Source organism: Streptomyces sp. AC550_RSS872, assembly GCF_019049285.1.
Taxonomy (GTDB): Bacteria; Actinomycetota; Actinomycetes; order Streptomycetales; family Streptomycetaceae; genus Streptomyces.
The window spans coordinates 34139-149481 of the sequence record NZ_JAGMUL010000006.1; the positions used below are offsets into that span (position 1 = coordinate 34139).

The window sequence follows — 115343 nt, forward strand, 5'->3', positions numbered from 1 at the left end:
TCAACTCGACCGCCTCGGCCAGACGGGACCGGTCCTCGTCGATCATGACGGCGTACGCGGAGAACTCCTGGCCGAGGGTCATCGGCACCGCGTCCTGCAACTGTGTACGGCCCATCTTGAGCACGTCACGGAACTCCACTGCCTTACGGGCGAAGGAGTCATGCAGGACCGCCATCGCCTTGAGCAGCTCACGCACCGCGAACACGGTCGCGATCTTGACGGCGGTCGGATACACGTCGTTCGTCGACTGACCGAGGTTGACGTCCTCGTTGGGGTGCAGGAACTCGTACTGGCCCTTCTCATGGCCCAGCAGCTCCAACGCCCGGTTGGCGACGACCTCGTTGGCGTTCATGTTGGTCGAGGTGCCCGCGCCGCCCTGGATGACGTCGACGACGAACTGCTCGTGCAGCTTCCCGGAGCGGATCTCCCGGCACGCGGCGACTATGGCCGCCGCCTTCTCGGGGTCGAGGAGCCCGAGCTCCACGTTCGCGAGGGCAGCGGCCTCCTTGACGGCGGCCAGGGCGTCGATCAGGTGCGGGTAGGCGGAGATCGGCGTCCCGGTGATCGGGAAGTTCTCCGTGGCACGCAGGGTGTGGACACCCCAGTAGGCATCGACGGGAACGTCCCGATCGCCCAGCAGATCGTGTTCACTACGCGTGACGGCGTTCATGAGGGAACGGCTCTTCTTTCTACGAGGGTGAGGTGGGCGCCCCTGAAAGGGGCGCGGGGAACTGCGCGACAGGCCGCAAACAACCCGCAGCCGCCGAACAAGAGATCCGGCACGTCTTTAGGCGCAGGCCGAGACGACAACAGGCTCCAGCGAACGAACGGGCCGCACACACCCGACCGCCCGCCCGCCACCCAGGAGCGCCTCACCCTGGAACTCGACGAGCAGCTCCGGATCGACGCCGGCCCACGCAAGCGCCGCCGCAGCAACCGGCACACGCGCCCGATTCGCCCCATCGGCGATTTTCACGGCAACGGCCCGCCCGTCCGGCAGGGCAGCAACCTGCACACCCTCGAACCCGTCCTTGGCGAGCAGCCCCGGCACGGCCCGCATCAACGCGGCAACATCCCGGCCCGTGCCGGAGGCCATCTCGGCGTGCTCGCGCATGGCGTCAGCGACACGCGCCTCGGGAGTGCCGGAGGCCGCCGCGGTGATACGGGCGGCCGCGCGAGCGAGGCCGTGCAAGGACACGGAGAACAGCGGTGCCCCGCACCCGTCGACGGTCACCCGCGCGATCCGCTGCCCCGTGAGGTCCTCGACGATCTCGGCGATCGCCTGCTGAAGAGGGTGACCGGGGTCGAGGTAGTCCTCCAGCGACCAGCCATTGAGCCGGCAGGCATACAGCATGGCCGCATGCTTGCCGGAGCAGTTCTGGGCGAGCCGGGAGGGCAGCCGCCCCTCCCGGATCCAGGCGTCCCGGACGACCGGATCGAATGGCATGTCCGGGACGTTGCGCAGATGGTCCTCGGTGAGCCCGGCGAGTTCGAGGATGCGCCGGGCGCCGGCGAGGTGGCGTTCCTCGCCGGAGTGGCTGGCCGCGGTGAGCGAGAGCAGCTCGCCGTCGAGCGGCAGCCCGGCCCGCACCATGGCGACGGCCTGGACGGGCTTGAGCGCGGAACGCGGGTAGAAGGCGGCCTCGATGTCACCGAGCTGGAACTGGACCTCGCCGTCGGCGCCGAGGACGACGACGGAGCCGTAGTGGATGCCTTCGATCATTCCGCCGCGTATGAGGTGGGCGACGGGGGCGTGGAGAGGTTCGCGGACAAGGGGTGCGTCCGCTATGGAACTGCTGTACATCACTGCCTGGTTGTCGTGGGTCGATGAGGGGTCGTCGACCGACACGGATCTCACGCGTCGGCCTTGGTGGAGGCACGCTTGGCACGGCTTCGGATGCCGTACCAGCCCGCGACCAGCGCTGCGACGATCAGCGGCAGGCACAGCACGGTGGTGCGGCCGGCGCCTCCGTCGGCGTACATGAGGACCAGGACGGAGGCCAGGAAGGCCAGCGTCACGACTTCGGTCCAGGGGGAGCCCGGCAGTCGGTAGCCGGGGCGGGTGAGTTCGCCCTTCTGGGTCTTCTGCCAGAAGAGCAGGTGGCAGATCATGATCATGCCCCAGGTGGCGAGGATTCCGATCGCCGCGAAGTTCAGCACGATCTCGAACGCGTCGGCGGGGACGACGAAGTTGAGGCCGACGCCGAGGACACAGATACCGCTGGTGAGCAGGATGCCGCCGTACGGGACCTGGCTGCGGCTCATCACGCCGGTGAACTTCGGGGCGGAGCCGGACATCGCCATGGAGCGCAGGATGCGGCCGGTGGAGTACAGACCGGAGTTGAGCGAGGACATGGCCGCGGTCATCACGACCAGGTTCATGACCCCGCCGGCGGCCGGGACGCCGATGTTGGACAGCACCGTGACGAAGGGGCTCTCGCCCGCCTTGTACGACGACCAGGGCAGCAGCATCGACAGCAGGACGACCGAGCCGACGTAGAACAGACCGACGCGCCACATGATCGAGTTGATCGCCTTCGGCATGATCTTCTCGGGGTTCTCGGTCTCACCGGCCGCGACGCCGACCAGCTCGACGGAGGCGTAGGCGAAGACGACGCCCTGGACGATCAGCAGCATCGGCAGCAGGCCGTTGGGGAAGAGGCCGCCGTGGTCGGTGATCAGGGACGGGCCGGGGGTCGTGCCGTCGACCGGGTGCTGGGTGACCAGCAGGAAGATGCCGATGCACATGAAGACGACGAGCGCGCCGACCTTGATGATCGCGAACCAGAACTCCAGTTCGCCGAAGATCTTCACCGAGATCAGGTTCACGGTGAGGACGACCGCGAGAGCTATCAGCGCGATCACCCACTGCGGGATGTCGGAGAACATGCCCCAGTAGTGGGTGTACGTGGCCACCGCGGTGATGTCGGCGATGCCGGTGGTGGCCCAGTTGAGGAAGTACATCCAGCCCGCGGTGTACGCGCCCTTCTCTCCCATGAACTCCCGGGCGTACGACACGAAGGCGCCGGACGACGGGCGGTACAGGACGAGTTCGCCGAGGGCGCGCACCACGAGGAAGGCGAAGATTCCGCAGACCGCGTAGGCGATGAACAGGGAGGGGCCGGCGTCGGCGAGCCGGCCGCCCGCGCCGAGGAACAGGCCGGTGCCGATGGCTCCGCCGATGGCGATCATGTTGACGTGCCGGGACTTCAGCGACTTGCTGTAGCCGAGGTCTCCGGCGTCGACGTGACCGGACTGGGGGCGCGTCTCTTCTTTGAGGTGCTGCTCGCTCACGCCTCGGGTCCGCCTTCCGTGGGGGTGTCCGTGCGCGCGGGGCGCACGATGTCGGTGAGGGTGGTCTCGACGCGGTCCAGGTGGTGGGCCATGGCGTCGGTAGCGTCGAGTTCGGAACCGTCGATCAGCGCCTCGACGATGGCCCGGTGCTCGCGGTTGGACTGTTCGCGGCGGCCGCCCAGCTCGTTGAGGAAGGCCGACTGACGCGCCAGTGCGTCGCGGATCTCCTCGATGACCCGGCGGAAGACCGGGTTCTGGGCGGCCTCTGCCACGGCCAGGTGGAAGAGGGTGTCCATCGCGACCCACGCGGTGGTGTCCGTCTCCCGCTCCATACGGTCGAGCAGATGGGCCAGGTGGTCGAGGTTCTCCGGGGTTCGGCGCAGGGCCGCGTACCCGGCGACCGGGATCTCGACGTGCCGGCGCACCTCCAGCAGGTCGCTGGCCGCGTAGTCGCCGAAGGTGGGGTCCTCGACGGCGTTGGCGACGACGAAGGTGCCCTTTCCGGTCTTGGAGACGGTCAGGCCCATGGTCTGCAAGGCCCTGAGGGCCTCGCGCAGGACGGGACGGCTGATCTCCAGCGTGCGGCAGAGCTCCGCCTCGGAGGGCAGCTTGTCGCCGATGGCGTACTCGCCGCGCTCGATGGCGCTACGGAGGTGTGCCAGGACCGCTTCCATGGCGCTGATGCGCCGCGGCGGCTGTCCGGCTGTCCGGCTGTCTGACAGGTTCACGGGAGAGATACTCCGGGTGAGCCGTGGGCGGTGTCAAGGGAGCCGAAAGGAAAGATTCACCGGGCGTGATGCCTGAAAGCCGGCTTCACACCCGGCCGGGTCCCCGGAAGGTCTCAGCTCACCTGCGGCTCGCGGGTCAACTGTTGATCACGCCCGCCCAACAGCCCGAACAGCAGCACCCCGACCACGATCCGGTAGATCACGAACGCGTTGAACGAGTGCTTGGCGACGAACTTCAGCAGCCAGGCGATGGAGGCGTAGGCGACGACGAAGGAGACGGCCGTGCCGACGGCCAGCGGCAGCGCGCCCGCGCCGGTCGCGCCCAGGGCGTCCTTCAGTTCGTAGATGCCGGCGCCGGTGAGGGCGGGGATGCCGAGGAAGAAGGACAGGCGGGTGGCGGCGACCCGGTCCAGGTCGAGCATCAGCGCCGTGGACATCGTGGCGCCGGAGCGCGAGAAGCCCGGGAAGAGCAGGGCGAGGATCTGGGAGCTGCCGACGAGCATCGCGTCCTTGAAGGAGGTGTCGTCCTCGCCTCGCTTGTGCCGGCCCATCTGATCGGCCGCCCACATCACCCCGCTGCCGACGACCAGCGAACCCGCGACGACCCACAAGGAGGCGAGCGGCCCCTTGATGAGCGGCTTGGCGGCCAGGCCCACGGCGATGACCGGGATCGTCGCGTAGATCACCCACCAGGCGAACTTGTAGTCGTGGTGGTACCGCTCCTCCTTGTCCCGCAGCCCGCGCAGCCACGCGGCGACGATCCGCACGATGTCCTTGAAGAAGTACACGAGCACGGCGGCGATCGCGCCGACCTGGATGACGGCCGAGAACCCGACGACCGCGTCGTCGTCGACGGGGATGTCCATGAGCCCCTCGGCGATCTTCAGATGCCCGGTCGAGGACACGGGCAGAAACTCGGTCACCCCCTCGACGGCTCCGAGGACGACGGCCTGACCGACGCTGATGACGCTCATGGGATCCAGTTCCGGAGGGGCGGCGGGACAGTGGCGCGCACTGTCCTACCAGGTGCGGGTGTGATCCCCTCGCCGACAACGCCACGCGGCGACTCAGGACCACACCGCCTGGCCGACCGACACCCCCACGAAAGCCGCACCGAGGCCCGCGGTCACGCTCCCCGCGATGTTGGCGACGGCATAGAGCCCGGCGCCCGTCTCGGCCAGCCGGAGGGTCTCGTACGAGAAGGTCGAGTACGTGGTCAGGGCCCCGCACAGGCCGGTGCCGAGCAGCAGCTGAAGGTGGGAGCTCACGGCGCCCTGGGCCGCCGCGCCGGTGATCAGGCCGAGGATCAGACAGCCGCTGACGTTGACCAGGAAGGTGCCCCACGGGAACACCGAGTCGTGCCGGGACTGCACCGCCCGGTCGGTGAGATAGCGCAGGGGCGCGCCTACAGCGGCGCCCAGGATGACCAGGAGCCAGTTCACGGCGCCTTCTTACCTTCCGTGTTCTTACCTCTGGTGGCAGGTCCGGGCGGTTCGGGCGGGCTGTCACCGCGGCCGATGTACCGGATGACCTCGCAGTCGTCGAGGGTGACCAGTCCCTCGGTGACGAGTTCGTCGAGCTGTGGCAGCAAGGCGCGTACCCGCTCCTCGGTGTCGACGATCACGATCGCGACCGGCAGGTCCTCGCTCAGGGACAGCAGCCGTGAGGTGTGGATCAGGGAGGAGGCGCCGAATCCCTCGATGCCGCGGAAGACGCTCGCCCCCGCGAGCCCGGCGGCGTGGGCGCGGTGGACGATCTCCGCGTACAGGGGCTTGTGGCGCCAGGTGTCGTGCTCGCCGACGAAGACGGTCAGGCGCAGTGCCCTGCCGGTCAGCCTGGTCATGGCTGCCTCGCTCTCAGGATGCGGCGGGTGGCCGCCGCCGCGAGCCACACGGCCGTGAGCGCCGCCACGAGGGTGGCGGCGAGGTAGGCCAGGCCCACACGCGGGTGCCCGCTGTCCAGCTGCTTCTGGATGTCGACGGCGTACGTGGAGAAGGTGGTGAAGCCGCCGAGCACGCCGGTGCCGAAGAAGGGCCGGACGAGGCGGTGGGCGGCCCACACCTCGGTGATGACCACCATGAACACGCCGATCACGGCGCAGCCCACGACGTTGGTCCAGAACGTCGCCCAGGGGAAGCCGCCGGGCCCGGCCGGCCACCACAGGGACGCCGCGTACCGGGCGGTGGCGCCGATCGCTCCGCCGAGCGCGACGACGGCGACGACGGGCGTCTGGGTCCGCCACGCGGGTTGCCGCGGCGCACGGACGGGGACGCGCAGGCTCTCGGTGTCCGGGGCTGTCATGGTCGTACGTCTCCTGCCTGGGCCGCCTCACCGCACCGGGCGTGGTGATCGCGGCCGGTCAACAGCGTACGCCGGGCTCATTTCGGGACGGGTGCCTCGCACACCGCGACGCCCCGCTCCCACAGGCTGCCCAGGATCAGCCGGCCGCCGGTCTCGCAGACGCTGGTGACCATACGGAATCGGGAGTGCCGGCGGGCCAGGTGGTGCACGACGTGACCGGTGTCGTCGACCGCGAGCACGCCGATCGTGCCCGTGGGGCGGAAGGGGGCGTGCACGGCGACGCGTGCGGCGCTGCGGCGTACGGCGGGGGCGGCGCGGTGGAGGAGGTCCAGCGGGGGCACGCGCGGACCGGCCAGCGCCACCCAGATCGGGCCGTCCGGAGAGCCACGCCAGAGGTTGTCCGGCATGCCCGGCAGGTGCTCGGCGAAGGGCTCGCTCTGTCCGGCGCGGGGTCCGGTGAGCCAGTAGCGGGTGAGGCGGCAGTCGCTCGTCTCGGCCACGACCAGGAAGGAGCCGTCGGCGCTCAGGGCGAGACCATTGGCGAACTGGAGTCCCTCCAGGAGGACTTCGGGGGTGTCGCTGCCGGGGGCGAGGCGCAGGAGGCGGCCCGTCGCCGTGTGCTCGACGAGGTCGCCGATCCAGTGGTCCAGGGAGTGGCGGCGGCTGCTGACGGTGAAGCAGACGCTGCCGTCGGGCAGAGCTACGGCATTGCTGCAGAACCGCAGCGGCTCCCCCGCCGCCGAGTCGGCGAGGACACGTACGGTGCCGTCGGTGAGGTCGACGCGGAGCAGTCCGCGTTCGGCGTCACAGACCAAAAGGACGTCGTCCGGGAGGAGTTCGAGGCCGAGGGGGCGGCCGCCGGTCTCGGCGAGCATCTCGACTCGGGCCTCGGCGTCCGCCAGGCCGTCGAGGCGCAGGATCCGGCCGTCCTCGACGCCGGTCAGCACGCGGCCGCGTGCGTCGGCGACCACGTCCTCCGGGCCTCGGCCGCCGATAGCGACGTAGCGGTACGGGACGAGCGTCCCCGGACGTTCCATGTGCGCCTGCCCTTCGCCGTCGGCCTCCTGCCTACCAGCCCTTCTCAAACACGCGGGCGACCTCGGCGATCCGCATGTCGTCGCGGCGGTAGTACTGGCGCCGCCGGATGCGCTTGGTGCGCAGCAGGCCGATGTTCACGAGGAGGCCGAGGTGGGTCTCGGCGACCTTGCGCGGCACGCCGAGCTTCGCGGCCACGGCGGACGCGGTGACACCGTCCTCGGCCGGGTCGCCGTGCCGCTGCCTCGGGAAGTGCGCGACCGGATCCTTCAGCCATTCCAGGATGTCCAGGCGCGCTGTGCCGGCGGGAGTCCTCAGCATCTCGTCCCCCCTTCATCGGGCCGCGTCGTCACGCGTCTTCCCACTGTCCCGCAGTCGAAGCGGCCGTGTCCGGGACTCTTCGAGCCTTGTCCGGTACCGAACGGCCCTACGGCACAGGGCCGTTCGGCCGGTACGCACCGGGGCCCGGCCGCAAGCGCGCGACCGGGCCCAGTGTCACCGACTTGAACAGTCTCGGCGGACTCGGCGTTCCCGGCGGACTCACCGGTGGCTGAACCACGCCATCGACGAGAGCGCCTTGTCGTCGTAGCCGAACAGCGCCTGGTTCTCCCAGCCGTTGCCGGAGGCGGCGTCGGTCGGGTCCCAGCCGTTGCCGGAGACGGCGGTCCAGGTCGCCTCCCAGTAGAAGACGCCGAGGCCGCGGCCGTTCGGGACGGCCTCCACGATGCTCGTCACGTCGTTCATCCAGCGGCGCTGCCCGGCCGTGTTCGCCGGGTAGCCGGAGACCAGTTCGCCGGTGGTGTTGATGATCTCCTCGTGCGCGTCCTCGCTGTCCAGCCGGAAGGGGTAGGCCGTCTCGGCGACGAAGACCGGCTTGCCGTAGCGCGCGGCCGCGTCGTCCAGGGTGGTCTGGAAGTCGTAGAGCGAGCCGTGCCAGTAGCCGTAGTAGGACAGGCCGATCGCGTCGAACTTCACGCCGCCCGCGACCGCGCTGTCGAACCACCAGCGGGTGCCGGACAGGTCACCGCCCTTGGCGAGGTGCAGGGCGACCGTGGTGGACGAGTTGACCGCTTTGACCGCGTCGTAGCCCGAGTTGAGCAGGCCCGCGAGCTGCGACCAGTTGCTCGTGGAGCCCTCGTTCCACAGCATGCCGCCGTTGATCTCATTGCCCACCTGGACCATGTCGGCGGTGGTTCCTTGAGCCTTCAACGCGTTCAACACGTCGTAGGTGTGGTTGTACACATCGGTCTTGAGTTGACTGTACGAGTGCCCGGACCACGCGGCCGGCTTGGACTGCGCGCCCGGGTCGGCCCAGGTGTCCGAGTAGTGGAAGTCGACCAGCAGCTTCATGCCGGACGCCTTGATCCGTTTGGCCATGGCGAGGACGCGCGTCCTGTTGTTGTAGCCGTCGGCCGGGTTGACCCAGACCTTCAGGCGCGCGTAGTTCATGCCGGCGTTCTTGAGGATGGTGACCGCGTCGCCGCTCGTCCCGGAGGCGGTCCTGTAGACGCCGCCCTTGGCCTCGCTCTTGGCGAGGGACGAGATGTCGGCGCCGTGGATCGACGTGCCGCCCGTGCCGGACGCGAAGGTCAGGTCGTCGACGTTGATCCAGTTGCCCGCGTTCGCGTCACTGTTGATGCTGATCGTGCACTGGTTGCTGGTCACGTTGACCGGCACGACGATACGGATCCAGCCGCTCGACGAGACCGGAAGGTCGGTGCGCTGCTCCGTGCCACCGCAGTTCTTCAGCGCTATGTACGCCGAGTTCTGGCCACCGCCGGAGCGGACCCAGGCGGTGAGCTTGTAGTTGCCGTTGGTCAGCCCCGACAGGTACTGGTACGTCTCCACCTTGTAGGCGGAGGACGCGTAGTGGGTCAGGCGGTGACTCCCGCCGTGGCCACCGGCCTCGGTGAAGGAGGCGGAGTTCTGCCCGGCCGCGGAGTACGTGGACCAGCCGGCCGGGGTCGCGGTGCCGGTGCCGTCGGACTCGAAGCCGCCGTTGGTGAGCGTGCTCGCCGCCGCGGCGGTCTGCGCGGGCAGGGTGGTCAGGGCGAGTCCGGCTGCGAGCGGCAGCAGCAGGACCCGGAGAGTGCGTCTGGGATGGAACATCGTCGTCCGTCGTCCCTTCGACGTAAGTGGGGATCGGGGGTGACCCTCACCTGGGCGGTGAGGAGCCCCACCGCCCGCGGCTCGTGGCACGCGCGGGCGGAGGGGAGTCGGCTCAGCCGTCGAGTCGGACGACCCGGACGGCTCCCGCGGGGACCTCGATGCGGCCCGCGGCGCGTTCACCGGTCAGCAGCTCGGTGCCGGGCGACTCCAACGGCACTTTGACGTCCGAGGCGGTGTGGTTGAGGGCGAACAGATAGCTGCCCGACTCGCCGGCACGGCGCACGACCTCGACGTCGCGGGGAACGTCGACACTCGGGGCGACCTGCGCGTCCTCGATCGCCCAGCCCAGCAGCGCGTCGAGGCCCTCGGCTCCCAGCCGGGTGGAGACGTACCAGGCGGAGCCCTCGCCGAGGCGGTGCCGGGTGACGGCGGGGTGGCCGGCGGTCAGGCCGTCGGCATACGTCCACACGGTCTCGGCGCCGCGCGGGACGACGAACTCGGTCCACACGTCGCCGCTGAGCTCGGAGCCGTCCGGGCCGGTGATGCGCACCAGCTGGTCCTTGAGGAGTGGCGAGAACTCCTCGACCGTCAGGCCGAGGACGTCCCGCAGGGGTCCGGGGCAGGCGCCTTCGTGCACGGCGTCGTGCTCGTCGACGATGCCGGAGAAGTACGACACGACGAGCGTGCCGCCGTTCTCGACGTACCGGCGCAGGTTGTGGCCCGCCGCCTCCGTCATCAGGTACAGCGCGGGTACAACGACAAGGGGATAGGCCGACAAGTCGGCTTCCGGGTGGGCGAAGTCGACCGTGAGGTGTCGGTCGTAGAGCACCTCGTAGAAGGCGTCGGCACGCTCGCGCGGGTCGTGGTCCTCGCTGGGCCGCCAGTCGAGGTTCTGCGCCCACCAGGAGTGCCAGTCCCACAGCATCGCGACGTCGGCCTGGGTGCGGGTGCCGCGGACCGTGCTCAACGAGTCGAGGGCGGAACCGAGTTCGACGACCTCGCGCCACACGCGCGTGTCCGTGCCGCCGTGCGGGAGCATCGCCGAGTGGAACTTCTCGGCGCCGCGCCGGGACTGCCGCCACTGGAAGAACATGGCGCCCTCGGAGCCGCGCGCGACATGGGCGAGGGAGTTGCGGGCCATCTGGCCGGGGGCCTTGGCGGGGTTGCGGGCCTGCCAGTTGACGCCCGAGGTGGAGTGCTCCAGGAGGATCCAGGGCGCTCCCCCGGCCACCGAGCGCGTGAGGTCGGCGGCCATCGCGAGGTTGACGTGGGTGCGGCGGCCGTCGGTGATCAGGTAGTGGTCGTTGGTGACGATGTCGACCTCGCGGCCCCAGGCCCAGTAGTCGGCGGAGTCGCACTGGCTGAGGGCGGTCATGAAGTTGGTGGTGACCGGGACGCCCGGTGAGAGGCGGTGCAGGATGTCCCGCTCCATACGGAAGTTCTCGCGCATGGTGGCGTCGGCGAACCGCTTGTAGTCCAGCGCCTGGGACGGGTTGACGGCCGTCGGGGTCGCGCGGGGCGGGTTGATCTGCTGGAAGTCGGCGTACCGCTGGCCCCAGAAGGCGGTGCCCCAGGCCTCGTTGAGCGCGTCGACCGTGCCGTAGGTGTCCGCCAGCCAGCGGCGGAAGTGCGCGGCGCAGGAGTCGCAGTAGCAGGCGGAGACGGGGACGCCGTACTCGTTGTGCACATGCCACATCGTCAGTGCCGGGTGGTCGCCGTAGCGCTCTGCGAGCCGGGTGGTGATGCTCGCGGCGGCCGCGCGGTAGTCGGCGTTGCTGTGACAGATGGCGGCGCGGGAACCGAACTCGTAACGCACGCCCTGCGCCGTCACGGGCAGGGCCTCGGGGTGGGCGCGGTAGAACCAGACCGGCGGGCAGACGGTGGGCGTGCCCAGATCGACGCGGATGCCGTTCCCGTGCAGCAGGTCGAACAGGCGGTCCAGCCAGCCGAAGTCGTATACCCCGGGTTCGGGCTCCAGCAGAGCCCAGGAGAAGATCCCGACGCTCACCATCGTGACGCCGGCCTCCCGCATCAGCCGGACGTCCTCCTGCCAGACGCTTTCCGGCCACTGCTCGGGGTTGTAGTCACCGCCGAAGGCGAGCCTGGTGAGGCCCCTGGGCGTGGTCTCCGGCATGGATCTCTCCCGTTTGGTTTCGATCATTTGGGAACGTGCACACATCGGATCGGCGGTGCGAGCCCAACATAACCGCACAGCAACAACCATTGACAAGTGGCCGGGATGTTTCTCTACTGTGAACGCTCACAGAAGCATGGCGGGCCCTCGCAGCAGGCGGAGGCCCCAGGTCAGGGGAGAGATCCATGCCCATCACGAAGCGTCGGCGACTCGTTTTCAGAACCGCGGCCACCTGCGTCGCCGCCGCCCTCGGCGCCGGCGCCCTCGCCGCCTGCGGCTCCGAAGACGCCGGGGAGGACTCGTCGGGGCCGGTCTCGCTGACGTACTGGACCTGGACGCCGGGCATGGACAAGGTCGTCGACCTGTGGAACAAGGGCCCGGGCAAGAAGGACCAGATCACGGTCACGGTGAAGAAGCAGGCGTCCGGCGACACGCTGGTCACCAAGATCCTCACCGCACACAAGGCGGGCAAGGGCCCGGACCTGGTCCAGGCCGAGTACCAGGCGCTGCCGACGCTGGTCAGCAATGACGCCGTCGCGGACATAGCCGATGAGGTCGGCGACGCGAAGGGCAAGTTCGCCGAAGGTGTCTGGCAGCAGACCACGCTGGGCACGGACTCGGTCTACGCGGTCCCGCAGGACATCGGGCCGATGATGTTCTACTACCGCCAGGACCTCTTCGAGAAGTACGACCTGAAGGTCCCGAGCACCTGGGAGCAGTTCGCCGAGACCGCCCGCGCGCTGAAGAAGAAGTCTCCCGACACGGACCTGACCACGTTCTCCGCCAACGACTCCGGCCTCTTCGCGGGTCTGGCCCAGCAGGCCGGCGCCAAGTGGTGGACGACCTCCGGCGACAAGTGGAAGGTCGGCATCAATGACGCCGCCTCCCAGAAGGTCGCGGGGTTCTGGGGCGACCTCGTCAAGGAGGGTGCCATCGACGACCAGCCGATGTACACGCCGGCCTGGAACAAGGCGCTCAATACGGGCAAGCAGATCGCCTGGGTCAGCGCCGTGTGGGCGCCGGGCACGCTGACCACGGCCGCGCCGGACACCAAGGGCAAGTGGGCCATGGCCCCGCTCCCCCAGTGGTCGCCGTCGGAGAACGTCACCGGCAGCTGGGGCGGCTCCTCCACCGCTGTCACCACCGACTCCAAGAACAAGGCGGCCGCCGCGAAGTTCGCCGCCTGGCTGAACACCGACGGCGACGCCCTCAACGCGCTGGCCAAGGAGAGCGGCATCTACCCGGCCTCCACCTCGGCCCAGCTCAGCGGCGCCTTCACCACGCCGCCGGACTACTTCTCCCACCAGGCCGACTTCTACACGAAGGCCGCCGAGATCGCCGAGACGACGGCTCCGTCGGCCTGGGGCCCGAACGTGAACGTCGCCTACACGACCTTCAAGGACGCCTTCGGCAAGGCCGCCAAGGACAAGTCGGACTTCGCCGCCGCCCTGAGGGTCATGCAGGACGACACGGTCGCCGACCTGAAGAAGCAGGGCTTCGAGGTCTCCGAGTGACCAGCACAAGCCGGAGGGCGTACGGGGTGAAGGGGGCCCCGTACGCCTTCCTCCTCCCCGCGACAGTCCTCTTCCTGGCCTTCTTCGCGCTGCCCATCGGCTACGCGGTCTGGCTCAGCTTCCACAAGGTGAAGGTCTCCGGGCTCGGCCTCGGTTCCGGCGCCCGCAAGGAGGTGTGGGCCGGTCTGGAGAACTACACGGACGCCCTCACCGACAACGAGCTGGTCGACGGCGCCCTGCGCGTGCTGGGCTACGGCTGCATCGTGGTGCCGGTGATGCTCGGGCTCGCTCTCCTCTTCGCCCTGATGCTCGACTCCGACAAGGTGCGGCTCGCGCCCTTGACCCGGCTCGCGATCTTCCTGCCGTACGCCATCCCCGGCGTGGTGGCGGCGCTGCTGTGGGGCTTCCTGTACCTGCCGGACGTCAGCCCCTTCTACTACGTGCTGGAGAAGCTGGGCATGCCGCAGCCCGACCTGCTGGACGGCGGCCCGCTGTATCTCGCTCTCTCCAACATCGCGGTCTGGGGCGGCACCGGCTTCAACATGATCGTCATCTACACCTCGCTCCAGGCCATTCCGGCGGAGGTGTACGAGGCGGCCAAGCTGGACGGTGCCACGCCGTTGCAGATCGCTCTGCGGATCAAGATCCCGATGGTGGCGCCCTCGCTGGTGCTGACCTTCTTCTTCTCGATCATCGCCACGCTCCAGGTGTTCAGCGAGCCGACCACCCTCAAGCCGCTCACCAACTCCGTGTCCACGACCTGGAGTCCGCTGATGAAGGTGTACCAGGACGCCTTCGGCAAGGGCGACATCTACGCGGCGGCCGCCCAGGCGACGATCATCGCCCTGGCGACGCTGCTGCTGTCCTTCGGCTTCCTGCGGGCCGTAAACCGTCGTAACAAGCAGGAGGCAGCGCGATGAGCTCCCTTGCCGTCGGCAAGGCCGACACGGCCGCCGGCACCAGACCCGGCACCGCGCAGAACCGCCCTCCGCTGCGCCGCCGGATCGCACCGGTCCCGACGATCACGCTGCTGCTCGGCGCGCTCTACTGCCTGCTCCCCGTGGCGTGGGTGGTGATCGCGGCGACCAAGTCCGGCAGCGAACTGTTCTCCACGTTCACCTTGCTACCGGGCACGGGCTTCGCCGAGAACCTCTCGGACCTGAGCGCCTACCGCGAGGGCGTGTACTGGGAGTGGATGGGCAACTCCGCCCTGTACGCCGGTCTCGGCGCGCTGCTGTCGACGGTCGTCTCGGCGTTCAGCGGCTACGCGCTGGCGATCTACCGCTTCCCCGGCCGCGAGACGCTCTTCAACGTGCTGCTGGCGGGTGTGCTGATGCCGCCGGTCATCCTCGCCATTCCGCAGTACCTGCTGCTGGCGAAGGTCGACCTCACGGACTCGTACCTCGGCGTGCTGCTGCCGCAGCTCCTCTCGCCGTACGGCGTCTACCTCTCGCGGATCTACGCGGCCGCGGCCGTCCCCGCCGATGTCGTGGAGGCCGGGCGGATGGACGGGGCGAGCGAGTGGCGGATCTTCGCGCGGGTCGCGCTGCCGATGATGGTCCCCGGCATGGTGACGGTGTTCCTGTTCCAGTTCGTGGCGATCTGGAACAACTTCCTGCTGCCGTACATCATGCTCAGCGACGACGAGAAGTTCCCGATCACGCTGGGCCTTTTCACGCTCCTCGAACAGGGAGCCAACACCCCCGCGCTGTACACGCTGGTGATCACCGGTGCATTCCTCGCGGTCATCCCGCTGGTCGCGCTCTTCCTGGTCATCCAGCGGTTCTGGAGCCTCGATCTGCTCTCCGGAGCCGTAAAGTCATGACCATGAGCAACACGGGGGGCCGACGCAGGCCGCCGACGATCCACGACGTGGCCCGCGAGGCCGGAGTCTCACGGGGCACGGTCTCGCGGGTGCTCAACGGCGGGCACTACGTCAGCCCGACCGCCCAGGAGGCGGTCAACGCGGCGATCCGCAAGACGGGTTACGTCGTCAACCGGCATGCCCGCTCGCTGATCACGGGGCGTTCGGACTCGATCGGCTTTCTGCTGACCGAGCCGCAGGAGCGGTTCTTCGAGGACCCCAACTTCAACGTCCTGCTGAGCGGGTGCACACAGGCGCTCGCGGCGCACGACATCCCACTGCTGCTGATGCTGGCGGGCACTCGGGACGAACGGCGGCGCATAACGCGGTACATCACGGCGGGTCATGTCGACGGGGTGCTGCTGGTGTCCAGCCACTCCGGGGACCCGGTGGCCGACGAACTGCGCGAGGCGGGGGTGCCCCTCGTCCAGTGCGGCAAGCCCATGGGGCTCGGCTCCAAGGTGAGTTACGTGGCGGCGGACGACCGGGACGGGGCCCGTGACATGGTGCGCCACCTGCTGTCGCTGGGCCGCCGCCGGATCGGCGTGGTGAGCGGTCCGCTGGACACCCCGGGCGGTGTCGACCGCCTCGCCGGCTACAAGGAAGTGCTCACGGAAGCGGGCGTCGAGATCGACGAGCGGCTCATCGTCTCCGGCGACTACAGCCGGGCCAGTGGCGAGGCGGGCACCGAGCGGCTGCTGGCGCAGGCACCGGACATGGACGCCTTGTTCGTGGCCTCCGACCTCATGGCGCAGGGTGCCCTGACGGCGCTGAACCGGGCGGGCCGCCGGGTGCCCGAGGACGTGGCCGTGGGCGGCTTCGACGACTCCAGCGCGGCGACGGAGGCCACCCCCGCCCTCACGACGGTGCGCCAGCCCTACGACCGCATCAGCGCCGAGATGGTGCGGTTGCTGCTCGCGCAGATCGGCGGCGAGGACCCGGCGGCGGTGATCCTGCCGACGGAGCTGGTGAAGCGCGAGTCGACCTGACGGCGTGAGCGGGCCGCGAGGGCGCGCCGCACGGCGGTCCGGCCGTGGGCGGCGCCCTCGGCGTGCGACCGGTCAGGAATCGAGAAGCCCGCCACCGCTCCCCCGCCCTAGCGTGAAACCACCGACGAAAACCGTCGGCACACACTTCACGTCAGGAGTACGCCATGACCGCCGGAGTCAACACGATCATCTACCCCGTCAAGGACCTCGACCGGACGAAGGCCCTGTTCAGGGCCCTGCTGGGCACGGAACCGTATGCGGACGAGCCGTACTACGTCGGTTTCAAGGACGCGGGACAGGACGTCGGCCTCGACCCCAACGGCCACGCCAAGGGCATGACCGGACCGGTCCCCTACTGGCACGTCGACGACATCAGGACGACGCTCGCGGCCCTGCTGGAAGCGGGCGCCGAGACACTTCAGGACGTGCACGACGTAGGTGGCGGCAGGCTCATCGCCTCCGTCAGGGACGGGGACGGCAACCTCGTGGGGCTGCTCCAGGACCCGACCGGCTGAGAGCCTGCGCAGAACTTGTTGCGCACGCACTAGTTGCACGGTCAATAAATGGCTGAATCGGTGCTACCGTGCCGGTATGGCAGTGAAGACGGCCGATGCCGGACTCGAGGACCGCTGGCGGGACATCCTCTCCGTACACGCGCGCACGATGACCGAGATCGACCGCGTACTGCACCCGCACGGGCTCGGCGCGAGCGACTTCGAGGTGCTCGACATCCTGGCGTCGGCCACGCCCGAGGAGGGCGGGCAGTGCCGGGTGCAGAACCTGGTCGGACGGGTCCACCTCAGTCAGAGCGCGCTGTCCCGGCTCATCGGGCGGCTGGAGAAGGACGGCCTGGTGGAGCGCTCCGTCTGCGCGGAGGACCGGCGCGGTGTCTACGTCGCCCTCACCCGCAAGGGCCGTGATCTGCACGCGGAGGTCCTGCCGCTCCAGCGCGACGTGCTGGCCCGGATGCTGAACGGCTGACGCGGGCCCTAGAGCACGAGCTCGGCCCCGTCCGGCAGCACTTCGACGCCCGTCTCGGCCACGCGTGCGCAAGCCGTCGAGGCGGGGTCGAGCAGGGGGTTCGTGTCGGCCAGGTGGGTGTAGATCCGGCGGGCGTGCGGGTGCCGGGCCAGGGCGGCGAGGCTGCCGGCCGACCCCGGAGCGGGCGGCCGGCGGCCGTCCGGCGCCGCCCCGTCCGTGGCGAAGTGCGTGCCGTCCAGGACGACGCAGTCCGCCGTCTCGATCAGGTCGTCCAGCATCGGGGTCCAGGCGCCCAGGCGGGGCGCGTACACGAGGACGCCCCCGGTAGCCAGATCCTCGATCCGGTACGCCGTCACCCAGCGGTCGTCCGACGCCCGGACCGGCACGTACGCCGGCGCCTCGCCCGCCACGGGGTGAGCCGTGACGACCAGCCCGCCGGCCAGCACGAACCCGCCCTCCGCCAGGCTGTCCGCCCACTCCCACGGGGCATGACGGTGCAGGGCCACCCGCGCCGGGGTCAGGGTGGTGAGCACCGGTGGCGCGGCATAGGCCTTCAGCCCCGGCGTCCCGCGCAGCACGGCCAGGCCCGCCACGTGATCGGGCTCGGCGTCGGTGAGGAGCACTCCCCGTACCGGGGTGCGCCGGGCACGGGGCCACAGGACGGGGGCCGCGGTGAGCTGGGCGCGGAGGTCCGGCGAGGCGTTCAGCAGCCACCAGTCCCGGGAGTTTCCGGTGACGGCCGCGCATTCCGGGGTCCGGGTGGGCAGCTTGCCGTCACGGGCGGCGGCGCACCGCGCGCAGGCACAGTTCCAGCGGGGGAAACCGCCTCCGGCGGCGGTGCCGAGCAGGACGACCCTCACAACGACCCCCACCCTCTCGAGCCGGCCTCCCGGTGGGATCTTCCCTCTCCGTACGGCCGAACCACCTGTGGCAGGGAGCAGTTCCGGCCGACCTTTGCCGGGCGGCGCCGGGGCCCACGACGTGCACCGACGGCGTGAGGGGGAGGAACGGCGGCACCGGTCCGCCGTTCCTCCCCCTCAGGTCGTCCGTCGCGCTACGGCCGCGCCAGCAGCGTCCGTACGCCCTCCGACGTCAGGGTCAGCGGGTGCGAGGAGCCGGCGTCTATCGTCAGCGCCAGGTCGTCGCCCGGCCACTGTGAGGCGAGGGCGCCCAGCGGGACCAGGCGGTAGCGGGAGACGAAGGGCAGCAACTCGGCCATCGCGGGCTCGGAGGTGAACACGGGGACGACGGGTTCCCCGCCCGGGCGCTCGATGACCGGCAGCGCCACGGCGCCGGGGTCGGTGGCGTCCTGTTCGTCGACGTCGTCGGGGACGGGGACGAGGACGTCGCTGCTCGCGAGCGTGTCCATCGCCGCCGTGTCCTCGGTGTTCCCGGCCAGCGCGTCCAGCGCACGCCGGGCCGGTGTGGCGGTGTTGTCGTTCGCTGGTGTCTCCATGGCAGATCCCCTGGTAGCGGCGTTCGTGCGGTCCTGCTCACGTACCCGATCCGGAGCAGGGCATTCCTGCGGCTGCCCAGGGGATCACGGAGACTCTGACGGGCTCCCCGCGGCTCAGGGGATCAACGGAATGTGCTCGGACGGCAGCCCCATGCGGTCGCAGCCGACCCGGCGGGCCAGGGGCTCGGCCATGCTGGGGCCCACATGGGTCCAGTACGTGGCCGCGTCCCGGAAGTAGCGCTGCATCCGCTCGCCGTCGCGCGCGTGCCGGGAGCCGGCGGTGCGAAAGAGGGTGCCCCGGAGAACGTCCCAGGTCATACGGCCGGCGTTCAGGAACATGAGCGCGAGGCGGTTGTCCTCGGCGACGGTGAAGGGGGCATCGCCCGTGGTGTTGCGCCGGCAGGTCTCCACCCACTCCTCGGCGGTGCGCTGCAAGGCCGCCTCGGCCGTGTGGATCACGCCGAGGGCCTCGCCGAGGTGCCGCTGGTAGTCGTGGAGGTCGGCGCGGGTACGGTCGGGTTCCAGGGTGAGGAGACGGTCGGCGAGGGCACGGGCGTACTCGTCGGCGGCGGCGTACGCGGTGCCGATCATGACGGCGGCCAGTTCGCCGTGGAAGAAGCTCGGCGCCCGCCCGGCGTACATGGGGTTGCCGTGCAGCGCGGAGCCGACGCTGCCGCCCTCGACGGGCAGGCCGAGCAGGCTCGCCTCGCAGGTGAGGTGCGCGGGGATGCGGGCCTGTTCCATGTGGATGCTGTTGGAGCCGCTGCCGCGCAGGCCGAGGACGCCGTGCCAGTCGTCGAGCACTGTCCACACCGAGCGCGGGGCGACGAACAGCACCGGCGGTCCCGGCGGGCCGCCGTGCCGGTCGGGGGCCCGCAGGGTCTGGCCGACGTAGTGGGTGGAGTAGGGGGCGCCCGAGGAGTAGGGCCAGGTGCCGTCGAGGACGACATGGCCGTCGCCCCCGGGCTGCGCGACGCCGATGGGCGCGACCGTGGACGCGGCACGGAAGTCGCCGTCGGCGCCGAAGATCTCGTCCTGCGCCTTCTCCCCGAAGAGCGTGGCGACCTGGAGGACGTGGGCGGCGGTGAGCGACAGGGCCCAGCCGGTGGAGGGGCAGCCACGGGCGATCTCGGTGACGACGCGGTAGAAGGTGGGCAGGCCGAACTCGTAGCCGCCGTACCGGCGCGGCTGGAGCATCCGGTAGAAACCGGCCCGCAGGAAGTCGTCGTGGGTGTCCTTGGGGTAGTGCGTCAGCCGTTCGGTCTCCGGCTGGCGTTCGAGCAGCGCGGGCCGCAGGTTCACGGCGCGTTCGACGAGGTCGCGTTCGGTCAGACCGGGCTCGGGAGCGGCGATCACGATGCCTCCTGACGTGCGGGGCCGTCCGTGGGTGCCGTGCTGCGTGACGCGTCACGAGTGATTGAACACGGCAACCATGGGTGACGTGCCGACCGGATATCGCCAAGTGCGGGGGCCGCGGCGAACAGTCGTAGCCTGAAGAGGAAGGGACAGGCTCCCGTCCTCGTGGGCGCGGGAGGCGTGCATGCGTTACGACGACCGCAGGGCGGCCGGTCAGCTGCTGGCCGAGGGGCTGGCGGAGCTGCGTGGCCAGGACGTGGTGGTGCTGGGGCTGCCGCGGGGCGGGGTGCCCGTCGCGGCCGAGGTGGCCCGGCGCCTCGACGCCCCGCTGGATGTGCTGGTGGTGCGCAAGCTGGGCGTACCGCAGCAGCCGGAGTGGGCGTTCGGGGCGATCGGCGAGGGCGGGGTCCAGGTCCTCAACCGGGACGTGATCGCGCAAGCCGGGCTGGAGTCGGCGGAGCAGGAGTCCGTCGAGGCGGCCGAGCGGGCCGAGCTGGACCGGCGGGTGCGGAGCTATCGGCAGGGGCGGCCGGCGTTGCCGGTGGCCGGGCGCACGGCCGTCGTCGTGGACGACGGGCTCGCCACCGGCGCGACAGCCGAGGCCGCCTGTCGGGTCGTACGGGGTCAGGGCGCGGCCCGGATCGTGCTGGCCGTGCCCGTCGGACCGGCCCACAGCGTCGCCCGGCTGGCGCGGGTGACCGACGAGGTGGTGTGTCCGCGGACGCCGGAGGTGCTCGGCTCGGTGGGAGCCTGGTACCGGCACTTCGCGCAGGTCTCGGACGACGAGGTCACGTCCCTGCTCGCGGCGGCCGCGCAGTCTCTGTCCCCCTCCCCCACCCCTGCCGGGCCCCCGAACCGTGAGGTGCTGATCCCGGCCGCCGGAGCCCAGCTGGGGGCGCGTCTGGTCGTGCCGGTCGGGGCGCCGGCCGCGGTGGCGTTCGCGCACGGCAGTGGCAGCGGCCGGCACAGCCCGCGCAACCGCTACGTCGCCACCGCCCTCAACCGCGCCGGCCTGGCCACCCTCCTCCTCGACCTGCTCACCGACGACGAGGCGCACGACCGGCACAACGTCTTCGACATCCTCCTGCTGGCCCGCCGACTGCACGCCGCGTCGCAGTGGCTGCGCCGTGAGACCGGCCTGCCCGTCGCCTACTTCGGCGCCAGTACCGGAGCCGCCGCCGCGCTGGAGGCGGCCGCGCTGTCCGGCTCCGAGATCCGCTCGGTCGTCTCCCGCGGCGGCCGCCCGGACCTGGCGACTCCGGCGGCGCTGACCCGGCTTCGGGCACCGACGCTGCTCATCGTCGGCAGCCGTGACACCCAGGTCCTCAGCCTCAACCGCCTCGCCGCCGACCGGATGCACTGCGAGCACCGGATCGCCGTCGTCCCCGGTGCCACCCACCTCTTCGAGGAGCCCGGCACGCTCACCACGGTCGCCGAACTGGCCCGCGACTGGTTCACCGCCCACGTCGAGCGGCCCGCCACCACGGGGACGCCGGGCACGCCACCACGCCGGTCGGCGTGAGACGGCTGGCTCCGGACGGTCCAAAGTCCCTGCTTCCACCGACATCCGGAGCCATGGAGACCATGTGCGGAACATCCGAGACTGCGGAGCCGTGAGGCCTCAAGCTCGGGGCGTGGCCCCTTCCAGCAGCTCGGCGACCGTGGTCACCCGGATCAACGGTCGGTACAGGTCCAGCACATGCAGCGCCTTGGCGTGCGAGTCGTCGTCCGCTCCCGCGCAGGCGTCGGCGGGGACCAGGACCTCGATGCCCGCGTCGGCGGCCGCCAGGGCCGTGGAGAGGACGCAGCAGTCGGTGCTGACCCCGGTGAGGACCAGGCGGCCCGCCGTGGTGGCGTGTCGGGCGAGTTCCGGGGTCCATTTGCCGAAGGTGGGGGCGTCCAGTACATGCCGGGCGTGAGGCGCGAACTCGTCTGTCAGTTCCCAGAGTTGGGCTGAGGGGGGTTGCAGGGCGAAGGGATGGCGCGCGTAGTACGCCTGCCAGGCGCCTTCCGGTGTGCGGGGTGCCACGAAGCGGGTGAACGTGACGCGGTCCCCGAAGGCCGGCAGGAGGCGTCGTACGCCTGCCGCCGCTTCGGCGAATCGGGGGGTGGCCCATGGGCTTCCCGGGTCGGCGAAGACACGTTGCATGTCGATGACGGCGAGCCACCCGGCCGTCATGGCGTCGCCCGTTCCGTCGCCGCCGCGCTCCGTGGGCTCGGTGGCTGCGCCTCCTGTTCGCGGACGCGTCCGCGCCGCAGCAGCAGGGTGCCGAGGAAGCCGAGTGCGAGGGCCGCCAGGACGCCGAGGTTGGCGTACGCCCAGGCGCCGGACCTGCCGCCCAGGCCCAGGGGGCCGAGGAGATAGCCCTGCCAGTCCAGCCAGTTCGCCGTCGCGTTGGTGACCAGGCCCCAGCCGAGCGCGGTCGCCGTGAGGGTCAGGAGCAGCGGGGTGAGCGGTACGTCGCCGTAGCGGCCGGACGGGCGGTAGAGGTCGGGCTCGTCGTAGTCGCGGCGGCGCAGGGCGAGGTCGGCGAGCATGATGCCGCACCAGGCGGCGATGGGGACGCCGAGGGTGGTGAGGAAGCCCATGAACGGGCCGAGGAAGTCGTCGGCGACGAACACGATGTAGACCGCGCCCACGATCATCAGGACGCCGTCGACCAGAGCGGCCGCATAACGGGGTACGCGCAGGCCCGCCGAGAGCAGGGCCAGCCCGGAGGAGTAGATGTCGAGGACCGCGCCGCCGACGAGGCCGAGGACGGCGACCACGGCGAACGGGACCAGGAACCAGGTCGGCAGGATCGTCGTCAGCGCACCGATGGGGTCTGCGGCGACGGCGGCGCTGAGCTCGTCGGAGGAACCGGCCAGCAGGAGGCCGAAGACAAGCAGGAACAGCGGCGCCAGTGAGGCGCCGAAGGCGGTCCAGCCGATCACGCCCCGGCTCGACGCGGTGCGCGGCAGGTAACGGGAGTAGTCGGCGGCCGCGTTGACCCAACCGAGCCCGAAGCCGGTCATCATGAACACGAGCGCCCCGATGAACTCCTGCGCGGAGCCCGCCGGCACGGCGCTGACGGTGGACCAGTGGACGTGGTCGGCGACGAGGGCGACGTAGCCGACGGTGAGCGCGCCCGTGACCACGGTGATCACGGTCTGGAGCCGCATGATCAGGTCGAAGCCCATCACGCCGACGACGACGGTCAGCGCCCCGACCAGGACGAGCGCGACCACCTTGGTCCCGGTCCCGCCGCCCCAGCCGAGCCGCCCGAACACGGTCGCCGTGGCCATGGTGGCGAGGGCGCAGAGCACGGTCTCCCAGCCGACGGTGAGGACCCAGGAGATCACCGACGGCAGCCGGTTGCCGCGCACTCCGTACGCGGCTCGGCCGAGCACCATCGTCGGCGCGGAGCCGCGTTTTCCGGCCACGGCGACGAAACCGCACAGCAGGAAGGAGAAGACGATGCCGACGACTCCGGCGACCAGCGCCTGCCAGAACGAGATCCCGAAGCCGAGCGCGAAGGCACCGTAACTCAGGCCCAGAATCGACACGTTGGCCCCGAACCACGGCCAGAACAGGGTGCGGGGAGTGCCTTTGCGTTCGGCGTCGGCGATCACGTCGAGGCCGTGGGTCTCCACTTGGAGCTTTCGGCCCGGGGAGCGGCCGTCGAGAGGGTCCGGGGATGTGATCACCCCGGCATCGTCGCACCGCTCACCGCGCCGGGGAAGGACAGGCCGATCAGCGGTCGCCGAGCGGGAGTGCCCGTGGCTCAGCCCAGCTTCTTCAGCAGTTCGGCGGCGAGGGGAGCGGAGGAGGCGGGGTTCTGGCCGGTGACCAGGTTCCGGTCGATGACGACGTGCGGGGCCCACGGCTCGCCCACCTGGACCTGCACGCCGGCCTCGGTGAGCCGGTCCGGCAGGAGCCACTTGGCCTGGTCGGCGAGGCCTGCCTGGGTCTCCTCGGCGTTGGTGAACGCGGCCACCCGGTAGCCGGCGTCATGTCTTCGGCAAGCGTCTGGTGCGCCACCCGGCGGTCACGATGCCCGACCTGAACGCGGTCAAGGCCGCGGTCGCGGGCGGTACGGGGTTCAGCGTGCTGCCCCGCTACCTGTGCGCCGCCGAGCTGGCCTCGGGCGCGCTGGTCCTGCTTCACGACCCGGACGACCCGCCCATCAACACCAGCTTCCTCGTCCAGCGGCCGGGCTCGGCCGGCAACCCTCATGTCGCCCTGGTCCGCGACCACCTGCTGGAGATCGTCCGCGACTGAACGACTCTCCTGGCAACTCCCCGAAGCTCAGTCGGCGTCGGGCCACAGCGCCTGGGCCACCTGGGGAGCCGTACGTCCCCAGGACACCAGCAGGGCATCCAGGGTCTCGGCGAGCCGGTCGGCCCTTCCTCACCTGTCCGATCAGGCCGCTCGTCACCGGCTCGGGCACGCTTCACCTCGCGGTGCCGATGACCTTGAAGCCGGCGGGCTCCTTGAGGGTGACGGAGACCTGACCGGTGGCCACCGAGGCGGCTTTCTCGGCGGGTTCGCCGTAGGTGAGGCTGATTTCGACACGCAACACCCACAAGGCGCCTCACTCGTGCAGCCGGTGCCCGTCCGCCGGTGGCTCCCGGCTCAGAAGTTGCCCTTGCGGTACTCGGTGGCCCCGGCGGTGGAGGTGGCGGTGACGTTGTAGCGGTCGCCGCCGGCGTCACGATTGCCCTGGTTGTGGTCGTACTGGAATCTGAAGATGTAGGTGCCGGGTTCGAGGGTGTTCCCCGGCTTCAGCGTCACCACGTAGTCCAGCTCGCCGCTGCTCGACGAGGAGGCCACCGACACCTTGTCCCCGATGTTGGACCAGGTGCCGGTGCTGGCGACGCCGCCCGTCTGCGCGATCTTGACGACCACCTTGAGGCTTTTGAGCGTCTTCGTGGTCTGCACGGTGACGCGGCTCTGGTCCCAGTAGGCATTGGAGTCGCCCTCCACGGTGGCGTCGGACCAGAGGTAGCTGGTCGGCGCCTGCTGCGAGGTGTCCGTGGACCGGGGCGCGGAGGTCCGTGCCGTCCCGGTCGTGCCGCCGTCGTCGGTCCCGCCCGAGCCGCCGGAGCCGGCGCCCCCTCCGCCTGGGGCGGGGAGATAGACCACCGCCGGGCCCTTGTCCCGGTCCTGCCGCTCAGGTGCGGCCGCGGACGCGGGCGCGCTCGGCGTGCCGCTGTCCCCAGGAGCCTTGTCCTTCACGGCGTCCTTCTTCTCGGCCGCCGTGGCCACCTTGTCCTCGCCGCCACCGCTGAAGTCGATCTGGGAGACGACCGCCGTGGCACCCGTGATCACCAGGACCACGGCGACGGAACCCCCGATGGCATTCCAGACCCTGCGGCCGGGCAGGAAGCCGCGCAGCGGGGTGCGCGCCTTGCGGGCGAACAGGTCGGCGAACTGGCCGTCCGAGCGGGTGGGTCGAACGGGGGTCTGCGGCATGAGACGGGTCCTTAAGGAGTGGGCTTCGGGAGGGGGGGCGGGCCGGGTCGCCCTACGGGACGTCTTCCGGCGTGAGTGTCATCAGGTCCGACTCCGAGATGTCGGACAGCTCGGCGACGCGATAGGCCTGACGCTCCGTCATCGCCTGGAACAGCTGGCGGGCGGCGCGGCCGTTGCCGAATCCGCGCTCCCTGGGCAGCGTGTCGAAGTGGGCGGTCAGGGCCTCGCGGGCGGTCGGCGTGAGCTCGTACTGGTGCTGGGCCGCCTGGTGGTCCACGATGCTGACCAGTTCGGCGGAGGCGTAGTCCTCGAAGAGCAGCGTGCGGTTGAAGCGGGAGGCCAGACCGGGGTTGGAGCGCACGAACGTCTCCATCTCCCGGGGGTATCCGGCGACGATCACCACCACGTCGTCGCGGTGGTCCTCCATCAACTTCAGCAGGGTGGCGATGGCCTCCTGGCCGAAGTCGTTGGTTCCGGCGTACTGGGTGAGGGTGTAGGCCTCGTCGATGAAGAGCACGCCGCCCCGGGCCTGTTCGAAGACACGGGTGGTCTTCGGGCCGGTGTGGCCGACGTACTCGCCGACCAGGGCGGAGCGGTCGGCCTCGACCAGGTGGCCACGGTCGAGGAGGCCGACGGCGGCGAGGATACGGCCGTAGAGGCGGGCAATGGTGGTCTTGCCGGTGCCGGGGTTGCCGGTGAAGACCAGGTGGCGGCTGAGCGGGGGTGCGGTCAGGCCCATGTCCTCGCGGCGGCGCACGGTCTGCATCAGTTTCACCAGCGAGGAGACGTCGTTCTTGACCCTGTCCAGACCGGCCAGCCCGTCGAGTTCGGCGAGCAGGTCCTCCAGGGTGTCCTCGGAGGGGGCTTCGGTCTCCCGCGCCTGGGTCGCCGCGGCCGCGTCGCCGCCCTCGGCGGACGCGAGCGCCTCGGCGCGGCCGGTGGGAAGGGCGGGGTGGGTCACGTTGCGTGAGACGCAGCCGTCGAACACCGGGCGGGCTCCCTTCTCCGCGGCGACGTCCTCCTCCGCGTCCCGCACCACACAGCCGCGCAGGACGGGCGCGCTCCCGGCGGCTATATGGACGGCCGGGAACGCCTCGCCGGCGTTGCCTGCGCCGGCGAAGACGCATTCCTCGAAGGTGCCGCGTGCCTTCTCCCCGACGAACAGGCTGTTCTTGCCGGTGCGGGACACGGTGACGGCCTTGAGGCGTGGTTCGGACGCAGGGCCCAGGACCAGTCCGGAGCCGGTCGCGTCGCGCACCGTGCAGTCCTCGATGCTGGGGGTCGCGCCCTCGCCGATCACGAGGCCCGCGGTGCCGGTGCCGGTGATCCGGCAGTCCCGCAGCACGGCCGAGGTGCCGGTCCCGCAGGTGATCCCGGCGCGTTCGGCTTCCGCGACGTCACACTCCTCCAGGACGACCGTGCCGGTGGACTCGGCGTTGATCCCCGTGCGACCGCGCACCACGGACAGCCCGCGGACCCGCGCGCCAGCCGCCGAGTCGATCTGAAGGCCCGACAGTCCGCAGTCGCTGATGCGCACACTCTCGACGGTGAGCTCGGCCCGGTCGGTGGCCCGGACGCCGTGTTCCGGGGTGGAGCCGATACGGCAGGAGGTCAGCGACAGGCGGGAGTCGTCGCAGGCGTGCACCGCGCTGAACCCGCAGTCCGTCACGTCGCTCGACGCCAGGGTCACCTGCGAACGGCCGCCTGCCAGCAGGCCGTTGGCCCGGCTGCCGTGCACCGAGGTGCCCTCCGCGGACAGCCGGGCGGTGCCCCGGGCCACCAGGCACGAGCCGTGCGGCCGGTCCACCCGGCAGTCGACCAGTACAACCGTGCTGTCGTCGTCGGCGCTCACGCCGGCCCCGGAGCCGCCCCGTATCCCGGTGGTCAGGAGCAGGACGTCCCCGCTGCCGGAGACGGCGACCCCGTCGGTGCCGGTACGCAGCACCTGGCAGTCGGCGAGGACCACACCACCCTCGGCGGCCTCGGGACGCCCCGGACTCCCCTCGGGACGGCGGGAACTTCCCAGCACCCGTATGCCTTCCGCACCGGTCTCCTCCAGCCGGCAGTCCAGCACGGCCACGGACGCGTCGTCCTCGATCAGCAGCCCGCTGCGGCCGGGGCCGGTGATCCGGCAGTCGCGGAGCACGGCCGCGGCCCGGCCGCGTACGCGGACCCCGGATCCGGTGACGTCCCGGACCGTCAGCCCGAGGAGGTCCGCCGTCGTGCCGGAGCCCAGGACGACTCCGGTGCCGTCGACGTCCTCGACCAGCGTGTCGATCAGTTCAGTCCCGCCCGTGGTGTTCGCGTGCACCCCGGCCAGGGCCGCACCGGAGATCCGGCAGTCGCGCAGCGACAGCGAGGCGTCGCCGCCGGCCTCGACCCGGCCGCCGGAGATCTCACAGCCGTCCAGCTCCAGGTTGCCGGCCGCCACCAGTACTGCGGGCAGGGCCGGGTCCTGTCCGGTCAGCGCGATTCCGTCGACGCGGACGTGCGGTGCGGTGATCTCCAGGACGGGTCGGCCGGGGTCCGCCGCCAGCAGCCGTACGGCGTGGTCCGGTCCTTCGTCCGGCAGCAGGCTCACCGCGCGGTCCAGGACCAGCACCTCGACGTAGTCGCCGGGGGCGATGCGGATCTCGTCTCCGTCGGCCGCGGCGCGTACGGCGGCGGTGATGCTGCGGTGGGCGCCGCGGCCCTTGGGGGCGACCCGGTGCACGGCGGGGATGGCGGTGGCGGTCACGGGAGCTCCAATCCCTCGAAGGGTGCGCTGGGTTCAGCGGCCGAGGCCTGCGGGGCCGGGGGCCGCGGGACCGGCGCAGGCGGTGGCGGTGGCGGCGCGGGGGTGGTGGCCGGCTTCGGGAACGCCCGTCCGGGAGACGGCAGGTGGCTCCCGTTCTGGCTGTCAGCCTGGGCGATCTGGAACGCGATGTACCGGGACAGCGCGGACTCGACCCAGTTCATGCCCAGTTCGCCGAGGCCGCCCTTGTGGAAGACCCGGGCGCCGGTGGCCAGATGCCAGGCGTTGCGCGCCAGACCGGTGCTCACCCCGCCGAACAGCGAGCCCGCGGCACCCCACATGCCGGCCCGCAGCGCGTCCAGGCCCTGGACCTGGTTGCCGTTGACCCCGAACACCGCCGCGCTGATGGCGTTGCTGACGAATCCGCTGAGCGCGCCGGTGGCGAGGCCCACGGTGTTGGCGTAGGTGGCGTTGCGCCAGCGGGTGGGCTTCTCGAAGGCGGCCCAGTCGGTGACCCAGTCGTCGGTGTTGTTGGCCAGCGACTGCTTGGGGTGGCCGCCCCAGTCGCGCGCACCCATGCTGGTCTTGAAGTACCCGAGCCCGGTGCGGTTGTACAAGGTGTTGAGCCCGCCGCTGAAGGTGCCGCCGACCGTGCCGGACAGCAGCGCCTTGAAGACGTCCTCCACCTTGAGATTGGCGTTGTTGGTGAGCTCGGTGATCAGCAGGTTCGCGGTGAAGTCGGTGACGAAGCCGGTGCTGAACGAGGTCAGGAAGCCGCGGAGCTCGCGCTGCCAGACGGGCATCTCGAGGGACTCGCCGTTCCTGACCCCCTGGAACAGACCGTGCCACGGGTCCTGGACCTCTCGCAGATAGCCCATGGCCTCGATCTCGGCGCCCCGGTAGTCGAACTCCCGGCCGATCAGCTGCCAGGCGCGGTCGCCGGGCAGGCCGACATCGCCGCCGACCCTGGGCAGGACCCCGCCGAGGTGGTGGGGGATGACGGCCGGGCCCGACATGCTGAGCCGGCCGAAGGGGTCGGTCCGGTAGACCCGGCCGTCGAAGACGCGCTGCTCGACCAGATGGCCGTTCTGGTACTCCCGCCACTGGCCCCACTGCTTGTCGACCTCGCGGTAGCGGACGGGATCGCCGTCCACCTTGACGCGCTCGCGGAAGACCTTGCCGACGTCGTACTCCTTCCAGGCCTCCCGGTCCACGCGGACCGTGCGGGGCGGCTCGAAGTGGCGCGCGGACTGGTCGAGCATGTCGCGCAGCGTCGTCGCACGGGTGAGTTCGCCCGCGGGCGCCGCGGACGGCCGCGGGGTCTCGATCTCGTACGCGTACTCGCGAACCCGTCCGCCGTCCCTGCTGCGGACCACCTGGTCGTCGATGAGGTCGCGCCAGCGGCCCTTCGCGACGTCGTCGTACACCCGGACGCCCCCGGAGTGGACCGTGCCGTCGGCGGCGATCTTCGTCCACTTGTACGTGCCGTCGGGCTGCCGCACCGCGTCGACCCAGGAGGCACCCACATCGGTGGCGTTGCGCTCCCGCACCACGTTGCCGAGCCCGTCGAGGTCGACGAAGGAATCGTCCCAGGTGCGTGAGTAGAGCGAGCCGCGGTTCTGCTTGCGGATGCCCTCGTCGAGCACGGTGGCCGGGTTGGCGGAGTCGTACGTCTTCCATGTCCAGCTGGTGCGGTAGGGGCTGCCGGACGACTCGACGAACACGTCGCCCACCAGGTCCCGCCGGCCGGTGACGTGCAGCAGCGAGTTCCTGTCGACCCAGACGCCCGTGCGGTCGTTGCGGGCGAGGTCCCGCAGGGTCGGTGCCTCGAAGAGGTACTCGCGTGTCCCGGCGCCCTCGCTGCGCAGCCGGACGCGCTCGACACCCGCCCTGTCGGTGAAGACGTCCCGCCACTGTCCGAGGCCGTCGGCGTGCCGCGTGCCGGTCTCGCCGGTCGTCGTGTTCCGCCAGTGCAGCTCGTACGGGGCGCCCTCGCGGTACTCGGGAAGCGGCGCCCAGCGCGTGGCGTCCTCGGCGCTGCGTCCGATCTCGATGACGCTGCCGTCGTCCAGCTTGCGGCTCTCCCGGACGACGCGGCCGAACTGGTCGACGTCGACCCAGTTGGAGGCCGACGGGTTGAGCCGGACACCGGTCACCGTGGTGCCGTCGGCGGCGGTCTGGGTCCAGTGGCTCACTCGGTTCAGGGAGTCGCCCGCGAACAGGTCACCGAAGAAGTTGTCGAACGGGTTGCGGCCCGCCGCGCCCTTCCACATGAAGGCGGGCGGACGCTGGTCGGCGAACCGCTTGACGAGCAGGCTGCCGCCGTCCGCCAGCGTCTCCAGGCTCTCGATCTGCGCGTTCATCGCGCCCTGACCGACATACGTGCCGGGGTCGATCCGTGTTCCGGCCGGGGCATGGCCGGGCAGCAGGGAGTGCTCCTGGTACATGCGGGAGCCGTGCAGTCCGCCGAACGGCCAGGTCTGGCCGCGCCGTTGGGCCACCGTCTCCAGTCCCGTGGCGGAGTCGAGGAAGGTGTCCTTGAAGGCGACGTGGTTCGCGCTCCAGTGCCGGGTGCCGGAGAGCGCCTCCACGCCGTTCTTGTCGAAGCGCTGCCAGGTCCAGTGGCCGTCGGCGCCCTTCTCGGCGCGCACGAGGCCGCCGTCGATGGCCTTGTGGTACGTGCGCACGTCGGAGGTGTTGAGCAGGCGCCAGGAACCGTCCGGGACGTCGTGGTACGTCCGCTGATCCGGGTCCCCGATGCGCTCGCCGGACCGGACCCGGGTGCCCGCGTCGTCGAACTCGGTCCAGCGGGCGTGGCCGAAGCGGTCCCGGGCGATGTGCAGGGTGTTGCCGTTCTTGAGGACCTCGCGCTCGAACAGGGTGACCTTGCCGGGCTCCTTGCCGGTCAGCTTGAACTGTCCGGTGGGGGACGACTCCAGCTTGGCGGTGTCGAAGCGGCCGGTGAAGGGGGTGTGGTCGCCGTTGACGCGGACGCCCTTGCCGGTCACGTGGTCGATGGTCCAGTACGAGCCGGTGGGCTTGCCGCCCTTGCCGCGGATGGCGACGGTCTCCTCCAGCAGCTTGCCGCCGCTCGCGTCGAAGACGGTCCGCTCCAGCGGTGCGGTGCCCGGGCCGGTGTGGATCAGGGCGATACGGCCGTCGTCGAGCCGCTCCGCGCGCAGGGCCAGCGACAGCCGGCCCGACGTGTCGAGGACCTGGGGCACTCCGTCCGGAGCGCCCGCCTCGAACCGGAACGCGCCCCGCTCTCCGGCGAGTTGGACGTCCCTCAGGGCGAGCGTGCCTTCGGGGCCGTAATGCCACTTCGTCGTGCCGGCGGCGTCGGTGAGGGTGAAGCCGCCGCGCAGTTCGGACGGCATGTTCGGGTCGAGACGCGTGAAGGTGAACGCGTCGTCGGCCACGTGCGTGCCCACGAGCTGGAAGGAGTCGGGGGCCCAACCGCCCTCGGCCGCGCGGCCGGTGAGCCCGAGCTTGCTCCCGTCGAGCTCGGCGGGGCCGCCCCTGACGAACACCTCTTGGTAGAGCAGCTCGCGATTCGGGCCGAAGCCCGTCGTCAGATCCGTCGGTGTGTGCGTGACGGTGAAGCGGCTGCCACCGCGCCCGCCGTGCGGGGTCGGCGTGACGGTGAAGTCGCCGAAGACGCGGCTGCTGCCGTCCCGGATGTCCTCCAGGCGCGTGGCCAGGGGAAGATTCTGGTACTTCTCCATGACGGTGGCGGCGCCCTGCCGGATCCCCTCGTGGGCCTGCGCGGTCATGTGGCGGAGCTGGTCCTGGAGGAGTTCGGGCCGCAGCCCGGGGAACTTGTTCAGGGAGTCGGTGGCGTCGCCCGCGAGCTGCTGCACCCGCAGGAGGTCCAGGTTCTGGATGGCGTGGGAGTCGGGTGCGACACGCAGGAACTCCATGGCCCCGGAGATGGACGACATGTCCGCCGCTGCCGCGTCCTCGGGCCGGGGCCGTATGCCCGAGGCCTCGTCGAGGGTGCGCTCGAAGAGTTCCGAGATGTCGGTGAGCCCGTCGTCCAGGAGATCTTCCTCGGGGATCGAGCTGAGCGGGAAGCGCTCGGACAGCGGGTCGACCAGCCGGGTCGGCTGTGCGTTGCGCGCGCCCTCGGTGAACCGCAGGAATCCGGAGCCGTCACGGGCCGGCAGGTCGCGGAAGACGAGGGCTCCGGTCCGGTCGAAGTGGAAGCGGCTGCCGGTGACGGTGTCGGTGAGGGTGAAGCCACCGGGCAGCCGCCCGGCGAGCGCGCCCTCGGGGGCGGTGGCCCGCAGCGACCTGACGGCACTGTCAGGGCCGATCAGATCGACCTGCGTGAACCCGTGCGCCTCGTTGTGGGTCGCCGAGACTCGCAGGCCGGAGGGGAGTCCCTCCCCGGTGAGCACGGCCTCGCGGCCCAGGAAGGAGCCGTCCTGGGCGAAGGTCCACGTCGTGTTCCCGGTCGGGTCGGTGATGGCGAACCCGTCACCCGGGAGCCGTTCCACCGTGAAGTCCGCGCCGCGGACCGTTCCGTCCGCCGCGGGGGCACGGTCGAGGAGTTCGAGGCGGAACGAGCCCGCTGCCGACTCGGTGGACGGTACGCGCACCACCCGTATCTCAAGATCGGCGAGGTCGTCCGCGCCGGTCAGGTGGATCCCGGGCGTCCGTTCCAGGAGCCCCGTCCAGTGGTCGTCCAGGACTCGCCGGACCGCCCGAAGGTCGATGTCGGGCAGGTCGTCCGGGCTCAGCCGGGTGAGCCACTGGTCGCCGTGCTCTCTCACGGCGTCGGACAGGCGCAGGGCGGCGGCTTCGTCCAGACCGGACAGGCTCGGAGCGGCACCGAGGGACAGATCGGTGCCGTCGGACAGCGGACGCGTGCCGCCCGAGGCCTCGTCCAGGGTGCGCTGGAAGATCCCGGCGAGGTCGTCCAGGCCCGAGGAGCCGGCCAGGTCGTCGAGCCGGACGGGCGGGACGTCGGGCGCGCCCTCCGTGAAGCGCAGGAATCCGGAGCCGTCACGGGCCGGCAGGTCGCGGAACGCGAGGTTGAGGTCGGCGTCGTAGTGGAAACGGCTGCCCGTGACGCTGTCGGTCAGGGTGAGGCCGCCCGGCAGACGGTCCTGAAGCGTCCGGTCGATCGCGGTGAGCGGGAACGAGTCGGTGACGCCGCGGGGACCGACCAGCCCCACGATCCTGGAGGTCAAGCCGTCCGTCGTGGTCGTGGCCGTGGACCTGAGCCACAGCCCGGACGGCAGCCCCAGACCGTTGTCGACGAGCGCCGTCTCACGGGCGAGGAACTCGCCCCCGGCGCTGAACTCCCAGCGGGTGGTACCGGCCGGGTCGGTGACGCGGAACGCCCCGCTGTCCAGGCGCTCCACCGTGAACCGCGGCCGCGGTCCCGCCCCGTGGGGCGCCGGGACGGACTGCGTGACATCCAGCCGGAACGTACCGGGCACGCCGTCGGCGGCGGTACCGGCGCCGATCCGGAACTCCAGCCCGGCCAGGTCGCCCACACCGGAAAGCGGCACGTCCTGGAAATCGGTCAGGCGTGTGACGGACAGGTCGGCGGGCAGCGCGGTGTCCGCCGCACGCGCGACAGCCAGCGCGTCGGTACCGGGCAGCTCGATCCGCGGCAGGCCGGTCGCGGCGCCGTCCAGGAGACTGTGCTCGGGGATGGAGTTCAGCGGGCCGACCACCCGGTCGCCGGTCGCCGGGCGAACGGGCGCGCCGTCGGGGCCGAACCTGGTGACGGTGCCGTCGGGCGCGGTGACGGTGAAGTGGCCGTCGACCATCTCCACCCTGACGTCCCGGACGATCCCGGCATCCGTTCTGAGCACGTAGGTGACCTGCTCCCCGGGCTCCATCGTGATCCACCGCCCGGTGGGCTGTGCCAGGTCGTCCAGCAGCCGGAGTTCGCCGGTGGGCAGGTGCGCCGCCGGACCGTCCAGGCGGGCCATCATCACCGTGATGTTCTGGCGGACGGTGTTGAGGTTCATGCCGAGCCGGTCGAAGTCGAGCCGTGCTTGATTGAACTTCAACTCGGCCGCGCTCAGGTCCAGTTCGGCCTCGGCGCGGTGCAGCGGCGGCACCTCGGGCAGGTCGGCGACCTGGGCGAGCTTCTGGCCGGCCGTGTCGAGGTCGACGGCGGCGTTCTGCGCCCTGACCCAGGCCTGGAAGCGTTCGGCGCCGGTCTTTCCGACGGCGCCGCCGGTGATGATCTCGCGCAGGGTGAGCGGCGGGAACCCGGTCTGCGCGGTGACCGTCTTGGTGGCGAGGTCGGTCTTCAGCGGCCCCAGCCCCAGCAGCTCCCGTGCGCGGCCCAGCTCGCCCGGCCTGTCCGGGAGCAGCCGGGCCACTTCGTCGAGCTTGAAGCCGAGGCTCGCCGGCGAGTCCGCTCCGGTGAACTTCCCTGCCAGCGGGCCGGTGCCCAGCTCGTCGGGGTCGAGGACGCGGATCGTCACCTCGTCCTTCAGCCCGACGTGGACGTTCACCGGATCGGTCTTGCCGATGCGCATGATCACCCCGTCCGGTGCGACGTCCACGAGGTCGATCTCACCGTCGAGGATCTTGCGCAGCTGGACGGTGGTCAGACCGCCGAACTTGCCGTCGATGCTGAAGGGCGCCAGCTCCGCCAGCTCGTCCAGTGGCTTCAGCAGGCCGGTTCCGGTGCGGTCCAGGCCCGCGAAGGCGTCCAGGTCCCGCAGCCGGGTGACCGCGCTCTGCGGCTGCTCCAGCAGGACGGACCTGGGGGCCGAGCCGGTCCCGGCCAGCTCGTCGAGGTCGTCCAGGGCGTCGAGGGTGTTGCGGAACTGCTTGGGCAGCAGTCCACCGGCGCCCAGGTCCGCCACATCGATACCGCCGCCCCGCAGAAGAGGGCCGAAGCGGGAGCCGAGGCCGTCCAGGCCCCTGAAGGCGCCCGGCTCCACGAGGTCGTCGACGGCGCCGGAGAACCGGCCCGAGGGAATCCCGGGAACGCGGGGCAGGGAGCTCGCGCTCGTCGAGCGCGCAACCGCGGTCGGTGTGGGCATGAACTCCGTCAGTTCGTCGAGCGCGTCGTCCCACGCCGACGTGCCGGGCACGACCAGCTTGCCGGGGTCCCCGAACGGCCTCGCGGAGTCGGGGGTGCGCAGGCCTCGGCCGGTCCTCGCGGCCAGGTCGCCGGCGACGGAGCCCGCGGCCTTTCCGAGGGCACCGCCGATCGAGGGCTTCACGCCCAGGCCGCGTTCGAGGATGCCCATGCGCCAGGCACCCCGGAAGCCGAACTTGGCGAGCTCGGCGTAGCGGATCGGCAGCAGCGCCGACAGCGCGAAGTCGAAGGCCCGGCCCATGTTGGTGATCGCGTAGACGCCCAGCCGTCGGCCCATGCCTCCGCCGACGAACGCGGTGGTCATGAAGAAGTCGCGGCGCAGCGCGAACCGCCCCCACCGCACCGCGCCCCTGGCGAGGCCGGCGCCCATCCGCAGCGCGCCCAAGAGGGTCCCGGGCGTGCGGGCGAGGAGGCCGGGTATCCGGGGCATGCCGGTGGCGAACATGTGCCCGACGGCCTTCGACAACCCCAGCAGCCCCTGGCCGGTCATGGCGGCCAGCGTCCGGGGCGACATCAGCAGCCTGCCACCCTGCATCATGAGCCGGCCTCCCGCGGAGAGAGCCCTGCCGCCGGCCCGCAAGCCGAGACTGGCGCCGGACTTGAACATGCGCATCAGTCCGGCGACCGTGGTGAGGCCTTTCGTCGACGGGAAGAGCATGCCGAGGAAGGCAAGGCCGAGGGCGAGGCCGTTGATCTTGCCCTGCCTGTAGTCCACCAGTGCCTTGAAGAAGAGGGTCGCGCTCAGGCCGAGCGCCAGCAGCCCCACCGGGCCGCCGATGATGACCGCCACGATCGAGACCACGATCGTGATGATCTCCAGCGCCTTCCAGATCCCCTCGGTCAACCTCTTCGCGAAACTCTTCTTCGGCGGGGTGATGGGTGAGGACATCATGGTGCACGCCGTATTCAGGGCGTCCTCCAGGATCTTGGCCTCGCCGGTGATGAAGTCGACCTCGGCCTCGATGTCGTGCTTCGCGGCGGTGAGCTCCGCGGGGGGCGGGGCGTCCTTCCCCACGAGGCCGGCCGGGGGGATCGCCACCGCGCCGCCTCGTTCCGCGGCGCGGTCGGCCCGGCCCTGGGCCTCTCGCAGGGCGTTCGCGTATCTGGCCACGGCCGAGGCCGCGAGGTCGAAGGAGTTGTGGACGTTCTCCATGAACTTCCTGAGCGACCCCTGCACGTAATTGTGCAGGGCGACCGCCGTATGCCCCTCGAAGCCGCCGTCCGACGCGTTGCGCAGCATGTTGTCGAGGCCGGCGTCGATATCACCTGCCAGGTCCCGAAGCAGGCTGAAATCCCGCGTGAAGCCGTCCAGGACACGAGGGTCCCCGGCGACAGGATTTCCTCCGTACCCCACTTGATTCCAGTCGCCAGGGCTGGCCACAAGATCCTCCAAGGTGTCCACGGCGCAAGGGGCGACCCCTTTGCATGCGGATGACCTCCTGGTGACGCATTCAAGGGGATCAGCAGTTCAATGAAGTGACGGAAACCACATACTTGCTGGTCAGTAAGGTTCCGGGCGAAATTCTTTTGAACCTTTCGGGTCCGTCTCTGCGTCTACAGGGCGGACACGATGGCACCACACACCGGAAGGGCGGAATTACATGGGCGATAACATGTTCGGCAGCGCGAAAATCCCTGTCCCCCCCGCCCGCCGTGTTTCGGTCGACTACGATCTGATGTACGCCCTCGCCCGCCAGATCTGGCATCTCCGGGATGAAATGGATGTCCCCGCGGCGCTGAAGCACAGTTTCGACGCCGGTGACATCGGGCCCCGCCCGGACACAGCCGAGGTACTGAAGAACTTCACCATCGCCTGGCAGAAGGCGTTCGGCGAGGGCTGGCAGGCCATGACGGACCTCGGCAACCTCCTCGACGAGCTCGGCAAGGCCTTCTACGACCACGACGCGGGGATGGCGGCCAACGCCGCGACGATGGCGGCGGCCTATGAGCGGAACAACGCCAAGGCGGAGAACGAGGCCTACAAGCAGCGGTGGGACGCCGCACACAAACGGGCCGATGCCGAGAACCTGGCGTGGCGGCACCAGCTCAAGCAGCGACCCCTGGAGCGGCAGCGGCAGGAGTTGGAGCGGAGGCGGGCGGCTCTGGAGAAGGAGCGGGACGCCCAGGCGACACGCCAGGAGGGCCTCAACAAGCGGCAGGAGGAGCTCCAGAAGCGGCAGGAGCCCTTGCGGCAGCGGCAGGAGGAACTCACCGAGCGGCAACAGGAGCTGTGGCGGCGACAGAAGGCCGAGCGTGCGGCACTGGAGGCTGACTTCACTGCGAAGCAGAACGCCCTGGACAAGGAATGGGACGCGCTCGCCAAGGAGCAGAACCCTTCCCGTGAACGGGTGGCGGAGCTTCAGCGCAAACAGCAGGACCTCTGGGACGAACAGAACGCCGCGCAGCAGGCCCTGGAAGGCAAGCAGGAGAAGGAGCAGAACGGGCTGAACCGGGATAAGGACGCCCTGAGCAGGGAATATGACGCCTTCAATCCCGCATGGGATCAGCTGGACAAAGAGCAGCAGGCTCTGTGGAAGGACCAGGCCGCGACCGAAGAGGCGCAGAAGCAGCTCGACAAGGACGAGGAACTGCGGCAGCAGCGGGCCAAGGACGTGTACGACGGCGTGGAGAAGAGATACGCCGAGCAGCGGGAAGAGCGGGAGAAACACCTCGGCTGGACGTTCACGGACGACGGATCCGACCCGCTGACCCCACCGCCCCCCGAGCCCACCACCTACGAGCAGGACGACGCCAACGGCCACACGAAGATCGAGTACAAGCGGAACGCCGACGGTGAGATCGAGGTCGACAAGCACGGCAACCCGGTCGAGACGACGACGACGATCACCAACAAGAACGGGCTGACGTACACCGAGACACACCGATCGCTCTCAGGCGAGGGCGACTCCGTGACGACCACCCAGCGCTCCGACGGCAGCGTCACCAAGGTCTACGAGGACGCGAACGACGAGTTCTACGGCAAGGGGTTCATGAAGCGGTACGTCCTCGACGGAGACGGCCACACCCTCCAGATCTGGACCAAGGCACCCGACGGCGACTGGACGCTACAGGTGGAGGCCAAACCGGATCCGGACTCGAAGGAGGACCCCCCGCCGATGGTGTACCTGGAGGAGCGGCCGCCCGCCTACCTGACCGTGGACAAACCGATGGTCGACGCGACCGGGAAACCGGCCGACGGCGCCTTCTCACCGGGGAATACGACCAACCTGCCCGACAACGCCACGCGTACCGACTACACGAACCCGGACGGCTCCGGCCTGCACGTCATCACCACGGACCAGATGCGCTACGTCGCCGACGACAACAACGAGATCCAGGAGATCTGGCAGAAGAACCGGTACGGCGACTGGTACCTGAAGGACTCCATCACCCAGCACGAGCGCTACGGCGACGAACCTCCTCTGGGAATGATCGGCGAGAACTGGCGCTGATCTCCCGGCCAGGGCCGGACAGCCTCCGGCCCACCCCCTGAGCTCCCTGCGGGCGCCCACCCCCCCCCGGCGCCCGCAGGGTCCCCAGGGCCCGCATCCGCGGGCCCGGAAGTTCCATCACCCACGTGCACATCCGGTCGCGACCGGGCGCACCGCAACAGAAAGAGGCCCCCATGGCCCAGACCCACGTCGACGACGAGCAGGTCAACTCGACAGCCGCGAAGCTCAACAACGCCGTCAACTCCACACTGGTCCCCCAGCTGTCGGAGCTCCAGCGGGAGGTCGAGACGCTGCTCGGCGACGGCCTGAAACTGGCGCAGACCAGCCCCAGGCTGAGCGAGTCCTACGCGAACTTCAACACGTCGGTGACCCAGGCGGTGAACAACATCACCGAGTTCGCCAAGCAGTTCCAGCAGATCGCCAAATCCGTGCAGGACCTGGACAGCCAGATCGCCAGCAGCATGCCCAAGTGATGCTCAACAAGTGAGATCGAACCAGGGCGAATGGGGCATAGCACCCATTCGCCCTGGTCGTATCCGTAGGTCAAACGTCACGTTCACCTAAAGGGGGTTGAAGCTCGCGCCAACACCCATAGACTCGCCGCACTAAAGGGAGTTCCCGCTTCCGCTTGTGGTGGCGGTGTCACCTGAACTCCCGTATTCACTCCGCTCAGCACTCGCCGCACCCGCGGCGCCCGAACGGACCGGCCCACGACACGGACGCCGGCCCTGGGGGAGGCACCACATGAGTACGTCCGCCACCTGTAACGACGCCGAGAACTCACACAGACGCGGCGGGAGCGCTCCCACATGCGACGCGTCCTTCCGTGAGCTCTACGAACGGCACCACGGGCCCCTGTTGCGCTACGTGTCCCGCCTGATGGGCGGCGACCGGCAGCGCGCCGAGGACTTCGTCCAGGAGACCCTGCTGCGCGCCTGGCTGAGCAGCGCGGACCAGCCGCCGGACTGGTCGCCCTGCCGGACCTGGCTGTTCCGCGTGGCGCACAACCTGGTGGTGGACTGGACGCGACGCGAGCAGACCCGCCCCGAGTACCACCAGGAGCTGCTGGAGACGCACGCCGAGCCCGTCGACCCGATCGGCCAGGTGGTGCACCGCCGCTTCCTCGTGCACGCCCTCTCCCGCCTGTCCCTGCCGCACCGCGAGGTGCTCTTCTACGTCTACGTGCTGGGCTGGACCGGCCCGGATGCCGCGGACGCCCTGTCCATCCCGCCGGGCACGGTCAAGTCCCGCACCCATCACGCGATACGGGAGCTGCGCCGCCGCCATCCCGAGGGTGCGCTGGTGGCCGCATGACCCGGATACCGGCCCAGGGCCACCTGATCTCGCTGGCCAAGCCCGACTCGTCCTTGGTGACGACGGTGATCGTCATCGTCGCCGTACTCCTGCTGCTGTTCCTGCTGCTGCGGCACGTGGTGCGCAAGCGGGGCGGCTGGCGGCGGTTCCGTCGCGGCGTCGCCCGCGAACTCGCCCTGACCAGGCGGGCGTTCGGTGAGCCGCTGCGCGCCTTCCGGCGACACCGCCGCGGGGTACGGGCGCTCTCCCGCCACCTGTGCGACCCCCGGTCCGGCCTGCTCGTACGCCGGCTGCTGGACGCGGCCGCAGCGGCGCTCGGCGATGTGCCCGGAGCCTTCGCCTACGGTCTGCGGACGGAGCCCGGCTGGGCCGCCGTCCAGATCGCGGCCCGCGGGCTGCCCGACCCGCCCGCCCCGTGGGAGGTCGCCGACGGGCTCGGCGGGCAGTCCTGGTGTCTGAGCCTGGACGACGAGGAGTCGTTGCCGGACGCCGCCCCCCGCGCCGGCGCCCGGGTGCGGCCGCTGACGGTCGCCGTCGGCATGGCGGACGACCTGTGCGTGCACCTCGACCTGGCCGCCGGGCCCCGGATGATCACCGTCGAGGGCGATGCCGCCACCCGGTTCCGCCTGCTCCAGGCACTGGCCGCGCAGCTGGACCGGCCGGGCAGCGGAGCCTCGGTCACCGTGGCGGACGGCGTCCACCCGCACTACCACGGGGAGCCGCTCGACTCCGTGCTGCGGCGGCTGGAGGACACGCCCTCCCCGACGACCATGGAGGAAGCCGTCGCCTCCACGATCACGGTCGTGGTCTGCGCCTCCCCCACCCGGGCACAGTCCCGGCGGCTGAGCGCGCTCGCCGCCGCCGGCACCGTCGTCTGCCTCGCCGACGGCCCGGCGGCCGGGCACAGCTGGGCGCTGCGCGTCAGCGGCCGCGGCCGGGTGACAGCCCCGGAACTCGACCTGTACGCGGACTCGGCCCCGCTGGTCAGGGCCGTCGCCGCGGCCGTCCGGGCGGACCGGCGGCGCGCACGCCGAGCACCGGCGCGGCAGTGGCCGATCGAGTCGGCCGTCGAGCCGCGTACGGAACCGGAGCAGCAGGCACCCGAGACGGCCGGGCTGCCCGCCAAGTCCGAACTGTCCGAGCTCGTCGAGGAATCCAGGTACCCGGCCACCGCTCCGGCCCGGACCGTCACCGGTTCCGACCTCCTGTCCGAACCGGCCACCTCCCGGCCCCTTTCCGCCGAGGCCTCGTCCACCGGCGGGGAGTGACCCGCCCGCCAGGCTCGGCCGTAGTCCGTAGTCCGTAGTCCGTAGTCCGGCACCGCTGCCCCTTGCTCGCCCGCGAACCACCCCTGAAGGGGAGACATGAAACTCCTCATCACCACCGTCGTCGACGGCGATCCCGCAAGCCGTCAGGACGTCGTGCTGAGCGCCGATGCCGCCACCCCGGTGCGCGACATCGCCGAGCACCTGGCCCGGCTGCGCGCCGACGACCCGGCATCGACGCCGGATCAGGCGCCCGTCTGCTACCTGGGCGACGACCCGCTGCCCCCCGGAGCTCCCTTGGCCGGAACGCCCGTGATGGATGGCACCATCATCGGCCTCGGCTCGCCCGTCCCCCGGTCGTGCGCGGAGTACGGACCCCAGCGCCTCGCCATGCCGCAACCTCAGCGGGTGGACCACTCGCCGGTGGTGGAACTCCAGGTCGTGGGCGGTCCGGACGCGGGACGGGTGTACGCGCTCGGCGTCGGCACCCACGGCATCGGCCCGCTGGAGGGCTCCGCCGTACCACTTCAGGGCCGTGGCCTTCCGTCCGAGGGCATACGGATCTCCGTACGCCCGGACGGATCCGCCATCGTCGAGCTGCCGCAGGACGCCGACGCGCGTCTGTCCGTCCCGGAGCCGCCGGAGCACCGGGGCAGGCCGGACGTCGACCTGCTTCCCCTCGCGGAGCAGGACGAGGAGGACGCGGAGGGCGAGTCGGAAGAGGAGGAGGTCACCGAGACCGCCGCCCTCCCCGACGGCTGGGAGCCCTGGCCGCTCGGCGGTGAACTCGCCCTCGGCGAGCACCTGCTGCGGCTGACCGAGCCGACGCAGCGGGACGCCGCGGTGGTGCCGTCCGAGGGCGGCGGAGGACTGGACTACAACCGGCCGCCGCGCATCCTGCCGCACCTAGAACCGGAGCGCTTCCGCCTCCCCGGACCGCCCGAGCCGCCCAGCCGCAGGCCCATCCCGTTCCTGGTGGCGTTCGCCCCCATGTTCATGGGCCTCGCCATGGTGCTCATCTGGCATTCGTACTACTACCTGCTCTTCATGTTCATGTCGCCGATGCTGATGGCGGCGAACCACGTCAGCGGGCGGCGCACGGCCCGCAAGGACTTCGAGGAGAAGTCCCGCACCTACCGGCTGCGCCGGGCCTCGCTGGAGGAGGACGTCCGGCAGAAGGTCGTCACCGAGCAGCGGCTGCGCACCGAGAGTGCGCCCGATCCGGCGATGGCCGGACTGTGCGGCGTCGGCCCCGGCCGCCGGCTGTGGGAGCGCCGGCGCGGCGACCCCGACCATCTGGCCCTGCGCATCGGTACCGCGAGCCAGCCGTCCCTGCTCGGCATCGACGACACGGCGCGCGAGGACAACCACACCTCCGTGCACTGGACCATCCCGGACGCGCCCGTCAGCGTCGACCTCGCACACTGCGGCGTGGTCGGGCTGGCCGGTGAGACCGGCCCGGTGCAGGCGCTGGCCCGCTGGATGACCGCGCAGGCCGCCGTCCTGCACACACCGCGCGACCTGCGGATCGTCGTCCTCACCGACAAGTCGTCCGAGGAGTCCTGGGACTGGGCCCGCTGGCTGCCGCACTCCCGGGACGGTCTGCCCGGATCCCGCGGCGGCGCCGTCGCCCTCATCGGCAACGACCCGGAGACGGTGGCCAACCGGATCGCCGAGCTGGTGTCCACCCTGCGCACCCGGCAGCGGGCGGCGGAGTCGACCATGAGCAAGGCGCTGCTCAGCGAACCGGACGTGCTGGTCGTGATGGACGGCGCCCGGCGTCTGCGTGACGTCCCCGGTGTCGTGTCCATCCTCAAGGAAGGCCCTTCCGTACGGATCTTCCCGCTCTGCCTGGACCACGAGGAGCGGCTCCTGCCCGAGGAGTGCACCGCGGTGGTCCGGTACGAGAACCACCGGCTCACCCTGCGCCGCACCGGCCTGCCCGCCGTCCCGGACATCCGCCCGGACCTCGTCGAACCGGCTTGGTGCGAGCGCCTGGCGCGGGGCATCGCCCCGATCCACGACGTCACCCCCGACGCCTCGGAGGGTCTGCCCGACCGGGTCGGCCTGCTCGATCTGCTGGGCCTGCCGGAACCGAGCGGTGAGGCCGTCGCGGCACACTGGGCCGGGCGCCCCGCGTCCACCGGGGTGCTGCTCGGCGCGGGCTACGACGGTCCGGCCGCCTTCGACCTGGTGAAGGACGGACCGCACGGCCTCGTCGCGGGCACCACGGGATCCGGCAAGTCGGAACTGCTCCAGACCCTCGTGGCCTCGCTCGCCGCCGTCAACCGGCCCGACGAGCTGACCTTCGTCCTGGTCGACTACAAGGGTGGCAGCGCCTTCAAGGACTGTGTGCGGCTGCCGCACACCCTCGGCATGGTGACCGACCTCGACAGCCACCTCGTCCAGCGGGCGCTGACCTCGCTGTCGGCCGAGCTGATGCGCCGCGAGCACATCCTGGCGGCCGTCGGGGCCAAGGACCTGCCCGAGTACCAGACCATGCGCCGCCGGGACCCCGAACTCCTGCCCGTACCCCGGCTCGTCATCGTCATCGACGAGTTCGCCACCCTCTACCGGGAGATCCCGGACTTCATCCCGGGCCTGGTGAGCATCGCCCAGCGCGGCCGGTCCCTGGGCATCCATCTGATCCTGGCCACCCAGCGTCCGGCCGGTGTGGTGAACGCCGACATCCGCGCCAACACCAACCTGCGGATCGCCCTGCGGGTGACCGACGCCGCCGAGAGCCAGGACGTCATCGACACCAAGGACGCCGTCAGCATCTCCCCGAGCACCCCCGGCCGGGCTCTGGCCCGCCTCGGGCACGGCACGGTCGTACCGTTCCAGACCGCGTACTCCGGGGCCGTCCGGCCGGGAGCGGAGCCGGCTCGGCAGCCGCAGCGGGCGACCGAGGCCGGGGCTCCCCGGATCTCGGGTACCGAACTGCCGTGGCAGCGCCTCGGCCGCGCCGTCGGAATGCCGAGCCTCGAAGCCGAGCCCACCGTCTCCGCCGTGGACGACGGCTCCCCCACCGACCTCAACGCGCTGGTCGACGCGTTGCGCGAGGCGGCGGAACTCACCGAGTGCGCCCCGCAGCCCAGCCCGTGGCTGCCCCCGCTCGGCCACTGCGTGCTGGTCGACGACCTGCCGCAGCCCGAGCCGACCGGCGACGCCCGTCTGGCTCCGGTGCCCTGGGCACTGTCGGACCTGCCCGGCGCCCAGGCGCAGGAGCCGGTGCTGCTGGACCTCGCCACCTTCGGCCACCTGTATGTCATCGGCATCCCGCGCTCCGGCCGGTCGCAGGTGCTGCGGACCATGGCCGGGGCGCTGGCCCGCGCCCACACCGCCGCGGACGTGCATCTGTACGGCATCGATTTCGCGGGCGGCGCGCTGTCGGCCCTGGGCGTGCTGCCGCACTGCGGCGCGGTCGTACCGCGCGGCGACACCGAGCGGCTGGAGCGACTGCTCACCCGACTCGACGCCGAACTGCACCGCCGCCAGGAGCTGCTGACCCAGCATCACGCGGCGAACCTCTCGGAACTCCGCGAGATCGTCCCCGCCTCTTCCCGCCCGGCGCACGTGCTGCTGTACATCGACGGCTGGGACGCGATGGTCGACCTCGTCGCCGAACACAACGGCGGTCGGCAGATGGACCAGTTGAACCGTCTGCTCAGGGAGGGCGCCGCCTCGGGTCTGCATGTCGTGGCCACGTCCGAGCGGGCCCTGCTGGCCGGGCGGGCCACCGCGCTCAACGACAACAAACTGCTGCTGCGGCTCAACGACCGCAGCGACTACCACGCCGTCGGGATGCGCTCCCGCGACCTGCCCGACGTGATCAGGCCCGGACAGGGCTGGACCTCAGACGGGACCGAGATCCAGGTGGCGTTGCTCGCACCCGGGGCGACCGGTCAGGAGCAGGCGGAGGCGCTGCGTGCCATCGGCACCGAGGCGACCCGCCGCGACGCCGGGCTGCCCGCCGCCCGCCGGCCCGTGCGGATCGGCACGCTGCCGGCGAAGGTGGCGTTCACGGAGGCGTACGAGAAGGTGGCCGAGGAGCTGCGCCGGCCCATGTGGGGCCTGCTGGGGCTGGGCGGCGACGACGTCGCACCGGTCGGGGTGGACTTCGCGGGCTCCTCGCCGACGTTCGTGGTCGCCGGGCCGCCCGGCTCCGGCCGCAGCACCGCGTTGGCTAGCCTGGCGGTCTCCCTGCTCGCCTCCGGCACCCGGCTCGTCGTCCTCACGCCACGGGAGTCGCCGCTGCGTGCGCTGAACGGTCATCCGGGCGTGCGCCTGCTCACCGCGCCGTCCCCCACCGCACAGGACTTCGCCGCCGCACTGGGCAGCGGCGGCGAGCCCCGCGTGGTGCTCGTCGACGACGCCGACCTGCTGATCATGCCGGCGATCGACCAGGACCTGCGCGCTCTGGTCGAGTCCGGCCGGGATCGCGGCATCGGCGTGGTCGCCGGTGTCACCGGGGAGACGATGGCGGGTGCCATGGGCTGGCTCAGTGCCCTCAAGCGGCACCGCCGGGGCATGCTCCTCGACCCCCAGAGCGTGATGGAGGGCGACATCCTGGGCGTGCGCCTGACCCAGGCTCAGCTGCGCACCCGCAGGCCGGGCCGGGGGCTGACAGTCGACCCGCGCTCCGGAGAGATGATCAACGTGCAGATCCCCGAGACGACACTCGACTGACGGCCGGCGCCGCCGCGCAGGCACCGGCGGCGCACTCCGTCAGCCACTGGTCGAAGTCGGCGTCGTAGCGGGTGCCGATGTCTGTGGCGTAGACCGCGTGGCCGCCCGCGTAGTCGCCGACGCGGAAGCGGGCGAGCATGCGGTCGATGTCGGCCGGGTGCTTCTCGACCATGTAGCGGACGGCGAGGTATCCCCACGGGTAGGTGCGGGTCACGTCGCTGTTGGCGTACGTGTTCTGGAAGAGGGTGCTCAGCTTGTACGTGTGCTTGCCCGCCTCCGTGACCGCCTGGTCGTTGGTGATACGGCGGTAGCCGTAGGAGACGTACTCGGCCACGCCCTCGATCCACCACACGTCCGGCACCGATGTCTGCTGGGCGAAGTCGCCCTTCATGTTGTGGACGGCGTCGAGGTAGTGCATGTACTCGTGGTTGAGGTTCCAGATCCTGGCGGCGTGCCCGGTGTCCTGGCTCTTCTGGTACATGACCGCGAAGGGCTTGTTGGCGGGGTCCGTCGGGTCGTCGATCACGGTCATGCCGCCGTTGTCCGTGCTGATGCCGAAGATCGCTCCGGCGTACGTCCGGTAGTCCTGGGCGCTGGCGAAGACGGCGAGGTCGAGGGTCGACAGGTACTGGCCCGGGATGGGTCCGTCGTCCTTGACGAGGTCGTGGGCGTACGCGTCCTGGCCCAGCAGGCTGGCGCACGCCGCGGCGAGGTCGGACGAGGTGAGCGACTGGGCCCGAAGGGTGCGGGTGGCGTCGCAGGCGTGGGTGATCGGCAGGGCCGCGCGCGTCAGCTGGCCCGTCAGGTCGCAGACGCCGTAGTAGGAGCAGTTGGCGCGGTCGTAGTACTCGGCCTGCGTCGCCACGGCCACCCACAGGCCGGCCGTGGGACCGGTGATGCGGGAGGCGTCCAGCAGGTTCTTGGTCAGGGGCCGGACGGTGGTCCGCAGGGCGGGGTGTTCGACGTAACGGGCCAGGTTCATCCCGGCGTTGGACGCCAGGTAGGCCCGGTCCGTGGCGAGGAGGTCCAGGTGGTCGAGCGCGAACCGGTGGAGGGTCCGGACGACGGACGGGTCGGCGGCGACGGCTCTGACGTAGGCCGCGTTCCAGTTGCCGCGCCACAGCGGGGTGTAGACGGCGTTGACGGCCGCCAGCATGCTGCGGATGGCGTCGTACGAGCTGTTGTATCCGGTCAGTATCCGCCGGTAGACCGTCAGATACCGGGCCTGCTGGTCGGCGCTGTCGGTGAGGACGACGACCTCGCTCAGCACGTCGCCGTTGGCCGCGGTGACGTCCCTGGAGCGCGGGCGGGCGAAGAAGGTGTCCAGGCCGCGTGTGGTGTTCCGGGACAGTGATGTGCCGTACGGGCCCACGTCGTCCGGGTGGTTGAACTGCACGTAGTAGCCGGCTCGCAGGAAGAGCACGAGCTGCCAGACACGGGACGAGTTGTCGCCGGTGTAGCGCTGTGCCGTGCGGGTGAACGCCTGGGCCACGGTGACCATTTGGGACTCACGGAAGACGGCGCGGGCGTCCGTGCCGGTGACCGCGAACAGGCTGTTGACGCAGTCCGTCGTCGAGGCCTTGACGAAGGCCACGAGTGCGGCGCCGGTTCTGCTGCCGAAGTCGGACGGACTGCACGGGGCCGCCTTCGGGGCGGCCCCCGCGTGCGGACGGGTGGGCGGGCGCGTCGGTGTCAGGGGCGGCAGGGTGGCCGGGGTGCGCGGCCGGTCCCGTACGACGGAGGGGGTGTCGGTGGTCGGGCCGGTCGGTGGTGGGGGCGTCTTGGCGGACGCCGTGGTGGTCGGGCCGGACTCGGCCGATGGTCTCGCGAGCGCGGGCGTCGACAGCAGTCCGGAGACGGTGACGCATACGGCGAGCGCGGCGGCCACGCGTCCGGGCAGCACGGAGCGGTAGCGCATCTGGTGTCCTCCACGGATGGATGCGCCTCGGTTGGGGTGCTGAGGCGTGTGAGGCACTGTCTCAACGCCCGGCTCCCCCAACAATGGCGTGTGACATAGCACATTGCGCCGCGGAGCCATAACGCCCGGGCGTCGCCTACGTCTTGGGCACGCTCCAGGTGCGTTCCGCCCAGTTCCTCAAGTGCGGGGATCGCGCGGCGAGTTGGCGGTAGGCGACGGTGGCGGAATGCAGCAGCGTCTCGGCCGTCTCCTCGGTCACCGTGTCGCGCCGCCAGGCCAGCACATAACGGCACCACAGCGGCGTACCGATCAGCGGTTTGACGACGACCTGCGGGATCGGCCGCGTCGTCGCCTGGACGACGGCCACACCGAGGCCGTCGGCGATCATCCCCTGCAACTCCAGCCGGTCGCCCAGGAACTCGTGCACCGCCGACGGCGTGAAGCCGGCCGCCGCACAGGCCGCGTAGAAGACGCCGGGCCATCCGGCCCCGTCGTCCGGCGTCAGGAACCAGGCCTCATCGGCCAGTTCGGCGAGGGGGACCTGAGCGCGGCGCGCGAGCGGGTGGCGGGACGACAGGGCGACGAAGTTCGGTTCGGTGACGATCCCCCGGTGGTCCACCGCGTCCGAGTGCTCCAGCTCCCGCCCCGGGTAGTCCGCGGCGATGGCCGCGTCCACCGTGCCCTCCTCCAGCAGTTCGACGATCCGTGAGGAGGCGTACACGCTGCTCACCGCGAGCGAGACCTCCGGAAGCCGGGCGCGGGCCCCCGACATCATGCCCACGAGCATCGGCGAGTTCGTCGCCGCCACCCGCAGGGTCCGACGCGCCGGCCTCGAGCCGGGAGCCTGGCGGCGTCCGATCGCGGCGGCACGGGCCAGGACGTCACGGGCCTGGGTGACGACCTCGACGCCGTACGGGGTGGGCCGCACCCCGGCCGGTCCGCGCTCGAAGAGCGGCTCGCCGAAGTGCCCTTCGATGCGCCGGAGTTGGGTGCTCACGGCGGGCTGCGTGTACCCGAGGTCCGCAGCGGCGCGCCCCACGCTCCCCGCGTCGGCGACGGCACACAGCACGCGCAGATGGCGCAGCTCCAGCTCCACCGTTCACTCCCCCAATCCACATTTAAAGCAAACACTCTCAATACCGGTCATCTCGCCCTACGTGTGACCCCCCTGTGAACACCCGTCGCACCGCATGGTTAGCATATGAGCGCCACCTAGCTCGAAAGATAGGCCCGTGACTGTCAACGACGACTCGTTCACCAACTGGAAGATCCGCGAGGAGATCGCGGAGTCGATGATCCCGCTCATCGGGAAGCTGCACCGGGAGCGGGACGTCACCGTCCTTCTCCACAGCCGCTCCCTGGTGAACAAGTCGGTGGTCAGCATCCTGAAGACGCACCGGTTCGCCCGGCAGATCGCGGGTGAGGAGCTCTCGGTCACCGAGACGCTGCCGTTCCTCCAGGCGCTCACCGCGCTGGACCTCGGCCCGTCGCAGATCGACATCGGCATGCTGGCCGCGACGTACAAGAGCGACGACCGCGGCCTTTCCGTCGAGGCGTTCACCGCCGAGGCCGTCGCCGGGGCCACCGGCGCCAACAAGATCGAGGGTGGCGAGGGACGTGACGTCGTCCTCTACGGCTTCGGCCGCATCGGCCGTCTCGTGGCCCGTCTGCTGATCGAGAAGTCCGGCTCCGGCAACGGCCTGCGGCTGCGCGCCATCGTCGTGCGCGGCGGCGGCGAGCAGGACATCGTCAAGCGCGCCTCGCTGCTGCGCCGCGACTCCATCCACGGCCAGTTCCAGGGCACGATCACGGTCGACGAGGCCAACAGCACGATCAACGCCAACGGCAACGCGATCAAGGTGATCTACGCGGGCGACCCGAGCGAGGTCGACTACACGGCGTACGGCATCAAGAACGCCATCCTGATCGACAACACCGGCAAGTGGCGCGACCGCGAGGGCCTGTCCACGCACCTGCGTCCCGGCATCGACAAGGTCGTCCTGACCGCGCCGGGCAAGGGCGACGTCCCCAACATCGTGCACGGCGTCAACCACGACACCCTCAAGCCGGACGAGCAGATCCTGTCCTGCGCGTCCTGCACCACCAACGCCATAGTCCCCCCGCTGAAGGCGATGGACGACGAGTACGGCGTCCTGCGCGGCCACGTGGAGACCGTCCACTCGTTCACCAACGACCAGAACCTGCTGGACAACTACCACAAGTCCGAGCGCCGCGGCCGTAGCGCGCCGCTGAACATGGTCATCACCGAGACCGGCGCCGCCTCGGCCGTCGCCAAGGCGCTCCCGGACCTCAAGGCGAGGATCACCGGCAGCTCCATCCGCGTCCCGGTCCCGGACGTCTCCATCGCGATCCTCAACCTCCAGCTGGCCCGCGAGACCAGCCGCGAGGAGGTCCTCGACCACCTGCGCGACGTGTCGCTGACCTCGCCGCTGCGCCGCCAGATCGACTTCATCACGGCGCCCGACGCGGTCTCGAGCGACTTCATCGGCTCGCGTCACGCCTCGATCGTCGACGCCGGCGCGCTGAAGGTGGAAGGCGACAACGCGATCCTCTACCTCTGGTACGACAACGAGTTCGGCTACTCCTGCCAGGTCATCCGCGTCGTCCAGCACGTCTCCGGGGTGGAGTACCCGACCTTCCCGGCGCCGGCGGTCTGATCCCGCCCGGCCAACGCCGACCCGTCTGCCGGCAATGCGGTGCCGACAGCCGGGTCGGCGTTCGGCTTTCCCCCCTTCCTCGCCTGCTCAGTGGCCGCGGAACGCCTCCTCCAACCACCAGGACCCGTGATCGGCGACGACCTTGGCGTCGATGAGCAACGGCGCGGACCGCGGCCCGGCGACCCAGTCCGCCACGGCCTTCAGGTCGGCCGGCGTCCGCACGGTCACCGCCTCGAAGCCATGACCCCGCCCCACGGCGGCGATGTCCGTCGGCGGGAACCGCACCGTGTCGAGCGGGTGCCCGTCGGGACCGAAGTGGTGCACCTCGGCGCCGTAGGCCTCGTCGTCGTACACGACGACCACCATGGGCAGCCCGAGCCGTCGTACGGTGTCCAGCTCCACGGCGCTCATCAGCGCGCCGCCGTCGCCGAGCGCCGCGACGGGCAGCCGGTCCGGCCGGGCCAGCGCGGCGCCGATCGTGGTCGCGAGCCCCAGCCCGATCGACTGGAACGCCTGCGTGAAGCAGAAGCCCTGCTCGTCCGGCACCGACAGATACGCGCTCGGATAGCCCATGAAGTTCCCGGAGTCCACGCCGACCACCCGCTCCGCGGGCAGGATGTCGTCGAGCGCGATGCTCAGGGTCCTCGGGTCGATCCGCTCCCGTGTGCTCGTGTCCTCGTACGGCACGTCACGCAGGCGCAGGCGAGCCACGAGGGCCTCACCGATCCGCGCTGTCCGGTAGCCCTGCCGCCGCTCGCCACCCACCTCGGACGCCCGTCGTGCGGTGAGCCGGACGTCGCCGGTGACACCGAGGTGCACCGGCCGGTGGGCGCCGAGCGCGGACGGGTCGTCGTCGACCTGTACGACGGTGGCGTCGGCGCCGATCAGATGGCCGTGCCGCATGGTCCACATGTTGAGGGCGCAGCCCCAGCCGACGATCAGGTCCGCGCCCTGGATCAGTTCGGAGGCGAGGGGCGAGGCGAAGCCGCCGGAGATGTCGAGGGACCACGGGTTGCCGTGGAAGAGCCCGCGGGCGACGGCCGAGGTCGCGAGCAGGGCGCCGTAGTGCTCGGCCAGCGTCTCCAGGGCCTCGCGGCAGCCCGTCCCGCGCGCTCCGCGGCCGGCCACGAAGACGGGCCGTCGGGCCTGCCCGAGCAACCGGGACAGCGCGGCCACCTCGTCGGCGTCCGGTTCGACCGCGTCCCGCCGCCGCGGTGGCGCCGCCTGCTCCAGGGCGCCGTCGGGCACGTCCAGCGCCTGCACCGGCAGCGGGAGGTTGAGCAGCACCGTACGCCGCTCTCGCACCGCCAGTCCGACCGCCGCACACGCCTGCTGGACGGCTCCCTCCGCCGACGTGATCCGCACCGGAACCGCGCCCACGGCACGGGCCAACGCCTCTTGGTCGACGTGGAAGTTGGACCTGGGCTCGGTCACCTCGGCCGCGAGCACGACGAGCGGCGTACGGCTCTTGGCCGCCTCCGCGATCCCGGTCATGGCGTTCGTCAGGCCGGGCCCCTGGTGCACGCTCACCACCGCGACCGTGCCGCTGGTCCGGGCGTAGGCGTCGGCCATCGTCGCCGCGCCGCCCTCATGGCGGGTGGCGACGAACCGCGCCCCCGCCGCGACCATCGCGTTGGTGACGTGGAAGTTGCCCGATCCGACCACCCCGAAGACCTGGTCGACCCCGGCCGCGCACAGCGCCCGGCCGACCGCTTCCGCGACCTTCATGAGCGGCCCCGCTCCACCAGCGCGAGCACCCGGGCAGGGGCCCCGGAGCCGGTGACGATGGGCAGTGGTCCGGCGATGACGACGGAGCCGGTCGGCGGCAGCTCGGCGAGGTTCTGAAGCTGTGTCAGGCCGTACTTGTCACTGCCCATGAGGTAGGAGTGGCAGGGGTAGGCGGGCTCGAAGGAGTGCGCGCGCCCGGCGTCCGTGCCCACCGTCTCGACGCCGAGACCGATCACCGGCGCCTCCTCTGCCACCCAGCGGGCGCACTCCGCGGACAGACCGGGGGTGTGCGGACCGTTGTCGTCGGCGTTGAGGAAGGCCTGCTGATCGTGCGAGCGGGCGTCCCAGCCGGTGCGCAGCAGCAGCCAACCGCCGTCGGGCAGGGTGCCGTTCTCCGCTTCCCACGCCTTGACGTGGTCGACCTCGACCAGGAAGTCGGGATCCTTGGCGACCTCGGCGCTGAAGTCCAGCACCGCCGCCGGGGCGATCAGTTTCCTGGCCGGCACCGAGGCCACGTCGGTGAGGTCCTTGCCGGTGACCCAGTGGTTCGGGGCGTCGAAGTGGGTGCCGGTGTGCTCGCCGCTGCGGAAGTTGTTCCAGTACCAGGCAGGGCCCCGGTCGTCGTACCGGCTGATCTCCTCCAGCTCGAAGACCGCGCTCTGCCCGAACCGGGGCGGCAGTTGGATCACCGGTGTGGAGGACGACAGGGGCGAGGTCAGGTCGACGACTTCGATCGATCCACCTCGCAACGCGGACACCAGCGCGGCAAGGACGGACGGCTCGGACATGGACGCCTCCTCGAACGGACCGTGCTCGGACCGACAGCATCTCAGTCCTGCCCCCACCTCTTGACGCGTCAATGACAACAATGGCTTGATGTTCCATGGGAGCGCTCCCACCTCACCGGGGAAGGGAACACCATGCGCGGTACGCGTCCGCCTCCTCCGTCTCGGGCTGGACCGCGGCGGTCGTACCGGCGGACGGGGCCCGCCTCACTCAGGTCCGGAACGACACCCTCAGCACCGGCGCCGACGGCACCGCGACCGTCGCCGACGCCGACGCCGTATGGAACGGCATGTTCGCACCTAGGGGGTGTTTTGAAAGTCCCGCACAGCGCCCGCGGCGCCCGGCGGGCGCGGGCACCGCACGGGACCTTCAAAACACCCCCTGGCGCGAGCGCGAGCTTCGGATGCGTCGCCGATACCCCGGCGACGGCCGGCACCCCCGACGGCGACTGTCACACGCACGGCGCGCGCCGCGTCCTCCTGACGCACCGTCATCCTCTCTCACCCACGGAGCCGCCATGAGATCCAGCACCGGCATCACCTCACGAAGCGCCCCGCGCATGGCCGCGGTCGTAGCCGCCGTCCTGGGCCTGCTCGTCTCCCTGCTCTCCCTCGCCACGCCCGCCCAGGCGGCGGCCACCGGGCTGCACATCCACAACGGCCGCCTGCTGGAGGCGTCCGGGAACGACTTCGTGATGCGGGGCGTCAACCACGCCCACACCTGGTACCCGGGCGAGACCCAGTCGCTGGCCGATGTGAAGGCGCTCGGCGCCAACACCGTTCGCGTCGTCCTCTCCGACGGCCATCGCTGGACCAAGAACGGCGCGGAGGACGTGGCCGCCGTCATCGCCCGGTGCAAGGCCAACCGGCTGATCTGCGTGCTGGAGGTGCACGACACCACCGGGTACGGGGAGGAGGCCGCGGCCGGGACCCTCGACCACGCGGCCGACTACTGGATCGGCCTGAAGGACGTACTCGCCGGTGAAGAGGACTACGTCATCGTCAACATCGGCAACGAGCCCTGGGGCAACACCGACCCCGCCGGCTGGACCGACCCCACGATCGCGGCGGTGAAGAAGCTGCGCGACGCCGGTTTCGCCCACACGATCATGGTGGACGCGCCCAACTGGGGCCAGGACTGGCAGGGCGTCATGCGCGCCAACGCCCAGTCCGTCTACGACGCCGACCCCACCGGCAACCTGATCTTCTCGATCCACATGTACAGCGTCTATGACACCGCGCGGGAGATCACGGACTATCTGAACGCCTTCGTCAACGCCGGACTGCCGCTCCTCATCGGTGAGTTCGGGGGCCCGCCCGACCAGTACGGCGACCCGGACGAGGACACCATGACGGCCGCCGCCCAGCAGCTCCGACTCGGTTACCTGGCCTGGTCCTGGAGCGGCAACACCGACCCGGTCCTCGACCTGTCGACCGACTTCGACCCGACGCGGCTCAGCTCCTGGGGCCGGCGCATCTTCCACGGCGCGAACGGCATCGCCGCCACGTCCGAGGAGGCCGACGTCTATTCCTCCTCCGGCGGCGACACCACTCCCCCGACCGCGCCCGGGACACCGACCGCCTTCGCCATGACGTCCTCGTCCGTCACCCTGAACTGGGCCGCCGCCACCGACGCGAACGGCGTCACCGGCTACGACGTGGTCCGCGTCGGCGGCGGGGCCGAGACCGCGGCCACCACGACGACCGGCACATCCGCCACCGTCACCGGCCTCGCCCCGGAGACCTCGTACACCTTCGCGGTCTACGCGCGCGACGCCGCCGGCAACCGCTCGCAGCGCTCCGGCACCGCGACCGTGACCACGTCGCCGGGTGGATCGTCGGCTTCGTGCGGGGTCACCTATCGGGTGACGAACGAGTGGCCCGGCGGCTTCCAGGGCGAGATCGCCGTCCGTAACACCGGCAGCACGGCGATCAACGGCTGGACGCTGCGCTGGACCTTCCCGGACGGTCAGCGCGTCAGCAACCTGTGGGGCGGCACCGCGACGCAGAGCGGCGCCGACGTGAGCGTCGCCTCCGCGTCCTACACGGCGACGATCGCCCCGGCGGGCTCGGTCACCCTGGGCTTCACGGCCACGAAGGGCAGCACGAACCCGACCCCCGTGGCCTTCACGCTCAACGACTCGGCCTGCTCGTCGGCCTGACGTATGCCCACCTCCTCGGCGTCCTGGCAGGTCAGGGCGCCGAGGCAGCCGTATGTCCGCCCACAGGGCCGTGACAGGAACCACACAGACCCCGTGTACGAGGCAGGGAGAGGCTCTGGATAAGGTGAGGCTGGCCTAACGGTTGACCACTGTGCACCCCAAGGGAGCCTGTCATGCTTCACCGGCGCCGCGGCACTGCCGCTGTCGCTCTTGCCGTCGCCGCCGCACTGTCCCTCGCGGCCTGCGGCAGCTCCGACGACGGCGCGGACAACGCGGGTTCCGCGGCCGGAGCGGGCGGCAAGAAGGACGTGGCCAAGGGCGGCAAGGACTTCGCGTCCGCCGCGAAGAAGACCGCGGAGATGGGCACGGATGCCAAGCCGGGCCAGTGGCCGCGCACCATCGAGCACGCCATGGGCGAGACCGTCCTGAAGTCCCAGCCCAAGCGTGTCGTGGTCCTGGACGTCGGCGAGCTCGACAACGTCGTCTCGCTCGGCATCGAGCCGGTCGGTCTCGCCCCCACCGAGGGCTCGCCCGAACTGCCTTCGTATCTGAAGAAGGACGCCGGCACCCCGGAGAACGTCGGCACCATCAACAACCTCAACCTGGAGGCGATCGCCGGCCTCAAGCCGGACCTGATCCTCGGCAGCCAGCTGCGTGCCGCGGACAAGTACGACGAGCTGTCGCAGATCGCACCCACGGTCTTCTCCATCCGCCCGGGCTTCACGTGGAAGGAGAACTACCTCCTCAACGCCGCGGCCCTGGACAAGACCGCCGAGGCCAAGGCGAAGCTCGCCGCGTACGACAAGAAGGTCGACGCACTCGACGCCAAGCTCGGCGCGGACAAGCCGACCGTGTCGATGGTGCGTTACCTGCCGGACGGAGTGATCCGGCTGTACGCGAACGCCTCGTTCATCGGCACCATCCTCAAGGACGCCGGCATCCCGCGCCCGAAGAACCAGGACATCGAGGACCTGGCCGCCGAGGTCAGCGCCGAGAACATCGACCAGGCCGACGCCGACTACATCTTCACCGGCGTGTACGGCGACGCGAAGGCCACCGACAAGTCCCGCGCGCAGGGCAACCCGCTGTGGAAGAACCTGAAGGCGGTCAAGGCCGGGCACGCGTACGACGTTCCGGACGAGACCTGGTACCTGGGTCTGGGCGTCACCGCGGCCGACGAGGTCCTCGGGGACCTGGAGAAGTACCTCACCAAATAGGCCCGCGCGTAAGCAGGCAAGAGAACCGGCAAGCAAGCGAAACAGCAGCAAGCGAAACAGCAGAAGGAACCGCATGTCCCGTGCCACCCGGCGCCGTGTCGCCTGGACGGTCGCGGGCGTGCTCCTGCTGCTCCTCGCCGTCCTGCTGAGCCTCGCCCTCGGCAGCCGGCAGATTCCCCCGGCCCAGGTGTTCGACGCCCTGCTGCACGGCGGCGACGGCGACGACGCGCAGGTCGTGCGCGCGCTGCGCGTTCCCCGCACGGTCATTGGCGTGCTGGTCGGACTCGCCCTAGCGGTCGCCGGGGTGGTCATGCAGGGCATCACCCGCAACCCGATCGCCGAGCCCGGCGTCCTCGGCGTCAGCCAGGGCGCCTCGCTGGGGGTCGTGTGCGCCATCGCGTTCCTCGGGGTGCACTCGCCCGCCGGCTACGTCTGGTTCGCGTTCGCCGGGGCGGGGCTCGCGGCCGTGGCCGCCTACGCGGTGGCGGGCAGCGGTCGCGGCGGCGCCTCGCCGGTCAAACTGGCGCTGGCCGGGGCCGCGATGAACGCGTTCATCGCCTCCGTGGTCTCCGCGATCGTCACGACCGACGCCCGTGCCCTGGACGAGTTCCGGTTCTGGGACGTCGGCTCGATCGCCGGCCGGGACGGCGAAGTAGTCACGCAGACCTGGCCGTTCGTCCTGGTGGGGCTGTTGCTGGTCGCTGTCGTGGCGCGGGGTCTGGACGCGCTGGCTCTCGGCGACGACGTGGCCAGGGGGCTCGGTCACCGGGTCGCGCTGCTGCGGGCCGTCGGCGCGCTCGCCGCGACCGTGCTGACCGGGGTCGCCGTCGCGGTCGCCGGTCCGATCGCGTTCACCGGCCTGGCCGTTCCGCACATCGCGCGGGCGCTGGTGGGGGCCGGCCACCGGTGGGTGCTCACCCTGTCCGCGCTGCTGGGTCCCGTGGTGATCCTGGTGTCGGACGTGCTCGGCCGGGTCCTCTTCGCGCCCTCGGAAGTGCCGGTGGCCGTGATGACCGCGCTGCTCGGCGTGCCGTTCCTGGTCGCGCTGGTACGGAGGAAGGCGACGGTGCCGGCATGACCCAGCCCCTGGAGCGGACCGCCCCGGCACCACGGCGTCTTCGCCCGTCCGGCTACACCGTCGTCCGCGTGCGGGACGGCAGCTTCCTGCTGCACCGCCGGGCATGTGCCGTGGCGGTCCTGCTGGCCGCCCTGCTCGCGGCGACGGTCGTGGTCTCCCTGTGCGTCGGCGAGTCGTACGTCTCCCCCACGGAGGTCGTGCGCGTCCTGCTCGGGCAGCCGAGCCCCGACGAGCTGGTCGTCGGCACGCTGCGTCTCCCCCGGCTGGTGACGGGGCTGCTGGTCGGCGCCGCGTTCGGGGCCTCCGGCGCGCTGGTCCAGACCGTCGCCCGCAACTCCCTCGCCAGTCCGGACGTCATCGGCGTCACGCACGGCGCGGGCGCGGCGACGGTGACCGCGATGACCTTCGGGGTCACCTCGTACAGCCTCCTGCCGTACGTCTCGGTCGTGGGCGGGCTCGCGGCCGCCGCGCTCGTCTACGCCTTCGCCTGGCGGGGCGGGCTGCATGCCACGCGCTTCGTCCTCGTCGGGATCGGTGTCTCGATCGCACTCGGCTCGCTGACCCGGCTCTTCCTCACCAAGGGCGACTATCTGGTGGCCCAGCAGGCCAAGGTGTGGCTGACGGGTTCGCTCAACGGCCGGGGTTACGACCAGGCCGCGCCGCTCGCGCTGGTCCTCGCGGCCCTGGTCCCGGCGCTGCTGTGGGCGGCGTACGCGCAGCGCATGGTGTCCCTCGACGACAGTACGGCGACCGCGCTGGGTGTGCGGCTCGGCCCGGTACGGCTGGGTCTCACCGCGCTCGGCGTGGTGCTGGCGTCGGTGGCGACCGGCGCGGCGGGCCCGGTCGACTTCGTGGCGCTGCTCGCCCCGCAGATCGCCCACCGGCTGACCCGTACCGCGCAGATCCCGCTGCTCTGCTCCGCCCTGACCGGCGCCGCGATCGTCGTCGTCGCGGACCTGCTGGCCCGCAGGCTGTTCTCCCCGGTCGAGCTGCCGGTGGGTGTCCTCACGGCGGCGGTCGGCGCGCCGTATCTGATGTGGCTGATCGCCCGCACCCGCCTTCGTCGTTGACCCCGCGCCGCCCCGGTCAGGTTCCCTCAGCTCGAACGCCGGGCCAGGTCCTCCAGGGCGGCGACGGCCCGGTCGGCGTGCTCGTGCGGCACGAAGAGGTGGTCGTGGTGGTAGCCGGCCACCACGTTGCAGCTCAGACCGGCCTCGGCGAGTTCCCGGGAGAACGCCGCGGTCAGGCCCACGGCGTCGAGTGCGGAGACGATACGCAGGGTGATCCACCCGGCGACATAGTCGTACGCCAGCCCGGCCGCGTCCGCCTCCTCCTGGCGCACCACGAGGGTCAGGCCCTCCGGTTCGGCGACCGTGGCGACGGGGGTGACGCCCGCGGGCACACTCCCCTCGACCGTGGTGAAGACATAGCGGCCCGGATTCAGCTCCGGACGGATTCCGCTCAGCAATGTGCTCAGGTCACTCTCACCGGCCATGAGCCACACACTACGGCGGAGGGAACCCGAGGGCCCGCGCAGGCGTCCTCCTCAGGTGACGGGGGTGCGTCGGCTCGTCCGCCGACGACAGGAACGAGGATGACACGATGAGTGACAAGGCCCGCAAGCTGTTCGAGGCGCTCGACCTCGACGAGAACGGGACCCTGACCCGCGCGGAGGTGATCATCGCGCTGCGGACGAAGGGGCCGTCTCTGGCCGCGTCGGGAGACCTGCCGTTCTGGGGCCTGGGAGACGAGGACGCCTCCTCCGCGCTGTTCGACGCGGCCGACCAGAACGGCGACGAGGTGCTGACCCTGGAGGAGTTCGCGGCGGTGGTGGACCGCCGCTTCGGCTGGCGGTGACACCGTCCTGACGCCTGCCGGGTAGACCAACCGCTTCAGCCTCCTTCAATGGAGCACGGTCTAATGTTGTGCACTTTCTTGACGGCGGTCAGCTTGAAGCCTACCTTCGCGGTGTCCTTCCCCCGGTCAAGGGAGACCGCGATGCCCCCGTCCCCCGTCGCATCACCGTCACCGGCCAGCCCCGAAAGCACCCGGCAACTCCGCCGGGTGGCGCTCTCCGGGCTGCTCGGTACCGCCGTGGAGTTCTACGACTTCCTCGTCTACGGCACCGTCGCCGCCCTCGTCTTCGGCGAGCTGTTCTTCCCCGGCGCCGACCCGGCCGTCGGCACGATCGCCGCGTTCGGCACCTTCGCCGCCGGCTATGTCGCCCGCCCGCTCGGCGGCATCGTCTTCGGGCACTTCGGCGACCGGCTCGGCCGCAAGTCGATGCTGCTGCTCACCATGGGACTGATGGGCGGCGCCAGCTTCCTGATCGGCCTGCTGCCCACGTACGACACGATCGGCGTCTGGGCGCCGGTCCTGCTGATCACGCTGCGCGTCGTCCAGGGCCTCGCCATCGGAGGTGAGTGGGGCGGCGCCACCCTGATGGTCGTCGAGCACGCCGGCGAGCGGCGCCGCGGCCTGTGGTCGAGCTTCACGCAGATGGGAGCACCGCTCGGCTCCCTGCTCTCCTCGCTGGTCGTCACTCTCGTGGTCGCCATGCCCCGGGACCAGTTCGCGGCCTGGGGCTGGCGTGTGCCGTTCCTGCTGAGCGTGGTGCTGCTCGGCGTCGGCCTGTTCGTCCGGCTGAAGGTCGTCGAGAGCCCGCTGTTCGCCGAGGTGAAGAAGGACCGCGCCGAGGCCCGGCTGCCCATCGTCGACGTGCTGCGCAGTCCCCGTCCGCTGCTGCTGGCCTGCTGTGTCGGCATCGGCGCCTTCACCGCCCAGTCCCTGCTGACCAGTTACCTCATCGCGTACGCCACCGGCATCGGCTACGCCCGCCCGCAGGTGCTCACCGCGCTCACCGTCTCCGCCTGTGCCGCCCTGGTCGTGCTGCCCTGCGCCTCCGCGCTCTCCGACCGCGTCGGCCGCCGCCCGGTCGTCCTCGCCGGAGCCGTCACCTCGGCCGCGCTCGCGTTCCCCGTGCTCGCCCTGGTCGACTCCAGGTCTCCGGGACTGCTCATCCTCGCGGTCGTCCTCGGCCACGGCATCGCCCAGTCCGTGATGTACGGCCCCCTGGGCGCGCTGCTCACCGAGATGTTCGGCACCCGGGTCCGCTACACCGGCGCCTCCCTCGGCTACCAGGGCGCCACTCTCATCGGCGCCGGCTTCTCCCCCATGATCGCCGGAAGCCTGGTGGCCGGCAGCGGCAACGGCACCCCCGTCGCCCTGCTGATCTGCGGAGGCTCCCTCATCACCGCGCTGACCGTCTGGTTCGTGCGCGAGACCAGCCGTACGTCCCTCTCCGGCTCCACGACCGAACCCGCCGAGGCCCCCCACACGCAGGAGATCACCGCATGAGAAACGGGTCCCGCACCACCCTCGCCGCGGCGCTGCTGCTCGCCGTCACCGCGCTCCCCACCTCGGCCGCCGCCGCCCCCGGGGCCACCCACGTCGACGGCCAACTCCCCTCGGGCGCCACGTACTTGATGGATGTGCCCGCAGGCTGGAACGGCACCGTCCTGGTCTTCAGCCACGGCTACACGCCCGGCCCGGCCAACCCCGCCCAGAACGCCCCGGACGACGCCACGAAGGCCCTGCTCCTCCAGCGGGGCTACGCCCTCATCGGCTCCTCCTACGCCACCACCGGCTGGGCCGTGACGGACGCGGTCCCCGACCAGCTCGCCACCCTCTCCGTCTTCACCGACCGCTTCGGGGCACCCTCCCGGACCATCGCCTGGGGACGGTCGTACGGCGGTCTGGTCACGACCGCGATCGCCGAGCGGCACCCCGAGCGCATCGACGGCTCGCTCTCCCTGTGCGGTCTGGTCCACGGCGGTGTCGCCAACTGGAACAACACCCTCGACCCGGTCTTCGCCCTCAAGACGCTCCTCGCGCCCGGCTCCGCGATCCCCCTGGTGAACCTCCCCGACCAGCAGACGGCCGCCGACGCGGCGAACGCTCTGACGGCCGCGGTCGACTCGGCGCAATCGACGCCGGCCGGGCGGGCCCGGATCGCCCTGGCCGCCGCCCTGCACAACATCCCGGGCTGGAACGATCCGGCACAGCCGCGGCCCGCCCCGACGGACTGGGACGCACAGCAGGCGAACCAGTACACGGCCGTCAAGGGTCTGGTGAAGTTCCCCGCCTTCAGCTGGCGGCAGGAGGCCGAGACCCGGGCGGGCGGCAACATGTCCTGGAACACCGGCGTCGACCACGCACGGCTGCTCGGCAAGTCCTCCGTCCGCAAGGAGGTCACCGAGCTGTACAAGAAGGCCGGCCTGTCCCTGCGCGCCGACCTCGCCACCCTCAACCGCGCCCCGCGCATCGGAGCCGACCCGGACGCCGTGGCCCGGATGAGCCGCACCAGCTCCTTCACCGGCAAACTGACCAAGCCGCAGCTCTCCGTCCACACCATCGGCGACGCCCTCGTCCCCGTGCAGACGGAGAGCGCCCTGAAGCGGGCCGTCACCAGCGCCGGGTCGGCGTCCCTGCTGCGGCAGGCGTACACGGACAACGCCGGGCACTGCACCTTCAGCCCCGCCGAACAGCTCTCGGCCCTGCACACCCTGGAGGACCGCCTCACCGCCGGCAAGTGGGTCGGAACCGATCCTGACTCCCTCAACTCCCGTGCCACAAAGGCCGATCCGACGACACCCACGCGCTATGTGCCGTACCGCCCCGCCCCGTATCCGCGTCCGTACGACCTTGCCCACCCCGCCGACGGCCGCTGAAGCCGTACGACCGCCCGCCGCACGGTCGGGGGGCGGTCGTACGCTGTGCTCCGTGGAGGACGACGACATCCTGGACGGTCAGGGCAGCTCAGAGGGGCCGCAGCAGCGCCCGCAGTCGCTCATGCTGACGTTCTTCGGCAACCACGTGCTGGACGAGGGCGACCTGTGCGTCTACTCGGGCAGCATCATCGACGTGCTCGGCCGGGTGGGGGTCGGTGAGCAGGCCGTGCGCTCGACCCTCACCCGGATGGTCAACCGCGGTCTGCTGCGGCGCCGGCGCGAGGGCCGCAAGATGTTCTTCGGCCTCACCCCGCAGGCGACCCGCGTCCTGGAGGACGGCCGCGTCCGCATCTGGCAGCAGGGCGCGGTCAACGACGACTGGGACGGCTCCTGGACCCTGCTCGGGTTCTCCCTGCCCGACTCCTGGAAACGCCAGCGCCACGACCTGCGCTCCCGGCTCACCTGGTCCGGGTTCGGGGCGCTGTACAGCGGGCTGTGGATCGCGCCCGGGAGGGTCGACGTCGCCGCCGTGGTCGCGGAGCTGGGTCTGACCGACCATGTCAAGATCTTCCACGCCCAGGCGGACGACGCCACCGACATCGCGCGGATGATCCATGGCGCCTGGGACCTGGAGAGCATCGCCGCGCGCTACGTCACCTTCGACAAGCGATGGACGGCCCATCTGGACGCCGGATCGGGCGACGACCCGATCGGGACCCGGCTGCGGCTGGTCAGCGAATGGCTCTGGACCATCCGCACGGACCCACGGCTCCCCGCCCGGCACCTTCCCTCCGACTGGCCGGCCCGCCCCGCCCAGGAGACGTTCCGCCGCGTCGCCGCACACACCGAACGGCCCGCACGGCTGATGGCGCGGGAGCTGCTGGAGACGACACGTTGAGGTAGTCAGCGGCCTGGACGCTGCCGCCCCTTCCTGCACCGCGCCGGGCTTACCGCCGCCCCGAACGGCGCCGAGGAAGCGCCGGTTTCCTGATCAAGTGTCACTCAGCGGGCGGAAGGAACACGACGACGGCCCGCGAAACGCCGCCCGTGGTCCTTCTCGGCCCTCCTCCGACCGGCGAACATGCGATGTCATGGACATCTTGCTCGTCGCCAGCGCGTTCAACAGCCTGTCCCAGCGGCTGTACGCCGAACTGTCGGACCTCGGGCACGGGGTGGACGTCGTCCTCGCCTCGCACGGCCCCGACGCGGTCCGGGCCGCCGTACGCGAGGCGCGTCCGGAACTGGTCGTCGCTCCGATGCTGAAGACGGCGTTGCCGGAGGACGTGTGGCAGGAGCACACCTGCCTGGTCGTGCATCCGGGGCCACCCGGTGACCGCGGCCCGTCCTCCCTGGACTGGGCGATCACCGAGAAGGCGCCTGCCTGGGGTGTGACGGTGCTTCAGGCCCAGGCGGCGATGGACGCGGGCGACGTGTGGGCCGAGGGGACCTTCCCGGTGGTGCCGGTCGGCAAGAGCGACCTGTACCGCAACGAGGTCTCCGACGCCGCCACGGCCGCCGTACTGCTGGCCGTGCGGCGGTTCGCCGACGGATCGTTCAAGCCGAAGCCGCAGAGCGACCCCGCGATCCCCGTGGTGTGGCGCGACCTCGTCCGCCAGGAGCAACGCCGGATCGACTGGGAGAACGACAGCACGGCCACGGTGCTGCGCAAGCTCCGCGGCGCCGACTCGCAGCCGGGGGTGCTGGACGAGATCTGCGGCCAGGAGGTGTACCTGCACGGCGGTCATCCCGAGGACCTGCTGCACGGGCACCCCGGCGAGTTGCTCGCCACGCGGTCCGGCGCGGTCTGCCGGGCCACCCGGGACGGCGCCGTGTGGATCCCGGAACTGCGACCCCGCAAGAACTCCGGCGACCCGGCCCCGTTCCGCCGCCCCGCGGCCTCGGTGCTCGCCACGTTCCCGGCTCCGCCCGGCACCCGCGGCGTGCCGGGTTCGAGCGACCGCCCGCACTGGCTGCCGGAGATCGCCGCCTCGCTCAGCCTGCCCCCCGGCCGCACCACCTGGAGCGACATCCGCTACCGGCAGCAGGGTGACGTCGGCTTCCTGACCTTCTCGTTCCCCGGCGGGGCGATGAGCACCAACCACTGCCGCAGGATGCTCGCCGCCTACCGGTACGCGCTCACCCGCCCCACCTCGGTGCTGGTGCTCGGCGGCGCCCGCGACTTCTTCTCCAACGGCATCCATCTCAACGTCATCGAGGCGTCGGGCGATCCGGCGGGCGAGTCCTGGTCCAATCTCAACGCCATGAACGACCTGGTCGAGGCGGTGCTGCGCACCACCGACAGGCTGGTGGTCGCGGCCCTCGGCGGCAACGCGGCGGCCGGCGGCGTCATGCTCGCGCTTGCCGCCGACGAGGTCTGGTGCCGCACGGGCAGCGTCCTCAACGCGCACTATCGGCGCATGGGCCTGTTCGGGTCGGAGTACTGGACCTACTCGCTGCCGCGCCGCGTGGGCGCCGAGACGGCCGAGCGGCTGACGACCGAGGCGCTGCCGATGAGCGCCGCGACCGCCCAGCGGATCGGGCTGGTGGACCGTCTGGTGCCGGTTCCGGCCCAGAGGTTCGCCACCGAGGTAGAGCGTCTGATTGCCGACGTGGCCCAAGACCCGCACCTCACACGCCGTATCACCGCCAAGGCCACCGCACGTCACGCGGACGAGCTCCAGCGGCCCCTCGCCGAGTACCGGCGGGACGAACTCACCCGTATGCGCGCCGCCTTCTTCGACCCGCGCGCCCCGTACCACGCCCTGCGCTCGGCGTTCGTCCGCAAGCAGCCGAGCGACTCGGCGAACCCGCTGGCCACCGGGGGTGCGTGTTGAGTGCGCGGCTGCTGGTGGCGGGCGTCGGCAACATCTTCCTCGCGGACGACGCCTTCGGCCCCGGGGTGATCCGCGCCCCGGACCGCCGCCCGCTGCCGGCCGAGGTGCGGGTGCGGGACTTCGGCATCCGCGGGATGGACCTCGCGTACGAACTGCTCGACGGCTACGACACGGTCGTCCTGGTCGACGCGGCGGTGCGGGGCCACCGTGCCGGCACCCTGTCGCTGATCGAGCCGGACCTCCCCGTCGGCACCGCGGGAGCCGCCCCGCCGGAGGCCCACGCATCAGCGCGAGAGTGCGGGACGCGGTCGAGCGGGCCGTCGCGGCCCTGCACGCCATGGTTCCCGTGCTGCTCACCGACCCGAGGGCCACGCCTCTGTTGAGCCGCCCGGAGGAATCCACGAACCCGTCCGAGGAGTCCCCGCACCCGTCCGCGGCCGTCTCCCGCGCCTCGTGGCCGAGGGCGCCGAGGATCGGTGGCGGCCCGACACCCCGATGCCCGCTGGGAGCATCGCCCATGTGCGATTCCGTGGACGAGGTCACCCAGGCCGTCCTGGCGTAGTCGGCGAGGCCCGTGCAGCCGGTCGGGTTGCCGGACATGGCGTGGACGCCGCCGAAGGTGGCACAGATGCCGGCGCGACCACCGCCCAGGCCTTGGCGGCCAGTTGGTCGATCCACCAGTTCAGGGTCTGCGGCTCACCGGTCTCCGGGTCGTTGCCGAACGACGTCCAGTAGCCGTCGCCCTCGATGATGTTCTGGCTGGGGAGCGAGCCCTCGATGACGGGGATGAACGGGGTCGGCAGGGTCTGCGGCAGGCCGAGCGCGGCGGGACACATGGCTTCAGAGGGAGGCAAGCGCGGCGTCGAGGAGGGTGGCGAGGTCGTCCACGTCGGTCGGCGTGAACTCGCCGGACGCGATAGCGCGCCGTACGGCGTCCTCCGCCCGGTTCACTGCTTGGCGCCGAAGTTCTGCGTCCACCAGGGGCCGCCGCTGCCCTTGTGGATGCCGACGCCGATGTCCTTGAACGCGCAGTTGAGGATGTTGGCGCGGTGGCCGGGGCTGTTCATCCAGGAGTCCATCACGGCCTCCGGGGTCTGCTGGCCCATGGCGATGTTCTCCCCGTATGTGGACCAGGTGTAGCCCGCGGCGGTGATGCGCTGCCCGGGGTCGGCGCCGTCCGGGTTGGTGTGGTCGAAGAAGTCGCGGGCGTCCATGTCCTCGGAGTGGCCCAGCGCGGCCTTGTTGAGCAGCGGGTCCTCGGAGAGGGGACCGCAGCCGGCGGCCGACCGCTCCTTGTTCACCAGGGCGACGACCTGCGCGACCTCGCCCGCGGGGGCCGCCTGCGCCTGGGGCGTGCTGGACGCGGTCCGGGTCGGCCGGGTGGACGGCCGGGGAGTCGGCGCGCTCTTCCCGGTCGGGCGTGGGGACTTGGAGGGCCTCGCCTTCTTCGAGGGCGAGGCGGACGGCGACGGGGACTTCGAGGCCGACGGAGAGGTCTCGACGGGCTTGGGTTCCGACATGTCCACGGCTGGCGCGCCGGCGGTCCGCGAGGCGGCGGCTTCCTCGGTGCTGCCGGTCCCGGGCGCCGTGTCGAAGTACCAGAGGCCACCGCCCGCCACGCAGAGCGCGACCACGACACCGCCGACGGCTCGGCGCCGGATACGCCGACGCCGGCGGGCCTCGGTGCGGGAGGTCGCACGGCCGCGCCCGCCGCGGTGCCCGGATCCGGGACCCGATCCGCCAGGGCCCGCGGACGAGGGCAGCCGGGACGTGGAGCCGGCCAGGGCCATGCCGCCGGAGGCGGACAGCACGCTGTCCAGCAGGGCGGGCGTCGCGGCGACCAGCGCCAGACCGGCCAGCAGCCCCTCGGCGGGCATCAACCCGCTCCACAAACCGGAGCAATGCCCGCAACCACGGGCATGCCGGGCTATTCGCTTGCGCCACAGCGCCGACGGCCGGCCGTCCCAAGAGGCCAGCGTGCCCTGGAGTTCCGGGCAGCGCGGCCGCGCGTCGAGCGCGCGCACCACCACACGCGCCGCCTCCAGCTGTGCCTTCATCCGCTGCACCCGGACCGCCGTGTGCTGCGGCGACAGTTCCAGGGCCCCGGCCACCTCGGACCGCGTCAACTCACCGGCGCACTCCAGCCACCACAGCGACAACAGCCCCCGGTCGTCCGGCTCCAGCCAACGCGTGGCGCGGGCGGTCTCCTGCCGCTGGCCGGACAACTGGAGCTGCACCAGGGTCAGGTCCACGAAGTCGGCGCCCGGGTCGGCGAGGTCCTCGGCCTCCTCGACGGCGCCCGGAGCGGACTGCCGGTCGTGCCAGTGTGCCCGGACCTGGTTCATCGCGATGGCCACGAGCCAGGAGCGGAAGTTCTCGGGGGAACGCAGACCCCCCAGCGCGTCGAGGGCTCGGAGCATGGTGTCCTGCACGACGTCGTCGACGTCGACCGAGCCGTTCAGTGCCCGTCCCACGACGTTGTAGACCAGCGGGAGATAGGCGCTGACCAGGGCGTCCTGAGCCTCCGGATCGCCGCCGCGGGCAGCGGTCACCAGTGCCAGTACCGCCGACTCCCTCGTGCGCTCTGCACCACTCATCAAAAACTTCCCTGTCCTCGACGCCGAACGATGCTGTCCGATACCTGGGAGATCGATCGGTGGGCTCGGGATAACAGTTCTTCGGACGCATGTTCCACGAGAGACTCATGGGGTCCGTCGAGCGGCGCAATGGGGAAAGTCACATCGAGGGGGACGGACCGCTGCCGAGCGGCGACATGGGGCCGCAGTCCAGGACCAGTACGCCCCCCTCGTCCTACTTCACCGCCTTATGTCAGGGGTGTTGGGTCGAGCTTGAAACGCAATCCGGTAGGTCCGGGACTGTGACCCGTCCTCGCTCGTCACGGTGACGACCGGCTGGTCCAGCGCGACCACGTCTTCGCCGGTGCCGGTACGGGTGCCTGCCAGACCAACGGCATGGTGACCGAGCCGCGCCTCCTACGCGTACACGCTGGATCCCGCGACCGACGTGCCCTCTCGCGTCCGGCCCCCCAGGAAGACCCCTCCATGAGTTCACGCCCAGCCCCGATGCCCTCGCGGCGCACGCCCATACCCTGGCGCAGCCAAGCGGCCGTGACAGCGCCGGCAGCCGCCCTGCTGACCGGTCCTTGCATCGCACAGGCCACCCCGCGGTCCGCACCGGCAGCCCGGGAGCAGCGACCCGGGCAAGACCAGCACCGTCCGGTACGACCCGGGCGTGCCCACCGCCGACGGCAACATCAACGGCACCATCCGCTTCGGCAACCGCGGCTACATGAACGAGCGGACCGCCTCCAAGGGCCTGGTGCCCGGGGGCCGTTCGGCGCTCCCGGGCTTCTCCGTAGGGTGATGCGCGCGTCCTGCTGTGTGGCGGGGCACCGGGCACTGCCCTCCGTCCGGTCGTCAAGGAGCAACAGGCCGTGAACGTCGAGATCCCTCCTTATCGTGATGGGCGACGGCGACCTGTTCGAGGACTGCCCCGAGCTGGCCGTCGGCTACATCCGGGAACCCGACCGGATCCAGATCCAGTACGCGAGCCCGGCCTCCGTTGCGGAGCGCCGCTCGGACGAGGAGGACCCCCATGAGCGCGTCCGGCGAGAAGGAGCTTGTCGAGCGGGTCGACGAGCACGACGAGATCGTGGCCGTCGTCAGCAGAAGCGATGCGATTCGCCACGGGTGGCTGCATCGGATCGCGACGGTCGTGTGCCGCGACCCCGCCGGACGGACGCTGGTGCACCGCCGCCCCGACCACGCCTCACGTTTCCCGGGCCGGTTCAACTGGATGCTCGGCGGCGCCGTAGAGGTCGGCGAGTCCTACGAAGAGGCCGCCGCGCGGGAGGTGACGGAGGAACTGGGTGTCCGGGTGTCTCCGAGGTTCGTGCTCAAGTTCCCGTGCGCGGGCGCGATCAGCCCGTACTGGCTCGGCCTGCACGAGGTGGTCGTCACCGAACCCGTCGAACCCGACCCCGAGGAGATCGCCTGGCACGACTGGTTGACGGAGTCCGAACTGGTCGAACTGGTTCGCCATGACGCGTTCGTTCCCGATGCCCGCGAGGCATTCGACCGCTACCTCGCCGTGCGGAAACGCGGAAACACCAGGTGAGAGCGGCTTCGCCGCAAGGGCAGTGGCGGCACCAGTGCTATATGACATGATGCCGACATGACTCATCCATCCCCCGGCCCCGATGTCCTGGTCATCGGGGCAGGCATCGTGGGTGCAGCGTGCGCGTACTACTGCACGGCCGCCGGACTGCGGGTCACCGTGGTCGAACGGGGTGCCCTCGGCAGTGGCACCACCAGCGCCTGCGAGGGCAACATCCTGGTCTCCGACAAGGAGCCCGGACCCGAACTCGACCTGGCCCTGCTGTCCTGTCGTCTGTGGCAGGAGATCGGCGAGGATCTGGGCAGGGGCGCGATCGAGTACGAGGCCAAGGGCGGCGTGGTGGTCGCGGGATCGCAGCAGACGGCCGAGGGACTGCGGCGCCTGACGGCGGGCCAGCGGACGACGGGGGTCGACGCGGTCGACATCGCCGCGGACGAGTTGTTCGAGCTGGAGCCCAACGTGACCCGGGAAGCCGTCGGCGGGGCGTTCTACGCCCAGGACGCGCAGGTCCAACCGACGCTGGCCGCCGCCCAACTGCTGCGCCGGGCCAGGCTGCGCGGGGCGACCGTCCATGTCGGCACCGGCGTCACCGGCTTCGTGCGCGACAAGCGCGGCGCGGTCACGGGAGTGCGGACCGACTCCTGCGACGTCCCGGTCCTGCACGCGCGGTGGGTGATCAACGCGGCGGGCACCTGGGCCGGGCAGCTGTCCGAACTCGCCGGCGCCCCGGTGCCGGTCCTGCCGCGCAAGGGCTTCATCCTGGTGACCGAACCGCTGCCGCGCGTCGTACGGCACAAGGTCTACACCGCGGAGTACGTGGCCAATGTCGCCAGCGGCGACGCGGGCCTGGAGACCTCGGTCGTGGTCGAGGGAACCCGGGCCGGCACCGTCCTGATCGGCGCCAGCCGTGAGCGGGTCGGCTTCGACCGCACGGTGTCCCTGCCGGTGCTGCGCAGGCTGGCGGCCCAGGCCATCGGCCTCTTCCCGTTCCTCGCCGACATCTCCCTGCTGCGCACCTACCTCGGGTTCCGCCCCTACTGTCCGGACCATCTGCCCGTCATCGGCCCGGACCCGCGCGCACCCGGTCTGCTGCACGCCTGCGGCCATGAAGGAGCGGGGATCGGACTGGCCGGCGCCACCGGTCATCTGCTGGCCCAGCATCTGTCCGGTGAGAAACCCGATCTGGACCTGACGCCGTTCCGTCCGGACCGCTTCGAGGAGGCGACCCCTTGACCCCTGCGCCACTCACCTTCACCTTCACTTTCGACGGCGAGCCCGTGCAGGCGCGGTCCGGGCAGAGCGTGGCCGCCGCTCTCCTCGCCTCCGGTCGGCGCTCCTGGCGGCGCACCCGCACCGAAGGCCGCCCGCGCGGCGTGTTCTGCGGCATCGGTGTGTGCTTCGACTGCCTGGTGACCATCAACGGGCGCCCCAACCACCGCGCCTGCCTCGTCGAGGCCCGGCCCGGCGACACCGTCTCCACCCAGGAAGGAACGGGTCATGACGACCTCGCGTGCTGAGCTGGGAGGCACCCTGTACGACATCGCGGTCCTCGGCGGCGGACCGGCCGGCCTGTCAGCGGCCGTCGCCGCCGCGACACAGGGCAGCCGTACGGTGCTGATCGAAGCGGGAGCGCGCCCGGGCGGCCAGTACTGGCGTCACCGCGACGGCGACGACGGCGCCTTGCACCACGGCTGGGGCCAATTCCGGCGCCTCCAGCGGAAGTCGGCCGCACACCATCTCCTCGACCACCGCTTCGGCCACTCGATCTGGCACGTGGAACGCACCGCGGAAGGCTTCGTCACCCACACCACCTGCGACGACGTCCCCCGCACCCTCCGCAGCCGGACCGTGATCGTGGCAACCGGTGCCTACGACCGCCAACTGCCCTTCCCCGGCTGGACGATCCCGGGGGTCTTCACCGCCGGAGCCGTTCAGGCCCTCCTCAAGGGGCAGGGCGTCCTGGCCGGGAAGCGGATCGCCGTCGCGGGCACCGGGCCCTTCCTGCTCCCGGTGGCCGCGGGCCTGGCCGAGGGCGGCGCCACGGTCGTAGGCGTCTTCGAGGCCGGCAGGCCCACCGCCTTCGGCAGGCATCCGATCGCCACCCTGCGCAATCTGCCCAAACTGGCGGAAGGCGCCGGGTACTTGAGCACCCTCCTCAAGCACCGCATCCCCTACCGCACCCGCACCACCGTCGTCGTCGCCCATGGCACCGACACCGTCACCGGGGCCACCGTCGCCCGGCTGGACGACCAGTGGCGGATGGTGCCCGGCAGCGCCCGCGAGATCGACTGCGACACGGTCGCGGTCGGCTACGGCTTCACCCCACAGACCGAGATCCCCCTGCAACTCGGCTGCGAGATGGCACGGGACGCCGACGGCAGCCTCGTGGCCCGCGTCGACTCGCGGCAGCGCAGCACTGCCGACGGTGTGTACCTCGCAGGCGAGGTGTGCGGCGTGGGCGGAGCACAACTCGCCGTGACAGAAGGTGAGTTGGCGGGGCTGCATGCCTCGTACACCACCCATGGTTCCTCCGTGGACCGTCGGCGTCTGACCCTGCTGCTGCGACGGCGGGCCGCCCAGCGGTCCTTCGCCGCGGCCATGCACCAGGCGTATCCGGTGCGGGACGGCTGGCAGAGCTGGCTGGACGAGGGCACCACGGTCTGCCGGTGCGAGGAGGTCACCGCCGGGACCATCCGCGAGGCGGTCGGCGACCTCGGGGCGACCGACCCGCGCGCGGTCAAGCTCTACGCCCGCCCCGGCATGGGTCTGTGCCAGGGCCGTGTCTGCGGCTACGCCACCACCTGCCTCGTCGCCCGCGCCAACGACCGGCAGCCCACCGCCGACGACCTGCGCGGCATGGCCGCCCGCCCCGTCGCACAGCCCCTCACCCTGGGCGCCCTCGCCGCCGGAGACGACGACAACAGCAGCTGACGGCAGCGGATTTGCCCACGTCACCAGTGACAGGGGCTCGCGGTCTATGTAATGTGATATTGCACTGTTCCTGATGGCTACCGATGGTGGGATCACCGACACGTGGAGGACTCATGACCCGGGCGAAGCCCTGGCACGGCATGCTCGTCGCGACCGCACTCCCCCTGCGCGAGACACCGAACGGCGACCTGGCCGTCGACTTCGACGCCTACGCCGACCACGTCGCCTGGCTCGCCGCCAATGGCTGCGACGGTGTCACGCCGAACGGTTCCCTCGGCGAGTACCAGAACCTGTCCGCCGAGGAGCGCGCCCAAGTGGTCACCACCGCCGTGGCCGCCGCTCCCGAAGGCTTCACCGTCATGCCGGGCGTGGCCGCCTACGGCGCCGACGAGGCCCGCCGCTGGGCCGAACAGGCCGGCGAGGCGGGCGCCTCCGCCGTGATGCTGCTCCCGCCGAACTCCTACCGCGCCGACAACCGCGCGGTCGTGGCGCACTACCGCGAGGTCGCCAAAGCCGGCGTGCCGGTGGTCGCCTACAACAACCCGCACGACACCAAGGTCGACCTCGTCCCCGAGCTCCTCGCCGAGCTGTTCGACGAGGGACTGATCGTCGCGGTCAAGGAGTTCTCCGGCGACATCCGCCGCTACTACCGGATCACCGAACTCGCCCCGGGCCTTGACGTCCTGGCCGGCACCGACGACCTGGCCCTGGAGATGGCCGTCTCCGGGTCGCCGGGCTGGATCTCCGGCTACCCCAATGCCCTGCCGCGCGCCTGCGCCGCCCTGTGGGAGGCGGCCGGCAAGGGCGACCTCGCCACCGCCCTCCCCCTGTACCGCATCCTCCACCCGCTGCTGCGCTGGGACTCGCGCACCGAGTTCGTGCAGGCCATCAAGCTCAGCATGGACCTCGTCGGCCGCTACGGCGGTCCCTGCCGCCAGCCCCGCCTACCGCTCACTCCCGAGCACGAGGCGCTCGTGCGCACCGCCACCGAGAAGGCCATCGCGGAAGGGCTCGCCTGACCATGCGCAGCAACCGGGTCTTCCACGCCGTCGACTCCCACACAGAGGGGATGCCGACCCGGGTCGTCACCGGAGGCGTCGGAGTCGTCCCCGGGGCCACCATGTTCGACCGGCGCCGGTACTTCATCGACCACCTCGACCACATCCGCCGGCTGCTGATGAACGAGCCGCGCGGTCACTCGGCGATGAGCGGAGCGATCCTCCAGCCGCCGACCCGGCCGGACGCGGACTTCGGCGTCCTCTACATCGAGACCTCCGGCTGTCTGCCCATGTGCGGGCACGGCACGATCGGCGTCGCCACGGTCCTGGTGGAGACCGGCATGGTCGAGGTCGCAGAGCCGGTCACGACGATCCGGCTCGACACCCCGGCCGGGCTCGTCGTCGTCGACGTCCGTGTGGAGGACGGCTCCGCCAAGGCGGTCACCCTGCGCAACGTCCCCTCGTTCGCCCTCGCGCTGGACCGGACAGTCAAGGTCGCCCCGTGGGGCGAGCTCGCCTACGACATGGCCTTCGGCGGCAACTTCTACGCCATCGTCGAACTGGACGACCTCGGGATCCCCTTCGAACGGGCCCACAAGAACCGGCTCATGGAGGCAGGGCTGGCCATCATGGCGGCCATCAACGAACAGGACCGGCCCGTCCATCCCGGCAATCCCGAGATCAACGGCGTCCACCACGTCCACCTGACCGCACCCGGATCCACCGCCGCCCACTCCCGGCACGCGATGGTCATCCACCCGGGCATGTTCGACCGCTCCCCCTGCGGCACGGGCACCAGCGCCCGCATGGCCCAGCTGCACGCGCGCGGACTGCTGCCGCTGAACACCGAGTTCCGCAACGAGTCGTTCATCGGCACGCACTTCATCGGCGAACTCGTCGAGGAAACAGAGGTGGCCGGCCGCCGTGCGGTCATCCCCACCGTCACCGGCCGCGCCTGGATCACCGGCACCGCCCAGTACATGTACGACCCGGACGATCCCTTCCCGCAGGGGTTCGAGCTGTGACCGCCCCGTGCACACCCCGGCGGCAGGGATGTCGACGGTGTGCACGGAAACATGCGATACATCACATACCGTCGGCCGGATAGCATGGCCCAGCCACGGCTGACGTCGAAGTCGAGCGTGGAACGATCCCGCCGCCGACAGTGAGGAAGCCAGCCATGAGCGCGGACGACGGCACGACCGTGAACCTGCCTTCGTTCCGTGGCCGCCGGAACCTCCGCCAGGAGATCACCGAGACCCTCCGCGGGGCGGTCATCGCCGGCGAGATGACACCGGGCGTCGTCTACTCCGCCCCCAGCCTCGCGGAACAGTTCGGCGTCTCCCCGACCCCCGTGCGCGAGGCGCTGCTCGACCTCGCCAAGGAGGGCCTCGTCGAAGTCGTCCGCAACAAGGGCTTCCGCGTCACGGCGCTCTCCGCGAAGGAGCTCGACGACATCACCGAACTCCGGGCGCTCATCGAGCCGCCCACGATCCGCCGGATCACGGAACAGGGTGTGTCGGCGAAGGCCGTCAAGCAGCTGCGTCCGCTCGCGGCCGGTATCGAGAAGGCGGCGGCGCGCCGGGACTTCATCGCGCACGTCACCATCGACATGCAGTTCCACCTCGCCCTGCTGGAACTGGCCGGCAACCCCCGCCTGCTGGAGACGGTGAGGTCCCTGCGCACCAGCTCCCGCATCTACGGCCTGCGTGAACTCCCCGCCGGTGACGCGCTGTTCGACTCCTCCCACGAGCACGCCGAACTGCTCGACCTCATCGAGGCCGGCGACGCGGACGGCGCGGAAGCCCTGATGCGCCGTCACATCAGCCATGTACGAGGCATCTGGAGCGAGAAGAACCTCGCCGAGGACCCCGACTGACCTACGTACGCGTCCGGTTCGCCGGTCCCTGGGCCGGAAATCGACGAATGCCCGAGAACATCCGCACCCGATGGCGCTCCCCGCCTCCCCGGACATCCGCGATCACGCCAATGTCGGCACGCGGCACCTCACGGGCGACGAGCACCGCGCGGCTCCCCCCGGTCGCCCCTGCCCTCCCCGTGCCTGCACAGATGCGGCCCCACCGGCAGCTTCACATACTCGCCACAGCACTCTCACACCTGGCACACATTCGGCCGATCGGCGGCCCGCGTCCCCTGCGTGAGGCAGACGGCGGGCAGGTCGCCTGCCTAGCCTCCCGGGCCATGCGATCACCACGTATGAGACGCCTGGGTCTCACCACCGTTCTCGGTCTGTTCCTCGCGTTCTTCGGCCTGGCCCCCAGCGCGAGCGCGGCCGACCCCGCGCCGGCCGGCCTCACGTTCGCCGCCGACGCCGCCACCACGACGCCCGGCGGCACGGTGCAGCTCTCCATGACGCTGACCAACAACAAGACGTACGACGTCCTGTTCGTCTACCAGACGATCGAGCCCACCTGGCTCACCACCCAGCGCCCCGACCTGAAGTACAGCTTCACCGGCTGCACCCTCGCCGGCACCGCGGGCAGCACCCCGTGCACCGGGACCGGCCCGAGCAACCTCGGCGCGAATTACGGAGCCACCATCCCGCCCGGACAGAGCCGGACCGTCACGCTGACCCTCCAGGTCGCCGCCGACTCGGGCTGCAACGGCAACATCGGCTTCTACTCGTACTACTACGCCGAGTTCAGCGACACGACGAACACCAGCGGCGGCCCGGTCTTCACGCCTCAGACCCGGGTGCTCTGCGCCTGAACCCCGCTCGGCCCTTCGATCAGACCCGCCGACGCCCCGCGCAGGTTCCTCACCTGCGCGGGGCAACACGCGGTCGGATCAGGCGAGTTCCACCAGGAGATCGCCGCCCTCGACCTGCTGGATGGGGTTGATGGCCAGGCGAGCCACCCGGCCGGACTTCGCGGCGGTGATCGAGGCCTCCATCTTCATCGCCTCGATGGTGGCCACCGTCGCACCGGCCTCCACCTCCTCGCCCTCGGTGACCGTGAGGGTGACCACGCCGGCGAACGGGGCCGCGACATGGCCGGGGTTGCCCCGGTCGGCCTTCTCCGTCACCGGGACGTCCGAGGCGGCCGCCCGGTCGCGGACCTGGATCGGGCGCAACTGGCCGTTCAGGGAAGACATCACGGTACGCATGCCGCGCTCGTCCGCGTCACCGACGGCCTGAAGCTCGATCAGCAGCCGGACACCTCGCTCGAGGTCGACGGCGTACTCCTTGCCCGGGCGCAGCCCGTAGAAGAAGTCCTTGCTGTCGAGCACGCTGGTGTCGCCGTAGGTGTCGCGGTGGCTCTCGAACTCGCGGGTCGGCGCCGGGAACAGCAGCCGGTTGAGCGTCTCGCGCCGGTCCTTCGCCAGCCCCTCGCGGTCGTCGGCGGTCAGTTCCCGCACCGGCTTGGCCTCGGCGCGGCCCTTCAGCGCCTTGCTGCGGAAGGGCTCGGGCCAGCCGCCGGGCGGGGTGCCCAGCTCGCCGCGGAGGAAGCCGATGACGGAGTCGGGGATGTCGAAGCGGTCCGGATCCGACTCGAAGTCCGCCGGGGAGACGCCGGCACCCACCAGGTGCAGTGCCAGGTCGCCGACCACCTTGGAGGAGGGGGTCACCTTCACCAGGCGGCCCAGCATCCGGTCGGCGGCGGCGTACATCGCCTCGATGTCCTCGAAGCGGTCGCCCAGACCCAACGCGACCGCCTGGGTGCGCAGGTTGGAGAGCTGCCCGCCGGGGATCTCGTGATGGTAGACGCGGCCGGTCGGCGAGGCCAGGCCCGCCTCGAAGGGGGCGTAGACCTTGCGGACGCTCTCCCAGTACGGCTCCAGGTCGCCGACCGCCTGGAGGTCGAGGCCGGTGGGCCGTTCGGAGTGGTCGGTCGCGGCGACGATCGCGGACAGCGACGGCTGCGAGGTCGTACCGGCCATGGACGCCACGGCCCCGTCCACGGCGTCCGCCCCGGCCTGGATCGCGGCGAGGTAGGTGGCGAGCTGCCCGCCCGCGGTGTCATGGGTGTGGATGTGCACCGGCAGGTCGAACTCCCGGCGCAGGGCCGACACCAGCTTCGCGGCGGCCGGTGCCCGCAGCAGACCGGCCATGTCCTTGACCGCCAGGACGTGGGCGCCCGCGTCGACGATCTGCTCGGCCAGGCGCAGGTAGTAGTCCAGGGTGTACAGCTTCTCCGCCCGGTCGGACAGGTCGGAGGTGTAGCACAGGGCCACCTCCGCGACGGCCGTACCGGTCTCCCGTACGGCCTCGATGGCGGGCCGCATCTGGTCGACGTCGTTGAGGGCGTCGAAGATGCGGAAGATGTCGATGCCGGTGGCCGCCGCCTCCTGCACGAAGGCATCAGTCACCTCCGTGGGATACGGCGTGTAGCCCACGGTGTTGCGGCCGCGCAGCAGCATCTGGAGGCAGATGTTCGGCGCGGCCTCGCGCAGGGCGGCGAGGCGCTCCCACGGGTCCTCGGCGAGGAAGCGCAGGGCGACGTCGTAGGTGGCGCCTCCCCAGCACTCCAGGGACAGCAGCTGGGGCAGGGTGCGCGCCACGACGGGGGCGACGGCGAGCATGTCCTTGGTGCGGACCCGGGTGGCGAGCAGCGACTGGTGGGCGTCGCGGAACGTGGTGTCGGTGACGCCGATGGTCGGCGAGGCGCGCAGCCAGCTCGCGAAGCCCTCCGGGCCGAGTTCGGCGAGCCGTTGCCGTGACCCGGCCGGCGGCTCACCGGCGGGCAGCGCGGGCAGCTTGGTCAACGGGTCGATGAGGTCGGGCCGTTCGCCGTGCGGCTTGTTGACGGTGACGTCGGCGAGGTAGGTGAGCAGCTTGGTGCCGCGGTCGGCGGAGTGGCGGGCGGTGAGCAGGTGCGGGCGCTGCTCGATGAAGGAGGTGGTGACCCGGCCGGCCTGGAAGTCGGGGTCGTCGAGGACCGCTTGCAGGAAGGGGATGTTGGTGGCCACGCCGCGGATGCGGAACTCGGCGACGGCGCGCCGGGCACGTCCGACCGCGGTGGTGAAGTCCCGGCCCCGGCAGGTGAGCTTCACCAGCATCGAGTCGAAGTGCGCGCTGATCTCCGTACCGGCGTGGGTGGTACCGCCGTCGAGACGGATGCCCGAGCCGCCCGGCGAGCGGTAGGCGCTGATGCGGCCGGTGTCCGGCCGGAAGCCGTTGGCGGGGTCCTCGGTGGTGATACGGCACTGGAGGGCGGCGCCGCGCAGGGTGACGGTCTCCTGGGCGAGGCCGAGGTCGGCGAGGGTCTCGCCGGCGGCGATACGCAGCTGCGACTGGACCAGGTCGACGTCGGTGACCTCCTCGGTCACCGTGTGCTCGACCTGGATGCGCGGGTTCATCTCGATGAAGACGTGGTTGCCCTCGCGGTCGAGGAGGAATTCCACCGTGCCGGCGTTGCGGTAGCCGATCTGCTCGGCGAAGCGCACGGCGTCGGCGCAGATGCGGTCGCGCAGGGCGGGGTCGAGGTTCGGGGCGGGGGCGAGTTCGATCACCTTCTGGTGGCGGCGCTGGACGGAACAGTCCCGCTCGAAGAGATGGATGACGTTGCCCTGGCCGTCGGCGAGGATCTGCACCTCGATGTGGCGGGGCTCGACGACGGCCTTCTCCAGGAAGACCGTGGGGTCGCCGAACGCGGACGCCGCCTCGCGGGAGGCCGCCTCGATGGACTCGCGCAGCTGGGCGGGCTCCTCGACGCGGCGCATGCCGCGCCCGCCGCCGCCCGCGACCGCCTTGACGAAGACGGGGAAGCCGATCTCCTCGGCGGCCCGGACCAGCTCGTCCACGTCGGTGGACGGTGCCGAGGAACCCAGCACCGGCACACCGGCCGCGCGGGCCGCCGCCACCGCGCGCGCCTTGTTCCCGGTCAGCTCCAGGATGTCCGCGCTCGGTCCGACGAACGTGATGTCCGCCTCCTCGCACGCCCGGGCCAGATCGGGGTTCTCGGACAGGAAGCCGTACCCCGGGTAGACGGCGTCGGCTCCCGCGCGGCGGGCCGCGCGGACGATCTCCTCCACGGAGAGGTAGGCCCGCACCGGGTGGCCGGGCCGGCCGATCTCGTAGGCCTCGTCGGCTTTCAGCCGGTGCAGGGAGTTGCGGTCCTCGTGCGGGAAGACGGCGACGGTGCGCGCTCCCAGCTCGTAGCCTGCGCGGAACGCACGAATCGCGATCTCGCCGCGGTTGGCTACCAGCACCTTGCGGAACATCCTTGATCCCTTCAGCCTGCCGGTGACGGATCACCCATGGTGTCGGCGGTGCCTCGCTCACGCCATGTGAGCCGGGCCACTTGCGGCCTAGGCTGTCCTTGAGCCTCCTGTGGTCAAGGGTGGTGAAGCGAGGTGCCCTGATGACCAGCGCGAGTCACCGCGGTGCACGTGCCCACGACGCGTTCGGCGAAACGCCGGATCTGCGCACGTACGCAGTCGGGCATGCCGGGGTCTTCCAGGATCTGCTTCCGCTCGCGCTGTGGGTGGTCGACGCCGAGGGGCGTCTGGCGCAGTGGTCGCTCGCCGCGCAGGACCTGCTGGGTCACACGCCGGAGGAGATGGTGGGCCAGGAGGCCAACCGCGTCCTCGTGCCCGAGGGGAACCGGGAGCTGGCCGACCGGCTCACCCGGACGGTGCGGTCGGGCGCGGCGGTGGTGGCACGGCTACCGGTCCGGCACCGCGACGGGACCCTGGTCGAGATGGAGATGTGGATCTGTCCGATCGCGGATGCGCGGGGGCGGACGGGTGTGCTGGCCATCGCTGCGGAGACCTCCGCGGTGGAGCATATGCGGGATGCGCTGGCGGCGCTGGAAGGCCTGTTCACCCAGTCCCCCATCGGTCTGGCCATGCTCGGCCCCGACCTGCGGTTCCTGCGGGTCAACGAGGCGCTTTCCCGGATCGACGGCGTCCCCGTGGCCGACCACGTCGGCAGGCGCGTGACCGAGGTCGCCCCCGGCGCCGGGGCACTGGAGTCGGTGATGCGGCAGGTCCTGGAGCGGGGTGAGGCGGTGGTCGACTTCCGCTACACCTCCGGCACGTCGGATGCGCGACGGACACGGACGTGGTCCTGCTCCTACGCCCCGCTGCTCGGCGGGACCGGCCAGCGGGTGGGCGTGATCGCCTCGCTGATCGACATCACGGAGGGGCAGCGGGCCCACCTGGAGGCGGAGCGGGCGCGGGGGCGTCTCGCGCTGCTGGCGGAGGCGGGTACCCAGATGGGTTCCACCCTGGATCTGACGCAGACGGCGCAGGAGGTGGTCCGCGTCCTGGTGCCCCGGCTGTCCGACTCCGCCGACGTGCAACTGCTGGAGGAGGCGATGGCCCCGGACGAGACCGCCGCGTCGGCGCACGGGGTGGTCCGCCGCGTCGCGGCGACGTTCACGGATCCGGCAGCGCCGGCCGACCTCCTCGCGGTCGGCATGACCCTGAAGATCCCGCCCGGCTCGATGTACGAGCAGCTCATCAGTGCCGGGCGTCCCATGAACCTCTACCTCAGGGACATCGGCCCGCTGATCAGAACCCCCGCCGCCGACCGGCTGCACGAGTACCTGCGCGCCCGCGTCGGGTCGGCTCGCCTGATCCCGCTGGTTGCGCGAGGCACCGTGCTCGGCGCGGTCACGGTCACCCGGACCCGCGATCGAGAGCCGTTCGACGACCAGGACACCCTACTGATCGACGAACTGGTCGCCCGGGCGGCGCTGAACATCGACAACGCGCGCATGTACAGCCGGGAGCGCGACGCCGCGCTCACCCTCCAGCGCAGCCTGATGAACCCCTCCCTGCCCACGGTCAGCGGACTGGAGCTCACCGGGCGCTATCTGCCGGCCGGCGATCACGAGGTCGGCGGCGACTGGTTCGACGCCGTCGCCCTGTCGGGCGGCCGGACCGCCCTGGTGATCGGGGACGTGATGGGGCACGGCATCCACGCGGCGGCGGTCATGGGCCAGCTGCGCACCGCCGTACGGACTCTGGCACGCCGGGACACTCCACCGGACCAGCTGCTGCGCGCCCTGGACGCCGCCGTGGCGGACCTGGGCGACAACGAGATGGCCACCTGCCTGTACGCCGTGCATGATCCGGCCACCGGCCACTGCGTGATCGCCAGGGCGGGCCACCCGCCGCCCGTGATCGCCGACGCGCGGGGACAGGTCGCCTTCCTGGACGGGGCGGCGGGCCCGCCGCTGGGCGTGGGCCGGCAGGACTGCGAGGTCCAGCGGGTGATCCTCGCGCCGGGCAGCCTTCTGGTGACCTACACCGACGGTCTGATCGAGACCCGGGGCACCGATCTCGACCAGGGCATGCGCCGTCTGGCGCAGGCGCTGCGGCACCCGGGCCGTCCGCTGGACCAGATCTGCGACGGCCTTCTGGCCCATGTCATGCCCGAGGTGGCGGACGACGACGTGGCGGTGCTGCTCGCCCGGACCCTGCGCCGGTGACACTGGCGAAGCGCGCTGTGCCCACCCGTCCGATACTGGGAGGGAGTCACCGCGAAGGCAGGCATGCGGGACGCGGGAGCGCCCGAGGGCGCCGCACGACGAGCCCCGCGCACGGCGCGAGATGGGTGGGCGATGCACAACACATCCCCGACGTCGCTCAGCGAGAGCCCGGAGGATCCGTTCTCGGTCCTCCGATCCGCGTCAGCCGTGCTGGACGACCGCGGACGGGTCGTCGCGTGGAGCGAACAGGCCACGGCACTGCTCGGGCACCGGGCCGACGAGGTGCTGGGCCGGCCCGTACGCGAGGTCCTGGTCGACAGCGAGGACCAGGCCTCGATCGACGAGGCGGCCGCCGTCTGCCGGCGGGAGGGCGGATGGTTCGGGCTGCTGCCGGTCCGGCACGGCGCGGGCCACCGCGTGTACGTGGGGTTCCGGGCCCGGCGGGTGCGACGGCTGGACTCCACCGTCGAGTGGCTCCTCGTCGGCTCGCTCGCCGAGGACATCGCTCAGTGGGAGATCGACCGGGCCGTGCTCGACGGTCTGTTCCGGCGGTCCCCGGTGGGTGTCGCGGTTCTCGGCCCGGACCTGCGCATCCTGCGGGTGAACCAGGCGATCGCGCGGTTCGGCGGACTGCCGCCCGAGGCATACCGCGGGCGTCGGGCCGCCGAGTTCCTGTTCGGTCCCGACGCCGATTCGGCTGAGGCGAAGCTCCGGTCGGTTCTCGAGACGGGCCGTCCCGTCATCTTCGCCGAGCAGCTGAGCCGGCTGCTGCACGACCCCCACCGGGAACTCGTCATCTCCATCTCCGCCTTCCGTATGCAGGACCCCTCCGGCAGGGTGCTGGGCGTCACCGAGATCGTCGAGGACGTCACCGACCGCCATCGGGCCCGTCGGCGCCTCGCGCTGCTCAACGAAGTGGGCGCACGGATCGGCAGCACCCTGGACGTGGCCAGGACGGCACACGAGCTGGCCGAGGCGGCGGTTCCCGCGCTCGCCGACGCCCTCTCGGTGGACCTGCTGGAACCCGTGCCGCGCGGGGAGGAGCCGGCCCCCGACGCCCGGGGCCCCTTGCGCAGGATGGCGGTGCGCAGCGTCCGGCCCGAAGCGCTGGAGGTGATGCATCCCGAGGGCCATCTGTTCTTCTTCCCCGACGAGACCGCCCCGGCCCGCTGCCTGGCCGAGCGGCGTCCGGTCCTCGATCCCCTCCTGGAGGACACCCACGGATGGTTGGTCGCCGAACCGCAACGGGCCGAGGCCGCGCGCGCGATAGGGGCCCACTCCCTGATGGTGGTACCGCTGGCCGCGCGCGGTCTCGTCCTCGGCCTGGTCTGTCTGTGGCGCTCCCAGCGGCAGGAGCCGTTCGAGGAGGACGACCTCACGCTGGCGGAGGAGTTCGCCGCCAGGGCCGCGGTCTGCATCGACAACGCCCGCCGCTACACCCAGCAGCACAACGCCGCGGAGGCCCTACAGCGCAGCCTGCTGCCGAGCGAGGTGCCCGAGCATCCGGCGGTCGAGACGGCGCACCGCTATCTGCCCGCGCATGCCTCCACCGGCGTCGGCGGCGACTGGTTCGACGTCATCCCGCTGTCGGGCCTGCGTGTCGCCCTGGTCGTCGGCGACGTCGTCGGCCACGGGATGCACGCCTCGGCGACCATGGGCCGGCTGCGCGCCGCCGTGCGTACCCTGGCCCATCTCGACCTGGCCCCGGACGAGGTCCTCGCCCGGCTCGACGACCTGGTGGACCAGTTGGCCACCGAGCAACGGCAGACCGACGCGAGCACCCCCCAGATCGTGGGCGCGACCTGCCTGTACGCCATCTACGATCCGGTCTCCCGGCACTGCGCCATGGCGCGCGCGGGCCATCCGCCGCCGACCGTGCTCGGCCCGGACGGCCAGGGCCGCCTGCTCGACCTCCCCGCCGGGCCACCGCTCGGCGTGGGCGGGCTGCCCTTCGAGACGGCCGAGCTGGAACTGGCCGAGGGCAGCCTGATCGCCCTGTGCAGCGACGGCCTCCTCGTGGCCGGCCACCGCGACATCGACCAGGGCCTGGCACTGCTGCGCTCCACGCTGGCCGGCCCCTTCCACTCGCTGGAGGACACCTGCAAGGCGGTGGAGGACGCGATGCTGCCGGACCGGCCCGCCGACGACGTCACGCTGCTGCTGGGCCGGACCCGGGTACTGGCGGCGCGGAACGTGGCCACCTGGCAGCTGCCGGCCGAACCCGCCGCGGCCGGCCGGGCCCGCACGCTGGTCCGTGACCGGCTGGCCGAGTGGGGACTGGAGGAGTTGTCCTTCACCACCGAACTGATCGTGAGCGAACTGGTCACGAACGCCTACCGGTACGCCGGCGGCCCGGTCCTGCTCCGCCTGATCCGCGACGGCCAGCTCATCTGCGAGGTCACCGACACCAGCAGCACCTCCCCCCACCTGCGCCAGGCCCGCGGCACCGACGAGGGCGGCCGCGGCCTGTTCCTGGTGGCCCAGCTCTCCGAACGCTGGGGCACTCGCTACGGCCGCAACCGGAAGACCATCTGGGCCGAGCAACCGCTGTCACCGCGTCAGGAGGGGTGGGCTGTCTGACCCTTCGGGCCTGGCGGCCGACCCGCCATGTCAGGGCCACACTTAGTTACGGATTCAGATAAGTACGCCCCGAACAGGCGTTGCATAAGCACTCCTTTAAGCTTCCAAAAGGAGCAATACGGGGCCAGAACAAGTCGTCCCTGGGCGGCGAACCGGGCACGGGCCCGCTCATCGCCACCGCGCCTGACGCATCGTCAGCCGTCGCCCGCCCTTGGGAGCGCCGCCCGGCGACGTGGACGGGGTGGCACGCGCACCTTCCCCGAGCAGAGCGTTTTCGGCCCGCGCGCTGCCGAGCGGTGGCCCATGCATCTTGTGAGGCCCTGTCCCCAGGCGCACGATCGGGCTCGCTCCAGCGGAAGTCCGCTTTCGGCACAGTCCACTTGAGGAGGCCCCCGTGACGACCGACCGCATCAGCCTCAGCCCCGAGGCCGCCCGGCAACTCGCGACGACCACGAAGACGACCCCGCAGATGCGCGGAATCACCCCGCGCTACCTGCTGCGCGCCCTGCCGTGGGTCGATGTCGAATCCGGTGTGTACCGCGTCAACCGGCGCCGCACCTACCTCCTCGGCGACGACCGCATCAGCAGCCACAGCGACGGCGGAAGTCCGCGAGTCGTTCAGGGCGACTTACGCGAGATCCCGTATCTGCGCGAATCCGATGACGCGCTCCTGGGCCAACTGGCCGACGCCTTCACCGAGACGAGCTTCGAGGCCGGGCAGGTGCTCGTCCAGGAGGGCGACCCCGCCGAGCACCTGTGGGTGATCGTCCGGGGCCGCGCCGAGAAGCGGGCGGCCGGGCGGTACGGCGACGAGGCACTGATCCAGGTCGTCGGCGACGGACAGTACTTCGACCTGGCGGCGTGGACCCGGGACGAGCCCATGCCGTACGCCGTCAAGGCCGTCACTCCCGGCGTCGCCCTGCGCGCCGAGCGTTCCGCGCTGGCCCGGCTCATGGAGCGCGACGAGACGCTGCGCGGGGCGGTGGAGTCGTACACCGCGGGCGGCGTGCCCGCACCAGGCACCGAGGCACCCGTCGACCTGAGCGGCGGTCATGTGGGTGAGGTCGATCTGCCGGGCACCTACGTCGACTACGAGGACGCGCCGCGCGAGTACCACATGACGCTCGCCCAGACGCGGATGATGGTGCACTCCCGCGTCGCCGACCTCTACAACGGGCCGATGGACCAGACGCGGACCCAGGCCAACCTGACCGTCCAGGCCCTGCGCGAGCGCCAGGAGAACCTGATGCTCAACCACCCCGACTTCGGCCTGCTCCACAACGTCCCGGCAGGTCAGCGCGTGCAGACTCGAACCGGCGCGCCCACCCCGGACGACCTGGACGAGCTGCTCGCGAGGGTGTGGAAGCAGCCCGCCTATTTCGTCGCGCACCCGCGGGCCATCGCCGCGTTCGGCCGGGAGTGCACGCGGCGGGGTGTGCCCCCGGTGACGGACAGCCGGTTCGGCAGCCCGCTGCTGACCTGGCGAGGCGTGCCACTGCTCCCCTCGGACAAGGTGCCGTGCCCGAACGGCTCGGGCGAGGCCGCCGGTACGACCGAGATCCTGCTGATACGGATCGGTGAGGCCGAACAGGGCGTCGTGGGGCTGCGCCCGGCCGGCGTGCCGGACGAGGTCGAACCCGGTCTGTCCATGCGGAACATGGGCATGGACCGCAAGGGCATCACGTCCTACCTCATGACGGCCTACTTCAACACCGCCGTGCTGGTGGACGACGCCATCGCCGTACTCCAGAACGTCGAGGTGGCCAAGTACCATGACTACGCCTGACGTTACGGCGCGGTCGATGGCCCCCGCCGGGTCTCCGCCCGTCCCCGGTCTCACTCCGCCGGCACCACCGCCGGCCGTGCCGTCCACCGATACCGCCGCAGCACTCCCACGCCGACCGGTCGGATTCACCGCCGAGTTCGTCCGCCACGACTTCCCGATCCTGCACCGGACCGTCAACGGCCACCCTCTCGTCTGGCTCGACAACGCGGCCACCACCCAGAAACCCCGTCAGGTCATCGAGGCGCTCGCCGCGTACTACGGCGCGGCCAACTCCAACATCCACCGCGGGGCGCACACCATGGCCCGGGAGGCCACCGAGGCCTACGAGGCGGGCCGGGCCGCGGTCGCCGGCTTCCTGGGCGCGCCGAGCCCGGACAGCATCGTCTTCGTGCGCGGCACCACCGAGGCGGTCAACCTCGTCGCGCAGAGCTGGGGCCGGGCCAACCTCGGGCCAGGGGACGACATCCTCGTCCCCGTCCTCGAGCACCACTCGGACATCGTTCCGTGGCAGATGATCGCCAAGGAGACCCGGGCCCGGGTCGTGCCGGTCCCGCTCACACCGGACGGGGAGATCGACCAGCACGCATACGCCGATCTGCTGTCCTCCCGCACCCAGCTCGTCGCGATCAGCCACGCGTCGAACGTCCTCGGCACCGTCCCGCCCGTCAAGGAGATGACGGCACTGGCCCACCGGTACGGCGCCAAGGTCCTGGTGGACGGCGCTCAGGCCGTCGCCCATTTCCCCGTCGACGTACAGGACTTGGACGCAGACTTCTACGCGTTCTCCGGCCACAAACTGTTCGCGCCGACCGGCATCGGCGCGCTGTACGTGAAGCCGGATCTCGTCTCCGGCATGGCGCCGTGGCAGGGCGGCGGCAACATGATCGAGTCCGTGGACTTCGGGCGGACCACATTCGCCCCCGCCCCGCACCGGATGGAGGCCGGCACCGGGCATATCTCCGGGGTCATCGGTCTGCTCGCCGCCGTCAACTGGCTGACGTCCCTGGACCGTGAGGCCGTCGCCGTATACGAGGAAGGACTTATGGCGTACGCGCTCCAGGCCCTCGCCACGGTCCCCGGCCTGGAGCTGATCGGCTCGGCGCCCGACCGGATCGCGGTCCTCACCTTCACCCTCGCGGGGCAGGACCCCACCACCGTCGCCGACTGGCTCGACCGCGACGGCATCGCCATCCGCGCCGGCCATCACTGCGCCCAACCAGCCCTCGCTCACTACGGATTGGACTCGGCGGCACGCGCCTCCTTGGCCCTCTACAACACCTCCGACGAAGTGGACCAGCTGGTCGCGTCCTTGCGCAGACTGCAACAGAGCACCTGACCACGGGAGGAGTCCCCACGGGGTCCGCACGGCCGGAACAGGCCGAGTGGACCCCGTGGAGTGCCAGTTGTCCGAGGAGGCCGGCGCGGTGGGTGGCCGCTGTCGTCGGGGCCGGGAAGCCGACGCCTGCCATGCCGAGGCGGTCGACGAGTTTTTCGATGACGGAGTTCTCGGCGGCGGAGCGGTCCGACAGGAGCGGCAGTTCGCAGTCGCGCTGCCAGGTGCGCTGTATGTCGCGGTCGTTCTTCCAGCGGACCTCGCGCAGGCTCTCCAACTGGAGCCGGCGGGCGGTGTCCCTGTCCATGCCCGCGTGCGACCACCTGGAGGTCGCTTCTCGAAGTCTTTCCAGGTGCCGCGGGTTTCCGAAGGCGGAAAGCGGGGACCCGGCTGTCGTAACTCATGCGGGCGGAAGCAGTTTCACGAGCCGTACCGTGGCTGACGGATCTGAAGGAAGATGAAACGCCATGACTACGCAGGTCAGGAAGGCGAACACAGTACGTCGGCCCGAGACGGGGTGGGCGAAGGCCCGCCGCCTGCGTGGACGCGAGATCCGGACCTGCATACGGGCCATGGCGGCGGACGGGGACGGCGGACAGCGGAGGGCCGGTCCGGAAGACAACATCGTCAGGGGTGACGACTGAGCGACGTCAGCGGCGCCTGAGCACGCGGAACTCGTTGCCGTCGGGGTCGGTCAGCAGCACCGCGCCGTCCCCGCTGTGAGCGGAGCCGAGACGCTTCGCCCCGAGGGAGAGGAGGCGCTCGACCTCCTCCTGCTGATCGTCGTCCGGAGCGAGGTCGAAGTGCAGGTCTTTGCCGGGGTCCGGCATCAGCGGCGGACCGCCCCACGTGATCTTCGTACCGCCGTTCGGCGACTGGATGGCGGTCTCCTCGTCCTGGTCCCAGACGAGCGGCCAGCCCAGCGCCTTGCTCCAGAAGTAGCCCACGGCCTGTGAACCGTCGCAGGCGAGCGCTCCGATGAAGCCGCAGCCGGAGAGGAAGTTGTTGCCCGACTCGATGACACAGAACTCGTTGCCCTCGGGGTCGGAGAGCACCACATGGGAGGCGTCCGGCCCCTGGCCGACGTCGGTGAGCTGCGCGCCAAGGTCGAGCGCCCTGGCCACGGTCTCCTGCTGGTCCTGCGGGGAGGCGCTGGTCAGGTCGAAGTGCAGCCGGTTCTGGGCGACTTTCTGCGCGTGCGAGCGACGGAAGCCGAGGCGGTAGCCGGCGTCGTTCCCGGACAGCAGGGTGACGCCGTCGTCGGAATCCTCGGCCCTCTCCAAGCCCAGGACACCTGACCAGAAATGCGCCAGACGCTCGGGCTGGTGCGCGTCGAAGGAGATTGCGAACAGTCGGCTGCTCATTGCGCCACGCGTCCTCGGTCCGTTGAGTGCCGACGGTCGGCGAGTGCCGACGGCCGGCTGGGCGCCATGTCAACGCCTCGAACGAGGATCCTAGGGGCGGGTCGGCCTCCATCGCAGCCGAGTATTTCCGTGGCCCCGTGCGCCGGAGGCGTGGGAGACGGTCGCGCGGAAGACGTCCGCGTAAGGCCGAGCCACCGATGTCGTCGGTGCGACCAGCAGCAGCGGTTCGGTTCTCGTCCAGGGCCCTGGCGGGTCGGGCAGCCGCCCGGGTCACGTCGCCCGCTGGTCGGCCGCGAGGCATGCGCCGAACGCACCGGTAGCTCCATGTGCGCCCCCTGTTCGGGTGTTTGTGTGCACATCAGCGCTTCTCGCACGCGGGCAGGCGGCACACCTCTGGCGAGCACACACCTACCGAAGGAGACGCTTATGCGCACACGCACCGTGCTGGCCGCCATCGCTTTCGCCGGGACTGTTCTGCTCGGAGGCGCGGGCCAGGCCCTCGCCGACGAGCACGACGAGACGAGCGGCTTCGGAGTCGAGGCCCCGGGCAACTCGCCGGCCGCCCCCGTCTTCGGGCAGGGCAACTCCGGCCTCGACCAGGATGCGTCCGGCTTCGGCCAGGACGATTCGGGCTTCGGCCAGGACGCTTCGGGCTTCGACGAGGCCACCGGCATCTGAGGAAGAAGTCGACGCTTCATTCCCTGGCCCCGCACCTTGATGCCCTCGGTGCGGGGCAGGGGAGGTCGTTGGTACGGCCCCGCCTCGGTACTCGGCCTGAACGACGCCGGGCTAGGGACCGACGCCTGGGCGGGGTTCCGCCTCCCCCTGGCCACCCCGCAGATCGGCGAGCAGTTCCGCCTGTCCGGCCAGCACTCCGGACAGGATCGTGCGCGCCACCCGCAGCAGCTCGGCCACGTGCGGGCTGGTCAGCGAGTAGTACACGGTCGAGCCCTCCTTGCGGGTCACGACCAGGTTCGCCCGGCGCAGTACCGCGAGCTGCTGGGAGAGATGTGCGGGTTCGATGCCGATCTCGGGCAGCATTTCGGCGACGGCGTGCTCCCGCTCGCTCAGCAGCTCCAGAACGCGGATACGGGCCGGATGGCCGAGCGTCTTGAAGAACTCGGCCTTCAGTTGGTACAGCGGCGTGCTCATCGTGCCGTCGCCTTCCCGGCACCACAGCACGGCCCCGTCGGCCGGGCCCCGGTCCCTCGCATCCACCCACTCGTCACGGACATGCGGTCCATCTTCGCCTGTGACTCGGTCGGCGCCGAACCCGCGTGGAGGAACCGGACAGGGGCAGGCCGGGACGTCAGGCCTTCTTGACCACGCTGGACTTCAGCTGCATGGCGCCGAAGCCGTCGACCTTGCAGTCGATGTCATGGCCGTCCACGCCGTCGACGAGGCGGATGTTGCGCACCTTGGTGCCCGCCTTGATCCCGGTCGGGCTGCCCTTGACCTTCAGCGATTTGATCACCGTCACGGTGTCTCCGTCGGCGAGCACGTTGCCGACCGAGTCCCTGATCGCTTTCTCCGCGCTGTCGCCCTCGGCCTCGTCGGCCGGTGCCCACTCGTGCCCGCATTCCGGGCAGACCAGGAGCGTGCCCATCGGGTAGGTGTGGACGCTGGAACATTCGGGGCAGGAGGGAAGCACTTCACTCATTGCACAGTCCTTTTGGATCACTCGATCGGGATGGTGTCAGCCGGCCGGCCAGCCGTCGGTGCGCCAGGCCTGCTGGTGGCCGTCGTCCGCGGCTGCGCGGTGCCGGGTGTGGGTCGCGAGGGCGGTGGCCAGGTCTTTGTGGACCGGGATGTCGGGGCAGTCGCCGTCGGGGACGAGGGAGCCGTCGGCGGGGATCGCGGCGAGTTCCAGGCTACGGCCGGCGTCGGCTAGGCGGCGGGCGCCCTCGATGATGGCCAGCCGGCCCTCGGTCGACCAGCCGCGCAGTCCGGTCAGGTCGAGGACGACCGGGCCGGTGCCCCGGGCGACGACCCAGCCGACCGCTCCGCCGAAGCGGCGCGCCGCCTGCGGGCCGAGATGACCGGCGACGGACAGCACCGCGAAGGTGTCCTCGACGGCGTAGTGCCACTCGATGGTCATGATGGTGAACTTCCTTGCGTGTGCTGCCCGTTGAGGTCAAAGGGGCAGGGTGATCCAGATGCTCTTGCCGTCGTCGTCACCGTGCACGGCCGCGGTGCCGCCGAGTTGCCGGGTGAGCTCCACGACCGTGCCGAGACCGGTGCTGCTCCCGGCCTGGTGCAGTGGCGGCTGGTGGGCGTGCCGGTCGTGCACGGCGAAGGCCAGATGGCTGCCACTCGCCGCGTACATCACCATGACCTGCGGGGACTCCTCGGCGGCGTGCCGGACGCTGTTGGTCACCAGTTCGCTGAGGATCAGCAGTGCCGCGTCCACGACGGGCCGGTGCAGCCCTATCCCCCACTCGACCAGCGCCTGCTCGGCGGTCTCGCGGGCGAGGCGGACGGCGGACGGCTCGTTGGGCAGCGTGAGCACATGCCGGTACGGAAGGGCATCGAGAACGGAGCTCATCATCTCTCCATGCGGGCGGCTCGGATGCCGGCCACAGTCGTGGGGTGCCGGCACGGCAGGCGTCGTGCGGGCCTGGCGTCCGGCCGGGCAGCGTACGGCGAGCACGTCGGCGGGGCCTTGGACGGTGACCGTCCGGCCGGTGCCGTGCACGGCGCGGTTCTCGTCCCTGCCCGGACGAGGGCGCGGCGGCGTACGGTCAGCCGGCCGTACTCCCCCGCATGCCGGGCCGGCCGTACGACGGCGGGCGGTGTTCACCGGGCTGTTTCCTCGCCGGCGGTCCTGGCCGGCGGAGGGGGAACGACGGTCAGGACGCCGGCCGTCTCCAGGTGGTCGCGGGCACCGCGGATCGCCTCGGGTGTGGTGGCGTACTCGCGGCCGTCCCGGTGCAGCAGGCCGAGCGCGCCCACCGAGTCGAGGACCTGACGGTGGCCGGGGCGCAGGCCGGAGGCCAGGACGCGGATTCCGCGCCGCTCCAGCTTCTCCACCGCGTCCTTGAGGACCAGGGCCCCGGTGGCGTCCATCGTCGACACCCGCGACATGCGCAGGATCACCACGCGGACGTCGGCCACGTCGGTCAGCTCCAGCAGGAAGCGGTGCGCGGCGGCGAAGAACAGCGGTCCGTCGATGCGGTACGCCACGATGTGCTCGGCCAGCAGCGCGTGCTCCTCGGCGCTGTGGTCGCCCCGGTCGAGCGGCACCTGGTCGAGGCGGGCGTGCTTGGCCACGGCCCGCAGCGCGAGGACGCCCGCCACGGCGAAGCCGATGATCACGGCCTGGACCAGGTCCAGGACCAGGGTCGCGACCGCCGTCAGGATGAGGATCAAGGCGTCCGAGCGGGTGGCCTTCGCCATCGCCTTCAGCGATCCGACCTCGACCATGCGGACCGCGGTGGCCAGCAGTACGCCCGCCAGCGCGGCGAGCGGGATCTTCGAGACGAGGGGCGCCGCCGCGAAGACGATCACGGCGAGAACGGCGGCGTGGGTGAGGGCGGCCAGCCGCGAGCTCGCGCCGGAGCGGACGTTGACGGCGGTGCGGGCGATGGCGCCGGTCGCCGGGACGCCCCCGAACAGAGGTGCGGCGAGGTTGGCCACGCCTTGTCCGAACAACTCCCGGTCCGGATCATGCTTCTGGCCGACGGTCATCCCGTCGGCCACCGATGCCGACAGCAGCGACTCCAGCGCGGCCAGTGCGGCGACCGCGAGTGCCGGAGCGATCAGGGTGCCCAGGGAACCGGGGTCGAGGAAGGACAGCGAGGGCACGGGCAGACCGGAGGGCAGGTCACCGATCGGCGTCGCCGCGTCCAGGCCGGCAGCCTGCGCCACGACGGTGGCCAGGGCGACCGCGAGGATCGAGAACGGGACGGTCGGCCGCCACCGGGCACCGGTCAGCATGAGCGCGGCGACCGCGACCGAGAGACCGGCCGCGGTCCAGTTCGGATGCCGCGCGAACTCCTCCACCGCCCGCCAGGCGACCACCAGCACCCGGTCGCCCTCGGGCTTGGGCACGCCAAGGGCGTTCGGGATCTGCTGGAGCCCGATCACACAGGCGATGCCCACGGTGAAACCCTCGACGACCGGCGCGGGCACGTACTGCATGTACTTCCCGGCCCGCAGCGCGGCCACGGCGATCAGCAGGACGCCCGCCATCAGCCCGACCATGAGGACGCCGGCCGTTCCGAACTCGCCGACGATCGGCACCAGGACCACGGTCATGGCTCCGGTCGGCCCGGACACCTGGAGATTGGAACCGCCGAAGATCGCGGCGAGCGCGCCCGCGACCACGGCGGTCGCCAGGCCCGCCTCCGCGCCGAGCCCGGAGGAGACCCCGAAGCCCAGCGCGAGCGGCAACGCCACGATCGCCACCGTCAGACCGGCCAGCAGATCCCGCCGGGGGTCCCGGCGCAGGTCCGCCAGATCCGCGCGCCCCGGCAGCAGTGCGGTGATCCGCACGAACGCCGTCCTCATCGCGCGGCGACCTCCGCGTCCCGCAGCTCGGCCAGGAGTTCGTTGCGCCCCGCGAGCATCTCGGTGAGGATCCGGCGCGCGGCCTTCATCAGGTCGGCCACGTCCCCGCCTGCCAGCGCGTAGACGACGGTCGCGCCTTCCCGGGTCGCGGTGACGATCCCGGAGCGACGCAGCACGGCAAGCTGCTGCGACAGGCTGGACGGTTCGACATCGATCTCGGCGAGCAGTTCCCGCACCGGCTTCGGCCCGTCCTGCAACAGCTCCAGAACCCGTATCCGTACGGGGTGCCCCAGCATCCGGAAGAACTCGGCCTTGGCCTGGTACAGCGGAACGGACACGGTGCCTCGGCTTCCCCAACAAGCCCCACCCCGGGGCGGACACGAGAGGCTGCGCCCGCGAGCTACCGGACGGCGGACACAGCCACCACAGCATCTAGCCAATTGCGAAATTTTGCAATTCCGCAGGTCCGAGGTTCCCGGCAGGGCTGTCGCGGTGGTCGCGGACGGCCGTCCCAGGACCAGGTGGCAGCAACCTGCCGCCGGAGTGATCCTTGGACAGGCGAGGGGGGTCGTGCCCCGGTGCTGGAGGAGGTCCCGTGGGGAAGCTCGTGGTCGTCGGAGTGGACGGCTCGTCGTCGTGTCGAACCGCCGTGGAAGCGGCCGCCCGGGAGTCCCGGTGGCGTGGCGCGAGGCTGCATGTGGTCCATGCCTTCAGCCGGCCGGGCAAACCGATGTACAGGCAGCTGGATCCGGCGCCGCTCGACCGTCTCACCGGTGAGGCGGCGGATCATGCCCGCGAGGTGGCGCCCGGTCTGGAGGTCACCGACGCGGTCGTGACGGGCGGGGCGGTGGAAGTACTGGGTGCCGAGTCGCGGGCCGCGGACCTGGTGGTCGTCGGCGCACGGGGTGTCGGCGGTTTCGTCGGGATGCTGCTGGGCTCGACCGCGGTGACCCTCGCCGCCCACACCGAGTGTCCGGTGATGGTGGTCCGCGAGGAGCCGACGGACACCGGGCCGATCGCGCTGGCTGTCGACGGCTCCCCCGTGGGCGGGATGGCAGTGGAGTTCGCCTTCGCCGAGGCGGCGTTGCGCACAGCGGAGGTCCTCGCCGTGCACGCCTGGCTGCCGGACTACGCACCGCCCGGCACCGGTGTGGAGAGCCCGGAGCGTCTGCTGGCCGAGGCCCTCACCGGCTTCACGGAGCGGTATCCGGACGTCGTGGTGAGGCAGGAAGTACTGAGCGGCGAACCCCGTGAGACGCTGATCGAGGCGAGCAGGAATGCCCAGTTGATGGTCGTCGGAGCCCGAGGGCGCGGCGGATTCGCCGGTCTGCTCCTGGGCTCGGTGAGCCAGGCGGTGCTGCACCACGCGCACTGCCCGGTGACGGTCGTCCGCGGCAAGGGGTGACCGGCCCCGCGTTGCCACGCCCCTGCCTTGTCTCAGCCGCGCGGGGTGCGCAGGGCCAGCAGGGCGATGTCGTCGTGACCGTCGCTGGGGTGGTGGTCGGCAAGGTCTCGTACGAAGTCGTCCGGCGGCAGGTGTGCGTGGTCGGCGGCGAGTTCGGCGAGCTCGGCCAGGCCGTGGTCGATGGGCCGGTCGGGGTGTTCGACGAGGCAACCGGTCCTTGGCGTTGGCCGGCTCCCGCACCTGCTCGGCGATCTCTTCCAGCCGGACATCCGGCCGCGAGGTCGGATCAGCATCGGCCGGCGGGGCGGGTCCGCCCTCCTCACCGCCACAGCAGATCACCTTGACCCCGGGCTTCGTCGTCGCAGACACGGCCGCGGTCCTCTCCCGGCCACGTTTCCGAGGATCGGATCGTGACGGATCGCGATCCAGCCGCTCCGCCGGTGACAATTTCCGGTGAAATCACGGAGCCGCTCAGCCCAGAAGGCCGTGCTTCGTCCGGGCGGGCGCGGGCACCGAGCCACGGGCGGCTCATCGTCGCTTTTCAAGACGCGACAAGTCGCACGGCGGCCACGGTACGGGCGTCACTGCTCCCGGGAACCGTGACCGTCACGTGCGGTTGCGGTCGAGCCCCTGGACGCGCTGTCAAGGCGCCATCTCGTACGCTCCGGACAGTGCCTCGACCCGCTCCCAGACGCGCTCCGAACGCGCTTCGTCGACGACGGGACGCCGGACCGCACCGAGCGCCCAGTTCTGCTGATCCGCCGTGGCGGAGTCCTTGCCGTACAGCTCGACGGCGAAGGCGGAGAAGTCGCGGACCAGGACGGAGAACAGCTCGTCGAGCACGTCCTCGTCGAGGTCCGTCAGGCGGGCCTGCTCCAGGATCAGCTGGCCGTGCACCACCAGCGCGAACAGCTGGCCGACGGCGAGGAGAAAGTCGAGGTCGCGGCTCTGCTCCTCGTCGGGGGCCGCGGTGGCGACGAACTCGCACAGGGCGTCGGCCTGCTCCCGGAAGCGGGCGACGTTCGGCACTCCGGCGTATGCGTCGTAGGCGGGGCGCCAGTCGTGGAAGCGCACGGAGCCGAGGCCGCGGGCGGGCCCCTGCTCGAACAGGAACGTGTCGTCGGCCGCGTCGAGGCGGGTCGGCACGGCCGCGAACTCGGCCGGGTTCAGGAGGTGGTTGCGCATGAACTTGAGGATCAGCGCGAGGTTCACGTGGACCGTGCCCTCGAGCTTGGGCAAGCCACGGATCTCGACGGCGGCCTGGGCGAAGTAGGTGTCCTTCTCGAAGCCCTTGGCGGCGATGACGTCCCACATCAGGTCGATGACCTTCTCGCCCTCCGTGGTCACCTTCATCTTCGTCATCGGGTTGAAGAGCAGGTAGCGGCGGTCGTCCGGCGAGGCGGAGCGGAAGTAGTCGACGGCGCGGTCGCTGAACAGCTTCATGCCGACGAGGCGGACGTAGGCGTCGGCCAGCTCGCGGCGCACGTGCGGGAAGGCGGTGACGGGGCGGCCGTACAGGATGCGGTTGTGCGCGTGGGTGACCGCCTCGTACATCGCGTGCTCGCAGATGCCGATCGAGGCGGTGCAGAGGTTGAACTTGCCGACGTTGACGGTGTTGAGGGCGGCGTCGAAGGCGGCGCGGCCCGTGTGCAGGACGTCGTCCGGGCCAACCGGGTAGTCGGCGAGGCGGAACTCGCTGACGTACTTCGAGGAGTCGACGACGTTCTTCACGAGTTGATAGGCCGAGTGACGGCTGTCGGCGGCGAAGAAGACGTAGCCGTCCGGGCCCTCGATGTCGGTGCGTCGGCCGAAGACCGAGACGAGTCCTGCGGCGTTGCCGTTGCCGATGTAGTACTTGGAACCCGTCGCCCTGAAGCCGCCGTTGCCGTCCGGCGTCAGCAGCATGTCGGTGGAGTAGATGTCGGCGCCATGGGTCTTCTCGGAGAGGCCGAAGGCGAACACCTCACCCTGCGCGAGGAGTTCCGCGGCGCGGACGCGGGCCGCGGTGTTGTCGCTCTGCCAGACCGGTCCCAGACCGAGGATGGTCACCTGCCACGCGTACCAGTAGTCGAGGCCGTAGAACCCGAGGATCTCGTTGAGGGCGGCGATCCGGGCCGTGTCCCAGCGCTGATCCTTGTGGCCTGCGGCGGACGCCGGGGTGAGGAAGGTGGCGAACAGCCCTTCCTTGGCGGCGAACGCGAGGAAGTCGGATAGCCAGGCGCGGGAACGGTAGTCCTCGATCAGCCTGCGCTTGCCGCGGTCCTCGAACCAGTCGACGGTGGCACGCAGCAACCTGCGGGTCTCGGGGTCGAACTGCGCCGGGTCGTACGTGCGCGGGTTGAAGAGGAGGGAGTCGGCCATGGAGGTCCGCCTTCCGTGGTTGAGGGTGTGGGTGCGGGTGAGGGACCGCGAATGAAGGTCGTGGCGCGCGGGCGGCAGTGGCCTGCGGCTCACGTGTTCGGGTGCGGCGTGCCGAGTCGGCGGAGAGTGGCGAGTACGTCGTCGAGCCAGGCGATCGTCATCCGCTCGTAGGCGATGCCGCCGCGCAGCACGACATGCTGAAGCTCCTGACCGGGATCGAGCGGGGTGGGGGCCGTCGGCCCCGTGAAGTCACGCAGTTCCCCGGCGAGATAGTGCGCGAGCCGGTCGCTGTGCACCTGCCGGTGCCGTTCGACCTCACGGATCAGCAGGGCCGGGTCATCGAAGGCGGCGCCGCGGATCTTCACGGCGAGTTCGTGCCGGATGCTCTCGGGTTCGATCGGTTCGTGCAGCCACTGGGAGAGGGCGGCGCGGCCGGGGCCTACGACGGAGTACTCCTTCTTGTCCGGCCGGCTCTGCTGCGGCAGCCCGCGGACGGCGAGCAGGCCGTCGCCCTCCATGCGCTTGAGGACGCGGTAGATCTGCTGGTGGGTAGCGGTCCAGAAGTACCCGATGGACCGGTCGAACCGCCGGGCCAGCTCATAGCCGGAACCCGGCTTCTCCAGCAGGGAGACGAGGATCGCGTGCTCTAGCGCCATACCCTGATCCTCATATGCAACTCGTTGCATAGCCAAGGGGCACTGCCGGGGTGAGACAGAGCTCACGCGCCCTGCACCCTCGATGCGTCGAACGGCGCCTCGGTCCGGCGCTCGAACAGGGCCACGGTCTCGGCAGAGTCCGGCAGTCACCAGGCCGCCCTGACCATCGAGCTGACGCCCGGTGTGACCTAGGAACAGCGCGAGTGTGTCCTCGACGCGAGGGCGGGGCGACGACCTCAGTGATGGCCGGCCATGGTCCGGAGCTAGGATCACTGGCCCGACGCCGACCTGAGGAGGCGGGTGAATTGGCCGCCGTTGTGCTCGTTCACGGCCTGTATCACCGTCCCGAGCACTTCGCCCTGGTGGCAGAACGCTTGCGGACCGCAGGAACCGAGGTTGTCGTTCCCGAGCTCCACCGGGGCTCGTTGCCTGCTGACACAGCCGTGGTCCAGGCTGCCATCGACTCGCTGCGGGAACCTCCGGTTGTGCTCGGTCACTCCTACGGTGGGTCGGTGATCACCGGGGTGAGCGGGGCCGGACACCTGGTCTATCTGGCCGCCTTCGTGCCAGATGTCGGCGAGAGCGCGGCCGGTCTGGGTGGGGCGTCACCGCAGCTCCAGGACGCGATCAGACCTGAGCCCGACGGCTCGACCAGCCTGCACCCGGACCGGGCTGCCCGCACCCTCTACGGCGACTGTCCCGAACCTCTCGCCGCCTGGGCGGTCGGCCTGCTGCGTGCGCAAGGCCCCGGCTGCGGGCGAGGAGTTCCAGAGCGCCACAGCTGGAAGCACACTCCTTCCACCTACGTCGTCTGTGGGCGGGACCGGGCCATCGACCCGGGCCTGCAGCGGAAGATGGCCTCGCGCTGCACCGACGCGCGCGAGTGGCAGACGGGCCACTCGCCCTTTGCAGGGCAGCCCGATCTCGTCGTTGAACTCCTCCAGGAACTGCTCGTCACCAACGCGCCGCGCAGGCCAGAGGACGGAGTCACCACCACTCGTTGATGGCTGCGATGAGGAGGGTCGCTTCGTAGCGGACGGCGAGATTCTCATAGCGGGTGGCGACCGCGCGGTGTGTCCATGCGCTGTGTCATGGCTCCCAGCCTGGATACGGGGCGTGACGCGGAGTATCCAGTGGAAGGCTGCGGTCCCCCTGCCGACCGGAGGGGGACACCCCGCCGTCTGGCTGGACCTGCGACCCGTCGGGGCCCGGCTACTCTCCGGGGCCTTAATGTCGAGGCGAGACGGCAGGAGCCGGGCGGTATGGACAAGGTGAGGCGGAGCACGCGTGATCCGGGTAGTGGTGGTGGACGACGAGGCACTGGTCCGGTCGGGGTTCGGGCTCATTCTGGGCGCGTCCGAGGACATCGAGGTCGTCGCGACCGCGAGCGGCGGCGACGCCGTCGGGACCGTCCGCCGGGAGCGGCCGGACGTGGTGCTGCTGGACATCCGGATGCCGGACGTCGACGGGCTCACCGTCCTGCGCGAGCTACGAACGATGCCGGATCCGCCGGTGGTGGCGATGCTGACCACGTTCGACGCCGACGAGTACATCCTGACCGCGTTGAACTCCGGCGCGGCCGGTTTCCTCCTCAAGGACACCGAGCCCGAACAACTCGCCCACCTGGTGCGCACCCTGGCCTCCGGCGGTGTGGTGCTCTCCCCCAAGGCGTCGCGGACACTGCTGCGCGGCCACCCCGGCACCGAGACGGCCGTCGACGAGGACGCGGCCCGCGTCCGGATGCTCACCTCCCGCGAGCGCGACGTCCTCGTCCTGGTGGCGGAGGGGCTGTCCAACGCCGACATCGGGGCGCGCATCCACCTGGGTGCCGGCACGGTGAAGGACCACGTCAGCGCGATCCTCACGAAGCTACGGGTGACGAGCCGGGTGCAGGCCGCGCTCCTGGCGCAGCGGGCCGGGCTGCTCGACGAGCGCCCACAGCCGAAGGCCGGCCTATGAACCGCGCGCGCGAGCTGTGGCAGCGTGTTCCCGCGCCGGTCGTCGACATCGTCCTGGTGGCGGTGGCGGCCGTGGACGTATGGCTGAACCTGTGGGACAACACGCGGCTCGGCGTCGCGCTGGCGGCGGTCGGCTGCGCCGCGTTGGCCTTCCGGCGCAGGTTCCCGCTCGGTGTCTTCGTGCTCACCCTGCCGGTCGCCCTGATGCAGGATGTCGCCCTCGCTGTGCTCGTGGCGCTCTTCACCCTGGCCGAACGCTCCCGCAGCCGCCGTCTCCTCGCGGTGTGCGTCGCCCTGGCCGCCGTCGCGAGCAGTACTCCGTGGCCCCTGGCCAGCCTCACAGAGGTCGGCCGGACCATGACGCTGGTCATCTTCGTGTACAACCTGGCGACCGCTGTCGTCCCGGTCCTCTTCGGTCAACTCGTCCAGGCACAACGGGACTTGGCCCGGCGGTTGTTCGAGATCGAGGAGGCCAGGGAGCACGAGCGGGCGCTGCACGCCCAGGCCGTGCTTGCCCGCGAACGCGCCCAACTGGCCCGCGAGATGCACGACGTGGTGTCCCACCAGGTCAGCCTGATCGCCGTACGGGCCGGGGCGTTGCAGGTCGCCGCCAAGGACTCGGACGCCAAAGAGGCGGCCCGCACGATCCGTTCGCTCAGCGTCACCACACTCGACGAACTGCGCACCATGGTCACGCTGCTGCGCGCCTCCGGCGGCCACGCCACCGAGCTGACCCCGCAGCCCACCCTGGCCGACCTGCGCAAACTGGTGGAATCAAGCGGCACGCACACGGAGCTGACGGGTGAGCTCCCGCCCACCGTGGGCACACCCGCCCAACGTGCCCTCTACCGAACGGTCCAGGAGGCCCTGACCAACGTCCGCAAGCACGCCCCCGGCGCCGACGCTCGCGTCGAGCTGTGGCAGGACGGCGACGACGTCGGAGTGACCGTCACCAACACCGCGCCCACGCGCCCCTCCCTGTCCTTGCCCGGTTCGCAGCAGGGCTTGGCCGGTCTGCGGGAACGGGCCGACATCCTGCACGGCACCCTGGAGTCCGGCCCGACCGCGGAAGGCGGCTACCGGGTGCGGCTGCGGATCCCGCCCAGCGCGGACTGACCCGACCCTGAGCATCAGCCCCGCCCCTGCCCGAGCGGGACCGAGGGGGAACCCTTTTACTGTGTGTGCAGCGAGCAACGCCCGGTCACAAGGAACGCCATGCCCGACAGCCCCGCCCCGGCACAGTCGCCGGGAACCAGCCGCAGTACCTCGGCGACCATCCCGCCGAACATCCTGCGCTGCCTCACCTCCGTCGCCGACGGGTACGGCGTCGACCTCCGGCCCGAGCTGAGCCGGGTCGGGCTGGACGAGGCGATGATGGGCTCGGCGGCGCTGCGGGTCTCCTACCGCCAGGGCAGTGCCGTCATCCGGCGTGCGCTGGAGCTCACGGGTGACGCTCACCTGGGCCTGCGGGTGGGGGCGGCGCAGCACCTGACCGCGTGGGGGCTCCTCGGCTTCGCTCAGCTGGCCGCCGACACCCTGCGGGAGGCCATCGAGACGGGCGTGCGCTTCCAGAACCTGTCCGGGGCGATGGTGGTCTGGTCGGCCGGGCCGGAGGAAGCCGGCTACGCGCTACGGGCCGAACTGCCCGATCCCGCCCTCGATCCGGCGGTCGCGGTCTTCCTGGCCGAGGAGGCGTTCGCCAGCGTCGTCACCCTCACGCGACTGAGTTCCGGGGAGGAATTCGCCCCGCAGAGCGTCGAGTTCGCCTTCCCCGCCCCGCCGGACACCGGGCCGTTCACCGAGCTGTTCCGCTGCCCGGTACGGTTCGACGCCGTGGCGAACCGCTTGGTGTTCCCCACGGCATGGGCCGGGCGGCCGATGCCGGGCCACGACCGGGTCACCTACACCGCCGTCGTGGAACTCCTGGAGGAGCAGGCGACGTCGAGGCGCGATCAGCAGGATCTGCTGGAGGTGCTGGAGATCTCGATCGCGCAGAGCCTGCCCGACGTGCCGTCCTTCGTCGAGCAGGCCCGACGGCACGCGTCCAGCGAGCGCACCCTGCGCCGTCGTCTGGCCGAGTGCGGCACGACGTACGAGGCGGTCGTCGACGGAGTGCGCCGCGAGCGGGTCGAGCAGCTGCTGCGCCGACCCGAACTGACCCTGCGCGACATCGCCCGGCAGGCGGGTTTCTCCGACGTGCGGGCACTGCGGCGGGCGGTGCACCGCTGGCACGGGGCGACCCCGGCGCGACTGCGCGGGGAGGGCGCGGAACAGTAACGGGAGTGCCCACGCGTCACCGGGCCGCCCGGTCACCAGGTCACCGGGCCGCCGGGCCGCCGGACGACCGGGCCACGCGGTCAACGCGTGCGGATCCAGACGGTCTTCTCCCTGGTCCACTGCGCGAAGGCGTCGGTGGACTTCTCCGCGCCACCGAACCCCGACTGCTTCCACCCGCCGAAGGGAGTGGTGATGTCGCCTTCGCTGTACGCGTTGACGGAGACCACCCCGGCTTCAATGCCCCGCGCGAGCCGGAGCGCGGTGTCGAGGTCGCGGGTCCACACCGAGGCGGCGAGCCCGTATTCGGTGGCGTTCGCCAGCCGCACCGCCTCGTCCTCCGAGGTGAAGGTCTGGACGGTGACGACAGGGCCGAACAGTTCCTTGGTGAGCACGTCGCTGCCCTCTGGGGCCCGGCTGATCACGGTGGGCGGGTAGTAGGCGCCGCGCGGCGGCAGACCGTGCGGCAGCCCGCCGGTGTGGACGTGGGCTCCGGCGAAGCGGGCCGCGTCCACCGTCGCCGCGACCCGGTCGAAGGCGGCCCGGTTGATGAGCGGCCCCACCTGGGTGCCCACGTCGGCGGGGTCGCCGATGGTGAGGCTTCTGGCGGCGGCGGTGAACCGGTCCAGCACCTCCTCGGCGATGCTGTGGTGGACCAGGACGCGGGAGCCGGCGGTGCAGTTCTGCCCCATGGTCAGGAACGCGGCCTCGACCATGTTGTCGATCAGTTCGTCGCCGTACTCGAGTGCGTCCGGCATGAGGACCTGGGGGCTCTTGCCACCCATCTCCAAGGACACCCGCTTGAAGTTCGACTCCGCCGCGTCGGCCAGGATGCGGCGTCCCGTCGCGGTGGATCCGGTGAACGACAGTGCGCGCACAAGCGGGTTGCGGGCGAGCGCCCTGCCGGTGACGGTGCCATGGCCGGGCAGCACGGTGAGCACGCCGTCCGGCAGGCCTGCCTCGGTCGCCAGGGCGGCCAGGTGCAGGGTGGAGCGCGGGGTCGCCTCGGCGGGCTTGAGCAACAGGGAGTTGCCCGCGGCGAGCGCGGGGCCGACCTTCCAGGCGGCCATGGCCAGCGGGTAGTTCCAGGGGAGGATCGCGGCGGCCACCCCGACCGGTTCCCGGCTCACCAGGCCCAGGCTCTCACGACCGGTCGGGGCGACGCGGCCGAAGACCTTGTCGGCCGCCTCCGCGAACCAGCGGATCGACTCGATCGCCGCGGGCACGTCCCCCGTACGGCACTCCGTGATCGGCTTGCCCGCGTCCTCGCAGTCCAGCCGGGCCAGGAACCCGGCGTGGCGCTCCATGAGGTCGGCCAGGCGCAGCAGGACAGCGGCTCGCTCCCGCGGGGACCGGCCGGCCCAGACGCCACTCTCGAAGACCTTGTGCGCCCGCTCGGCCGCCAGCGCGACGTCCTGCTCGCTCGCCGCCGGTACGGTCGTGATCAGCTGACCTGTCGTGGGGTTGACGACGTCGAGCGTCTCCTCCAGGCCCATGGTGTCCGTCCCGTTCACGCTTCCTCCACCAGTTCCCACCGGCCGCCGACCTGGCGGGCCAGCCCCCGGCGGCGCAGGTCCTCCAGATAACGGGCCATGCCCCGCTCGCCCCGCTTGCGGAACAGCGGGAAGAGCCTGGGCAGCAGGTTCGGCACCAGCATCGCGAACCGCACCAGCCGGGACTCGCCGGGCTTGACGTAGGACTCCAGGCGGGGCTTGTCCAGCAGGCTCACGACCGCCCTGACGACATCGGACGGCTGCTGCGGCACGTCCTGGAACTGCATGGAGTTCCCGCCGTCGACGGCCTCCTGACGGAGCATCCGCGTGTCGGTCGCCGAAGGCAGCACCGAACCCGCCTTGATGCCCTTGCCCCGCAGGTCCATCCCGATGGCGAGCATCGCGCCGCGCAGCCCGAACTTCGAGGCGGTGTAGATCGGGGTCTCGCCCAGCGGGAAGATCCCGCCGAGGGACACGGTCGTGACCACCCGGGGGTCGCCGGAGGCCCGCAGCAGCGGGACGGCGATCCGAGTCGTGACCAGCGGGGCGACCAGGTTGACGTCGATCTCGCGCTCGATGCTTTCCACGCTGCGCTCGTCGAAGCGTTCCGCACTGGTCATGCCCACGTTGTTCACCAGGACGTCGATACGGCCGTGGGTGACCGCGACGCCGTCGAGCATCCGCTGCACAGCGGCGCCGTCCAGCAGGTCGCAGCCCAGCCCGGCATGCCCGCTCCCGGGCAGCTCGGCGGCGGTCCGCTTGGCCCGCACCTCGTCGATGTCGACCACGAGGAGGCGGGCACCGCCTGTGGCGAAGCGGTGGCAAAGGGCGCTGCCGATGCCTCCGGCGCCGCCCGTCACCAGGATGACCTTGTCATGGAAGTCGTACGTCATGACGCCACCGCCTCCTGTCGCACGGACGTTGCCCGAGGCGGCAGGCCGGCGGTACGCCAGCCCATCTGCTCGGCGACCTTGCCGAGGTACTTCACGAAGGTGTCGCTGTGGACGTAGCCGGTGTGGCGCGGCGAGTCGACGAACTTCAGTCCGCCGGACAGGTCCGGCCGGTCGCTGCGGATCATGCGGGCAAACCGCTCGGCGGTCGGCAGCCCGGCCCCCGCGTCCCGGATGAAGGACGCGATCAACTGGGCCTGGCTGTCGAAGAGCTGGTAGGCACCGGAGTTGGTCTCGACGAAGCCGACGCCGAACAGGCCCTCGTGCTCGCGGGAGAACGAGCACAGATAGAGGTCGGGGTGCTGCTCGTCGCCGAAGTACTTCTGCGCGACGGGGACTTTGTGGACGTATCCCGTGGCCAGCAGGATGAGGTCGAAGTCGTCGCTGGTGCCGTCGGTGAAGTGCACCGTCCGGCCCTGGGTGCGCGCGATGCCGGGCCTGGCCGTGATGTCCCCGTGCTGGAGGTGGTGGATCAACAGCGAGTTGATGGCCGGGTGGGTCTCGAACAGCTTGTGGTCGGGCTTTTGCAGACCGAGCCTGCGCGGGTCGCCGTTGATCAGTCGCAGCAGCCCGCCGAACAGCTTCTGCTGCATCCACATCGGCAGGTGGGGGCCGCCCGCGGCGATGGTGTCCACCGGCCGGCCGAACAGGTGCTTGGGGATGAACCAGTAACCACGGCGCATGCTGATCGCCGCGTGGTCGGCGGAGCGCGCCGCATCGCAGGCGATGTCCAGCCCGGAGTTCCCCGCACCCACCACCAGCACCCGCTTGCCCCGCAGTTCAGCGCTGCTGCGGTAGGTGAGGGTGTGGCGGACCTCGCCGGTGAAGTCGCCGGGTAGGTCGGGGACGTTGGGGTGCCACTGCGCCCCCGTGCACACGATGACCTGCCGGTGTGTACTGGCCCGGCCGTCGCCCCGGGTGACCGTCCAGGTGCCGTCCGGGTTCTTGTCCACGCTGCGGACCTCGGTACCGAACTCGATCCGGTCCCTGAGCCCGTATGCCTCGGCGAACGACGTCAGGTACGACAGGATCTGCCGGTGCGGCGGGTAGTCGGCGAAGTGGTCCGGCATCGGATGGCCGCCGAAGCCGGAGAGGGTCTTGCTGGAGATGAAGTGGGCCGACTCGTACATCGGGCTGCCCGGGTTGTCGATGTCCCACAGCCCGCCCGGTCCCGTGTGGCGCTCGATGTGCGTGTACGGCAGGTCCCGCTCGGCCAGCGCCCTCGCGACCGCCAGTCCTGCGGGGCCCGCACCGATCACACAGGTGTCGTAGTGGTTCTCACTCATCGGTGCGCCTCCTTTCCTCGGATGTCTCACGTTGTTTGGGGAACCTATGCATCGCTCGGCCGGCCGGAACTGACCCCTGCGGCCACGGAGGGGACCGCAGCGGCCAGAGACAGGCCGCTGCTGCCCGCCACGCCCTCGGGGACGCCCCCTGACAGACGCGGCTGAGGTACTCACCCGCTCTCGGCGGCATGATCAGCAGTGCGGTCACGCCCGACCACGCCGCAGATGGTGACGGCGGACGCCTTGTCGGCGTCGTCGGTGGCGGCGAGCGCGCAGGAGGCCGAAGGCGTCTGTCTGCGGGCGCTGATCTCCGCCGTCCTGGCCATGGCCTGAGGTCGCCGCGCACCACGCCGACACCCTGCTGGGCGAGCTGCCCGGCGGGGTGCGTGGATGCTCGGTGATGGCTGAGGCCGGTCAGCAGGGGGAATTGGTCCGGACGTCCGCGACGCCTCGACCGTCGACGGGGGCGCCGTCACCCAGTGGCCGTGGAGCGGGGGCACCAACCAGCAGTGGAAGCTGCTGCCCCACACCGACGGCTCCAACTGGCTGTCCAACGTCCGCAGCGGCAAGGTCCTTCAGAGCCCGGGCGGCTCCGCCCAAGGCGACGGACTCAACCAGTTCACCGCCGACGGCGGCCACCATCAGTCGTGGAAGCCGGCGCCCTCCCCGACCAGCGGGTACCACCAGCTCGTCTACGTCCGCACCGGCTGGTGCGCCGAGGTCAAGGACGCCTCCGCCACGGACGGCGCCGCCGTCATCCAGTGGCCCTCCACCGGCTGGTCCCGCCAGGACTGGCAGATCGTGGCGGTGTGAGCCACCGGGACGCTCAGTGAGGCAGAGGCTGTTCGGCCCAGATCGTCTTGCCGACGGCGGTGTGGCGGCTGCCCCAGCGTTCGGCGACCTGGGCGACGAGCAGCAGTCCGCGTCCGCCCTCGTCGAAGACACGGGCCCGCCGCAGGTGCGGGGCGGTGCTGCTGCCGTCGGAGACCTCGCAGATGAGCACGTCGGCGCGGATGAGCCGCAGCTCGATCGGGGCGTTGCCGTAGCGGATGGCGTTGGTGACCAGCTCGCTGACGATCAGCTCGGTGGGGAACTCCAGCTCGGCCAGCCCCCAGGCGGCCAGCTGTTCGCTCGCCGTCCGGCGGGCCCCGGCGACGGCCGCGGGGTCCACGGACAGCTGCCAGGTGCACACTTGGTCCGCGCCGAGACCGGAGGTGCGGGCCAGCAGCAGGACGATGTCGTCGGCCGGTGGATCGGGCCGTACTTTGCGCATCACCTCGTCGCAGGTTTCCTCCAAGCCGGCGGCCGGGCGGCGCAGCGCTTCGGTCAGCAGGTCCAGTCCGACGTCGATGTCCCGGCCGGGTGCCTCGATCAGGCCGTCGGTGTAGAGGGCGAGCAGGCTGCCCTCGTCCACGTCGATCCGGGCGGCCTCGAAAGGCAGTCCGCCCAGGCCGAGTGGTGGCCCGGCGGGCAGGTCCAGGACGCGTACGGAGCCGTCCGGGCTCACCAGGACGGGCGGCGGGTGCCCTGCCCGGGCCATGTCGCAGCGGCCGGCGACCGGGTCGTAGACGGCGTAGAGGCAGGTGGCCCCGACCTCACCGGCCCCGACCTCACCCGAGGCCCCCTCCGCCTGGCCCCGGGTGTCCGGGCCCTCCTCCCGGTCGAGGCGGATGACCAGGTCGTCCAGCCGGGTGAGCAGTTCGTCCGGCGTGAAGTCGGCGTCGGCGAGGGTCCGTACCGCGGTACGCAGGCGGCCCATCGTGGCCGAGGCGTGCACGCCGTGGCCCACCACGTCGCCCACCACCAGCGCGACCCGTCCGCCGGAGAGCGCGATGACGTCGAACCAGTCTCCGCCGATCTCGTCCCCCGGACCGGCGGGAAAGTACCGGTGGGCGAGGTCCACCGCCTGCGCTCGTGGCAGTCGCTCGGGCAGCAGGCTGCGCTGGAGGGTGAGCGCGGTCCGGCGCTCGCGGGTGTAACGGCGGGCGTTGTCGATGCTGACCGCGGCCCTGGCGGCGATCTCCTCGGCGAGCAACAGATCGTCCTCGCCGAATGTGTCCGCCGTACGGTGCCGCAGCTGGTGCATCACGCCCAGGGTGATGCCCCGGGCGCGCAGCGGCACCATCATCACCGAATGGATCCTGAACCGCCTCATGCTCTCGGCACGGGCCGGGGAGGCCGTCGACCACTCGCGCAGGCGCGGGTCGCCCGCACGGTAGTAGGCACCCCGGCCGGTGATCAGTGCCTGTGCCGGTGGTGAGCCGGGAGGGTAGACGTCGACGTCGCCCGCCCGGACCACGGACTCCGGGCACCCGGAGAGCACCGACCGCTGCGCGGTACGGCGGCACTGCACCGGCGTGTCGGGCGGAATCGGTTGCGGCTCGTGCCCCTGGACGACCGACTCCAGCAGGTCGACGGTGACGAAGTCTGCGAGACCCCCCACCGCCACCTCGGCCAGTTCCTCGGTTGTCCGGGTCACGTCCAGGGAACGGCCGATCCGAGTGCCGGCCTCGTTCAGCACCGCCAGGCGGCGCCGGGCCCAGTACTGCTCGGTGATGTCGATCACCACCGCCGACAGCCCCAGCACCGTGCCCGCCTGGTCCTTCAGCGGGGACAGATAGACCGACCAGGCGTGATCGCGGACCTCCCCGGAGGCCCGGAAAGGCTGCTCCTCACGGAAGATCATCTCACCGGTGCGCACGACCTGGTGCTGCAGCCGGTCGATCTCGTCCAGGGGTGGAACGGGATAGATCTCCCACAACGTCAGGCCCCGCATCTGCTCCTGCGTGAGCCCCATGGAACGGCTCATCAACTGGTTGCAGGCCACGAACCTCGCCTCATGGTCGTAGACGGCCACGGGCAAGGGAAGCTGCGCGAGCGTGAGGTCCCACAGCTCCGCCGTCCCCGCTTCGGTCGGCGCGGCGGGGTATGTCACCGCCGCCGGGGTGACGACCCACGGGGTCCCGCCGTCCGAGTCCGTCATCGGCGTACCCCGCAGCTGCACCTTGACACGGTCTCCGTCCCGTTTCCGCAGCACCACATCGCTCGTCCACGGCTCCCTGGCGGCCAGGTGGCGCCGCAACGCAACGGGCAGCTTCGCGGCGAGCAGGCCGGCGGCCGGTCGGCCCACCACCTCCTCGGGCTCGTACCCGAGCAGGCGCCCCGCTCCGGCGCTCCACGCCATGACGGCTCCGCGGGCATCGATCACGACGGCGAAGTCCTCGGATGATCCCGCGCCCCTCGCATTTGTGGTCGTGTCGGGTTCGTTGTCCATGGGGTACCCCGACCTCGTCGCTGCGGCCGCTGAACACAGCGCTGCGTCACCCGTCACGGGCGCTGCCTCCAGCATCCCGCCACCGCACCCCCCCCTTCAACCGCTCGACCGACGAGGGGGCAGCACAGGTGGCACGAGCCGACGCCGGGCCACGCCGCCGCGGGCGTTGATGACAGCGATCAGCAAGTCGACTGCTTCGGCGCCCACCCGGTCGGGGCGGAGGCTGAGGGTGGTGACGGGCGGGGTGGTCGTCGCCTGGTCCGGATCCTCGCTGACGCACGCCACCTGCACGTCCCCCGGCACCTGCACGTCCGTGGAAGGCGGCGGTCCTGAGGGGCTCCTCGGGTGATGGGGTGGTCCGCAACGCGGGTGCCTGTCCGCGGCGGCGTTTCCAGGCCTGCCACCGGCCGGGCCGGACGCCGTTACGCCCCGGCCGCCTCGATGAACTCGCGCACGGCGCTGCGCGGATCCCCCGAGCGGACCAGTGCCTCGCCGACCAGTACCACGTCGGCTCCCCAACCGCGGTACTCCGCTACATCCTTCGGGCCCGTCACTCCCGATTCCGCGACCTTGACCGTGCCTTCCGGGATGGCCGTCACGAGGTCGGCGAACACACTGCGATCCACGTCGAGCGTGGTCAGATCCCGCGCGTTGATGCCGAGCAGCTCGGCTCCCGCAGCGACGGCACGCCGCACTTCGTCGACCGTGTGCGCCTCCACGAGCGGCGTGAGACCCAGCTCCTTGCACAGCCCCATCAGGTCGGCGAGCTGGCCGTCGTCCAGCGACACGACCATGAGAAGCGCAAGATCGGCGCCGTGCGCGCGGGCCTCCCACAGCTGATAGGGGTCGACGATGAAGTCCTTGCGCAGGACGGGCACGTCGACCCGGGCACGTACGGCGTCCAGATCGGCGAGAGAGCCGCCGAAACGCCTGCGCTCGGTCAGCACGCTGACCGCAGCGGCCCCGCCGGCCGCGTAGTGGACCGCGAGGGACGCGGGGTCGGGAATGTCCGCCAGCGCACCCTTGCTGGGGCTCTTTCGCTTCACCTCGGCGATGATGGACACCCCGGGCGCCCGGAAGGCGGGCAGGGGGTCGATCGCGGGTGCCATGTCCGCTGCCCGGGAGCGCAGCTCCGCCAACGGCGTCGCACGCCTACGCTCCTCCAAGTCCTCGCGAACTCCCTCGAGGATCCCATCGAGAACGCTCATCGTCCTCTTCCTTTCCTTGTCGAATCATCCGACGGTGCGGACGTTCCCCGGCTTGGGTGAGGCCGTTCATCACCCACGTCCACGTCGTGCTCAGAACAAAGCTATTCGAATCGATCATGGCGTGCGTTCCGGCCGGCCACGGGGCACGCACGTCGAACTTCTGGCGGGTGATCCGTGAAGAGTCGTGATCCCGGACCGGGGCTCAGGCCAGGCCGAAGCGCTCGGAGTGCACTTGCCGCTGGGGAACCTTCAGCCCGCGCAGAGCTCCGAGCACGGCCGAGGTCATCGCGGGCGGGCCGCAGACGTACACGTCGCGTTCGGCCATGTCGGGAACCAGGGCACGGAGGCTGTCCGGTTCGAAGGGCGAGTTCCCCTCCCCCGTACGGCCGGTGAGCAGGTGCAGCCGTCCACCGCGGTCCGCGACCAGAGCTCGTACCTCGTCGACCAACACGGCGTCGTTCTCACTGCGCACCCGGTAGAGCACGACGACATCGCCGGCCGGTTCCTCCTCCAGGAGGGCTCGAACCGGCGTGATCCCCACCCCTCCGGCGATCAGCAGCGCGCCGGGCCGCGTTCGATGCAGCGACGTGAACGCCCCGTACGGCCCCTCGATGAACGCGCGGCTCCCGACCGGGACATTCCGCAGGCGGGCGCTGGTGCTGCCGACCGACTTCGCGGTCAGGCGCAACGTGCGGCCGTCGGGTGCCGCCGACAGCGAGAACGGATTGGCCAGCCACCAGTGGTTGTGCCCGGGGAACCGCCAGATGCAGAACTGGCCGGCCCGGGCCGGCAGCTTGTCGAGGTGGCGGCCGGTGACGCGCACCGACACCACGTCGTCCGACTCCACCACGACCTCCGCGACCCGGAAGCGGTGATAGGCGTTGCGCCACAGAGGCATGACGATCCGGCCCGTGACCAGGGCGCCGAACGCGAACAGCCACAGGGCCCACCAATAGATCATCGCGAACGCGGAAGAGCTGAAGGTCGTGGTCTCCTGCAACTGGTGGACGAACGCCAGCCCCAACGCCAGGTACAGCAGCAGGTGCAGGCCGTGCCAGGTCTCGTACCGCAGCCGCTGCCTCACATAACGGGCGGATACCGCGGCGACCACGACGACGATCGCCGCGGCCAGCATTCCGAGCAGGGAGGCCGGCACTCCGGCCAGCGCGAAGAACGTCTTCGTCATCGACGCGTCATCGAGCCTCGCATAGCCCAGCACCACCAGCACGGCGTGGGTGAGGAGGGTCCACAGCAGGGTGAAGCCGACCCACCGGTGCCACACCGTCAGCCGGTCCATGCCGATACGACGGTCGAGCCACGGCAGCCGGGCCACCAGCAGCAGCTGGAACAGCATCAGCACGGCGGCGTGCAGGCCGAAGAACTTGGCGACCGTGAGCACCCCGTTCTTGCCGGTCCCGGCGGTGAGGAACAAGGCCTCGACGATCACCAGGTTGGTGATGACAAACGCCCACAGCGCCCACCGCGCCGCAACCACCGGAGGTATGGCGCCTTGCCGCACCCGAGAAATCGTCGCCTCCACCGTTTCCCCTTTGTCCATGTGCCGCATGCTCGCCCGGCACCCGCGAGGTCGCGAGGCCCCGGCGTCCTCGCCCGAATTACGGCCCCGGCCGCGAAGAATACGGAACTTGACGTGATGAACGTCTTGACCACAAGCTCTCACAGAGCTGTTGGGTACAAGAGCGGTGTTGACGAGATTCCCCTCTACGGTCCGCCCAGCACCGCGTCGGCAGTTCTGAGCACCAGGTCGTGATCACGTGTCAGCTGGGGCCGCAGCCACAGCCCACCGCCGGGACCCGCGCACCGGATGGCCGGGAACACGCAGACGTCCTGGCGGTCGACGAGATCGCCGGTCACCATCGCCAGGCGGATCTCCGGCCCGCCGTATGCGCTCAGGCGCAGATCCCACAGCACCTCTCCCCCGGGATGGAGCTCCGCCACCACGTCGACCGGCAGGGTGATGTGGAAGTCGCCGTACGGACCGACAGGACAAGGGGCGTCGATGAGGTGGCCGCCGTTCGCCCGGAGCCGGGCCATGAAGCGGTAGTGGTGCGCCCGCGCTGTCCTTCCGTGGAGCGAGCCCGTCAACCGGATCGCGTGGTCATCGACCTCGACAGCGGAGACCTCCGCGTGCGCGGGCCGGAGCCAGGTGCGCACAGCGAGCCCTCCGCCTTCGGTCGCGTACGGGATCCACGTCCGCCCTCCCTCGTCCGTCGGCCGCAGGGCTGCGGGATCAAGGAGGCGCGCTGTCTCGACGAGCCCTGCTCGGACCGGGCGCGACCTGCTGCCGCCTGCGCGTTGGAGGAACACGTCCCAGTCACCCTCGGCGAGTTCCCAGTGGCGTTTGTCAAGGACGGCCCGCACGCTGCCGTCTCCGCCCGTGTCGGGCTGTTCGAGCCGAATCCGTGGAGTACCGGCGATGTTCCTGTTCCGGTGCCGCAGGACCAACTCCCATCCGGTGGGCGGCAGTTGGTCTGCGGAAACTTCGAACGCGAGTGAGCCTCCTGGCGTGACCTGGCAGCCGGCCGTGACCGGCTGCCCCAGCCGGACAACGCCCAGGGTGGACAGCCGGGTTCGCCGCCGCGGACCGACCGCGGCCTTCCATGACCGGCGGTCGAGTTCCGGCCGAAGGTCTGTGAACAGGGCCTCGTACCGCGCGGCGATGTGTTCGGGGCGGAAGCGCTCGGAGCTCCGCCGGGCGGCCGCGGCCATCCGCCCACGCTCGGCCTCGTTCTCGATCAGACGGCAGAGGGCATCGGCCAACGCGTCCTCGACCGGCCCGTGGTCCGGGACCAGGAGGCCGTCCTCGCCGTGCGTGATGATCTCGCGGGGCGCGTGGTCGCAGTCGGTGCTGACCACCGGCAATCCGCAGCTCATGGCCTCTACGACGGACATGCCGGACGGTTCAACGCTGCTGGACACCACGGCGAGAGCGCCCTTGGCCCACTCCGGCTCCATGGGCGTGCGGGCACCCATCAGCAGAACGTTGTTGTGCAGGCCGAGTTCCTCGATGCGGCGACGGACCCGGAGCCGCTCCCGGCCGCGTCCGTAGATCCGCAGGCTCCAGTCCGGGTGCACGGCCGCTACTTTGGCGAACGCGTCCACGAGACGGTCGTAGCGCTTCATGGGTGTCAGCCGGCCGCCCGCCAGCACGATCCGGGACGCGCCGGTGGAGGGCTCGGCGGCCGGCGCGGGACAGCAGACGGGAATGCTCGTCACCCGCGTCCGCATGCCGCGGAGCGCCGCACGGTGGGCCCGTTCGTCGGCCTGGGACAGGGTGACGTAGGCGTCGAGGCGGGCTGTGGCCGCGTCCAGGTCACTCAGCAGCACGGCCCCGTGCGCGTCGCGGCCCGCGTGTTCCTGGCCGATGCGGAGGTAGTCGGTGCGGCCGTGCTGGGCCAGGAAGCAGACGAGGTACGGGCGCGTCGCGACCACCACGTCGGCGTCGGTGCTCCGGAGGTAGGCGGCAAGGCGTGTCTCGCCGAGCCTGCTCGGCGGCGTCCAGCCGGCGTGGAGGGAATCATGCGGGCACACGGTTCCCGGCGAGCGCAGGTCGGCCGACTCGACCGCGGTCCGCCGGGAGGTGGGCCGGAGATCCACCAGCGCCCGCGTCCTCACCCCGTCCGCCACCGCGAGCGGCATCCGGTCGGCGGTCCGGTGGCAGGAGACGATCTCCACCTCATGACGCGTCGCGAGTGCGGCGGCGAGGTTGGTCGTGGCCCGCACCGTGCCACCGACGGTGTAGGCGTTGTGGAGCAGAAAGGTGATCTTCACGGGTCTCGTCACTCGTTCGGGGGGCTGGTCCGGCACGCCGGGTGGGGGCAAGGGCGGAGAAAGCGGAAGTCCGGCCCTAGCCGGGGGAGTTCCACCAGGCGGTGTCGGCGGCGCGGATCGTGTTGGTGCCGCAGTGCACCTCGCCGCCCATGACGTGGTGGGTACGCCAGTCGTCCAGGTGGCGCACCCGCATACCGACCTGGGCATACGCCTTGGTCACCGCCTCGGCGAGGATGTCCTTGCCGCTCACGACCGGGCCCCACTGCTTGGGGGCGAGGTAGGTGGTGGGGCTCAGGACGACACCGTTGACGGCACCGGGGTGGTAGGCGCCGACCGGACGGTCCTGCGCCGGCGCGGGACGCTGACCGAGGAAGCCGCCGAAGCCACCCTCGTACATCGCCGGGATCTTCACGATCTCGGTGTCCGTGACGCCGGTCTCCCGCTTCAGCAGCGCCAGGTTCTCCTTGATCTTCCGGGCCGCGAAGGCGTTGTCCTTCAGCAACTGCCGGTCGGACAGGGCCTGGTCGAAGGTCGGGACGCGGCCATCGGCGTAGGAACGCGGAATGGAGAACACCTTCGTGTGCCCGTGCCCGTGCCCGTGCCCGTCGCGTTGCGCCTTGCGCAGCAGGGCCAGCCCGCCCTCCGGATCGGCGATGCCGATCTTCCAGCCGCGCGGGGTGTCGGCGGGCAGGAACTGCACGAACTCGTCCACGTGGCCGACGCCGAGCCATCCGGTGTCGAGCACCAGCGGGTCCTGCGCCTGCTGGGCCTTGAGGAAGCCCGTGTGCGCGGGCAGCCGGGAGCCGTGCCGGCCGGTGATGATCCGGCCCGCCGGGTAGGACTTGCCGTTGTGGGTGTACGGCGGAATGGTCTCCAGGTTGCCCGTGGAGTTGATCTGGTCGTACCGCCCCTTGTTGATCTGTACGGCGCCGACACCGGGACCACGCATCTCGAAGACCTGCTTGCCTGCGTCACGGTCCATCTGTCCCGAGCGGATCATCATGCGCAGGACACGTGGCTTGCCGCCGGGGCCGGGCATGCTGACATAGCCGGGTTCGATGAAGTCCTGCGCCCAGATGTCCGAGCCGTCCTTGAACTTGTACGTCGGCTTGGCGATACCGGCCTTGCGCACTTCCTTGGCGAACTCTCGCGCGAACTTCCGCTGGTTGGGGTCGCTGCGGTTTCCGTCCACGACCAGCGCCTGCTCGACGCGCCGCAGGTGGTGCTGCGTCAGGACCGGGGCGGCGCGCAGCATCACCTCGTCCGTGGAGGTGCGGTCGCCGTCGGTGACGGTGAACCGGACGGTGATCCGGCCGTCCCAGCCCTCCCGTATGACGTCCCGCCCGTCCAGGCCGAGTTGGAGCCCGGCGCGCAGTTCGGCGGCGGTGACGCGGGTGCCGGCGGTGACGTAGGTCCAGGCGTCGCCGCGCTGGAGGAACAGGCGGACCTTGGACTTGCCCGCGCCGACCAGTTGGAGGCCACCGGTGGCGGCGTCCGAGACGTTGCCGACCGGGACCGTGCGCAGCGGTGCCAGGTACTCGGGCGCCCGCACGACATTGCCCTGGGCGTCGTTGCAGGCCTGGAGCCGGGCGTTGGACAGCCGGCGGCCGTCCGGTGTCCTCGTCTTGCAACGGCGCTGCCTGTCACCGAGGTTGGGCAGGAAGATGGCGCCGCGCCGGCTGTTCCACATCGTCTTGCCCGCGGCATCGGAGTCCCCGGTGACGTCGACAGCGCCGTCACGGTTCACGTCGGCGCGAAGGTCGGCCCGGAT

General features: G+C 71.1%; 88 protein-coding genes and 5 pseudogenes (1 of these 93 cut by a window edge). 44 read left to right on the forward strand and 49 right to left on the reverse strand.

All coding sequences use genetic code 11. The features are described from left to right. The 12 genes from KUM44_RS44980 to KUM44_RS02635 form a co-directional block, all read right to left on the reverse strand. On the reverse strand, positions 1–670 hold a 670-nt coding region (locus KUM44_RS44980; protein WP_254388950.1), incomplete at its 3' end, for a lyase family protein. Positions 671–787: 117 nt separating this feature from the next. Then, positions 788–1804 carry an asparaginase gene (locus KUM44_RS02585; RefSeq protein ID WP_217206053.1) on the reverse strand — a complete coding sequence of 339 codons (1017 nt, stop codon included), beginning with the start codon at positions 1802–1804 and terminating at the stop codon, positions 788–790. Between the two features lie 50 nt (positions 1805–1854). Next, positions 1855–3294 (reverse strand): amino acid permease, encoded by a 1440-nt coding sequence (locus KUM44_RS02590; protein WP_217205935.1) that lies wholly within the window; start codon positions 3292–3294, stop codon positions 1855–1857. Then, positions 3291–3968, reverse strand: a complete 678-nt coding sequence (locus KUM44_RS02595; RefSeq protein WP_217206054.1) for a FadR/GntR family transcriptional regulator — start codon at positions 3966–3968, stop codon at positions 3291–3293. Before KUM44_RS02595 ends, KUM44_RS02590 begins: the two co-directional genes overlap by 4 nt. Positions 3969–4135: 167 nt before the next feature. After that, entirely contained in the window at positions 4136–4996 is an 861-nt protein-coding gene (locus KUM44_RS02600) for an undecaprenyl-diphosphate phosphatase (protein WP_217205936.1), read from the reverse strand. A gap of 93 nt (positions 4997–5089) precedes the next feature. Next, positions 5090–5464 (reverse strand): fluoride efflux transporter CrcB, encoded by a 375-nt coding sequence (gene crcB, locus KUM44_RS02605; RefSeq protein ID WP_217205937.1) that lies wholly within the window; start codon positions 5462–5464, stop codon positions 5090–5092. Next, complete coding sequence (locus KUM44_RS02610; protein WP_217205938.1) at positions 5461–5865, reverse strand: DUF190 domain-containing protein; 405 nt, start codon at positions 5863–5865, stop codon at positions 5461–5463. Before KUM44_RS02610 ends, crcB begins: the two co-directional genes overlap by 4 nt. Further along, positions 5862–6323, reverse strand: coding sequence for a CrcB family protein (locus KUM44_RS02615; protein ID WP_217205939.1), 462 nt, complete (start codon positions 6321–6323; stop codon positions 5862–5864). The genes KUM44_RS02610 and KUM44_RS02615 overlap by 4 nt, the downstream gene beginning before the upstream one ends. Positions 6324–6400: 77 nt before the next feature. Beyond that, positions 6401–7360 carry an SMP-30/gluconolactonase/LRE family protein gene (locus tag KUM44_RS02620; protein WP_217205940.1) on the reverse strand — a complete coding sequence of 320 codons (960 nt, stop codon included), beginning with the start codon at positions 7358–7360 and terminating at the stop codon, positions 6401–6403. Between the two features lie 31 nt (positions 7361–7391). Beyond that, positions 7392–7679, reverse strand: a complete 288-nt coding sequence (locus KUM44_RS02625; RefSeq protein ID WP_217205942.1) for a helix-turn-helix domain-containing protein — start codon at positions 7677–7679, stop codon at positions 7392–7394. Between the two features lie 219 nt (positions 7680–7898). Further along, positions 7899–9467, reverse strand: a complete 1569-nt coding sequence (locus KUM44_RS02630) for an arabinogalactan endo-1,4-beta-galactosidase (protein ID WP_217205944.1) — start codon at positions 9465–9467, stop codon at positions 7899–7901. A gap of 112 nt (positions 9468–9579) precedes the next feature. After that, complete coding sequence (locus tag KUM44_RS02635) at positions 9580–11601, reverse strand: beta-galactosidase (RefSeq protein WP_217205946.1); 2022 nt, start codon at positions 11599–11601, stop codon at positions 9580–9582. 185 nt (positions 11602–11786) lie between these two features. On the opposite strand from KUM44_RS02635, the gene KUM44_RS02640 reads away from it, so the two are divergent. From KUM44_RS02640 to KUM44_RS02665, 6 genes are all read left to right on the forward strand, one after another. After that, entirely contained in the window at positions 11787–13115 is a 1329-nt protein-coding gene (locus KUM44_RS02640) for an ABC transporter substrate-binding protein (RefSeq protein ID WP_217205949.1), read from the forward strand. Then, a complete protein-coding gene (locus KUM44_RS02645; RefSeq protein WP_217205950.1) occupies positions 13112–14035 on the forward strand; it encodes a carbohydrate ABC transporter permease in 924 nt (307 codons plus the stop codon). The genes KUM44_RS02640 and KUM44_RS02645 overlap by 4 nt, the downstream gene beginning before the upstream one ends. Beyond that, entirely contained in the window at positions 14032–14940 is a 909-nt protein-coding gene (locus KUM44_RS02650) for a carbohydrate ABC transporter permease (protein WP_217205951.1), read from the forward strand. The genes KUM44_RS02645 and KUM44_RS02650 overlap by 4 nt, the downstream gene beginning before the upstream one ends. Then, the gene (locus KUM44_RS02655; RefSeq protein WP_217205952.1) at positions 14937–15968 is read left to right on the forward strand and encodes a LacI family DNA-binding transcriptional regulator; all 1032 of its coding nucleotides are present in this window, start codon (positions 14937–14939) and stop codon (positions 15966–15968) included. The genes KUM44_RS02650 and KUM44_RS02655 overlap by 4 nt, the downstream gene beginning before the upstream one ends. A gap of 164 nt (positions 15969–16132) precedes the next feature. After that, a complete protein-coding gene (locus tag KUM44_RS02660; protein ID WP_217205953.1) occupies positions 16133–16483 on the forward strand; it encodes a VOC family protein in 351 nt (116 codons plus the stop codon). A 76-nt stretch (positions 16484–16559) separates the two neighbouring features. Then, positions 16560–16949 (forward strand): MarR family winged helix-turn-helix transcriptional regulator, encoded by a 390-nt coding sequence (locus tag KUM44_RS02665; protein WP_217205954.1) that lies wholly within the window; start codon positions 16560–16562, stop codon positions 16947–16949. A gap of 8 nt (positions 16950–16957) precedes the next feature. Here KUM44_RS02665 and pqqB read toward each other — a convergent pair whose 3' ends face one another. The 3 genes from pqqB to KUM44_RS02680 form a co-directional block, all read right to left on the reverse strand. Next, entirely contained in the window at positions 16958–17809 is an 852-nt protein-coding gene (pqqB, locus tag KUM44_RS02670) for a pyrroloquinoline quinone biosynthesis protein PqqB (RefSeq protein WP_217205955.1), read from the reverse strand. Between the two features lie 194 nt (positions 17810–18003). Continuing rightward, a complete protein-coding gene (locus tag KUM44_RS02675; protein ID WP_217205957.1) occupies positions 18004–18405 on the reverse strand; it encodes an SseB family protein in 402 nt (133 codons plus the stop codon). Positions 18406–18519: 114 nt separating this feature from the next. Beyond that, positions 18520–19761: an acyl-CoA dehydrogenase family protein gene (locus KUM44_RS02680; protein ID WP_217205959.1), complete on the reverse strand. Its 1242-nt coding sequence runs from the start codon at positions 19759–19761 to the stop codon at positions 18520–18522. Between the two features lie 184 nt (positions 19762–19945). Between KUM44_RS02680 and KUM44_RS02685 the strand changes: the two genes are divergently transcribed. Beyond that, entirely contained in the window at positions 19946–21283 is a 1338-nt protein-coding gene (locus KUM44_RS02685) for a phosphoribosyltransferase (protein WP_217205961.1), read from the forward strand. A 99-nt stretch (positions 21284–21382) separates the two neighbouring features. Here KUM44_RS02685 and KUM44_RS02690 read toward each other — a convergent pair whose 3' ends face one another. The 3 genes and pseudogenes from KUM44_RS02690 to KUM44_RS02700 all read right to left on the reverse strand — a co-directional run. After that, positions 21383–21940, reverse strand: a complete 558-nt coding sequence (locus KUM44_RS02690) for a cysteine hydrolase family protein (protein WP_217205963.1) — start codon at positions 21938–21940, stop codon at positions 21383–21385. Next, a complete protein-coding gene (locus tag KUM44_RS02695) occupies positions 21937–23445 on the reverse strand; it encodes a cytosine permease (RefSeq protein WP_374202002.1) in 1509 nt (502 codons plus the stop codon). The genes KUM44_RS02690 and KUM44_RS02695 overlap by 4 nt, the downstream gene beginning before the upstream one ends. An 80-nt stretch (positions 23446–23525) precedes the next feature. Beyond that, positions 23526–23750 (reverse strand): annotated as a pseudogene (locus KUM44_RS02700) (type 1 glutamine amidotransferase domain-containing protein); the annotation flags it as partial. On the opposite strand from KUM44_RS02700, the pseudogene KUM44_RS02705 reads away from it, so the two are divergent. Then, positions 23750–24022 (forward strand): annotated as a pseudogene (locus KUM44_RS02705) (LysR substrate-binding domain-containing protein); the annotation flags it as partial. The pseudogenes KUM44_RS02700 and KUM44_RS02705 overlap by 1 nt on opposite strands. Before the next feature lie 172 nt (positions 24023–24194). Here the strand turns inward: KUM44_RS02705 and KUM44_RS46680 are convergent. Genes KUM44_RS46680 through KUM44_RS02720 form a run of 4 tightly spaced genes read right to left on the reverse strand, consistent with a single transcriptional unit; the run spans position 24195 to position 36268 of the window. Next, positions 24195–24323: a hypothetical protein gene (locus tag KUM44_RS46680; RefSeq protein ID WP_302185949.1), complete on the reverse strand. Its 129-nt coding sequence runs from the start codon at positions 24321–24323 to the stop codon at positions 24195–24197. A gap of 53 nt (positions 24324–24376) precedes the next feature. Beyond that, a complete protein-coding gene (locus KUM44_RS02710; RefSeq protein ID WP_217205965.1) occupies positions 24377–25216 on the reverse strand; it encodes a hypothetical protein in 840 nt (279 codons plus the stop codon). Positions 25217–25268: 52 nt separating this feature from the next. After that, a complete protein-coding gene (locus tag KUM44_RS02715; RefSeq protein ID WP_217205966.1) occupies positions 25269–27953 on the reverse strand; it encodes a right-handed parallel beta-helix repeat-containing protein in 2685 nt (894 codons plus the stop codon). Then, entirely contained in the window at positions 27950–36268 is an 8319-nt protein-coding gene (locus KUM44_RS02720) for a hypothetical protein (RefSeq protein WP_217205967.1), read from the reverse strand. The genes KUM44_RS02715 and KUM44_RS02720 overlap by 4 nt, the downstream gene beginning before the upstream one ends. A 361-nt stretch (positions 36269–36629) precedes the next feature. On the opposite strand from KUM44_RS02720, the gene KUM44_RS02725 reads away from it, so the two are divergent. From KUM44_RS02725 to KUM44_RS02745, 5 genes are all read left to right on the forward strand, one after another. Beyond that, complete coding sequence (locus KUM44_RS02725) at positions 36630–38480, forward strand: hypothetical protein (RefSeq protein ID WP_217205968.1); 1851 nt, start codon at positions 36630–36632, stop codon at positions 38478–38480. Between the two features lie 173 nt (positions 38481–38653). Further along, positions 38654–38953, forward strand: a complete 300-nt coding sequence (locus KUM44_RS02730) for a hypothetical protein (RefSeq protein ID WP_217205969.1) — start codon at positions 38654–38656, stop codon at positions 38951–38953. A gap of 271 nt (positions 38954–39224) precedes the next feature. Continuing rightward, positions 39225–39794, forward strand: a complete 570-nt coding sequence (locus KUM44_RS02735) for a sigma-70 family RNA polymerase sigma factor (RefSeq protein ID WP_217205970.1) — start codon at positions 39225–39227, stop codon at positions 39792–39794. Next, positions 39791–41062, forward strand: a complete 1272-nt coding sequence (locus KUM44_RS02740; protein ID WP_217205971.1) for a hypothetical protein — start codon at positions 39791–39793, stop codon at positions 41060–41062. The genes KUM44_RS02735 and KUM44_RS02740 overlap by 4 nt, the downstream gene beginning before the upstream one ends. Positions 41063–41158: 96 nt before the next feature. Beyond that, positions 41159–45748 carry an FtsK/SpoIIIE domain-containing protein gene (locus tag KUM44_RS02745; protein ID WP_217205973.1) on the forward strand — a complete coding sequence of 1530 codons (4590 nt, stop codon included), beginning with the start codon at positions 41159–41161 and terminating at the stop codon, positions 45746–45748. Here the strand turns inward: KUM44_RS02745 and KUM44_RS02750 are convergent. Together KUM44_RS02750 and KUM44_RS02755 are read right to left on the reverse strand one after the other, a co-directional pair. Then, on the reverse strand, positions 45714–47666 hold the full coding sequence (locus KUM44_RS02750; RefSeq protein WP_217205974.1) for a collagenase: 1953 nt from the start codon (positions 47664–47666) through the stop codon (positions 45714–45716). The two genes, KUM44_RS02745 and KUM44_RS02750, sit on opposite strands and share 35 nt — an antisense overlap. 136 nt (positions 47667–47802) lie before the next feature. Then, on the reverse strand, positions 47803–48762 hold the full coding sequence (locus KUM44_RS02755) for a LysR family transcriptional regulator (RefSeq protein ID WP_217205975.1): 960 nt from the start codon (positions 48760–48762) through the stop codon (positions 47803–47805). Positions 48763–48898: 136 nt separating this feature from the next. Between KUM44_RS02755 and KUM44_RS02760 the strand changes: the two genes are divergently transcribed. Continuing rightward, the gene (locus tag KUM44_RS02760; protein ID WP_217205976.1) at positions 48899–50344 is read left to right on the forward strand and encodes a glyceraldehyde-3-phosphate dehydrogenase; all 1446 of its coding nucleotides are present in this window, start codon (positions 48899–48901) and stop codon (positions 50342–50344) included. An 87-nt stretch (positions 50345–50431) separates the two neighbouring features. On the opposite strand, the gene KUM44_RS02765 is transcribed toward KUM44_RS02760, so the two are convergent. After that, positions 50432–52072, reverse strand: a complete 1641-nt coding sequence (locus KUM44_RS02765) for a thiamine pyrophosphate-binding protein (RefSeq protein WP_217205977.1) — start codon at positions 52070–52072, stop codon at positions 50432–50434. Then, on the reverse strand, positions 52069–52860 hold the full coding sequence (locus KUM44_RS02770; RefSeq protein ID WP_217205978.1) for a cyclase family protein: 792 nt from the start codon (positions 52858–52860) through the stop codon (positions 52069–52071). Before KUM44_RS02770 ends, KUM44_RS02765 begins: the two co-directional genes overlap by 4 nt. 557 nt (positions 52861–53417) lie before the next feature. Between KUM44_RS02770 and KUM44_RS02775 the strand changes: the two genes are divergently transcribed. The 4 genes from KUM44_RS02775 (at position 53418) to KUM44_RS02790 (ending at position 58384) form a co-directional block, all read left to right on the forward strand. After that, complete coding sequence (locus KUM44_RS02775; RefSeq protein ID WP_217206056.1) at positions 53418–55019, forward strand: cellulase family glycosylhydrolase; 1602 nt, start codon at positions 53418–53420, stop codon at positions 55017–55019. A gap of 173 nt (positions 55020–55192) precedes the next feature. After that, on the forward strand, positions 55193–56236 hold the full coding sequence (locus KUM44_RS02780; protein ID WP_217205980.1) for an ABC transporter substrate-binding protein: 1044 nt from the start codon (positions 55193–55195) through the stop codon (positions 56234–56236). Between the two features lie 73 nt (positions 56237–56309). Continuing rightward, positions 56310–57314, forward strand: a complete 1005-nt coding sequence (locus KUM44_RS02785; RefSeq protein ID WP_217205982.1) for an iron ABC transporter permease — start codon at positions 56310–56312, stop codon at positions 57312–57314. After that, a complete protein-coding gene (locus KUM44_RS02790; protein WP_217205984.1) occupies positions 57311–58384 on the forward strand; it encodes an iron chelate uptake ABC transporter family permease subunit in 1074 nt (357 codons plus the stop codon). Before KUM44_RS02785 ends, KUM44_RS02790 begins: the two co-directional genes overlap by 4 nt. A 26-nt stretch (positions 58385–58410) precedes the next feature. On the opposite strand, the gene KUM44_RS02795 is transcribed toward KUM44_RS02790, so the two are convergent. After that, positions 58411–58809 (reverse strand): ACT domain-containing protein, encoded by a 399-nt coding sequence (locus KUM44_RS02795; protein ID WP_217205985.1) that lies wholly within the window; start codon positions 58807–58809, stop codon positions 58411–58413. Between the two features lie 107 nt (positions 58810–58916). On the opposite strand from KUM44_RS02795, the gene KUM44_RS02800 reads away from it, so the two are divergent. From KUM44_RS02800 to KUM44_RS02825, 6 genes and pseudogenes are all read left to right on the forward strand, one after another. Beyond that, positions 58917–59171 (forward strand): EF-hand domain-containing protein, encoded by a 255-nt coding sequence (locus KUM44_RS02800; RefSeq protein WP_217205986.1) that lies wholly within the window; start codon positions 58917–58919, stop codon positions 59169–59171. Positions 59172–59312: 141 nt separating this feature from the next. Next, positions 59313–60671 (forward strand): MFS transporter, encoded by a 1359-nt coding sequence (locus KUM44_RS02805; RefSeq protein ID WP_217205987.1) that lies wholly within the window; start codon positions 59313–59315, stop codon positions 60669–60671. After that, positions 60668–62044 (forward strand): S9 family peptidase, encoded by a 1377-nt coding sequence (locus tag KUM44_RS02810; protein WP_217205988.1) that lies wholly within the window; start codon positions 60668–60670, stop codon positions 62042–62044. Before KUM44_RS02805 ends, KUM44_RS02810 begins: the two co-directional genes overlap by 4 nt. Positions 62045–62096: 52 nt before the next feature. After that, positions 62097–62942: a PaaX family transcriptional regulator C-terminal domain-containing protein gene (locus KUM44_RS02815; protein WP_308402462.1), complete on the forward strand. Its 846-nt coding sequence runs from the start codon at positions 62097–62099 to the stop codon at positions 62940–62942. Between the two features lie 193 nt (positions 62943–63135). Further along, positions 63136–64878, forward strand: coding sequence for an enoyl-CoA hydratase-related protein (locus KUM44_RS02820; RefSeq protein WP_217205990.1), 1743 nt, complete (start codon positions 63136–63138; stop codon positions 64876–64878). Next, a pseudogene (locus KUM44_RS02825) lies at positions 64875–65284 on the forward strand (hydrogenase maturation protease); the annotation flags it as partial. The gene KUM44_RS02820 and the pseudogene KUM44_RS02825, both read left to right, overlap by 4 nt. A 152-nt stretch (positions 65285–65436) precedes the next feature. Here KUM44_RS02825 and KUM44_RS02830 read toward each other — a convergent pair. Together KUM44_RS02830 and KUM44_RS02835 are read right to left on the reverse strand one after the other, a co-directional pair. After that, positions 65437–65675, reverse strand: a pseudogene (locus KUM44_RS02830) (hydrogenase expression protein HypE); the annotation flags it as partial. Between the two features lie 150 nt (positions 65676–65825). Then, on the reverse strand, positions 65826–67475 hold the full coding sequence (locus tag KUM44_RS02835) for a sigma-70 family RNA polymerase sigma factor (protein ID WP_217205991.1): 1650 nt from the start codon (positions 67473–67475) through the stop codon (positions 65826–65828). A gap of 486 nt (positions 67476–67961) precedes the next feature. Between KUM44_RS02835 and KUM44_RS02840 the strand changes: the two are divergent. The 9 genes and pseudogenes from KUM44_RS02840 to KUM44_RS02880 form a co-directional block, all read left to right on the forward strand. Next, positions 67962–68205: pseudogene (locus KUM44_RS02840) on the forward strand (hypothetical protein); the annotation flags it as partial. A gap of 288 nt (positions 68206–68493) precedes the next feature. Continuing rightward, entirely contained in the window at positions 68494–69015 is a 522-nt protein-coding gene (locus KUM44_RS02845) for an NUDIX hydrolase (protein ID WP_217205993.1), read from the forward strand. A gap of 57 nt (positions 69016–69072) precedes the next feature. Then, positions 69073–70248: an FAD-binding oxidoreductase gene (locus tag KUM44_RS02850; protein ID WP_217205994.1), complete on the forward strand. Its 1176-nt coding sequence runs from the start codon at positions 69073–69075 to the stop codon at positions 70246–70248. Continuing rightward, positions 70245–70532 carry a (2Fe-2S)-binding protein gene (locus KUM44_RS02855; RefSeq protein WP_217205995.1) on the forward strand — a complete coding sequence of 96 codons (288 nt, stop codon included), beginning with the start codon at positions 70245–70247 and terminating at the stop codon, positions 70530–70532. Before KUM44_RS02850 ends, KUM44_RS02855 begins: the two co-directional genes overlap by 4 nt. Next, on the forward strand, positions 70513–71946 hold the full coding sequence (locus KUM44_RS02860; RefSeq protein ID WP_217205996.1) for an FAD-dependent oxidoreductase: 1434 nt from the start codon (positions 70513–70515) through the stop codon (positions 71944–71946). The genes KUM44_RS02855 and KUM44_RS02860 overlap by 20 nt, the downstream gene beginning before the upstream one ends. A 113-nt stretch (positions 71947–72059) precedes the next feature. Further along, positions 72060–72965: a dihydrodipicolinate synthase family protein gene (locus KUM44_RS02865; RefSeq protein ID WP_217205997.1), complete on the forward strand. Its 906-nt coding sequence runs from the start codon at positions 72060–72062 to the stop codon at positions 72963–72965. A 2-nt stretch (positions 72966–72967) separates the two neighbouring features. Beyond that, positions 72968–73969, forward strand: a complete 1002-nt coding sequence (locus tag KUM44_RS02870) for a proline racemase family protein (RefSeq protein ID WP_217205998.1) — start codon at positions 72968–72970, stop codon at positions 73967–73969. Between the two features lie 155 nt (positions 73970–74124). Beyond that, the gene (locus KUM44_RS02875; RefSeq protein WP_217206000.1) at positions 74125–74823 is read left to right on the forward strand and encodes a GntR family transcriptional regulator; all 699 of its coding nucleotides are present in this window, start codon (positions 74125–74127) and stop codon (positions 74821–74823) included. Positions 74824–75161: 338 nt separating this feature from the next. After that, positions 75162–75674 (forward strand): hypothetical protein, encoded by a 513-nt coding sequence (locus tag KUM44_RS02880; RefSeq protein WP_254388952.1) that lies wholly within the window; start codon positions 75162–75164, stop codon positions 75672–75674. A gap of 78 nt (positions 75675–75752) precedes the next feature. On the opposite strand, the gene KUM44_RS02885 is transcribed toward KUM44_RS02880, so the two are convergent. Then, complete coding sequence (locus tag KUM44_RS02885; RefSeq protein WP_217206003.1) at positions 75753–79127, reverse strand: pyruvate carboxylase; 3375 nt, start codon at positions 79125–79127, stop codon at positions 75753–75755. 140 nt (positions 79128–79267) lie between these two features. Between KUM44_RS02885 and KUM44_RS02890 the strand changes: the two genes are divergently transcribed. From KUM44_RS02890 to KUM44_RS02905, 4 genes are all read left to right on the forward strand, one after another. Beyond that, positions 79268–81343 carry a SpoIIE family protein phosphatase gene (locus KUM44_RS02890; protein ID WP_217206004.1) on the forward strand — a complete coding sequence of 692 codons (2076 nt, stop codon included), beginning with the start codon at positions 79268–79270 and terminating at the stop codon, positions 81341–81343. 132 nt (positions 81344–81475) lie between these two features. Next, a complete protein-coding gene (locus KUM44_RS02895) occupies positions 81476–83923 on the forward strand; it encodes a SpoIIE family protein phosphatase (RefSeq protein WP_217206005.1) in 2448 nt (815 codons plus the stop codon). A gap of 394 nt (positions 83924–84317) precedes the next feature. After that, positions 84318–85709 (forward strand): family 2B encapsulin nanocompartment shell protein, encoded by a 1392-nt coding sequence (locus KUM44_RS02900; protein ID WP_308402463.1) that lies wholly within the window; start codon positions 84318–84320, stop codon positions 85707–85709. Between the two features lie 76 nt (positions 85710–85785). Beyond that, complete coding sequence (locus KUM44_RS02905) at positions 85786–87045, forward strand: cysteine desulfurase (RefSeq protein WP_308402465.1); 1260 nt, start codon at positions 85786–85788, stop codon at positions 87043–87045. 647 nt (positions 87046–87692) lie between these two features. Here KUM44_RS02905 and KUM44_RS02910 read toward each other — a convergent pair. Then, positions 87693–88406 (reverse strand): VOC family protein, encoded by a 714-nt coding sequence (locus KUM44_RS02910; protein ID WP_217206006.1) that lies wholly within the window; start codon positions 88404–88406, stop codon positions 87693–87695. Between the two features lie 426 nt (positions 88407–88832). Between KUM44_RS02910 and KUM44_RS02915 the strand changes: the two genes are divergently transcribed. Continuing rightward, the gene (locus KUM44_RS02915; RefSeq protein ID WP_217206007.1) at positions 88833–89084 is read left to right on the forward strand and encodes a hypothetical protein; all 252 of its coding nucleotides are present in this window, start codon (positions 88833–88835) and stop codon (positions 89082–89084) included. 111 nt (positions 89085–89195) lie between these two features. Here KUM44_RS02915 and KUM44_RS02920 read toward each other — a convergent pair whose 3' ends face one another. The 6 genes from KUM44_RS02920 to KUM44_RS02945 all read right to left on the reverse strand — a co-directional run bounded on the left by KUM44_RS02920 (position 89196) and on the right by KUM44_RS02945 (position 93253). After that, positions 89196–89558, reverse strand: a complete 363-nt coding sequence (locus tag KUM44_RS02920) for a metalloregulator ArsR/SmtB family transcription factor (RefSeq protein ID WP_217206009.1) — start codon at positions 89556–89558, stop codon at positions 89196–89198. A gap of 157 nt (positions 89559–89715) precedes the next feature. Beyond that, the gene (locus tag KUM44_RS02925) at positions 89716–90066 is read right to left on the reverse strand and encodes a zinc ribbon domain-containing protein YjdM (RefSeq protein WP_217206011.1); all 351 of its coding nucleotides are present in this window, start codon (positions 90064–90066) and stop codon (positions 89716–89718) included. A gap of 36 nt (positions 90067–90102) precedes the next feature. After that, complete coding sequence (locus KUM44_RS02930; protein WP_217206013.1) at positions 90103–90504, reverse strand: anti-sigma factor antagonist; 402 nt, start codon at positions 90502–90504, stop codon at positions 90103–90105. Between the two features lie 36 nt (positions 90505–90540). Then, the gene (locus tag KUM44_RS02935; protein ID WP_217206059.1) at positions 90541–90951 is read right to left on the reverse strand and encodes an ATP-binding protein; all 411 of its coding nucleotides are present in this window, start codon (positions 90949–90951) and stop codon (positions 90541–90543) included. Positions 90952–91202: 251 nt separating this feature from the next. Then, positions 91203–92915 carry a SulP family inorganic anion transporter gene (locus KUM44_RS02940; protein WP_217206015.1) on the reverse strand — a complete coding sequence of 571 codons (1713 nt, stop codon included), beginning with the start codon at positions 92913–92915 and terminating at the stop codon, positions 91203–91205. Beyond that, positions 92912–93253 (reverse strand): helix-turn-helix transcriptional regulator, encoded by a 342-nt coding sequence (locus KUM44_RS02945; RefSeq protein WP_217206017.1) that lies wholly within the window; start codon positions 93251–93253, stop codon positions 92912–92914. Before KUM44_RS02945 ends, KUM44_RS02940 begins: the two co-directional genes overlap by 4 nt. A 257-nt stretch (positions 93254–93510) precedes the next feature. Here KUM44_RS02945 and KUM44_RS02950 point away from each other — a divergent pair, with 257 nt between their 5' ends. Beyond that, on the forward strand, positions 93511–94320 hold the full coding sequence (locus KUM44_RS02950) for a universal stress protein (protein WP_217206018.1): 810 nt from the start codon (positions 93511–93513) through the stop codon (positions 94318–94320). Between the two features lie 32 nt (positions 94321–94352). On the opposite strand, the gene KUM44_RS02955 is transcribed toward KUM44_RS02950, so the two are convergent. The 3 genes from KUM44_RS02955 to KUM44_RS02965 all read right to left on the reverse strand — a co-directional run bounded on the left by KUM44_RS02955 (position 94353) and on the right by KUM44_RS02965 (position 97337). Then, complete coding sequence (locus KUM44_RS02955; protein WP_302185953.1) at positions 94353–94613, reverse strand: hypothetical protein; 261 nt, start codon at positions 94611–94613, stop codon at positions 94353–94355. 349 nt (positions 94614–94962) lie between these two features. Further along, positions 94963–96681, reverse strand: a complete 1719-nt coding sequence (locus KUM44_RS02960) for an acyl-CoA dehydrogenase family protein (RefSeq protein WP_217206019.1) — start codon at positions 96679–96681, stop codon at positions 94963–94965. An 89-nt stretch (positions 96682–96770) separates the two neighbouring features. Continuing rightward, positions 96771–97337, reverse strand: coding sequence for a PadR family transcriptional regulator (locus KUM44_RS02965; protein ID WP_217206020.1), 567 nt, complete (start codon positions 97335–97337; stop codon positions 96771–96773). Between the two features lie 305 nt (positions 97338–97642). Here KUM44_RS02965 and KUM44_RS02970 point away from each other — a divergent pair, with 305 nt between their 5' ends. The 4 genes from KUM44_RS02970 (at position 97643) to KUM44_RS02985 (ending at position 101572) form a co-directional block, all read left to right on the forward strand. Next, positions 97643–98341: an alpha/beta hydrolase gene (locus tag KUM44_RS02970; RefSeq protein ID WP_254388953.1), complete on the forward strand. Its 699-nt coding sequence runs from the start codon at positions 97643–97645 to the stop codon at positions 98339–98341. Positions 98342–98624: 283 nt separating this feature from the next. Beyond that, positions 98625–99296: a response regulator transcription factor gene (locus KUM44_RS02975; protein ID WP_217206022.1), complete on the forward strand. Its 672-nt coding sequence runs from the start codon at positions 98625–98627 to the stop codon at positions 99294–99296. Next, positions 99293–100411 (forward strand): sensor histidine kinase, encoded by a 1119-nt coding sequence (locus KUM44_RS02980; RefSeq protein WP_217206023.1) that lies wholly within the window; start codon positions 99293–99295, stop codon positions 100409–100411. The genes KUM44_RS02975 and KUM44_RS02980 overlap by 4 nt, the downstream gene beginning before the upstream one ends. A 99-nt stretch (positions 100412–100510) precedes the next feature. Further along, on the forward strand, positions 100511–101572 hold the full coding sequence (locus KUM44_RS02985) for an AraC family transcriptional regulator (protein ID WP_217206024.1): 1062 nt from the start codon (positions 100511–100513) through the stop codon (positions 101570–101572). A gap of 80 nt (positions 101573–101652) precedes the next feature. On the opposite strand, the gene KUM44_RS02990 is transcribed toward KUM44_RS02985, so the two are convergent. From KUM44_RS02990 to KUM44_RS03000, 3 genes are read right to left on the reverse strand one after another with little or no spacing between them, the layout of a single operon-like run. Further along, a complete protein-coding gene (locus KUM44_RS02990) occupies positions 101653–103065 on the reverse strand; it encodes an aldehyde dehydrogenase family protein (RefSeq protein WP_217206060.1) in 1413 nt (470 codons plus the stop codon). A 14-nt stretch (positions 103066–103079) separates the two neighbouring features. Then, the gene (locus tag KUM44_RS02995) at positions 103080–103955 is read right to left on the reverse strand and encodes an SDR family oxidoreductase (protein WP_217206025.1); all 876 of its coding nucleotides are present in this window, start codon (positions 103953–103955) and stop codon (positions 103080–103082) included. Further along, the gene (locus KUM44_RS03000) at positions 103952–105298 is read right to left on the reverse strand and encodes an NAD(P)/FAD-dependent oxidoreductase (RefSeq protein ID WP_217206026.1); all 1347 of its coding nucleotides are present in this window, start codon (positions 105296–105298) and stop codon (positions 103952–103954) included. The genes KUM44_RS02995 and KUM44_RS03000 overlap by 4 nt, the downstream gene beginning before the upstream one ends. A 426-nt stretch (positions 105299–105724) precedes the next feature. Here KUM44_RS03000 and KUM44_RS03005 point away from each other — a divergent pair, with 426 nt between their 5' ends. Next, positions 105725–106111 (forward strand): RICIN domain-containing protein, encoded by a 387-nt coding sequence (locus KUM44_RS03005; protein WP_217206061.1) that lies wholly within the window; start codon positions 105725–105727, stop codon positions 106109–106111. Between the two features lie 13 nt (positions 106112–106124). Here KUM44_RS03005 and KUM44_RS03010 read toward each other — a convergent pair whose 3' ends face one another. From KUM44_RS03010 to KUM44_RS03035, 6 genes are all read right to left on the reverse strand, one after another. Beyond that, complete coding sequence (locus KUM44_RS03010) at positions 106125–108572, reverse strand: SpoIIE family protein phosphatase (protein WP_217206027.1); 2448 nt, start codon at positions 108570–108572, stop codon at positions 106125–106127. A 96-nt stretch (positions 108573–108668) separates the two neighbouring features. After that, the gene (locus tag KUM44_RS47100) at positions 108669–108881 is read right to left on the reverse strand and encodes a substrate-binding domain-containing protein (RefSeq protein ID WP_308402468.1); all 213 of its coding nucleotides are present in this window, start codon (positions 108879–108881) and stop codon (positions 108669–108671) included. Between the two features lie 113 nt (positions 108882–108994). Further along, a complete protein-coding gene (gene trpC, locus KUM44_RS03020; RefSeq protein ID WP_217206028.1) occupies positions 108995–109780 on the reverse strand; it encodes an indole-3-glycerol phosphate synthase TrpC in 786 nt (261 codons plus the stop codon). Positions 109781–109982: 202 nt separating this feature from the next. Further along, positions 109983–111338, reverse strand: coding sequence for a ferric reductase-like transmembrane domain-containing protein (locus KUM44_RS03025; RefSeq protein ID WP_254388955.1), 1356 nt, complete (start codon positions 111336–111338; stop codon positions 109983–109985). Between the two features lie 164 nt (positions 111339–111502). Next, positions 111503–113572, reverse strand: coding sequence for a glycosyltransferase (locus KUM44_RS03030; RefSeq protein WP_217206029.1), 2070 nt, complete (start codon positions 113570–113572; stop codon positions 111503–111505). 76 nt (positions 113573–113648) lie between these two features. Beyond that, positions 113649–115343: the 3' portion of a protein-arginine deiminase domain-containing protein gene (locus KUM44_RS03035; RefSeq protein WP_217206030.1), read on the reverse strand. Its footprint extends 99 nt past the window's final position; only the last 1695 of its 1794 coding nucleotides appear in the window; its start codon lies beyond the right edge, outside the window; the stop codon is at positions 113649–113651.

Bases quoted from the DNA above. Each gene is read 5' to 3' on its own strand.
- KUM44_RS02775 (WP_217206056.1), top strand. From the start codon at position 53,418: ATGGCCGCGGTCGTAGCCGCCGTCCTGGGCCTGCTCGTCTCCCTGCTC.
- KUM44_RS02650 (WP_217205951.1), top strand. From the start codon at position 14,032: ATGAGCTCCCTTGCCGTCGGCAAGGCCGACACGGCCGCCGGCACCAGA.
- KUM44_RS02635 (WP_217205946.1), bottom strand. From the start codon at position 11,601: ATGCCGGAGACCACGCCCAGGGGCCTCACCAGGCTCGCCTTCGGCGGT.
- KUM44_RS02845 (WP_217205993.1), top strand. From the start codon at position 68,494: ATGAGCGCGTCCGGCGAGAAGGAGCTTGTCGAGCGGGTCGACGAGCAC.
- KUM44_RS02835 (WP_217205991.1), bottom strand. From the start codon at position 67,475: ATGAGTGGTGCAGAGCGCACGAGGGAGTCGGCGGTACTGGCACTGGTG.
- KUM44_RS02960 (WP_217206019.1), bottom strand. From the start codon at position 96,681: ATGGCCGACTCCCTCCTCTTCAACCCGCGCACGTACGACCCGGCGCAG.
- KUM44_RS02770 (WP_217205978.1), bottom strand. From the start codon at position 52,860: ATGTCCGAGCCGTCCGTCCTTGCCGCGCTGGTGTCCGCGTTGCGAGGT.
- KUM44_RS02585 (WP_217206053.1), bottom strand. From the start codon at position 1,804: ATGTACAGCAGTTCCATAGCGGACGCACCCCTTGTCCGCGAACCTCTC.
- KUM44_RS02730 (WP_217205969.1), top strand. From the start codon at position 38,654: ATGGCCCAGACCCACGTCGACGACGAGCAGGTCAACTCGACAGCCGCG.
- KUM44_RS02875 (WP_217206000.1), top strand. From the start codon at position 74,125: ATGAGCGCGGACGACGGCACGACCGTGAACCTGCCTTCGTTCCGTGGC.
- KUM44_RS02600 (WP_217205936.1), bottom strand. From the start codon at position 4,996: ATGAGCGTCATCAGCGTCGGTCAGGCCGTCGTCCTCGGAGCCGTCGAG.
- KUM44_RS02655 (WP_217205952.1), top strand. From the start codon at position 14,937: ATGACCATGAGCAACACGGGGGGCCGACGCAGGCCGCCGACGATCCAC.
- KUM44_RS02810 (WP_217205988.1), top strand. From the start codon at position 60,668: ATGAGAAACGGGTCCCGCACCACCCTCGCCGCGGCGCTGCTGCTCGCC.
- KUM44_RS02990 (WP_217206060.1), bottom strand. From the start codon at position 103,065: ATGGGCCTGGAGGAGACGCTCGACGTCGTCAACCCCACGACAGGTCAG.
- KUM44_RS02880 (WP_254388952.1), top strand. From the start codon at position 75,162: ATGAGACGCCTGGGTCTCACCACCGTTCTCGGTCTGTTCCTCGCGTTC.
- KUM44_RS02930 (WP_217206013.1), bottom strand. From the start codon at position 90,504: ATGACCATCGAGTGGCACTACGCCGTCGAGGACACCTTCGCGGTGCTG.
- KUM44_RS02955 (WP_302185953.1), bottom strand. From the start codon at position 94,613: ATGCTGATCCGACCTCGCGGCCGGATGTCCGGCTGGAAGAGATCGCCG.
- KUM44_RS02745 (WP_217205973.1), top strand. From the start codon at position 41,159: ATGAAACTCCTCATCACCACCGTCGTCGACGGCGATCCCGCAAGCCGT.
- KUM44_RS02980 (WP_217206023.1), top strand. From the start codon at position 99,293: ATGAACCGCGCGCGCGAGCTGTGGCAGCGTGTTCCCGCGCCGGTCGTC.
- KUM44_RS02940 (WP_217206015.1), bottom strand. From the start codon at position 92,915: ATGAGGACGGCGTTCGTGCGGATCACCGCACTGCTGCCGGGGCGCGCG.
- KUM44_RS02625 (WP_217205942.1), bottom strand. From the start codon at position 7,679: ATGCTGAGGACTCCCGCCGGCACAGCGCGCCTGGACATCCTGGAATGG.
- KUM44_RS02690 (WP_217205963.1), bottom strand. From the start codon at position 21,940: ATGACGGCCGGGTGGCTCGCCGTCATCGACATGCAACGTGTCTTCGCC.
- KUM44_RS02795 (WP_217205985.1), bottom strand. From the start codon at position 58,809: ATGGCCGGTGAGAGTGACCTGAGCACATTGCTGAGCGGAATCCGTCCG.
- KUM44_RS02995 (WP_217206025.1), bottom strand. From the start codon at position 103,955: ATGACGTACGACTTCCATGACAAGGTCATCCTGGTGACGGGCGGCGCC.
- trpC (WP_217206028.1), bottom strand. From the start codon at position 109,780: ATGAGCGTTCTCGATGGGATCCTCGAGGGAGTTCGCGAGGACTTGGAG.
- KUM44_RS02820 (WP_217205990.1), top strand. From the start codon at position 63,136: ATGGACATCTTGCTCGTCGCCAGCGCGTTCAACAGCCTGTCCCAGCGG.
- KUM44_RS03010 (WP_217206027.1), bottom strand. From the start codon at position 108,572: ATGGACAACGAACCCGACACGACCACAAATGCGAGGGGCGCGGGATCA.
- KUM44_RS02935 (WP_217206059.1), bottom strand. From the start codon at position 90,951: ATGAGCTCCGTTCTCGATGCCCTTCCGTACCGGCATGTGCTCACGCTG.
- KUM44_RS02740 (WP_217205971.1), top strand. From the start codon at position 39,791: ATGACCCGGATACCGGCCCAGGGCCACCTGATCTCGCTGGCCAAGCCC.
- KUM44_RS02800 (WP_217205986.1), top strand. From the start codon at position 58,917: ATGAGTGACAAGGCCCGCAAGCTGTTCGAGGCGCTCGACCTCGACGAG.
- KUM44_RS02780 (WP_217205980.1), top strand. From the start codon at position 55,193: ATGCTTCACCGGCGCCGCGGCACTGCCGCTGTCGCTCTTGCCGTCGCC.
- KUM44_RS02805 (WP_217205987.1), top strand. From the start codon at position 59,313: ATGCCCCCGTCCCCCGTCGCATCACCGTCACCGGCCAGCCCCGAAAGC.
- KUM44_RS02595 (WP_217206054.1), bottom strand. From the start codon at position 3,968: ATGGAAGCGGTCCTGGCACACCTCCGTAGCGCCATCGAGCGCGGCGAG.
- KUM44_RS02915 (WP_217206007.1), top strand. From the start codon at position 88,833: ATGCGCACACGCACCGTGCTGGCCGCCATCGCTTTCGCCGGGACTGTT.
- KUM44_RS02630 (WP_217205944.1), bottom strand. From the start codon at position 9,467: ATGTTCCATCCCAGACGCACTCTCCGGGTCCTGCTGCTGCCGCTCGCA.
- KUM44_RS02925 (WP_217206011.1), bottom strand. From the start codon at position 90,066: ATGAGTGAAGTGCTTCCCTCCTGCCCCGAATGTTCCAGCGTCCACACC.
- KUM44_RS02870 (WP_217205998.1), top strand. From the start codon at position 72,968: ATGCGCAGCAACCGGGTCTTCCACGCCGTCGACTCCCACACAGAGGGG.
- KUM44_RS02735 (WP_217205970.1), top strand. From the start codon at position 39,225: ATGAGTACGTCCGCCACCTGTAACGACGCCGAGAACTCACACAGACGC.
- KUM44_RS02895 (WP_217206005.1), top strand. From the start codon at position 81,476: ATGCACAACACATCCCCGACGTCGCTCAGCGAGAGCCCGGAGGATCCG.
- KUM44_RS02720 (WP_217205967.1), bottom strand. From the start codon at position 36,268: ATGCTGCGCAACGCGTCGGACGGCGGCTTCGAGGGGCATACGGCGGTC.
- KUM44_RS02860 (WP_217205996.1), top strand. From the start codon at position 70,513: ATGACGACCTCGCGTGCTGAGCTGGGAGGCACCCTGTACGACATCGCG.
- KUM44_RS02620 (WP_217205940.1), bottom strand. From the start codon at position 7,360: ATGGAACGTCCGGGGACGCTCGTCCCGTACCGCTACGTCGCTATCGGC.
- KUM44_RS02985 (WP_217206024.1), top strand. From the start codon at position 100,511: ATGCCCGACAGCCCCGCCCCGGCACAGTCGCCGGGAACCAGCCGCAGT.
- KUM44_RS02750 (WP_217205974.1), bottom strand. From the start codon at position 47,666: ATGCGCTACCGCTCCGTGCTGCCCGGACGCGTGGCCGCCGCGCTCGCC.
- KUM44_RS02675 (WP_217205957.1), bottom strand. From the start codon at position 18,405: ATGGAGACACCAGCGAACGACAACACCGCCACACCGGCCCGGCGTGCG.
- KUM44_RS02865 (WP_217205997.1), top strand. From the start codon at position 72,060: ATGACCCGGGCGAAGCCCTGGCACGGCATGCTCGTCGCGACCGCACTC.
- KUM44_RS02660 (WP_217205953.1), top strand. From the start codon at position 16,133: ATGACCGCCGGAGTCAACACGATCATCTACCCCGTCAAGGACCTCGAC.
- KUM44_RS02785 (WP_217205982.1), top strand. From the start codon at position 56,310: ATGTCCCGTGCCACCCGGCGCCGTGTCGCCTGGACGGTCGCGGGCGTG.
- KUM44_RS02615 (WP_217205939.1), bottom strand. From the start codon at position 6,323: ATGACAGCCCCGGACACCGAGAGCCTGCGCGTCCCCGTCCGTGCGCCG.
- KUM44_RS02665 (WP_217205954.1), top strand. From the start codon at position 16,560: ATGGCAGTGAAGACGGCCGATGCCGGACTCGAGGACCGCTGGCGGGAC.
- KUM44_RS02920 (WP_217206009.1), bottom strand. From the start codon at position 89,558: ATGAGCACGCCGCTGTACCAACTGAAGGCCGAGTTCTTCAAGACGCTC.
- KUM44_RS02850 (WP_217205994.1), top strand. From the start codon at position 69,073: ATGACTCATCCATCCCCCGGCCCCGATGTCCTGGTCATCGGGGCAGGC.
- KUM44_RS02790 (WP_217205984.1), top strand. From the start codon at position 57,311: ATGACCCAGCCCCTGGAGCGGACCGCCCCGGCACCACGGCGTCTTCGC.
- KUM44_RS02610 (WP_217205938.1), bottom strand. From the start codon at position 5,865: ATGACCAGGCTGACCGGCAGGGCACTGCGCCTGACCGTCTTCGTCGGC.
- KUM44_RS02640 (WP_217205949.1), top strand. From the start codon at position 11,787: ATGCCCATCACGAAGCGTCGGCGACTCGTTTTCAGAACCGCGGCCACC.
- KUM44_RS02965 (WP_217206020.1), bottom strand. From the start codon at position 97,337: ATGGCGCTAGAGCACGCGATCCTCGTCTCCCTGCTGGAGAAGCCGGGT.
- KUM44_RS03025 (WP_254388955.1), bottom strand. From the start codon at position 111,338: ATGGACAAAGGGGAAACGGTGGAGGCGACGATTTCTCGGGTGCGGCAA.
- KUM44_RS02765 (WP_217205977.1), bottom strand. From the start codon at position 52,072: ATGAAGGTCGCGGAAGCGGTCGGCCGGGCGCTGTGCGCGGCCGGGGTC.
- KUM44_RS02885 (WP_217206003.1), bottom strand. From the start codon at position 79,127: ATGTTCCGCAAGGTGCTGGTAGCCAACCGCGGCGAGATCGCGATTCGT.
- KUM44_RS02890 (WP_217206004.1), top strand. From the start codon at position 79,268: ATGACCAGCGCGAGTCACCGCGGTGCACGTGCCCACGACGCGTTCGGC.
- KUM44_RS02910 (WP_217206006.1), bottom strand. From the start codon at position 88,406: ATGAGCAGCCGACTGTTCGCAATCTCCTTCGACGCGCACCAGCCCGAG.
- KUM44_RS02685 (WP_217205961.1), top strand. From the start codon at position 19,946: ATGCGTTACGACGACCGCAGGGCGGCCGGTCAGCTGCTGGCCGAGGGG.
- KUM44_RS03000 (WP_217206026.1), bottom strand. From the start codon at position 105,298: ATGAGTGAGAACCACTACGACACCTGTGTGATCGGTGCGGGCCCCGCA.
- KUM44_RS02725 (WP_217205968.1), top strand. From the start codon at position 36,630: ATGGGCGATAACATGTTCGGCAGCGCGAAAATCCCTGTCCCCCCCGCC.
- KUM44_RS02710 (WP_217205965.1), bottom strand. From the start codon at position 25,216: ATGCCGCAGACCCCCGTTCGACCCACCCGCTCGGACGGCCAGTTCGCC.